109 protein-coding genes and 1 tRNA gene (1 of these 110 running past the window's edge) are annotated in these 115343 nt (G+C 68.8%); 66 read left to right on the top strand and 44 right to left on the bottom strand.

Going from position 1 to position 115343, the window contains the following annotated elements; genetic code table 11:
- The 3 genes from OG758_RS26005 to OG758_RS25995 all read left to right on the top strand — a co-directional run.
- Positions 1-1019, top strand: the 3' portion of a protein-coding gene (locus OG758_RS26005; RefSeq protein WP_326712179.1) for an AAA family ATPase. 649 nt of this gene lie to the left of the window's left edge; only the last 1019 of its 1668 coding nucleotides appear in the window; its start codon lies beyond the left edge, outside the window; it ends in the stop codon at positions 1017-1019.
- 275 nt (positions 1020-1294) lie between these two features.
- Entirely contained in the window at positions 1295-1741 is a 447-nt protein-coding gene (locus tag OG758_RS26000) for a GntR family transcriptional regulator (RefSeq protein WP_326712178.1), read from the top strand.
- Between the two features lie 10 nt (positions 1742-1751).
- Complete coding sequence (locus tag OG758_RS25995) at positions 1752-2309, top strand: HD domain-containing protein (protein ID WP_326712177.1); 558 nt, start codon at positions 1752-1754, stop codon at positions 2307-2309.
- On the opposite strand, the gene OG758_RS25990 is transcribed toward OG758_RS25995, so the two are convergent.
- Together OG758_RS25990 and OG758_RS25985 are read right to left on the bottom strand one after the other, a co-directional pair.
- Positions 2306-2779, bottom strand: a complete 474-nt coding sequence (locus tag OG758_RS25990) for an NUDIX hydrolase (RefSeq protein WP_326712176.1) — start codon at positions 2777-2779, stop codon at positions 2306-2308. The two genes, OG758_RS25995 and OG758_RS25990, sit on opposite strands and share 4 nt — an antisense overlap.
- Positions 2776-3546: a helix-turn-helix domain-containing protein gene (locus tag OG758_RS25985; protein WP_326712175.1), complete on the bottom strand. Its 771-nt coding sequence runs from the start codon at positions 3544-3546 to the stop codon at positions 2776-2778. The genes OG758_RS25990 and OG758_RS25985 overlap by 4 nt, the downstream gene beginning before the upstream one ends.
- Before the next feature lie 715 nt (positions 3547-4261).
- Between OG758_RS25985 and OG758_RS25980 the strand changes: the two genes are divergently transcribed.
- The 14 genes from OG758_RS25980 to OG758_RS25915 all read left to right on the top strand — a co-directional run bounded on the left by OG758_RS25980 (position 4262) and on the right by OG758_RS25915 (position 15415).
- Positions 4262-4555, top strand: coding sequence for a hypothetical protein (locus OG758_RS25980; protein WP_326712174.1), 294 nt, complete (start codon positions 4262-4264; stop codon positions 4553-4555).
- Positions 4552-5154, top strand: a complete 603-nt coding sequence (locus OG758_RS25975) for a hypothetical protein (protein WP_326712173.1) — start codon at positions 4552-4554, stop codon at positions 5152-5154. The genes OG758_RS25980 and OG758_RS25975 overlap by 4 nt, the downstream gene beginning before the upstream one ends.
- Positions 5151-6164: a DUF2637 domain-containing protein gene (locus tag OG758_RS25970; protein ID WP_326712172.1), complete on the top strand. Its 1014-nt coding sequence runs from the start codon at positions 5151-5153 to the stop codon at positions 6162-6164. The genes OG758_RS25975 and OG758_RS25970 overlap by 4 nt, the downstream gene beginning before the upstream one ends.
- Positions 6161-6811 (top strand): GGDEF domain-containing protein, encoded by a 651-nt coding sequence (locus tag OG758_RS25965; protein ID WP_326712171.1) that lies wholly within the window; start codon positions 6161-6163, stop codon positions 6809-6811. The genes OG758_RS25970 and OG758_RS25965 overlap by 4 nt, the downstream gene beginning before the upstream one ends.
- Positions 6808-7140 carry a hypothetical protein gene (locus OG758_RS25960; RefSeq protein WP_326712170.1) on the top strand — a complete coding sequence of 111 codons (333 nt, stop codon included), beginning with the start codon at positions 6808-6810 and terminating at the stop codon, positions 7138-7140. The genes OG758_RS25965 and OG758_RS25960 overlap by 4 nt, the downstream gene beginning before the upstream one ends.
- A gap of 74 nt (positions 7141-7214) precedes the next feature.
- Positions 7215-9449 carry a cell division protein FtsK gene (locus OG758_RS25955; RefSeq protein WP_326712169.1) on the top strand — a complete coding sequence of 745 codons (2235 nt, stop codon included), beginning with the start codon at positions 7215-7217 and terminating at the stop codon, positions 9447-9449.
- 201 nt (positions 9450-9650) lie between these two features.
- Positions 9651-9887 (top strand): hypothetical protein, encoded by a 237-nt coding sequence (locus OG758_RS25950; protein ID WP_442810347.1) that lies wholly within the window; start codon positions 9651-9653, stop codon positions 9885-9887.
- A 3-nt stretch (positions 9888-9890) separates the two neighbouring features.
- Positions 9891-10073: a hypothetical protein gene (locus OG758_RS25945; RefSeq protein WP_326712167.1), complete on the top strand. Its 183-nt coding sequence runs from the start codon at positions 9891-9893 to the stop codon at positions 10071-10073.
- Positions 10074-10090: 17 nt separating this feature from the next.
- A complete protein-coding gene (locus OG758_RS25940) occupies positions 10091-10561 on the top strand; it encodes a hypothetical protein (RefSeq protein ID WP_326712166.1) in 471 nt (156 codons plus the stop codon).
- Positions 10562-10572: 11 nt separating this feature from the next.
- Positions 10573-11079: a hypothetical protein gene (locus OG758_RS25935; protein ID WP_326712165.1), complete on the top strand. Its 507-nt coding sequence runs from the start codon at positions 10573-10575 to the stop codon at positions 11077-11079.
- Between the two features lie 87 nt (positions 11080-11166).
- Positions 11167-12066 (top strand): bifunctional DNA primase/polymerase, encoded by a 900-nt coding sequence (locus OG758_RS25930; RefSeq protein ID WP_326712164.1) that lies wholly within the window; start codon positions 11167-11169, stop codon positions 12064-12066.
- 40 nt (positions 12067-12106) lie between these two features.
- A complete protein-coding gene (locus OG758_RS25925; RefSeq protein ID WP_326712163.1) occupies positions 12107-13507 on the top strand; it encodes a DNA primase family protein in 1401 nt (466 codons plus the stop codon).
- A 246-nt stretch (positions 13508-13753) separates the two neighbouring features.
- The gene (locus OG758_RS25920) at positions 13754-13942 is read left to right on the top strand and encodes a helix-turn-helix transcriptional regulator (RefSeq protein ID WP_326712162.1); all 189 of its coding nucleotides are present in this window, start codon (positions 13754-13756) and stop codon (positions 13940-13942) included.
- 66 nt (positions 13943-14008) lie between these two features.
- Positions 14009-15415, top strand: a complete 1407-nt coding sequence (locus tag OG758_RS25915; RefSeq protein ID WP_326712161.1) for a tyrosine-type recombinase/integrase — start codon at positions 14009-14011, stop codon at positions 15413-15415.
- A 136-nt stretch (positions 15416-15551) separates the two neighbouring features.
- Here the strand turns inward: OG758_RS25915 and OG758_RS25910 are convergent.
- Positions 15552-15636 (bottom strand) — tRNA-Ser (locus OG758_RS25910).
- 61 nt (positions 15637-15697) lie between these two features.
- Positions 15698-17170 (bottom strand): S1C family serine protease, encoded by a 1473-nt coding sequence (locus OG758_RS25905; RefSeq protein WP_326712160.1) that lies wholly within the window; start codon positions 17168-17170, stop codon positions 15698-15700.
- 190 nt (positions 17171-17360) lie between these two features.
- Here OG758_RS25905 and OG758_RS25900 point away from each other — a divergent pair, with 190 nt between their 5' ends.
- The 3 genes from OG758_RS25900 to OG758_RS25890 all read left to right on the top strand — a co-directional run bounded on the left by OG758_RS25900 (position 17361) and on the right by OG758_RS25890 (position 19944).
- Positions 17361-18176: a glycerophosphodiester phosphodiesterase gene (locus OG758_RS25900; RefSeq protein ID WP_326712159.1), complete on the top strand. Its 816-nt coding sequence runs from the start codon at positions 17361-17363 to the stop codon at positions 18174-18176.
- Positions 18177-18325: 149 nt separating this feature from the next.
- On the top strand, positions 18326-18877 hold the full coding sequence (locus OG758_RS25895) for an ATP-binding protein (RefSeq protein WP_442810346.1): 552 nt from the start codon (positions 18326-18328) through the stop codon (positions 18875-18877).
- A 104-nt stretch (positions 18878-18981) separates the two neighbouring features.
- Entirely contained in the window at positions 18982-19944 is a 963-nt protein-coding gene (locus tag OG758_RS25890) for a DUF5926 family protein (protein WP_326712158.1), read from the top strand.
- A 229-nt stretch (positions 19945-20173) separates the two neighbouring features.
- Here OG758_RS25890 and OG758_RS25885 read toward each other — a convergent pair whose 3' ends face one another.
- Together OG758_RS25885 and OG758_RS25880 are read right to left on the bottom strand one after the other, a co-directional pair.
- Positions 20174-20893, bottom strand: a complete 720-nt coding sequence (locus OG758_RS25885; RefSeq protein WP_326712157.1) for a hypothetical protein — start codon at positions 20891-20893, stop codon at positions 20174-20176.
- A gap of 55 nt (positions 20894-20948) precedes the next feature.
- On the bottom strand, positions 20949-21644 hold the full coding sequence (locus OG758_RS25880; RefSeq protein WP_266562429.1) for a bifunctional DNA primase/polymerase: 696 nt from the start codon (positions 21642-21644) through the stop codon (positions 20949-20951).
- A 458-nt stretch (positions 21645-22102) separates the two neighbouring features.
- Between OG758_RS25880 and OG758_RS25875 the strand changes: the two genes are divergently transcribed.
- On the top strand, positions 22103-23608 hold the full coding sequence (locus OG758_RS25875; protein WP_326712156.1) for a PP2C family protein-serine/threonine phosphatase: 1506 nt from the start codon (positions 22103-22105) through the stop codon (positions 23606-23608).
- Between the two features lie 154 nt (positions 23609-23762).
- Positions 23763-25232: an aminopeptidase P family protein gene (locus OG758_RS25870; RefSeq protein ID WP_326712155.1), complete on the top strand. Its 1470-nt coding sequence runs from the start codon at positions 23763-23765 to the stop codon at positions 25230-25232.
- 81 nt (positions 25233-25313) lie between these two features.
- Here OG758_RS25870 and OG758_RS25865 read toward each other — a convergent pair whose 3' ends face one another.
- Positions 25314-25775: an ATP-binding protein gene (locus tag OG758_RS25865; protein ID WP_326712154.1), complete on the bottom strand. Its 462-nt coding sequence runs from the start codon at positions 25773-25775 to the stop codon at positions 25314-25316.
- Between the two features lie 216 nt (positions 25776-25991).
- Here OG758_RS25865 and OG758_RS25860 point away from each other — a divergent pair, with 216 nt between their 5' ends.
- The 9 genes from OG758_RS25860 (at position 25992) to OG758_RS25820 (ending at position 36001) form a co-directional block, all read left to right on the top strand.
- A complete protein-coding gene (locus OG758_RS25860; RefSeq protein WP_326712153.1) occupies positions 25992-26798 on the top strand; it encodes a hypothetical protein in 807 nt (268 codons plus the stop codon).
- Positions 26799-26946: 148 nt separating this feature from the next.
- A complete protein-coding gene (locus OG758_RS25855; protein WP_326712152.1) occupies positions 26947-27708 on the top strand; it encodes a YcnI family copper-binding membrane protein in 762 nt (253 codons plus the stop codon).
- Between the two features lie 104 nt (positions 27709-27812).
- Positions 27813-28511, top strand: a complete 699-nt coding sequence (locus tag OG758_RS25850; protein WP_326712151.1) for an SCO family protein — start codon at positions 27813-27815, stop codon at positions 28509-28511.
- On the top strand, positions 28508-29014 hold the full coding sequence (locus OG758_RS25845) for a copper chaperone PCu(A)C (RefSeq protein WP_326712150.1): 507 nt from the start codon (positions 28508-28510) through the stop codon (positions 29012-29014). The genes OG758_RS25850 and OG758_RS25845 overlap by 4 nt, the downstream gene beginning before the upstream one ends.
- Before the next feature lie 14 nt (positions 29015-29028).
- Positions 29029-31008, top strand: a complete 1980-nt coding sequence (locus OG758_RS25840) for a copper resistance CopC/CopD family protein (protein WP_326712149.1) — start codon at positions 29029-29031, stop codon at positions 31006-31008.
- Positions 31009-31016: 8 nt separating this feature from the next.
- The gene (efeB, locus tag OG758_RS25835) at positions 31017-32270 is read left to right on the top strand and encodes an iron uptake transporter deferrochelatase/peroxidase subunit (RefSeq protein ID WP_326712148.1); all 1254 of its coding nucleotides are present in this window, start codon (positions 31017-31019) and stop codon (positions 32268-32270) included.
- A gap of 10 nt (positions 32271-32280) precedes the next feature.
- Entirely contained in the window at positions 32281-33216 is a 936-nt protein-coding gene (gene pheA, locus OG758_RS25830) for a prephenate dehydratase (RefSeq protein WP_326712147.1), read from the top strand.
- 686 nt (positions 33217-33902) lie between these two features.
- Positions 33903-35180: a serine--tRNA ligase gene (gene serS, locus OG758_RS25825; RefSeq protein ID WP_326712146.1), complete on the top strand. Its 1278-nt coding sequence runs from the start codon at positions 33903-33905 to the stop codon at positions 35178-35180.
- Positions 35177-36001: an HAD family hydrolase gene (locus tag OG758_RS25820; protein ID WP_326712145.1), complete on the top strand. Its 825-nt coding sequence runs from the start codon at positions 35177-35179 to the stop codon at positions 35999-36001. Before serS ends, OG758_RS25820 begins: the two co-directional genes overlap by 4 nt.
- Before the next feature lie 326 nt (positions 36002-36327).
- Here the strand turns inward: OG758_RS25820 and OG758_RS25815 are convergent, their stop codons facing one another.
- The 5 genes from OG758_RS25815 to OG758_RS25795 form a co-directional block, all read right to left on the bottom strand.
- Positions 36328-36552, bottom strand: coding sequence for an SGM_3592 family protein (locus OG758_RS25815; RefSeq protein WP_326712144.1), 225 nt, complete (start codon positions 36550-36552; stop codon positions 36328-36330).
- A gap of 114 nt (positions 36553-36666) precedes the next feature.
- Complete coding sequence (locus OG758_RS25810) at positions 36667-37386, bottom strand: ABC transporter permease (protein WP_326712143.1); 720 nt, start codon at positions 37384-37386, stop codon at positions 36667-36669.
- A gap of 9 nt (positions 37387-37395) precedes the next feature.
- Positions 37396-38307, bottom strand: a complete 912-nt coding sequence (locus OG758_RS25805) for an ABC transporter ATP-binding protein (RefSeq protein ID WP_100597168.1) — start codon at positions 38305-38307, stop codon at positions 37396-37398.
- Complete coding sequence (locus tag OG758_RS25800; protein ID WP_326712142.1) at positions 38304-39209, bottom strand: ABC transporter permease; 906 nt, start codon at positions 39207-39209, stop codon at positions 38304-38306. Before OG758_RS25800 ends, OG758_RS25805 begins: the two co-directional genes overlap by 4 nt.
- Positions 39199-40164: an ABC transporter ATP-binding protein gene (locus OG758_RS25795; protein ID WP_326716030.1), complete on the bottom strand. Its 966-nt coding sequence runs from the start codon at positions 40162-40164 to the stop codon at positions 39199-39201. Before OG758_RS25795 ends, OG758_RS25800 begins: the two co-directional genes overlap by 11 nt.
- A 243-nt stretch (positions 40165-40407) precedes the next feature.
- Between OG758_RS25795 and OG758_RS25790 the strand changes: the two genes are divergently transcribed.
- The 7 genes from OG758_RS25790 to OG758_RS25760 all read left to right on the top strand — a co-directional run bounded on the left by OG758_RS25790 (position 40408) and on the right by OG758_RS25760 (position 47713).
- Complete coding sequence (locus tag OG758_RS25790; protein ID WP_326712141.1) at positions 40408-41250, top strand: M24 family metallopeptidase; 843 nt, start codon at positions 40408-40410, stop codon at positions 41248-41250.
- Complete coding sequence (locus OG758_RS25785; protein ID WP_326712140.1) at positions 41250-43031, top strand: SDR family oxidoreductase; 1782 nt, start codon at positions 41250-41252, stop codon at positions 43029-43031. Before OG758_RS25790 ends, OG758_RS25785 begins: the two co-directional genes overlap by 1 nt.
- Positions 43028-43972, top strand: coding sequence for a metal-dependent hydrolase (locus tag OG758_RS25780; RefSeq protein ID WP_326712139.1), 945 nt, complete (start codon positions 43028-43030; stop codon positions 43970-43972). Before OG758_RS25785 ends, OG758_RS25780 begins: the two co-directional genes overlap by 4 nt.
- A 99-nt stretch (positions 43973-44071) precedes the next feature.
- Positions 44072-45022, top strand: a complete 951-nt coding sequence (locus OG758_RS25775) for a MerR family transcriptional regulator (RefSeq protein ID WP_326712138.1) — start codon at positions 44072-44074, stop codon at positions 45020-45022.
- Between the two features lie 115 nt (positions 45023-45137).
- Positions 45138-45680, top strand: a complete 543-nt coding sequence (locus OG758_RS25770) for an RNA 2'-phosphotransferase (protein WP_326712137.1) — start codon at positions 45138-45140, stop codon at positions 45678-45680.
- Between the two features lie 85 nt (positions 45681-45765).
- Positions 45766-46704 carry an LLM class flavin-dependent oxidoreductase gene (locus OG758_RS25765; protein ID WP_326712136.1) on the top strand — a complete coding sequence of 313 codons (939 nt, stop codon included), beginning with the start codon at positions 45766-45768 and terminating at the stop codon, positions 46702-46704.
- Between the two features lie 88 nt (positions 46705-46792).
- Complete coding sequence (locus OG758_RS25760; protein WP_326712135.1) at positions 46793-47713, top strand: HAD-IIB family hydrolase; 921 nt, start codon at positions 46793-46795, stop codon at positions 47711-47713.
- Between the two features lie 291 nt (positions 47714-48004).
- On the opposite strand, the gene OG758_RS25755 is transcribed toward OG758_RS25760, so the two are convergent.
- The 5 genes from OG758_RS25755 to hisC all read right to left on the bottom strand — a co-directional run bounded on the left by OG758_RS25755 (position 48005) and on the right by hisC (position 57271).
- Entirely contained in the window at positions 48005-49750 is a 1746-nt protein-coding gene (locus OG758_RS25755; protein WP_326712134.1) for a sensor histidine kinase, read from the bottom strand.
- A 146-nt stretch (positions 49751-49896) separates the two neighbouring features.
- Positions 49897-53391: a thiol reductant ABC exporter subunit CydD gene (gene cydD / locus OG758_RS25750; RefSeq protein ID WP_326712133.1), complete on the bottom strand. Its 3495-nt coding sequence runs from the start codon at positions 53389-53391 to the stop codon at positions 49897-49899.
- Positions 53392-53418: 27 nt separating this feature from the next.
- Positions 53419-54423 (bottom strand): cytochrome d ubiquinol oxidase subunit II, encoded by a 1005-nt coding sequence (gene cydB, locus OG758_RS25745; RefSeq protein ID WP_326712132.1) that lies wholly within the window; start codon positions 54421-54423, stop codon positions 53419-53421.
- A 20-nt stretch (positions 54424-54443) separates the two neighbouring features.
- The gene (locus OG758_RS25740) at positions 54444-55976 is read right to left on the bottom strand and encodes a cytochrome ubiquinol oxidase subunit I (RefSeq protein ID WP_326716029.1); all 1533 of its coding nucleotides are present in this window, start codon (positions 55974-55976) and stop codon (positions 54444-54446) included.
- A gap of 215 nt (positions 55977-56191) precedes the next feature.
- Complete coding sequence (hisC, locus tag OG758_RS25735; protein WP_326712131.1) at positions 56192-57271, bottom strand: histidinol-phosphate transaminase; 1080 nt, start codon at positions 57269-57271, stop codon at positions 56192-56194.
- Positions 57272-57683: 412 nt separating this feature from the next.
- Here hisC and OG758_RS25730 point away from each other — a divergent pair, with 412 nt between their 5' ends.
- The 3 genes from OG758_RS25730 to OG758_RS25720 all read left to right on the top strand — a co-directional run bounded on the left by OG758_RS25730 (position 57684) and on the right by OG758_RS25720 (position 61238).
- Complete coding sequence (locus tag OG758_RS25730) at positions 57684-58796, top strand: LacI family DNA-binding transcriptional regulator (protein ID WP_116512120.1); 1113 nt, start codon at positions 57684-57686, stop codon at positions 58794-58796.
- 219 nt (positions 58797-59015) lie between these two features.
- Positions 59016-60182, top strand: a complete 1167-nt coding sequence (locus OG758_RS25725; RefSeq protein WP_326712130.1) for a metallophosphoesterase — start codon at positions 59016-59018, stop codon at positions 60180-60182.
- A 183-nt stretch (positions 60183-60365) separates the two neighbouring features.
- Positions 60366-61238: a hypothetical protein gene (locus OG758_RS25720; RefSeq protein ID WP_326712129.1), complete on the top strand. Its 873-nt coding sequence runs from the start codon at positions 60366-60368 to the stop codon at positions 61236-61238.
- Between the two features lie 151 nt (positions 61239-61389).
- Here the strand turns inward: OG758_RS25720 and thiC are convergent, their stop codons facing one another.
- On the bottom strand, positions 61390-63174 hold the full coding sequence (thiC, locus tag OG758_RS25715; RefSeq protein ID WP_326712128.1) for a phosphomethylpyrimidine synthase ThiC: 1785 nt from the start codon (positions 63172-63174) through the stop codon (positions 61390-61392).
- Positions 63175-63394: 220 nt separating this feature from the next.
- Here thiC and OG758_RS25710 point away from each other — a divergent pair, with 220 nt between their 5' ends.
- Positions 63395-64747 (top strand): YibE/F family protein, encoded by a 1353-nt coding sequence (locus tag OG758_RS25710; RefSeq protein WP_326712127.1) that lies wholly within the window; start codon positions 63395-63397, stop codon positions 64745-64747.
- 79 nt (positions 64748-64826) lie between these two features.
- Here the strand turns inward: OG758_RS25710 and OG758_RS25705 are convergent, their stop codons facing one another.
- The 4 genes from OG758_RS25705 to OG758_RS25690 all read right to left on the bottom strand — a co-directional run bounded on the left by OG758_RS25705 (position 64827) and on the right by OG758_RS25690 (position 67131).
- Positions 64827-65288: an SsgA family sporulation/cell division regulator gene (locus tag OG758_RS25705; RefSeq protein WP_116512115.1), complete on the bottom strand. Its 462-nt coding sequence runs from the start codon at positions 65286-65288 to the stop codon at positions 64827-64829.
- A 100-nt stretch (positions 65289-65388) separates the two neighbouring features.
- A complete protein-coding gene (locus OG758_RS25700; protein ID WP_326716028.1) occupies positions 65389-66102 on the bottom strand; it encodes an IclR family transcriptional regulator in 714 nt (237 codons plus the stop codon).
- 354 nt (positions 66103-66456) lie between these two features.
- Positions 66457-66669 carry a DUF5326 family protein gene (locus OG758_RS25695; protein ID WP_266569328.1) on the bottom strand — a complete coding sequence of 71 codons (213 nt, stop codon included), beginning with the start codon at positions 66667-66669 and terminating at the stop codon, positions 66457-66459.
- A gap of 144 nt (positions 66670-66813) precedes the next feature.
- Positions 66814-67131: a cupin domain-containing protein gene (locus OG758_RS25690; protein WP_100597187.1), complete on the bottom strand. Its 318-nt coding sequence runs from the start codon at positions 67129-67131 to the stop codon at positions 66814-66816.
- Between the two features lie 80 nt (positions 67132-67211).
- Between OG758_RS25690 and OG758_RS25685 the strand changes: the two genes are divergently transcribed.
- From OG758_RS25685 to OG758_RS25665, 5 genes are all read left to right on the top strand, one after another.
- The gene (locus OG758_RS25685) at positions 67212-67592 is read left to right on the top strand and encodes a phage holin family protein (protein WP_326712126.1); all 381 of its coding nucleotides are present in this window, start codon (positions 67212-67214) and stop codon (positions 67590-67592) included.
- A 9-nt stretch (positions 67593-67601) separates the two neighbouring features.
- Positions 67602-68093, top strand: a complete 492-nt coding sequence (locus tag OG758_RS25680; protein WP_326712125.1) for a low molecular weight protein-tyrosine-phosphatase — start codon at positions 67602-67604, stop codon at positions 68091-68093.
- Positions 68090-69226, top strand: a complete 1137-nt coding sequence (locus OG758_RS25675) for a cystathionine gamma-lyase (protein ID WP_326712124.1) — start codon at positions 68090-68092, stop codon at positions 69224-69226. The genes OG758_RS25680 and OG758_RS25675 overlap by 4 nt, the downstream gene beginning before the upstream one ends.
- 237 nt (positions 69227-69463) lie before the next feature.
- Positions 69464-70369, top strand: a complete 906-nt coding sequence (locus OG758_RS25670) for a LysR family transcriptional regulator (RefSeq protein WP_227296002.1) — start codon at positions 69464-69466, stop codon at positions 70367-70369.
- A 143-nt stretch (positions 70370-70512) separates the two neighbouring features.
- Positions 70513-70995 carry an NUDIX hydrolase gene (locus tag OG758_RS25665; protein WP_326712123.1) on the top strand — a complete coding sequence of 161 codons (483 nt, stop codon included), beginning with the start codon at positions 70513-70515 and terminating at the stop codon, positions 70993-70995.
- A gap of 24 nt (positions 70996-71019) precedes the next feature.
- Here the strand turns inward: OG758_RS25665 and OG758_RS25660 are convergent, their stop codons facing one another.
- Positions 71020-72552: a globin domain-containing protein gene (locus OG758_RS25660; RefSeq protein ID WP_326712122.1), complete on the bottom strand. Its 1533-nt coding sequence runs from the start codon at positions 72550-72552 to the stop codon at positions 71020-71022.
- Between the two features lie 389 nt (positions 72553-72941).
- Entirely contained in the window at positions 72942-73574 is a 633-nt protein-coding gene (locus tag OG758_RS25655) for an HAD family hydrolase (protein WP_326712121.1), read from the bottom strand.
- Between the two features lie 77 nt (positions 73575-73651).
- Between OG758_RS25655 and OG758_RS25650 the strand changes: the two genes are divergently transcribed.
- On the top strand, positions 73652-74188 hold the full coding sequence (locus OG758_RS25650) for a DUF2269 domain-containing protein (protein ID WP_326712120.1): 537 nt from the start codon (positions 73652-73654) through the stop codon (positions 74186-74188).
- A gap of 5 nt (positions 74189-74193) precedes the next feature.
- Entirely contained in the window at positions 74194-75060 is an 867-nt protein-coding gene (locus OG758_RS25645) for a GNAT family N-acetyltransferase (protein ID WP_326712119.1), read from the top strand.
- A 111-nt stretch (positions 75061-75171) separates the two neighbouring features.
- On the opposite strand, the gene OG758_RS25640 is transcribed toward OG758_RS25645, so the two are convergent.
- Both OG758_RS25640 and OG758_RS25635 read right to left on the bottom strand, forming a co-directional pair.
- A complete protein-coding gene (locus OG758_RS25640; RefSeq protein WP_266562351.1) occupies positions 75172-75594 on the bottom strand; it encodes a GlcG/HbpS family heme-binding protein in 423 nt (140 codons plus the stop codon).
- Positions 75595-75687: 93 nt separating this feature from the next.
- On the bottom strand, positions 75688-76902 hold the full coding sequence (locus tag OG758_RS25635; RefSeq protein WP_326712118.1) for an MFS transporter: 1215 nt from the start codon (positions 76900-76902) through the stop codon (positions 75688-75690).
- 141 nt (positions 76903-77043) lie between these two features.
- Here OG758_RS25635 and OG758_RS25630 point away from each other — a divergent pair, with 141 nt between their 5' ends.
- Both OG758_RS25630 and OG758_RS25625 read left to right on the top strand, forming a co-directional pair.
- On the top strand, positions 77044-77502 hold the full coding sequence (locus OG758_RS25630) for a MarR family winged helix-turn-helix transcriptional regulator (RefSeq protein WP_326712117.1): 459 nt from the start codon (positions 77044-77046) through the stop codon (positions 77500-77502).
- 75 nt (positions 77503-77577) lie between these two features.
- Positions 77578-78030 carry a GNAT family N-acetyltransferase gene (locus OG758_RS25625; protein ID WP_326712116.1) on the top strand — a complete coding sequence of 151 codons (453 nt, stop codon included), beginning with the start codon at positions 77578-77580 and terminating at the stop codon, positions 78028-78030.
- Between the two features lie 104 nt (positions 78031-78134).
- On the opposite strand, the gene OG758_RS25620 is transcribed toward OG758_RS25625, so the two are convergent.
- Positions 78135-79520, bottom strand: a complete 1386-nt coding sequence (locus tag OG758_RS25620) for a serine hydrolase domain-containing protein (protein ID WP_326712115.1) — start codon at positions 79518-79520, stop codon at positions 78135-78137.
- 144 nt (positions 79521-79664) lie between these two features.
- The gene (gene dnaB, locus OG758_RS25615; RefSeq protein WP_326712114.1) at positions 79665-81140 is read right to left on the bottom strand and encodes a replicative DNA helicase; all 1476 of its coding nucleotides are present in this window, start codon (positions 81138-81140) and stop codon (positions 79665-79667) included.
- Between the two features lie 458 nt (positions 81141-81598).
- On the opposite strand from dnaB, the gene OG758_RS25610 reads away from it, so the two are divergent.
- On the top strand, positions 81599-82936 hold the full coding sequence (locus OG758_RS25610; RefSeq protein ID WP_326712113.1) for an MATE family efflux transporter: 1338 nt from the start codon (positions 81599-81601) through the stop codon (positions 82934-82936).
- Positions 82937-83031: 95 nt separating this feature from the next.
- On the opposite strand, the gene rplI is transcribed toward OG758_RS25610, so the two are convergent.
- The 4 genes from rplI to rpsF all read right to left on the bottom strand — a co-directional run bounded on the left by rplI (position 83032) and on the right by rpsF (position 84760).
- A complete protein-coding gene (rplI, locus tag OG758_RS25605) occupies positions 83032-83478 on the bottom strand; it encodes a 50S ribosomal protein L9 (protein WP_116512098.1) in 447 nt (148 codons plus the stop codon).
- Between the two features lie 18 nt (positions 83479-83496).
- Positions 83497-83733 (bottom strand): 30S ribosomal protein S18, encoded by a 237-nt coding sequence (gene rpsR, locus OG758_RS25600; RefSeq protein WP_003949403.1) that lies wholly within the window; start codon positions 83731-83733, stop codon positions 83497-83499.
- Positions 83734-83791: 58 nt separating this feature from the next.
- A complete protein-coding gene (locus tag OG758_RS25595; RefSeq protein ID WP_326712112.1) occupies positions 83792-84394 on the bottom strand; it encodes a single-stranded DNA-binding protein in 603 nt (200 codons plus the stop codon).
- Between the two features lie 75 nt (positions 84395-84469).
- The gene (rpsF, locus tag OG758_RS25590) at positions 84470-84760 is read right to left on the bottom strand and encodes a 30S ribosomal protein S6 (protein ID WP_052578287.1); all 291 of its coding nucleotides are present in this window, start codon (positions 84758-84760) and stop codon (positions 84470-84472) included.
- 266 nt (positions 84761-85026) lie between these two features.
- On the opposite strand from rpsF, the gene OG758_RS25585 reads away from it, so the two are divergent.
- The 3 genes from OG758_RS25585 to OG758_RS25575 all read left to right on the top strand — a co-directional run bounded on the left by OG758_RS25585 (position 85027) and on the right by OG758_RS25575 (position 87730).
- The gene (locus OG758_RS25585; RefSeq protein ID WP_326712111.1) at positions 85027-85341 is read left to right on the top strand and encodes a hypothetical protein; all 315 of its coding nucleotides are present in this window, start codon (positions 85027-85029) and stop codon (positions 85339-85341) included.
- Between the two features lie 116 nt (positions 85342-85457).
- On the top strand, positions 85458-86579 hold the full coding sequence (gene femX / locus OG758_RS25580; RefSeq protein ID WP_266562331.1) for a peptidoglycan bridge formation glycyltransferase FemX: 1122 nt from the start codon (positions 85458-85460) through the stop codon (positions 86577-86579).
- A gap of 119 nt (positions 86580-86698) precedes the next feature.
- On the top strand, positions 86699-87730 hold the full coding sequence (locus OG758_RS25575; protein WP_266672322.1) for an alanine racemase: 1032 nt from the start codon (positions 86699-86701) through the stop codon (positions 87728-87730).
- A gap of 84 nt (positions 87731-87814) precedes the next feature.
- On the opposite strand, the gene OG758_RS25570 is transcribed toward OG758_RS25575, so the two are convergent.
- Positions 87815-89317, bottom strand: coding sequence for a glycosyltransferase family 87 protein (locus OG758_RS25570; protein WP_326712110.1), 1503 nt, complete (start codon positions 89315-89317; stop codon positions 87815-87817).
- A gap of 150 nt (positions 89318-89467) precedes the next feature.
- Positions 89468-92224, bottom strand: a complete 2757-nt coding sequence (locus OG758_RS25565; protein WP_326712109.1) for a transglycosylase domain-containing protein — start codon at positions 92222-92224, stop codon at positions 89468-89470.
- A gap of 385 nt (positions 92225-92609) precedes the next feature.
- Here OG758_RS25565 and OG758_RS25560 point away from each other — a divergent pair, with 385 nt between their 5' ends.
- From OG758_RS25560 to OG758_RS25545, 4 genes are all read left to right on the top strand, one after another.
- On the top strand, positions 92610-93290 hold the full coding sequence (locus OG758_RS25560) for a PadR family transcriptional regulator (protein ID WP_326712108.1): 681 nt from the start codon (positions 92610-92612) through the stop codon (positions 93288-93290).
- A gap of 43 nt (positions 93291-93333) precedes the next feature.
- Positions 93334-94416, top strand: coding sequence for an inositol-3-phosphate synthase (locus tag OG758_RS25555; protein ID WP_326712107.1), 1083 nt, complete (start codon positions 93334-93336; stop codon positions 94414-94416).
- Positions 94417-94531: 115 nt separating this feature from the next.
- Positions 94532-95788 (top strand): MFS transporter, encoded by a 1257-nt coding sequence (locus OG758_RS25550; protein ID WP_326712106.1) that lies wholly within the window; start codon positions 94532-94534, stop codon positions 95786-95788.
- A gap of 114 nt (positions 95789-95902) precedes the next feature.
- Positions 95903-96391: an LppU/SCO3897 family protein gene (locus OG758_RS25545; protein ID WP_326712105.1), complete on the top strand. Its 489-nt coding sequence runs from the start codon at positions 95903-95905 to the stop codon at positions 96389-96391.
- Positions 96392-96501: 110 nt separating this feature from the next.
- Here the strand turns inward: OG758_RS25545 and OG758_RS25540 are convergent, their stop codons facing one another.
- Positions 96502-97953: a CCA tRNA nucleotidyltransferase gene (locus OG758_RS25540; RefSeq protein ID WP_326712104.1), complete on the bottom strand. Its 1452-nt coding sequence runs from the start codon at positions 97951-97953 to the stop codon at positions 96502-96504.
- Between the two features lie 193 nt (positions 97954-98146).
- Here OG758_RS25540 and OG758_RS25535 point away from each other — a divergent pair, with 193 nt between their 5' ends.
- The 7 genes from OG758_RS25535 to trxA all read left to right on the top strand — a co-directional run bounded on the left by OG758_RS25535 (position 98147) and on the right by trxA (position 107786).
- Positions 98147-100483: a DUF6049 family protein gene (locus OG758_RS25535; RefSeq protein ID WP_326712103.1), complete on the top strand. Its 2337-nt coding sequence runs from the start codon at positions 98147-98149 to the stop codon at positions 100481-100483.
- A 45-nt stretch (positions 100484-100528) separates the two neighbouring features.
- Positions 100529-102766 (top strand): murein biosynthesis integral membrane protein MurJ, encoded by a 2238-nt coding sequence (gene murJ, locus OG758_RS25530; protein ID WP_326712102.1) that lies wholly within the window; start codon positions 100529-100531, stop codon positions 102764-102766.
- Between the two features lie 119 nt (positions 102767-102885).
- The gene (locus tag OG758_RS25525) at positions 102886-104604 is read left to right on the top strand and encodes a protein kinase family protein (RefSeq protein ID WP_326712101.1); all 1719 of its coding nucleotides are present in this window, start codon (positions 102886-102888) and stop codon (positions 104602-104604) included.
- Positions 104605-104632: 28 nt separating this feature from the next.
- Positions 104633-105358 (top strand): RNA polymerase sigma factor SigM, encoded by a 726-nt coding sequence (gene sigM, locus OG758_RS25520; protein ID WP_326712100.1) that lies wholly within the window; start codon positions 104633-104635, stop codon positions 105356-105358.
- On the top strand, positions 105355-106299 hold the full coding sequence (locus OG758_RS25515) for an anti-sigma factor family protein (RefSeq protein ID WP_326712099.1): 945 nt from the start codon (positions 105355-105357) through the stop codon (positions 106297-106299). Before sigM ends, OG758_RS25515 begins: the two co-directional genes overlap by 4 nt.
- Positions 106300-106441: 142 nt before the next feature.
- Positions 106442-107404 (top strand): thioredoxin-disulfide reductase, encoded by a 963-nt coding sequence (trxB, locus tag OG758_RS25510; protein WP_326712098.1) that lies wholly within the window; start codon positions 106442-106444, stop codon positions 107402-107404.
- A gap of 49 nt (positions 107405-107453) precedes the next feature.
- A complete protein-coding gene (gene trxA, locus OG758_RS25505) occupies positions 107454-107786 on the top strand; it encodes a thioredoxin (protein WP_100597220.1) in 333 nt (110 codons plus the stop codon).
- Positions 107787-107896: 110 nt separating this feature from the next.
- On the opposite strand, the gene OG758_RS25500 is transcribed toward trxA, so the two are convergent.
- The 9 genes from OG758_RS25500 to rpmH form a co-directional block, all read right to left on the bottom strand.
- Complete coding sequence (locus OG758_RS25500) at positions 107897-108514, bottom strand: GNAT family N-acetyltransferase (protein ID WP_326712097.1); 618 nt, start codon at positions 108512-108514, stop codon at positions 107897-107899.
- Between the two features lie 321 nt (positions 108515-108835).
- Positions 108836-109939 (bottom strand): ParB/RepB/Spo0J family partition protein, encoded by a 1104-nt coding sequence (locus OG758_RS25495; protein ID WP_326712096.1) that lies wholly within the window; start codon positions 109937-109939, stop codon positions 108836-108838.
- Positions 109936-111012, bottom strand: coding sequence for an AAA family ATPase (locus OG758_RS25490; RefSeq protein ID WP_326712095.1), 1077 nt, complete (start codon positions 111010-111012; stop codon positions 109936-109938). Before OG758_RS25490 ends, OG758_RS25495 begins: the two co-directional genes overlap by 4 nt.
- A gap of 480 nt (positions 111013-111492) precedes the next feature.
- Positions 111493-112209 carry a 16S rRNA (guanine(527)-N(7))-methyltransferase RsmG gene (gene rsmG / locus OG758_RS25485; protein WP_326712094.1) on the bottom strand — a complete coding sequence of 239 codons (717 nt, stop codon included), beginning with the start codon at positions 112207-112209 and terminating at the stop codon, positions 111493-111495.
- Positions 112210-112316: 107 nt separating this feature from the next.
- Positions 112317-112829, bottom strand: coding sequence for a Jag family protein (locus tag OG758_RS25480; protein WP_326712093.1), 513 nt, complete (start codon positions 112827-112829; stop codon positions 112317-112319).
- Between the two features lie 15 nt (positions 112830-112844).
- Positions 112845-114128, bottom strand: coding sequence for a membrane protein insertase YidC (gene yidC / locus OG758_RS25475; protein ID WP_326712092.1), 1284 nt, complete (start codon positions 114126-114128; stop codon positions 112845-112847).
- Between the two features lie 3 nt (positions 114129-114131).
- A complete protein-coding gene (yidD, locus tag OG758_RS25470; protein WP_100597227.1) occupies positions 114132-114491 on the bottom strand; it encodes a membrane protein insertion efficiency factor YidD in 360 nt (119 codons plus the stop codon).
- Positions 114488-114859: a ribonuclease P protein component gene (gene rnpA, locus OG758_RS25465; RefSeq protein ID WP_266562292.1), complete on the bottom strand. Its 372-nt coding sequence runs from the start codon at positions 114857-114859 to the stop codon at positions 114488-114490. Before rnpA ends, yidD begins: the two co-directional genes overlap by 4 nt.
- 18 nt (positions 114860-114877) lie before the next feature.
- Positions 114878-115015, bottom strand: coding sequence for a 50S ribosomal protein L34 (gene rpmH / locus OG758_RS25460; protein ID WP_100597229.1), 138 nt, complete (start codon positions 115013-115015; stop codon positions 114878-114880).
- Positions 115016-115343 lie beyond the last annotated feature (328 nt).

Raw genomic sequence — 115343 nt, 5'->3', positions numbered from 1 at the left:
AGAATCGTCCGGCGAACGCGACCTTTTATGGAGTTAAGAGCAGGGAGTTCGAATTGGAACCCTCTCCGGCTCAACTTGAATTAGTAATGCTCCACAACCTCCTGGAGAAGTACAGGGCGAAGCAGAAATGGTCCTTCACTCGCCTTGAGGAGCAAACCGGTGTTTCGTCGGATGCGTGGATTCGGTGGCACACACATCGTGAGCTACCTGACCTCGAAGCTCTCGTTGCGTTCTCGAACGTGATGGGGCTGGACTTAGAAGATCACGTGCTACTGCTCGGCCTATGGGAGCGGGCTCGGAATGCACTGGACGTGACCGCCAACTACGAGGCTCTGCCGGATTCGATCAGTTTCGATGATGCGTGGGAGATGCGTAGCCCGAATGCGTCCAGGATGTGGGCTCTTGCTGGAGTCGGGGGCAGTGACCTGACTGCGTTCGGGCCCGATCTGGCTTCCGGGACGGCTCCAGCGTTCATCGTTGCCGGGCCGCCTGGGTCGGGGCGTTCTACCGCCTTGACGACTATTGCACGCTCGCTACTTGCCTCGAAGGTTCAGCTCGTGCTGGCTGCACCAAAACCGTCTCCTTTGCGCGATATTACAGAGCATGACGGCGTGATGACCTGCCTCGATCAGGGCGAGTTCAAGAATGAGCGCCTAGAGGGATTGATTTCACGAGCTTCCAAGGAAAGTCCGATCGTATTTGTGATTGATGACGCCGAGGCCGTGGACAACATTGACTCTCGGCGCGTGATGCTGAATCTTCTACAGCATGGATTTGACGATGGAATCGCAGTCGTTCTAGGCGGACATGAAGGCGAACTCGGCTCGACTGGCTATTGGTTGAGCGAGGCAAGGAAAGCCCACCGAGGGATGTTGCTAGCACCACGGGAGAAGTATTCAGGACGCCTCATCGGAACCAAGATGGCAGACGCCATGGTCGGTGGAGATGTAATCCCTGGGAGGGGTTGGCTTCACCTCGGCGACGGCAAACTGATCGCAGTCGTGGTGCCTACCGGATGAGCCTTGGATGCGCGCTGACCTGCCGCGCGCGTGGTTCCAGTCCCACGTGTCCCGCTCCGTGTCGGCAGGCTTCGCCCCGTGTCACGGGATCATCGCCCTCTCGGGGCCGAGTGTGCTCGCACTGGCGTCCCTCTTCGTGCTTCGGCGCACGGACGGAACACAGACGCGCGCCGCAAGCCAAGCGCACGCCGCTGCTACGCAGGCGGCCACTGCACCGCCACCGCCTTAGGCGGTGTGTCACCCTGACTAGGTGGCCTCAAAGACAAGGGGAGAGAGTGGCTGATCCCAGCCCGCGTGGAACCTATCTGGTGATCGCTGACGCCTTGCGCGCGCGCCTGTCCGAAGACGACGCTCCAGAGCGTCTGCCGTCAGAGAACGATCTCATCGCCGAGTTCGACGTGTCCCGCGGCACCGTACGACGCGCCCTGCAGGCGCTCAAACAAGAGGGCCTCATCGAGGCACAACACGGCGCTGGGTGGCGCCGCGCTGTCCCCGGCGCGGAGCGGCGGACGCTTGTGGAGCAGATCGAAGACATGATGCGCGCGGAGATGACGGTTGGGGAGCCGTTCCTTTCCGAGGCAAAGCTGTGTGAGCGCTTCAATGTCTCCCGCGTGGCCGTGCGCAGCGCTCTCGGGCAGTTGCACGGGCGTGGGCTCCTGGAAGCACAGCCGGGCAAGCCGCGCCTCGTACGCGCTCTCCCCGAGCCGCGCTCTGATTCGTAAGGTGAAGCACATGTCTCTCACGAAGTGGGCGCACGACCTCGCCGAATCCGTTCTCGCTGAGTCGCTGCCACGTCGCTGGGCGCACGTCCAAGGCGTGGCGCGACGGGCCCGCGAGTTGCGCCCGATCTTGTCTGAGCCTGACGCCGATCTGCTGGAAGCAGCAGCGTTCCTCCACGACATCGGCTATGCGCCGGAGCTCGTCGACACGGGGTTCCATCCGCTGGACGGCGCGCGTTTCCTCAGGCAGCAGAAGGACGCCGACGAGCGGGTTGTGAACCTGGTGGCGCACCACTCCTGCGCGCTCCTAGAGGCTGAGGAACGCGGTCTTCGGCAAGACCTGGAGACAGAATTCCGGCTGGAACGTCCGGAGCTGGTAGACGCCCTGGTGTACTGCGATATGAACACCACACCCGACGGGACGCCCACCGACTCCAAAGCTCGTGTCGGAGAGATCGTGGATCGGTATGGTCCGGACACGCTCGTGGGGCGTTTCATCCAGCGCGCAGCACCCGAGATCCATGCGGCGACGGCTCGCGTACGAGCCCAGCTCCAAGAAGCCCACGTCTAGCCGATGTGAGGCTCCGTCCGGCTCGCATCGAGACCGTGCTGAATGCGCAGCCGGATAGACGGGTGGATGTTCAGGGTGTCGACGTCGGCCGGCGGCACCCACCGGACTTCCTTGGACTCCGAGCTGGTTCGGAGTTCTCCACCCACTGGGCGAGCGTGGAAGCAGATAGAGAACTGCTGCCTGACCTCGCCGTCGTCGTAGGCCATGACGTGGCGGGGGTTGGTGTAAAGACCCACGATGTCCTGGACGACGACCTTGATCCCCGTCTCCTCTTCAACCTCTCGCACGACCGTCTCCGCAACGCTCTCGCCTACGTCGTGTCCACCCCCTGGGATCGCCCACAAGTCGTTGTCCGTCCGGTGAATCATGAGCAGGTCGCCGGAGTCGTTGACGACCACGGCAGTCACCGATGGCACCACAGAGTTCGCCTGCGGCGCTTCGGGGTCGTTGTAGTAGTCAACGCGGCTCATGTGGTCGGATCTCCAAGTTCGGTCGGGGACGTGATGCGGCGAGCCGACTCCCATACGCGCTCGTAGCTCTCGCTGTATGAGTCGAACAGTTCACCGCCGGGGATGCGCTGAAGATGCAGAACAGGCGCCATGTAGGCCCCCACTCCGTAGAGGTGGCCGTTCGCCAGCATCTCGTCATCGGCGCGGTAGAGCGAGTTGTAGAGCACCGTGCCGTGGAGCCTGAATTCCACGTTGGGCAGATCAAAGAGACCTGCGTAATTGAGCAGCGCGTTTCGGATCTTGAGGCCCATGCCTGGCCCGATCCCCTCATCGTCTCCGCGCTGGCCGACTGCGGCGCAGTCTGGATCTCCGAGCAGGAAGCGGACTGGCACGTCCGCAGCCGATTTCTCCTTGACCAGCCGGTGGAACGACGCGTCTTCGGAGAGCCAGAATCCTGAGTACACCAGCACGTCAAAGTGGTGCGTAGCCCTCGCGTAGAGCTTGGGCCAGGTTTCGTTCGGGACCACTGATCGGTGCGGGTAGAGCCTGATCAGCTCCGCGTTCCCTGTCTCCACAACTTCGCTTGCTGTGGCTTCATCCGCCCATAGGTACGACACGTCCTGCTGCAAGAGCGAAGCGATGGCGTATTGGAAGCGCCGATACGGCTTCCGGCGCGGCATGTTGATCCAGCGTTCGACGGTCTTGGGATCGACACCGATCCGCGCAGCTACCTGTTCGATCGTCAGGTTCGCCGCCGTGATCGCGCCTCGAAGGCGTTCGTTCGCCACGTCGTCAACTCCCCTGTAGGGACGTGCTGGGACGACTTCACGCTACCCAAGGACGAGACAAGTCGTACAGGACTCGTCCCAGTTGGGCGTCCGACGTCTGCCCCAGAGACGCGAATCTTTAAGAGCACCAAGACGGAGCGACACGCAGCCGAAGCCCACGAACGGGGTTGACGCGGCGAACTTCCCGCTCCATGATGAAGGACAAGTAATACAGGTACTGCATCGCCTGGCGGTGTACGGACCACCCCGTCGGGCCTGCTTACACGCGGTTCGAGCGGCAGGGGAGACGTGAAAAGTCCGGCGTCTTCACGGAGTGATCGGTGTCATCGGCTAAGCCGTTGGTCTGGCCCTCGGGAGAGTCCCCGAGGGATCGGATCGCGGGAACCCCGGTGGTTGGGCTGCACCCGGTCCATGACACCCGCAAGGGACGGGAGATCCACTCAGCGAGTAGCGACTGAGGGACCGCGGCGACCACGCGCCGACCAAGCCAAGGAGCGTAAGGCGCGCACGGAACCGCGGAGCTGACAGTGACGGGCTTCCCGTCACTCGTCATGCGGGCAGGACGCCGGCTGTCGCCTGCACAGCCTGCCCGCTTGATGAGTCACCGCATTACGGGTCTACGACCCTTCGCCATTCGCCGGAGCTGGCGCCTTCTCGCCAAGAACGCCTCTGCCAGCTCCGGCGCCTCCAGTCCCTCCCCTACAGGAGCTTCGCCATGCGCTCGTACATCAACGGCCGTCAGGCCGTCACCAGTAACGACTTCATCGAACTCGCCCTGGGCACCCCGGTCGAACTGTGGCTCGGTGTGGACGGCGAGAGCGAGATGGAGCGCGCGGCCCGCTTGGACGCGGCCCGCGACATCCTCTCGGACGACCCCGGCATGCCGGACGACGCGATCCGGATCGCCGCCGCGGCGATCGAGGACCACGCGGCGGAGCTGTTCAACGTCGTGCCGATGCCCCGTCCGGTCTCCCGGCACCGTTCGGCGCGCAAGGAGGTGGCGGCATGATGGCCACCGCTCCCGCCCCCGAGGTCCTGAACGACCACAAGGGCCAGCCGCGCCCGTTCCTCGACATGCCGCTGACCTACAACCAGGCCCGGTTGGGGATGGCCTTTCACGAGGCCGGACACGCGGTGCTCGCCATGGCCTACGGCATGACCGTGCACACCGCCGAGGTCATCGCCTGGGAGCCCGACAAGGGGCACTGGGCCGTCACTGGCAACACCGCCTGGCAGGGGAACAACACCCCGCCCTGGCACTTCGCCTCCATGTGCGCCGGCGGACAGGTCGCCCACGTCGACTACCTGATGACCTATGGCCTGTGGACCCCGGAACGGGCCCTGGCCTGCGCCGCCGACCACGACCGCGAACAGGCCATCGACACCCTCACCGCGCACGGCGTCACGGTCGCCCGCGACCACGTGCCCGACGGCGGCAAGTCGTGGCCGATGGTGCGCGGCATGGCCCGGCGCAAGGTCGCCCACCTGTGGCGCGAGATCCGCACCGTGGCGCACGCCATGGACGAGAACACCAAGCTGACCGGCGACGACATCGCCGCCCTGACCGGCCTCACCCACGTCTCGCCCCTCGGGGAGGTGGCGGCATGACTGCCACGATCGCGAACGAGCGTCCTGCGATCCCGCCGTTGACGCGCCCGGAACTCGGACTGGCCGGAGTCGGTGCCGCTGCTGCGGCGGGCGTCGGCTCGCTCGGCTTCCTCGCCTCCTTCGACGCCGTCTCCTCCGCCGCGCTGCGGTGGGGGTTCACCGATCCGTGGATGCTGCCGGTCGGCATCGACGTGGCCATCCCGGTGTTCACCGTCGCCAACCTGCTGTTGATCCGCATGGACATGGGGCTTGCGTGGGTGCGGTTCGTGCCCTGGCTTCTCACCCTGGTCACCTGTGGGCTGAACATCGCCGCCGGTCACGGAATGTGGGCCAAGCTGGCGCACGGCACGATGCCGCTGCTGTGGGTGGTGTTTTCAGAGATCGGCGCGCACATCTACGCCGTCCGCATCGGCGCTGTCACCGGCCGCCGGATGGACAAGATCCGGTGGACCCGGTGGCTGCTGGCCCCGTGGCCGACGTTCACGCTGTGGCGGCGCATGACGCTGTGGGAGATCACCTCCTACGCCGACGCCCTCACCCGGGAACGCCAGCGGCAGTTGGCCCGCGCCGACCTGCGGGAGGAGCACGGCCGGTTGTGGCGTTCGAAGACGCCACGGCGTGCCCGCGTTCTGCTCAAGCTCGGTGACCTCGCCCCCGGCACCGAGCCGGTGGCAGAGCAGCCGGAACAGCCCGAGGAACCGAAGCCGGAGACTCCGACACCGGCGCCCGCTCCCGCTCCCCGGAAGCCGTCCGCGCCGCGCCGTCGACCGACCAAGGCGCCCGCCCGTCGCACGATCGATGAGCTGACGGTAGAGGCCCGGGATTTGACCGGCTCGTGGTCGGACGCGGACATCAACGCCGAAGCGCTGCGCAAGGGCCTGCGCTGCGGGGCCAAGCAGGCCCGCCAGGTGCGCGACACCCTCACCGCGGAGCGCGCCAACCGCCTGCTGCATGCCGTCGACACCCCTGCCGACGACGCCAGCGAGACGGTCGGGGAGGTGGCGGCATGAGCACCCTGTTAGACGTTCTCGCCGTCTCCGCCCCGCTGGCCGCCGGGTGGGCCTCGCATGTGCGCTGGCTCGGCCGGCGCCTGCACGTCGCCCGGCGTGACCCGCTGACCGGGCTGCGCACCCGCGACGCGTTCACCCACCGCGCCACCGCCCTGCTGAAGGACCCGCGCGCGGTCGTGGTCCTCGCTGACGTGGACCGCTTCAAGCAGATCAACGACACCCACGGCCACGCCGCCGGTGACGCGCTGCTGAAGGCCACTGCCGACCGGCTCGCCCACCACGTGGGCCGCAAGGGAGTGGTGGGTCGGCTCGGGGGCGATGAGTTCGCCGCCGTCCTCATCGACGAGCACGGCGCCGCCGCCGATCTGCTCGCCCTGCTGCACGGCATCCTGGCCCGCCCGGTCGACGGCCAGAACCCGGACGTACACACCACAGTGTCGCTCGGCTGGGTCCGCGCCGCCGACTTCCCCACCGATGACCTGTCCGGCCTGCTGCGGCGGGCCGATGAGTCGATGTACGCGGCCAAGCAGGCTCGATCCGGGCTGAAGCGGGCCGGGCTCGGCAGGCTCTTCGCCACGGTTGCCGGGCGACGCTCCGGCCGTCACGGGGCTCGTACTACTGCGCCAGTGATGGGGGTGGCGGCATGAGTGCACCGATCGTGGCCGCGGCCCTGTTCAACACCGTGATGGAGGCCGCCGGCCACCGCTGCCAGTGCGCGGGCCAGTGCGGCAACGCGCACACCAAGGGCAAGGGCCGTTGCCCGCACGAGCACGACGGCTACACCAGCAAGCACGGCCGCCGGGTCCGCCTGATCGCGGCCCCTGCCGACCCGCTCACGTCCGCAGTCGCCGCGGCCGGACTCCCGCCCGCCGAACTGCGGGCCTGGTGCCTCGACTGCCTCACCACCGCCGCCCGTGCGGCCAAGCGCCAGCTCCCCGCCACTTCTACGGATCAGTGCGGCCTGTTCGACTTGTAGTCGACGGGGCCCGGTCTCAACCAACCAAAGCAGCGGCCGGGCCCCGCCACCCTCCATCCCTGAAGGGAACCTCAGTGAATCACCCCGACGAAAGCGGAGAGTTCTTCGAACGTCTCGAAGCCGAGATGAACGCCGACCGAACCGGTGAGGTGGTCGACCTCGACAAGGCCCGCAACGCACGCGCTGGATCGGCCGACCGCACCGGCACAGAGTCGGCCGACTCGGCTGCCGGTGAGTCGGCCGTCCGCACCCTCGACCCGTCGGCCGACGCGGACGACGACGAGTCGGACGACTCGGCACGGCCGCGTCCGGCCGACCCGTCGACCCTGCCGGGCCCCGGGATCACGACCTACAAGCGCAAGCCGATCCTGCCGTCCTGGCTGAAGTCCAAGCCCGGCTTCGTGTCCACCGCGCAGCGCGCGACCGGCAATGCCTTCTACGCGACGGCGTATCACGGCATCCGCACCCCCTGGTACCTGTACCGCCTGACGCTGGACGCGCCCAAGGGCGCGGCCCGGCTGATCTCGCAGACGAACCAGTGGGTGTGGGACGCCGAGGCCGCCCCACTGCGGGCGTATGAGGTGGCGCACGAGAACACCGGCGAGTACCTGAAGCTGTCCCGCCAGCGCGACCGCCGCGTACGCCTTCGCATGCTGGTCATGGCCGTCGCGGGGCTCATCGGGGTGCCGCTGGCGTGGGCCTGCTACGTCCTCGCTCCGGGCTGGCTGGTGCTGTTCGCGTCGTCCGCGGTGCTGGCCGCCGGGTTCAAGGGCGGCAAGGCCGATGAGCCCGTGATCGGGCGGGCGGTAGTCAAGACCGAGTTGGAGAAGCTGACCACCTCGATCGTGCTCCGCGCCCTGGACAACATCGGCAACCCCAAGCTGACCGCCGCCATCAAGAAGGGCGGCGACATGAACGGCATGCGGTTCACCTCCGAAATCACCCGCGACGGGCCCGGCTACCGCGCCGACCTCGACCTTCCGTGGGGTGTCACGCCGGAGGACATCATGGAGTCGCGCAAGTCGCTCGCCTCCGGGCTGCGGCGCAAGGTCGGCTGCGTGTGGCCGTCACCCGACCCGACCGAGCACGAAGGGCGCCTTGTGCTGTGGGTCGGGGACAAGCCGATGAACGAGACGACCAAGCCCGCCTGGCCGCTGCTGAAGTCGGGCATGGTCGACCTGTTCAAGCCGGTCGTGTTCGGCAACGACCAGCGCATGGGCGACGTGTCCGTGACCCTGATGTTCGCGTCCGTCGTGGTCGGCTCGATCCCGCGCATGGGCAAGACGTTCCTGATGCGGCTGTTCCTGCTCATCGCCGCCCTCGACCCGCGTGCGGAGGTCCACGCGTTCGACTTCAAGGGCACCGGCGACTTCGGCGCCCTCGAACCGATCTGCCACCGCTACCGGGCCGGTGAGGAGGACGAAGACATCCTCTACGCCCTGGAATCACTGCGGGAGCTGAAGGCGGAGCTGCGACGGCGAGCGAAGGTCATCAAGGCGCTGCCGCGTTCACGCTGCCCGGAGTCGAAGGTGACCCCGGAGCTGGCGAACGACAAGTCGCTTCGCCTGCACCCGATCGTGGTCGGCCTGGATGAATGCCAGAAGGGCTTCGAGCACGAGAAGTACGGGGCGGAGATCGAGGAGATCTGCACCGACATCGCCAAGCGCGGACCGGCGCTCGGCATCGTAGGCATGTTCGCCACCCAGCGCCCGGACGCGAAGTCCCTGCCGCCGGGCATCTCCGCCAACGCCGTGCTGCGGTTCTGCCTCAAGGTCATGGGCCACACCGCCAACGACATGGTGCTGAGCACCGGCGCCTACAAGGCCGGATACCGGGCCACGATGTTCTCCCGCTCCGACCTGGGCATCTGCTGGATGGCCGGTGAGGGCGACGACCCGCGCATCGTCGCTTCCGCGTTCGTCGACGCGCCGGCCGCTGAGCAGGTCGTGGCCCGCGCCCGGCAGATGCGCGAGGAGTACGGCAACGTCACCGGCCACGCCATCGGCCAGCTCCCCGAGACCGAAGTGGCCTCCTTCGACCTGCTGGCCGACGTGCTGAAGGTCGTGGCGGTCGACGAGGAGAAGGTGTGGAACGAGAAGGTCGCCACCCGTCTCGCCGACCTGCGCCCCGAGGTCTACCAGGGCTGGAAGGCCGAGACCGTCGCCAAGAACCTGCGCCCGCACGGCATCACCGTGCAGGACGTATGGGCCACCGGCGACAAGGGCAAGGGCACCACCCGGCGCGGCATCGCCCGCGCCGACATCGCCGCCGCCATCACCGAGCGTGATGGAAAGCCGGGCAAGGGCTGACGCGAACCGCTGCTAGGTCTAGCACCCCACCGGTGCTAGACCTAGCAGCCCCGCTAGCACCCCATTCCCTGTCTGATCAGGGAACTCGTATCTAGCACCTCACCTGCGGGAATCCCCGAAATCCGCCCTGGAGGGCACCCCATGACCCCCTTCCTCCTTGCTAGCGCCTGCCTACTCGGCATAACGCTCTGTTACATCAGCGTGTGTGCGGGCAGCCCGTACGGCGACTGCCGCCGCTGCCACGGCATGGGCCACGCCATCAAGCACGACCGCAAGGGCCGCGCCAAGCGCGGCAAGGACTGCCGCCGCTGCCACGGCCACGGCAAGCGCGTCCGCGTCGGCCGCCGCCTGTACAACCTCTGGCTGCGTATCTACCGCGAGGGCCAGACCGACACCCCCAAGCCCACCGCCGCCCGTCCGTTCGCGAAGAAGGGCTGACCCATGGCCGTCACCATCTCCCTCGTCCTGCTCTTCGGCCTCTTCCTGGCGCTGATCCTGCGCGCCAACAAGAGCTACGGCACCGCCCTCGTGGCCGCCCTGTTCGGCTTCTACGTCGCCAGCACCGGCGCCGCCGGAACCATCAACAACCTCATGACCGCACTCGTCCACGCACTGCCCAACTGACCCTGAAGGGAACGGCCGTGAACGAACACCTCGCCCACGAGCCCGTCACAGGCGCCGTGGCCGTCCACCACCCCCAGCCCCTCGACCTCTACGCCCCGGGCCCGGCAATGCCGGTGGACCCGTACGGCGAGCGGCAGCCGGTGGTGTGGGTGCCCGACGCCTACGGGCGCATGGTCCCCATGCCCAAGCACCTCGCCCCCGCCCCCATCCAGCCGACGCAGCCTCGCGACCTCACCCCGGTACCGCTCCTGGATCCCATCGCCCAGCGGTTCATGGGCGCCGGGCTCGGCGGCGGCGCGCTGGCGGCCGGCGTCGGCTACGGCGTCGGCGAGGTCATCAACGCCGCCGCCGGAATCAGCGGCGGCGCCCTCGTGTGGGCCGCGGTCATCGTCGTCGCCCTGCGCGCCCCCCGCGCCCTCGGCGGCGGCAAGGGCAGCACCGTCAACATCCGCCGGGCCGTCATCAAGCGCAACCACTTCCACGGATAGGGAGCCACCGCATGCAGAATCAGCCCGCCACCCCTCTGGAACTCGGGGACCAGGCAGCCGAAGCTGTCCGCGCCATCAACCACACCACCTGCACGCCGGGTGAGGACTGGCAGTACCCCAGCCACGCCTACAGCCTCATCGGGACGCTCGCGCACCTGTCCCGCATGCTCCCGCAGGCCATCACCCAGGCACTTCAGCCCGTAACCGACGCCCACCAAGCCGACCGGCTCACCGTGGACGGCGGCGAGGACCCCGACCAGGCCGCATCGTCCGCCGTACAGACGGCGCGCGTCGCCATCGGCCGCGCTCAACGTCTTGCCGCGGCCCTTGACCAGGTCCACTCGGCCCTCAGCCCGCTCGGCTACGACACCAGCGACGACGAGGAAGAGGACGAACAGCCCTGCGGTGAGGGCATGTGCCAGTGCTACTGCGTCGGCCAGCTTCACCCGTGCGGCTGCGACTGCCCGCACGACGACGACTGCGACTGCGACTTCTGCGACCTGCGCAACCAGTACTAGCTACGCCCGGGGCGGGTGCCTTCTCGCCAAAGCCTGCACCCGCCCCGGATCTCCCAGTCCCTCCAAGAGAACAGGAGAACCCCCAGCATGACCCATCCCAACCCCGCACGGCGAGACGGCCTCACCCCATCCACCGGACACCTGCCAACCGCCCTGGCCCTCGCCGAACGCGGCGTACCCGTGCTGCCGCTCCGCGCGGGCAAGGTCCCCTTCGGTAACTGCGGCACCTGCACCGGCAACGCATGCGGCGGCCGTCCGAACATGAAGGCCCCGGGCCCCTGCCACTGCCCCGCCCCCTGCCACGGATGGGCCGCCGCCACCACCGACCCGAACACCCTCAGCTCCGAGACGTGGGCGCCCGTCTGGCGACACGCCGCCGCACTCGCCTACCACCCCGGCGGCGCCGGACTCACCGTTGTCGACCTCGACCACGCCGACGCCGTGGCATGGGCATGCGAGCACCTGCCACCCACCCGCACCGTGCCCACCACCAGGGGCCAGCACTGGCTGTACCTGGGCGTCATGCCGTCCGCCAACGCTGTGCGCCCCGGCGTCGACATCAAGTCGGCCATGCAGTACGCCCGCTGGCTCGGCCCCGGCGACGGCCTCATGGTGCCGCTGCCGGACGCGGTGCGCGCGCTGACGGTTCGGGAAGAGGCCACCGCCTCCCGCGAAGCGTTGGCTTCTTCAGGACCCGCCACAGCCTCATGGGATCGGTCGGTGGCCACCGGCTGCCGCCACACCGAGCGCTTCGTCCGCACCGGCCTGAACCGCGGCCTCGCCCTCGTGAGCGAGCACAGCGAATCCGGCGCCGGAACGCAGGCGTTCGCCGTCGCCCGGTTCCTCGCCCATCAGCACCTCGACTGCCCCGGACCGTGCGGGCTGGACGCCCTTGCCGAGGAGATCGTGGCTGCCGCCGTTGCGGTCGATGTCCCCGAGCCCTACGCCCGCCGCGCTGTGACCAACGGCCTCGACCGCGCCGCATGAACCGCTCTGCCCGCACCCCCACGGAAGGGAGGGGCCTGGCATGAACGTCGAAAGCCTGGACGCCGAAGAGCTGCCCACGCCCTCCAACCCCATGGCCGTCGCCCGCCGCATCCTGCCCGACTGGAAGAACGAGGACGGACAGATGGTGTGCCGACGCTGGCGAGCCTCATGGATGCAGTGGAGCCACACCCACTGGCGCGAGGTCGACGAGGAACAGATCCGCAAGAGCATGTACGAGCGCCTGGAGCACGCCACCTACGTCGGAGTCAACAAGAAGGGCGACCCGGAGCCCCGGCCCTGGGCGCCGACGAAACCGAAGATCAGCAACCTTCTGGACGCGCTCGGCTCCATCACTCTGCTGCCCAACGACATCGACGCCCCCGACTGGCTCACCGACGACGACACGAGCGACTGGGGGCCCATCGTGGCGTGCACCAACGGCCTGCTGCGCATCAGCGACCGCGAGCTACTGCCCCACACCCCCAGTTTCTTCAACCACGTCTCCGTCCCCTTCGCCTACAACCCGACCGCCACCGCACCCGAGTGGCACCGCTTCCTCGCCGGCATCTGGCCAGACGCCCCCGACGCCATCGCCGCGCTACAGGAGTGGTTCGGCTACGTCCTATCGGGACGCACCGACCAACAGAAGATCCTGCTCATGGTCGGCGCCGCCCGCTCCGGAAAGGGCACCATCGCCCGCGTCATGAAAGAGCTGGTCGGCAAAAACAACCTCGCCGGCCCCACTCTCGCCGGGCTCGGCACCAACTTCGGACTGGCCACCCTCATCGGAAAACCCCTCGCCGTCATCGCCGACGCCCGCCTGTCCGGCAACAGCAGTCAGGTGGTCGAGCGGCTGCTGACCATCTCCGGCGAGGACACCATCGACATCGACCGCAAGTTTCGTCAGGCATGGACCGGCAAACTGCCCACCCGGATGATGATGCTGTCCAACGAACTGCCGCACTTCGGCGACTCATCCGGCGTCATCGCCCGCCGCTTCATCGTCCTCAACTTCACCCGGTCCTGGCTCGGGCAAGAGGACCACACCCTGCTGGACCGGCTCATCGCCGAACTGCCCGGAATCCTCAACTGGGCCTTGGACGGCCTCGCCCGCCTTCAGCGCACCGGTCGGATCACCGAACCGGCCGCCAGCCGGGACGCGGTCACCACGATGCAGGACACCGCCTCCCCAACGACCGCGTTCATCCGGGAGCGCTGCGCCACCGGGCCGGCGTACTCGATCCCCGTCGACAACCTGTGGTCGATCTGGCGCGAGTGGGCCGAGGACAACGGCGTGAAGCCCGGCAGCAAACAGGTCTTCGGCCGCGACCTCCAGTCCGCCATCCCCCAACTCACCGTCAGCCGCCCCCGCGACGGCGAAACCCGCATCCGCATCTACACCGGCATCACCGTCCCGCCTGCGTCCGGCGCCGCCGGATGAAGTAACGCCCACAATCCCCAAGACAGCGGACCATCGCGGACCACACACTCTGACCTGCACATTTCCCCGACCCCGATCGCGGACCATCGCGGACCACACCTCCAAGAGTGGTCCGCGATGGTCCGCACAACACCCCCTACAAAACCGCAGGTCAAACAGGGTGGTCCGCGATGGTCCGCGGTCCTCAGCATTGTGGCGCCAGTTTTCCCCCAGCCCACTCCCGACGCTTCCCCAAGGAGCCACGGAATGTCTCGCCAGCCGATGCTCAAACTCGCTGCCGTACTCGAAGAAATCGACATGAGCCGTGCCGCCTTCTACCGAATGCGCGCCCGCGGCCAAGCTCCCCGTCTCCGCAAGCTCCCGAACGGCCAGCTCCGTGTCAGCCGCGCCGACTTGGACGCATGGTGGGAGACCTGCGAGCAGAACGCCGCCTGACTTCGTCGTCGACCCGAGCCCGCCCCTGGCCTCTCAGGGGCGGGCTTTGCCTTGATCTGGAGAGACATGCTCACGTACGACGTCGTCGTCTGGTCCATCCGCCGCCGCTCCGGCCGCCCGAAGCCCTGGGAGGTTCGGTGGCGCGTAGGCGGGGAGGGGCATTCGAAGAGCTTCGCGCTCAAGCCGCAGGCGGATGGCCGCCGTTCACAACTCATGGAGGCTCTGCGCAAGGGCCAGCGATTCGACGAGGAAACCGGTTTGCCGGAAGCGGAGTTGGCCGCACTGGCAATGCCCACCTGGTACGAGCACGCCAAGGCGTACGCCCTGATGAAATGGCCAAGTGCGGCAGGAAAGCACCGCGCGAGTATCGCTGAATCACTGGCAGTTGTGACGCCCGTCTTTGTGCGCACCACTGCCGGGCAGCCGGACCCTCGAACGCTGCGCGCTGCGCTCTACCAGTGGGCGTTCAGGGCCGTGAAGCCCGAACGAGGCGACTGGGTGCCGCGCTGCGACACCGAGGCGATGCCTGAGGACATGGAGAAGGCGCTCGAATGGGTCGCCGCCAACTCTCTGAAGGTCAGTGAGGCGGCAAGGCCAGAGCACATCCGTTCCGCGTTCGCCGCCCTGTCCAAGAAGCTCAACGGTGCTTCGGCCGCCGAGAACACGGCCAACCGCAAGCGCATGGTCCTCAGCAACGCCTTTCGGTACGCCGTTGAAGAACGCGCGCTCTTGAACCGCCATCCGTTCCTCGCGGTCGACTGGACTGCTCCGTCCACATCCGATGAGGTCGACTTCCGATACGTCCCGGGCCCACAGCAGGCACGCCGGCTGCTCGGCTCGATCGCGGCGCAGGGTCCGCGCGGCGAGCACCTGGAGACGTTCTTCGGCGCGATCTACTACCTGGCTACCCGCCCCGGTGAGGCCGTCTCGCTCCGAGAGGACGACTTCACACTGCCGCCGGAGAGCGAGCCAGATGCCTGGGGCGAAGTGCTGGTCTCCGAGAGCCACCCGGAAGTCGGAGCTGGCTGGACGGACGGCGGGAAGTCTCACGACAAGCGCGGACTGAAGCACCGGGCCCGCAACGCCGTTCGTGCCGTTCCGATCCCCCCGGTCTACGTCCGGATGGTCCGCGCTCACGTCGCTCGCGGCGTGGCCCCGGACGGTCGGCTGTTCTGGGCCGCGCGCGGTGGCCGGGTCACCTCGAATGAGTACTGCGCCGTCTGGGACACGGCCCGTGAAGCCGTCCTCACCTCTGCTGAGGTGAAGTCCGGCATGGCCGCTGTGCCGTACTGCCTGCGCCATGCCGCGGTCTCCCTGTGGATCAAACAGGGCGTGGACCCGGTGGAGGTCGCGTACCGCGCCGGCCACAGCGTCGCGGTGCTCTACCGCTTCTACGCCAAGCTCCTGAAGGGCAGTTCGGCCCACGCCAACAGCCTGATCCAGAAGGGGTTGGAGGAGGCAGAAGGGCCCTGATCCTGGCCCACGTATGGCCCACACGCACTGGTCAGAGGCGGTACATCCCCGAATCAGGGTGAGACAGGCTAAGCGAAGAGGGCGTGACCCCGAACCGGGGTCACGCCCTCTGACCAGCGCTAACGCTGACCTGCTGCGGTGGGTGTGGGATTTGAACCCACGGTGACTCGCGCCACGACGGTTTTCAAGACCGTTCCCTTAGGCCGCTCGGGCAACCCACCCTCGCTCCGCCGGCGACCGGCGGAGCGAGGACCAGGGTAGCGGGTTCGGCCGGGAGTTCGGTCAGCTGTCGCCCTTGCGCTCGCCGAGAACCACGTCGACCGTGTGCTCCGCGCCGCCGCGCTTGTACGTGATCTTGACCGTGTCGCCCGGCTGGTGCGTCCAGATCTGGCCGATCAGGGTCGGACCGCTGTCGATCACCGTGTCGTCGAGCTTGGTGATGACATCGCCGGGCTTCAGGCCTGCCTTGTCCGCCGGGCCGTTCGCCGTGACCGCGGACGAGCCGCCCGCGCCCTGCTCGGTGATCTTCGCTCCGTCACTCTGCTCATCCAGCGCGACCGAGGCGCCGATCACCGGATAGACCGGCTCGCCCGTCTTGATGAGCTGCTTGGCGACGTTCTTCGCTTGGTTGATCGGAATGGCGAAGCCGAGGCCGACAGAGCCCGACTGGCCGGAGCCCCCGATGCCGCCGCTGCTCCCCGGCTGGATCGCCGAGTTGATGCCGATGACCGCGCCCCGCGCGTTGAGGAGCGGACCGCCCGAGTTGCCCGGGTTGATCGACGCATCGGTCTGCAGCGCGTTCATGTACGACGCCTTGCTGCTGCCCGAGCTGTCGCTGGAGGCCACCGGGCGGTTCTTCGCCGAGACGATGCCCGTGGTCACCGTGTTCGACAGGCCGAAGGGCGCGCCGATGGCGATGGTCGAGTCACCGACGGCGACCTTGTCCGAGTCGGCGAGCGACAACGGCTTCAGGTTCGACGGGGCGTTCTTCAGCTTGATGACCGCGACGTCGTAGCCCTGGGCACGGCCGACCACCTCGGCGTCGTACTTCTTGCCGTTCGAGAACGTGGCCGAAAGCTTCCCTCCGTCGGCTGCGGAAGCCACCACGTGGTTGTTGGTGAGGATGTGGCCCTGCGTGTCGTAGACGAATCCGCTGCCCGTGCCGCCCTCACCGTCGCTGCCCTCGGCCTCGATGGTGACGGTGCTCGGCAGCGCGCTCGCCGCGAGGCCGGCGACCGAGGATGGGGCGCGCTTGAAGTCGGCCGGGTTGTCCGAGGCGGAGACCGTCGTCGAGCCCGAACCACCGTCGTCGTTGCGCTCGGCCGCCCAGTAGCCGATTCCGCCGCCGACACCGCCCGCGATCAGGGCCGCCGCGACCACCGCGGCCAGCAGCCCGCCACGCCGGGGGCCCGGCTTGGGCTCCGGAGGCTGGTAGGAGGCGCCCCAGGAGTGCCCACCGCCGCCGCCGTCCGCGTACGCGGGAACGGCGGGCGGCGGAGGCGGCCAGCCACCCGAGGCCGCGTTCGCGGTCTCGGGCTGCCCGCCGGGTTCCGGTGCAGCCCCCGAGGCCGCGCCGGAACCCTCGTACGCCCCCGGCGCCGCGCCCTCGACCGGCGGCAACGCCGCGGTGGGTGCGTCGGCGGGCTCCGGAGGAGGTGCGGAACCGGCGGGTGCGGGAGTAGTGGGAGATTCCACCGGCACGGGAGGTGCGGACGGGGCCGGGGGTACTGAAGTGCCCTCGTTCTCGGTGCTCACAGCTCTTCTCCTCGATCCACGGCTGTACCAGCTGATTCCATCGTCATTGCTGTTTGTATGCGGTCAGTTTTTCCCACGGGACGTCAGGGCACCATAAGGCGTTCCTGTGTGTCCGGTGCCATCCTTTACGCCGGGTGAAACCGACGCATCCGCTGGGCGGCCCAGCGCCTCGCAATGGCACCATGACGCGGTGACTCTCGCACGACAGCAGCAGATCCAGGTCGTCGCCCACCGCGGAGCCTCCGACGAGGCCCCCGAGCACACGCTGGCCGCGTACAGAAGGGCCATCGAAGATGGCGCCGACGCCCTCGAATGCGATGTGCGGCTCACCGCGGACGGCCATCTCGTCTGTGTGCACGACCGCCGCGTCAACCGTACGTCGAACGGACGCGGAGCGGTGTCGGCCCTGGAACTGGCGGATCTCGCCGCCCTCGATTTCGGCTCCTGGAAGAACAGCGAAGCCAGCCGCACCAGCACGGAGGGCCCCGACTGGGAGGACACCTCCGTCCTGACCCTGGAGCGGCTGCTCGAACTGGTCGCCGACGCGGGCCGCCGCGTGGAGCTCGCCATCGAGACCAAGCACCCCACCCGCTGGGCCGGCCAGGTCGAGGAACGCCTCCTGATGCTCCTCAAGCGGTTCGGCCTGGACGCCCCGACCGGAGCCCCGGACGCACCGTCCCCAGTGCGCGTCATGAGCTTCTCGGCCCGCTCCCTGCACCGCATCCAGGCCGCGTCCCCTCACCTGCCGACGGTCTACCTGATGCAGTTCGTCTCGCCCCGCCACCGCGACGGCCGCCTCCCCAGGGGAGTGCCGATCGCAGGCCCGGGCATCCGGATCGTGCGCAGCCACCCCGGGTACGTGGAGAAGCTCAAGCGGGCGGGCCACCAGGTGCATGTGTGGACGGTCAACGAGCCGGAGGACGTCGACCTGTGTGTCGGCCTCGGCGTCGACGCGATCATCACGAACCGGCCCCGCGCGGTTCTGCACCAGCTCGGAAGGGGCTAAATCCGGCCATCGTCCTCACAGGGAGTGCTCCGGCGCGTTCGCTCCGTATTCGGTCGTTACGAGTGCGTCACTGAGCGTGGATTGGCCGGTTTCCGGTCCAGTCCATTGGGGCATTCACACCGTGGCGTGGGGCAAAGGAGGTCTCGGGGGTGGCGTTGGTGGTGGCACAGGAGGTGCCCACGTCGTCGAGCATGGCCGTACCCCATGGCCCTGCGGGCGTGGGCGAAGCAAGACACCGGATGCGTGATCAGCTGCGCGTCGGCGGGGTCTCGGAAGCGGTCATCGACGATGCCGTACTGATCCTTTCCGAACTGCTGAGCAACGCCTGCCGGCACGGCAGGCCGCTGGGCGACGACATGGCCGGGGACGGCGACGTCCGGGCCGCTTGGCGGGTCGATGCGCGGGGCTGTCTCACCGTCGAGGTGACGGACGGTGGTGGTCCGACCCGTCCGGTTCCGGCCACGCCCTCGGTCACCGCGCGCGGCGGCCGCGGGCTCAACATCATCTCGGCGCTCGCCGACGACTGGGGCGTACGGGACGACGCCCCCGGTGAAGTCACCGTCTGGGTGGTCGTGCACAAGGACGTGCGCTCCGAAGCCGAAACGCAGAGGCAGGGCGACTTCGCTACGCGCGTGGCGAGCCGCGCGCCCTCGGGCATGTCCGACCTCGATTTCGCCGACGCCTTCGAGGACTTGGGCTGAAACCCGCTCCGGCCCGGCGACCCGGCCTGTTCCCCGCCCCCGGCCGTACGAGGGGCTAGGCTCGCGCCCGTACGTACGAGAGCCGTAACCGGGAGACACCCAAGATGGCCAAGAAGCGCCCCCAGACCAAGGGCAAGTCGCACGTCAGCAACGGGGAGATCCCGGTCGTCGGCGCCCGTGAACCCTGCCCCTGCGGGAGCGGCCGACGGTACAAGGCCTGCCACGGCCGTGCCGCCGCGCACGCGGTGACCGAGCTGGTGCAGCGCCCGTTCGAAGGCCTCGCGGGAGAGGGTGACTGGATCGCGCTGCGCGAGTTGGTACCCGCCGCGACGGTGCGGCTCACCCTCAAGGAGAGCCTGCCGGACGGCGTTCCGTCCGTGACACTCGCGACGGTGCTTCCGATGGCGTGGCCCGCACTGCGCCGCGACGACGGCTCGGTCCTGCTCGGCCTGCAGAACGACACCTCGTCGGGCGACCTGAGCCGTGACCTCGCCGACACCCTTCAGCGCGCGCTCACCGCCGAGCCCGGTACGCCGGTGCAGGCGCGCCGCGCACCCGCCGAAGGCCCGCGTCTGCAGGACCTGCTCGACCCCGCGGCCGCCTTCGAGCCGGTCGTGCACACGGGATTCGAGTTCTGGGTGCCCGACTCGGAGAACGCGAGCCCGGAGGTCGCCGCCTCCCTGGAGCGGGCCAACGCGGCCGCCATCCCGACCGTGAAGCTGTCCGGTGTCGACGGCGCGTACTGGTGCGAGACGCCCGACAAGAACCACCTGCGCTGGGTCATGCCGCACCCCGAGGAGCGGCTGCTCGACGCGCTCGCCCGGCTGCACGCGGCCGGCACGTCCTCGCTCGGCGAGGGCACGCGCCTGGTCGGCTCGTTCCGCGCGCACGGTCTGACCGTTCCCGTGTGGGACCTGCCCACCGGGGTGAGCGCCGAGGATGTCGAGAAGCCGGCGGCCGAGTTCGCCGAGCGGCTCGCCACGGCCCTCGACTCCGAGGCGCCACTGACCGTCGAGGAGCGCAGGGCTCGCGGCGGCCTCACCAATCGACAGGTGACTCTCAGCTGACCGACCGGTCAGCCACAGGGAGCCCTCAGAACGGGTGACTCCGGTCACAACTCCCCGTAGCGGCAGGTAAATCCGCATACGAATAGCCGAGATCGAATTTGCTAACGGCCGATCTCTTGTTACCGTTCGAGTAGCCCGGTTGCTGGTGCATCCCCCGTCGCCAGCAACCGGGTCCTTGTTTTTCCGGGACTACCCCGTGGGCCTGTGCCCGGGGAATCGATCCGCTCGCTCAGCGTCCGGCCGGCGTCGGTGCGTTGCTTCCCGACCTGAGCAGCAGCGGCCCCGCGTCCCCGGCTCCCGCGAACTCCGCCACCGCCGAGTAGTCGCTCGCCTCACCCGAAGTGCGCTCCCGCGGCGTGTCACACGTCCCCGGTTCGTCCTGAGCACCCACCGCACAGTGCATCTGTACGGTGCGGCCTCCCGGCGCCATCAGGGTCAGCACGGAACTCAACGGCCCCCCTGTCGCGTTCCGGTAGTAGGTCCTCGCCCATGTGTCCCGCCCCTGGGTCAGTACGCAGGTCTGCGCCTCGATGCCGTCGGGAGAGGCGAGTTCGGGTCCGCACCGTGCTTTCGTGGCGATCCCGAGACCGGCGAGGAGGGAGGTGCCCGGCGGCCGCTCGTGAGACCGGCGCGCCTCGCCGGCCGTATCCGACGCCGGATTATCCGCTGCTGCCGTGTCCGATGCCGCGGCGGCCACCGAATCACTCGTACCTGCGCCCGGTTTGTCGTCGACCTTGTCGGCACTGCTCGTGCTGCCGGCGTGACCGGTGGCCAGTTCGCCGGAGTTGAGGTTGTCCTCCGCGGCGGTGTCGCCGACGGGGCCCGCGGACGCGCCCGCCAGCGGGAGGAGAACGGTCAGGACCACGACCGCGAGAAGACCGAGCAGACGGAGGCGCGAATGGGGTCTCCCCTGCTCGAGGCTGGTCGAGAGCCTGGGGAAGGAGGGCATGCGCCGAAGATATCGGCGCCGCCCCTTCGCACCCCTCGCCGCGCGCCCAATTCCCCTACAACTCGGGCGCGCTCACACCCGTACGAGTGAGGGCATCCACCACCGCGTCCACCACGGCCTCCACATCGGGCACCCAGGGTGCCGCGGAGCCGGGCAGCGGGGCGCGCTCCCAGCGGACCTGGCCGAGGCCGGTGTCGGACGGAGGCAGTGCCAGATAGCCGCCCTCGCCGTGGAAGCGCAGGGATCCCGGCACCCAGTCCTGGGCGTAGAGGAGCTCGCCCAGCTGCTCCATGGAGTAGGGCGCCACGAGGATGAAGAGACGATCCCTCGTGGCCACGACCGGGCCGAGCCTGATGTCCGTACGGTCGAGTGCCTTGAGGGCGCGGGCTCCGGCGACCGAGGGGAGGCTCACGGCGCAGGGGGCGCGGCCGCCGCTCGCGCCCGCACCGGCCCCCGTGGCCAGCACGATCGGCGCGGCCGGACGATTGGTCCACCACCAGCGGATCATGCGCTCGTCCGTGGTCGCGGCGAGCAGTCCCGGGTCGAAGGGGTGCGCGCCGGGCACCGTGCACTCCGGGTCGGGGCAGGCGCAGCTGACGCCGTCACGGCGCCCCGCCCCTACGAGCCCCACGCCCGGGAGCACGGGCCATTGCCATGCGGTCGCGAAGGTCAGGGCCGCGCTGAACTGATCAGACTTCCCGTTGTTTCGCCTGGACAGGAGCCTGCGTCGCCTTCCGAGGATCTCGCGCATGAGCGCTCGTTCCTTTCCGTAGACCGAAGAGAACGCTGTGGGCCATCACACCATGTGTCGATCACTTCACTGAGCGTACGTACTGGGAGCGCCGCACCCCAGCCTTGAGCAGGGGGAACCCCTATTGTCCGAGCGCCGGCCGCGTACTTGAAAAGCCTGGCGTGGGGTGGCGGCGCCTGGCGTTTGCCGTCGCGCGTGTTACTCGCCGTCTCTGCCACGGGAGGATGGGGCACGGTCGTCGGTGGTTAAGACGCCCGGGTCCGTCGCCAGGTTCCGGGTCGATCCCAACCGTCCCTGGCCTTCTCCGAGTACGTACCCATCACGACCGCTGTGACGCTCTGTCGAACAATGACAGTCGACCGCAATATGCCCTTACCCGAGGCACTTTTTGGCCAAGTTCGATCAGAGATCACTAATGCCGCACGGGCCTCCTGGACACCAGGAATCCCAGCAGGACAATGCTGGACATCCCCTCATCAGTGAGTGTAGATGTGGAGGCACTGCTGGCGGCGCAGAATCACATGGGGGTTTGCGATGCTATTGAGCAATACGCACCGGTCGGAAAGCCGGACACCATGACAGCCCCGCACTTTCCGAAAGTGGCTGGAATCGATTCTACGGTTCCCCCACCGGCACACACTGTCGCGCCCGCGTCACCCGAGCCCGCGCCTCCTTCCTCCCCCGGAGCCCCCGGAGCGCTGATCCAGGACCGGCTCGCCGGCTGGGTCTCCGACCTCACCACGCTGCACGAACTCACCGAACGCCTGGCCAGGACGGCCTTCATGGACGACGCCCTGCACGAGGTTCTCCGCGCCGGTGCCGCACTCGTCGGCGCGCGCCGCGGACTCGTCGTCCTGGAGCCCGCAGACGGCCTGGGCCCCGACACCACCGTGGGGCTCGGCCTCGCCCGCGCCGACCTCGGCCACATCGAGACGGTGCCGCGCGGCGCGACCTCGTACGGAAGGATCCTCGACCGCACGGACGGGACCGGCGAGCCCGAGGTGCACGCGGATCTGCTGTCCGAGGACGGGCTCGACCCGCGTCACCGCGAGGTCGCCGCCCGACTCGGCTACGCGGCGAGCTTCGCGCTGCCACTCGCGACGGAGGCGGCGGGCCGGCTCGGCGCCGCGGTGTGGCTCTACGACGAACCCGCCGAGCCCGTCGAACGCCAGCGCCATCTGGTCGGTCTGTACACGCGCTACGCCACCGAACACCTCGCGCGCCTGCTCGAACTGGAGCGGGCGCGCACCAAGTCCCGCACCATCGCGGAGGAGTTGCTGTCGCCGCGGCTCCCGCGGGTCGCGGGCGTCCAGCTCGCCGCCCGGCACCGCACGGGCCCGCGAGGCGGCGGCGACTGGTACGACGCGCTGCCGCTGCCCGAGGGCGCGCTCGGCCTCACCGTCGGCTCCGTCACCGGCTCCGGGGCGAGTGCCGTCGCCGCGATGGGCCGGCTCAGGGCCAGCCTGCGGGCGTACGCGGTGATGGAGGGCGAGGACCCCGTCGCCGTCCTGTCCGATCTGGAGCTGCTGCTCCGGCTGACCGAGCCCGCGCGCAGCGCCACCGCCCTCTTCGCGTACTGCGAGCCCGCCCTGCGCAAGATCGTCATGGCCGGGGCCGGGCACAGCCCGCCGCTGGTGATCGGCGAGAGACGCACCGAGTTCGTGGAGACGTCGCTGTCCGCGCCGCTCGGCATGCTGGCCTGCTGGGAGGCGCCGAGCGTCGAGTTCAGCCCCGAGCCCGGCGAGACCGTACTGATCTACACGGACGGCCTGCTGCACCGCACCGGTGACCCGATGGACCGCGCCTTCGCCCGCCTGCACGCGGCGGCCGCCGGCGTCCCTCGCACCATCCGCAACGACCCCGGCGCGATCGCCGACCACGTCCTGCACACCGTCCTGCCGGACGGGCTCGACGCCGCCGACAGCGACGAGGACGTCGTGCTGCTCGCCGCGCGCTTCGAGTGATTCCGGTGACCGGGGCGGTACGCCCCGTAGCCCCCGATGTAACAGGTCTTCCTGCCCTGGGCCCCCTTCCGTACGACCGTACGATGGAGGGGGTCCACCGTTGTACCCAGGCCGCACCCTTGGCCGTTCCCAGGGCCGTATCTAGGAGGAAGACGTGTCGGAGGAGCTCACCCCGGAGAACCCGGAGATCTCTCAGACCGAGAGCGACGAGCCGATCAAGCAGCGCAAGAACGGCCTGTACCCGGGCGTGTCCGACGAGCTCGCCGAGAGCATGAAGTCCGGCTGGGCCGACACCGAGCTGCACGGCCTCGAGCCGATCGCGCAGGCGTCCGAGACGGCCGCCCGCCGCGCCGCCCTCTCCGCGCGCTTCCCCGGTGAGCGCATCGTCGTCCCCGCGGGCAACCTCAAGACCCGCTCGAACGACACCGAGTACGCCTTCCGCGCCTCGACCGAGTACGCGTACCTGACCGGCAACCAGACGGAGGACGGCGTCCTCGTCCTCGAGCCGACGGCCACCGGGCACCACGCGACGATCTACCTGCTGCCGCGCTCCGACCGCGAGAACGGCGAGTTCTGGCTCGACGGCCAGGGCGAGCTGTGGGTCGGCCGCCGCCACTCCCTCACCGAGGCCGAGCAGGTGTACGGCATCCCCGCTTCCGACGTGCGCGAGCTCGCCGGCAAGCTGGCCGAGGCCACCGGTCCGGTCCGCGTGGTGCGCGGCCACGACTCCGGCATCGAGGCCGCCCTCGCCGACAAGGTCACCCGCGAGCACGACGAAGAGCTGCGCGTCTTCCTCTCCGAGGCCCGCCTCGTGAAGGACGCCTTCGAGGTCGGCGAGCTGCAGAAGGCCGTCGACTCGACGGTCCGCGGCTTCGAGGACGTCGTGAAGGTCCTCGACAAGGCCGAGGCCACCAGCGAGCGCTACATCGAGGGCACGTTCTTCCTGCGCGCCCGCGTCGAGGGCAACGACATCGGCTACGGCTCGATCTGCGCCTCCGGCCCGCACGCCTGCACGCTGCACTGGGTCCGCAACGACGGCCCGGTCCGCTCCGGCGACCTGCTCCTCCTGGACGCGGGCGTGGAGACGCACAGCCTCTACACCGCCGACATCACGCGCACGCTGCCGGTCAACGGCCGCTACACCGAGCTCCAGAAGAAGATCTACGACGCCGTGTACGAGGCCCAGGAGGCCGGTATCGCGGCCGTGAAGCCGGGTGCCAAGTACCGCGACTTCCACGACGCCGCGCAGCACGTGCTCGCCGAGAAGCTCGTCGAGTGGGGCCTCGTCGAGGGCCCGGTCGAGCGCGTCCTGGAGCTCGGCCTCCAACGTCGCTGGACGCTGCACGGCACCGGTCACATGCTCGGCCTCGACGTCCACGACTGCGCCGTCGCGCGCACGGAGACGTACGTGGACGGCACGCTGGAGCCCGGCATGTGCCTGACAGTCGAGCCCGGTCTGTACTTCCAGGCCGACGACCTGACTGTGCCGGAGGAGTACCGCGGCATCGGCGTCCGGATCGAGGACGACATCCTCGTGACCGAGGACGGCAACCGGAACCTCTCCGCCGGTCTGCCGCGCCGCTCGGACGAGGTCGAGGCGTGGATGGCTCAGCTCAAGGGCTGAACCACGCGCGCGTAGAGACGCGTTTGCGAAGTGGCCGGGCACGGCGGGACGGTGCCCGGCCGCTGTCGTGTCCGGAGGGGGTCAGGCGGAGACGAGGGGCGCGTTCTCGCGCCACTTGAGCACCTTGTCGAAGCTGACCATCGCGCCGCCCCTGCCCGGTCTGTTGACGAAGTGGACGTGGTCCGCGAGCTCCTGGATGAGACAGAGCCCGCGGCCGTGCTCGGCGTGGTCGGGGGCGGGCTTGAGCAGGGTGGTGCCGCGGCCGCGCAGGGCCGGGAAGCCGGGACCGGAGTCGGCGACCTCGATGCGACAGGTCTCACCCTCGAGGTAGGCCGTGACCCGATAGGCGCCCGCAGGATCGTCGGGGTCCGGATCGCCGCCGTGCTCGACGGCGTTGGCACACGCCTCGGTGAGCGCGACGGACAGGTCGTACGAGACGTCGGGGTCCACGCCCGCGGTCTCCATGGTGTCGATCAGCAGGCGCCGGGCGAGCGGTACGCTCGCGGCCTCGCGACGCAGGTGCAGAGACCACCAGATGCTCATGCTCCAGCCTCCAGGCCGCGGCTCGACATACCGATACGTATTGCCGCAACGGCCCCTGTGCAATCGCACGCTTCGCGTGATACCGCCCATACGGCGGACGCGCGGACCGCTTGCGGCGGTGTACGGAGTCGGCCGCAAGGGGGCGTGGCGGAAGATTCCGGACCTTGCGGACCTGCCGTATGAGGCGGGTAAGGCCAGTGCGATGATGAGCCCGCCATGTCTGCCCCCCACCAGCGCGAGGCGCGCACCGGAACGGATGTCCGGCTGCTGAGGGCCGCGGTGTTCACCGCGGTCTGCGTCGCGTTGTCCGCGGCCGGACATGTGCTCGCCTCGTGTGCCACCGTCCCCCTGTGGACGCTGGGCGTCGGGTTCCTCGCGGTGTTCGCCGTCGCGGCGCCGCTCGCCGGGCGCGAGCGCTCGCTGCCAGGCATCGCCGCCGCTCTCGCGGTCGGCCAGACCGGTCTGCACACCCTCTTCGGAGTGGGCCAGCACGGCACCATGACGATGGCGCAGACCGCCCAGGAACCCTCGGTCGTGGAGCGCGCGGCCCGGCTCATGTGCGGCACGGGCATGGCGGCGATCAGCCCCGCGCAGGCGCAGAAGATCCTTTCGGACGCCGGCGTCGAACCCGGTTCCGGGACGGCCATGCACCACCACGCCGTCACCGAAGCGGCCACCTCCATGCCGCTGCTGCCGTCCCTGCCGATGCTGCTCGGGCACCTGCTCGCCGCGGTCGTCGCGGGCTGGCTGCTGCGCCACGGGGACCTCGCTCTCGGCCGGCTCGTCCGCCTCTCGGCGAACTCGGCGCATGGAGTCGCCCAGGGGGCGCTCGTCCGTTCTCTGCGCGCTGCTCTCGCTCTCGTACGCGCCCTCAGGGCGGGCCTGCCCGGGGCTTCCGAAGCCGCGCCCCACGTGGTGCCCATCGAGCTCCTCGCACCACTGCCCCTGCACACGACGGCACTTCAGCACTCGGTGATCAGGCGCGGCCCGCCCACGGGCGACGCGTTCCGTCTCGCTGCTTGACACGACACACGTACTCCACGCGGTGCCCCTGTACGGGTTCCCGCACAGCACGGAGGAGTGTCGTGCGGCACGCGCGCGTGCCCCTTTGCCGGTGCGCGCACTCACCGTTCGCCTGATCCCGCTGAACCCGAGTGGAGTGGTTTCTGCCATGAAGAAGATTTCCCGCGTCGCCGTAGTCGGTGCCGGCGCCGCGTCCGCCGTCCTGGTGCTCTCCGTCCCCGCCTTCGCACACGTGAGCGTGCAGCCGGAGGGCGTCGCCGCCAAGGGCGGATACGCCGTCGTGAACTTCAAGGTGCCGAACGAGCGCGACGACGCCACGACCACCAAGGTCGAGGTCAACTTCCCGACCGACCACCCGCTGGCCTCGGTCATGCCCGAGTCCATCCCCGGCTGGACCGCCAAGGTCACCAAGTCCAAGCTCGACAAGCCGCTGGAGATGCACGGCGAGAAGATCGACCAGGCCGTCTCCCAGGTCACCTGGACCGCCGACGGCTCGGGCAAGGACAAGGGCATCCAGCCCGGCTTCTTCCAGAAGTTCCCGCTCTCCATCGGGCAGCTGCCCGAGGACACGGACGAGCTCGTCTTCAAGGCGATCCAGACGTACGACAACAAGGAAGTCGTGCGCTGGATCGAGCCGCAGGCCAAGGGCCAGGAGGAGCCGGAGAACCCGGCGCCCACCCTGGAGCTCTCGGCCGCGACCGAGGACCACCACGGCGGCGCTGCGGCCGACGACAGCGCCACGTCGGGTGACGACAAGGCGGCCACGGCCGCCTCCTCGTCCGACAGCTCCTCCGAAGGCTCTTCCGGCAGCGACACCACCGCACGCGCCCTCGGCATCGCCGGCATCGTCGTCGGCGCCGCCGGCGTGGCCTTCGGCGTGCTCGCGGGACGCCGTCGTACCAACAGCTGAACAAGCCGCGGGTATGCACCGGGGCCGTCGCAGGCGGCGGCCCTCCGCGGCCGCCGGCCGGCCCCGGTGCACACCGGCCCGCCTCACATCTGGGACATTTTTCTATGCGCTCTCCCCGTAAGACCCCGCACACAGCTCCTCGCCAGGCCCTTCGCAAGAAGACGCTGCTCGCCGCCGGTCTCATCGCCGCGGCGTCGCTCACCCTCTCCGCCTGCGGCAGTGGCGACGACGGCAACAAGCCCGTCGCCGAGGTCTCCGCCGAGACCGGCTCCAACAAGGCCGCGACCGTCCTCGACACGCCCTTCAAGAAGCCGGACCTCGTCCTCACGGACACCCACGGCAAGAAGTTCGACCTGCGCGAGCAGACCAAGGGCAAGCCCACGCTGATCTACTTCGGCTACACCCACTGCCCCGACGTGTGCCCCCTGACGATGAGCAACATCGCCGTCGCCAAGAAGGCGCTGCCCAAGGCCGAGCAGGACAAGCTCCAGGTCGTCTTCGTCACCACCGACCCGGACCGCGACACCGCGCCCGTCCTCGGCAAGTGGCTCAAGGCTCAGGACCCCGACTTCATCGGCCTGACCGGCGACTTCGCCACCATCCAGGGCAGCGCCCGCACCCTCGGCATCTCCGTCGAGCCGACGCAGAAGGACAAGAACGGCAAGCTCGTCTCGATGCACGGCACGCAGGTCATCGCCTTCTCGCCGAAGACCGACGCCGGCTACGTCCTGTACGGCGAGGACGCCACCGTCGACGACTACACCAAGGACCTCCCCAAGATCATCAAGGGGGAGCAGCCGTGAGGCGTACACCGCTCGCCCTCGGCGCCACCGCGCTGGCGGCCGGACTCGCCCTCACGGCCTGCGGCTCCGGCGACTCGTCGGCCTCGGCGTCCTCCGGCAAGCCCGCGGTGAAGGTCGGCGGGGCGTTCATACCGGCGCCCGCGGGCGGCGACATGGCGGCCGGCTTCTTCATCGTCCACAACAGCGGCGGCGCCGACACGCTCACTTCGGTGACCAGTGCCATCGCCCAGCAGGTCACCCTCCACAGCACCAAGGGCGGGGTGATGAAGGAACAGAGGTCCTTCCCCGTACCGGCCGACGGCGAGCTCGACTTCGAACGCGGTGGCAACCACCTCATGTTCGAAAACCTGAAGCAGACGCCCAAGGAGGGCGACAAAGTGTCGGTGGAGCTGCACTTCGCCAAGTCCGGCACCGTCACGGTGACCTTCCCGGTGAAGGCCGCCACCTACAACCCGACGGCGAAGTCGGCGCACTCGTCGATGTCGTCGCACACGTCGCACTGAGGGGCTGACCGTTCGTGAAGACCATCGCTCCCCGCTTCCGGCACCTGTTGCTGCTGCTCCTCGCCGTCACCGGCGCCCTCCTCGCCGGCGCCGCGCCCGTCTCCGCGCACGCCGCGCTGACCGGGAGCGACCCGAAGCAGGGCGCGGTGGTCGAGCAGGCCCCCACCCGGGTGTCCCTGACCTTCTCCGAGGAGGTCGCGATGTCCGACGGCTCCGTACGGGTCCTGGACCCGGCCGGGAAGCGCGTCGACACCGGGAAGACGACCGACCTCGGCGGCACGACCTACGGCGTCCCCCTCCACTCCGGGCTGCCCGACGGCACGTTCACCGTCGCCTACCAGGTCGTGTCGGCCGACAGTCACCCCGTCTCCGGGGCGTTCACCTTCTCCATCGGGGCCCCTTCCAAGACCACCGCGGCCCTGCCCGACCAGACCGCGGGCGGCGGCGTCGTCGGCGGGCTCTACGGCGTCGCGCGGTACCTGTCCTACGCGGGCTTCATCCTCACCGTCGGCGGCGCGGCCTTCGTCCTCGCCTGCTGGCCGCGCGGAGCGGGTGTCCGCCCCGTGCAGCGGGTCGTGGTGGGCGGCTGGATCACCCTCACCGGCGCAACCCTCGCCATGCTCCTGATGCGCGGCTCCTACACGGGGTCCGGCGCGGTCGGTGACATCTTCGACCTCACCCTCCTCGGGCAGGTCCTGCAGACCAAGTCGGGCGCGGCCCTGGTCTCACGGCTCCTGCTGCTGGCCGCCGCCGCTCTCTTCATCGCCGTGCTCTTCGGCGCGTACGAGAAGCGGACCGACCCCAAGGAGAAGAAGGACCTCACCTTCGGGCTCGCGATCGGCGGCGCGGTCGTCGCCGCGGGCCTCGCCGCGACCTGGGCGATGGCCGAGCACGCCTCCACCGGCATCCAGGCCGGACTCGCCATGCCCGTCGACGTACTGCACCTGCTCTCGGTCGCGGCCTGGCTCGGCGGGCTCACGACCCTGCTCGTCGCCCTGTACCGGGCGCCCTCGATCGAGGCCAGGGCCGTCCGGCGGTTCTCCCGGGTGGCGTTCTGCGCGGTCTGCACGCTGGCCGCGACCGGGCTCTACCAGTCCTGGCGTCAGGTCGGTTCCTGGTCGGCGCTCACCGGCACCCGTTACGGGCAACTGCTGCTGCTCAAGATCGGGCTCGTCGCCGTCATGGTCGGCGTCGCCTGGATCTCGCGGAAGTGGACGGGACGCCTGTCGGAGGGGCTCGCCCCGGAGGCCGCAGCAACCACCGTGATCGAGGAGCGCACGCGGTCGGAGGAGGCGGTGACTGTACCGACGGGTGGCGCGTCGAAGGGGTCGTCGTCGGGGGACGCCGGGGCTGATGCGGGTTCCGGCTCCGGAGCCGGTGTCGACGGCACCAGTGCCGATACGGGCTCCGGAGCAGGTGTCGACGGCAAGCGGTCCGCCCAGCTCGCCCGGCAGCGCGCCGCGCTCGCCACCGCCCGTGACAAGCGCATGCGGGACGCCGACCCGGGCCGCTCCGGACTGCGCCGCTCCGTACTCACCGAGGCCGGTGTAGCCGTCGTCCTGCTCGTCGTCACCACCGTGCTCACCTCCACCGAGCCGGGCCGCACCGAGGAGGAGGCCAAGGCCGTCACCGCGGCGGCCTCCCAGCGGTCGGGGCCGCTCTCCCTGAAGCTGCCGTTCGACACGGGCGGCCAGGACGGCGAGGGCACGCTCCTCCTGGACATGGATCCCGGACGCACCGGCAGCAACGACATGCACGTCTATGTGGAGCGCCCCAACGGCAAGGTGTTCGACATCCCCGAGGTGAAGGTCTCCTTCACCCTCGCCGCGAAGAAGATCGGCCCTCTGCCGGTCGTTCCCGACCACATCGCCACCGGCCACTGGAGCGCGAGCGGCGTACAGATCCCCGTGGCGGGCGACTGGAAGATCGCGGTCACCGTGCGCACGTCCGACATCGACCAAGTGACCGTCAACAAGAACGTGAAGATCGGCTGAACCACACCATGGCTGACTCCGAGAACCGGATCGACTCCGGCATCTCCCGACGTCGACTCCTCGGTACCGCGGGCGCGACAGGCCTCGCCCTGGGCGCCGTGGGCGGCGCCGCCGGGTACGCGACCGCGTCGTCGAACTCCCCCGACGCCGCCGCGTCGCTGACCTCCCTCGGCGCGGACCGCGTGATGTTTCACGGGAAACATCAGCCCGGCATCACGTCCCCGATGCAGTCCCGCGGGCATCTGATCGCCTTCGATCTCGCGCCGGGAGCCGGACGCAAGGAAGCGGCGGCCCTGATGCGCCGCTGGTCGGCCACCGCCCGGCGGCTGATGGCCGGCGAGACGCTCGGCGACTCCGACACCGACGTCGCCCGCGACGCCGGCCCTTCCTCGCTGACGCTCACCTTCGGCTTCGGCCACAGCTTCTTCTCCCGCACGGGGCTGGAGAAGCAGCGCCCGACGGCTCTCGACCCGCTGCCCGACTTCTTCTCCGACCACCTCGACAAGGCCCGCAGCAATGGCGACCTGTGGGTGCAGATCGGCGCGAACGACGCGCTGGTCGCCTTCCACGCCCTGCGCGCGGTCCATCGGGACGCGGGGGAAGCGGCCCGGGTGCGCTGGCAGATGAACGGCTTCAACCGCTCGCCCGGGGCCACCTCCCACCCCATGACCGCCCGCAACCTCATGGGCCAGATCGACGGAACGAACAACCCGAAGCCGGCCGACGCCGACTTCGACAAACGGATCTTCGTCCCCGCTTCGGGCGACCCCGCCTGGATGGCCGGCGGCTCGTACGCCGTCGTACGACGCATCCGCATGCTGCTCGACGATTGGGAGAAGCTGTCGGTGAAGGCACAGGATGACGTCATCGGACGCAAGAAGTCCGACGGCGCGCCCCTGACCGGCGGCGCCGAGACCACGGAGCCGGACCTGGAGAAGACCGGCGCCGACGGCAAGCTCGTCATCCCCATCAACGCGCACGCCCGAATCACCCGGCCCGACCAGAACGGCGGCGCGGCGATGGTCCGTCGCCCCTTCTCGTACCACGACGGCATAGGCCACGACGGGGTGCCGGACGCCGGGCTGCTCTTCATCTGCTGGCAGGCGGACCCCCTGCGCGGCTTCGTCCCGGTGCAGCGCAAGCTCGACCGGGGAGACGCCCTGTCGGACTTCATCCGTCACGAGTCGAGCGGGCTGTTCGCGGTGCCCGGCGGGGCAGGCGAGGGCGAGTACGTGGGGCAGGCGTTGCTGGAGGCCCATTAGGGTGACCAATATGTCAGCCAGCTACGCGTATCTCGGTCCCCAGGGCACCTTCACCGAGGTTGCTCTGCGCACGCTCCCGGAGACCGCCACCCGGGAGCTCGTCCCGATGGTGTCCGTGCCCGCTGCACTCGACGCCGTACGCAACGGCGAGGCCGAGGCCGCGTTCGTGCCGATCGAGAACTCCGTCGAGGGCGGCATCACGACCACGCTCGACGAACTGGTGGCCGGCGAGCCGCTGATGATCTACCGCGAGGTGCTGCTCTCCATCACCTTCGCGCTGCTGGTCAGGCCCGGTACGCAGGTGTCGGACATCAAGACGGTGACGGCCCACCCGGCGGCCCAGCCGCAGGTCCGCAACTGGATGAAGTCGAATCTCGCCGAGGACGTAACGTGGGAGTCCGCGGCGTCGAACGCGGATGGCGCGCGCCTGGTGCAGGAGGGGCGCTACGACGCGGCGTTCGCGGGCGAGTTCGCGGCCGAGCGCTACGGGCTGGTGCCGCTGGTCACCGAGATCCACGACGCGGAGAACGCGCAGACGCGGTTCGTCCTCGTCGGCAAGCCGGCCCGCCCCGCGGCGCCCACCGGTGCGGACAAGACCTCCGTGGTCATCTGGCAGCGAGACGACCACCCGGGCGCGTTGCTCGAACTGCTGCAGGAGTTCGCGGTGCGCGGCGTCAACCTGATGCTGCTGCAGTCCCGGCCGACCGGTGAGGGCATCGGGAACTACTGCTTCGCCATCGACGCGGAGGGCCACATCTCGGACCGCCGCGTGGGCGAGGCACTGATGGGGCTCAAGCGGGTCTGCCCGCAGGTGCGCTTCCTGGGCTCGTACCCGAGGGCCGGGGTCACTGTGGCGGACGTCCGGACTCCGCGGACGGGAACGTCCGACAGCGACTTCATGGCGGCGTCCGACTGGCTCGCACGCTGCCAGGACGGCCGTTTCTGACGCCTTCGGGTTCCAGGTCGCGGCCCTCTTCGGACATACGGGTTCTGATGGCTTTCCGGCGTCTTCGGGCGCCGGATTTCGACGTTCCGAGAACCAGTCCTACCTGCAGATTTTCGCCATCCACAGAAGTTATCCACAGGTGCGCTTCTCGACCTGGGGACAAGTCGACACCATCTCGCTACATGGTCGACAAATCGCTCCACAGCCCCCAAGTCCGTCCACAGGAGCACACGTCACCCCTCGTCCACTCTTTTCCTTTGATCAACTCTATAGAGCGAACCATTTCCACTCGAAAGTGCGTGTGAGATGGGTTTCGATCAGGAATCCTTCGCCGCACATGCGGCTTTCGGAACGATCTCTTCCGGTGTCCACAGATCTTTCGCACAGCCTGTGGATAACTTTTCGGAGAGCCGCACCCCTGTGGACAACCCCGCACTCAAGTCCCGCTGCACACAAGGGGATTTGGTCAAGCGGCCGTGCCGCGTCTGCCCCATTTCGGGGAATGGGGCCCTTTTCATTGACCGGCGACCACGGCCCCCGCCCGGCCCCGAGAAGATCCATTTCGGCCATGCGCCCCGCCACGCGTGACCTCGTATTGCCGAATTCATATTCCGGCATTTCGGTCATAAGGTAACGCACGGGATATCGGTTCGTGCGGTGGAAGCGCGCACCGGTAGCCTTGAGGGGTGATTGACCTTCGCCTGCTCCGTGAGGACCCCGACCGTGTTCGCGCCTCCCAGCGCGCCCGTGGAGAGGACGTCGCACTCGTCGACGCCCTGCTCTCCGCCGACGAGCGGCGCAGGTCGTCCGGGCTCCGCTTCGACGAGCTCCGTTCCGAGCAGAAGTCGCTCGGCAAGCTGATCCCCAAGGCCTCCGCCGACGAGAGGCAGGAGCTCCTGAAGAAGACCGGCGAGCTCGCCGCCGCCGTCAAGAGCGCCGAGGCCGAGCAGCGCGAGGCCGACGAGGAGACCCAGCGCCTCGCCCTCCTGCTGGGCAACATCGTGCACACGGACGTCCCGGTCGGCGGCGAGGAGGACTTCGTCGTCCTCGAGACGCACGGCACGATCCGCGACTTCGGCGCCGAGGGCTTCGAGCCCAAGGACCACCTGGAGCTCGGCGAGGCGCTCGGCGCCATCGACGTCGAGCGCGGCGCCAAGGTGTCGGGCTCGCGCTTCTACTACCTGACGGGCGTCGGCGCGCTCCTCGAACTCGCCCTGGTGAACGCGGCGATCGCGCAGGCCACCGAGGCCGGCTTCATCCCGATGCTGACGCCCGCACTGGTGCGCCCGCGCGCCATGGAGGGTACGGGCTTCCTCGGCCAGGCCGCGGAGAACGTGTACCACCTGGAGAAGGACGACTATTACCTGGTCGGCACGTCCGAGGTCGCGCTCGCCGGGTACCACATGGACGAGATCCTCGACGCGGACAAGCTGCCGCTGCGTTACGCCGGCTTCTCGCCGTGCTTCCGCCGCGAGGCCGGTACGTACGGCAAGGACACCCGGGGCATCTTCCGCGTGCACCAGTTCGACAAGGTCGAGATGTTCTCGTACGTCGCCCCCGAGGACGCCGAGGCCGAGCACAAGCGGCTTCTGGAGTGGGAGAAGCAGTGGCTGACCGGCCTTGAGCTGCCCTTCCAGGTCATCGATGTGGCGACGGGCGACCTCGGTTCCTCGGCCTCGCGCAAGTTCGACTGCGAGGCGTGGATCCCGACGCAGGGCAAGTACCGCGAGCTGACCTCGGCGTCGAACTGTGACGGCTTCCAGGCCCGCCGCCTGTCCATCCGGATGCGCGACGGCAAGAAGGTGCAGCCGCTGTCGACGCTGAACGGCACGCTGTGCGCGGTGCCGCGCACCATCGTGGCCATCCTGGAGAATCACCAGCAGGCCGACGGCTCCGTGAGGGTGCCCGAGGTACTGCGTCCGTACTTGGGGGGCCGAAAGATCCTGGAGCCGAACAACAAGTGAGCCACCCTGCTCCGCTCGATCACCCCTTCCCGTACAAACTCGTCGCGACCGATCTCGACGGGACGCTCCTGCGGCCCGACGACACGGTCTCCGAGCGGACGCGTGAGGCGCTCACCGCGGTCACCGCGGCGGGCGCCGCCCACATCATCGTGACCGGGCGGGCCGTGCCCTGGACCCGGCACATCCTCGACGACCTCGGCTACGAGGGCCTCGCGGTGTGCGGGCAGGGCGCGCAGGTCTATCACGCCGGCGAGCACCGGCTGCTGACATCGGTGACCCTCGACCGGCAGCTGGCCGGTCTCGCGCTCTCCAAGATCGAGGCGGAGGCCGGGCCGCTGGCTCTGGCCGCGAGCCGTGACGGCCTCGAGGGCGAGGTCATCGTGGGGCCCGGCTACCAGGTGCAGGAAGGCCCACTGCCGGTCATCCCGTTCACGGATGTCACCGAGCTCTGGAAAGCACCGCTGAACAAGGTGTACGTGCAGCACCCCGGCATGACCGATGACGAGCTGGCCGCCGTGGCGCTGGCCGTGGCCGGTGATCTGGTGGGCGTCACGATGGCCGGCGAGGGCATCGTCGAGCTGCTGCCTCTCGGTCTGTCCAAGGCGACCGGTCTCTCGCTCGCCGCGCGCCGGCTGGGCGCGAAGGCGGCCGACACGATCGCTTTCGGCGACATGCCCAACGACATCCCGATGTTCGGCTGGGCGGCGCACGGCGTGGCGATGGCCAACGCCCACGCGGAGCTCAAGGCCGTCGCGGACGAGGTCACGACGTCGAACGCGGACGACGGCATCGCGGTGGTTCTGGAACGCCTGCTGGGCTGACGGCCTGCCGTCGGCGCGGCCGTCTGCGGCTGCCGTTCCCCTGAGGGGCGCGGCATCGAAAAGTCTGGGTGGGCGGCCCGCGCATCCGGAAGGTGCGCGCTCGAAGCGGCCGCCCCGGGCAGCCTCCCCGTGAGCCGGCTCGTACGGAGTGAGTAACTACTCCGGAGCCTGCCGTGGGCTGCCCTGCCGGGAGCTCGACGGAATCTTGACCGACATCGTCTCGCTCCTCTCCCAGCAGGCGGGCGCCGTGCGCGGCGCGGTTACAGAACTACTGTGCCCTTACTGGGAGTTGGGTGCCACCGAATAAAACCGGGCCTGGCACGCGGCTAGCGTCTGCGCCACTTGCGGCGTCGGGCGCGGCTGAAGAACCAGCCCGCGGGGGGCTTGTCCGAGCGCCACGGCTGGGGCTCGGGGGACTCGTTCCGCCACCGGGCGGCGAGCATGCGGGCCCGCGCGGAGGGCTCCGTGGTCTCGGCGGACCGTATGAAGTCCTCGTCGAAGGTCACGTCCTCCCACGTCTCGTCCCGCTCGTGCTCCGGATCCGCCGCCATCTCCACTCCTCCTGGAACGGGTCACCCTCCTGGGGAACGGTTCGCTCTCCTGGAAAACAGGTCACCCTCCCGACCAGTGTCCTGATGGGAGGGTGAAGCCGCTGTCAAGAGCCGTCACTCCTCGCCGGCGAGCTTCAGCGTGCGCAGCTTCTGGCCCGCGTACCAGGTGGCGAGGACCGTGACCCCGGCGAGCAGGACGGTGGCGAGGGGCAGGCTGACGTCCGAGGTGATCAGGTCGCCGCCCGCCACCTTGTGGGCCACGGCGAGGGACCACTGCTGCACGCTGAGGGTGCGCGCACCGGCCACGAGCGACCCGAAGAGCGCCTCCCAGACCAGGGCGTAGACGAGGCCGAAGACCACCGCGTGGCGCGTGATCGTGCCGAGGAGCAGGAAGAGCGCGGCGTACGCGATGGAGGCGACGAGGGCCGCGATCGTGTAGGCGACGGCGATCTGCTGCCCGTTCCCGTTCAGGATCAGGCCCGCGATGAGCGTGGGGACCGCGGAGAACACCATCGTCACGGCGATGGCGACGATCAGCTTGGTGAAGATGATCGTCGGACGCTTGATCGGCTTCGCGAGGAGGTAGACGACGGAGCCGTCGTCGATCTCGGGGCCGATCGCGCCCGTGCCCGCGATGACGCCGATGATCGGCACCATCGTGGCGAGCGCGAACCCGCCCAGGACGTCGGCGGCGATCTGGTCGTCCGCTCCGGTGAGGCCGCGAACGAGCGCGGAGATGGCGATGAGCAGGACGGGCAGGGCACACAGGATGAGGGCCCGGCGGCGGCCGAGCAGGGCTCGGTAGGTGAGCCGGGCGACAGTGGGGTCGTACATCAGGGCCTCCTACGCCGCGACCAGATACGAGAACACGGACTCGAGGGACTCGTCGGACGGCGAGACCGTGAGCAGTCTGATGCCGTGGGCCTTGGCGACCTGGGGCAACAGGGTGGTGAACCGGCCGAAGTCGACGGCCTGGACGCGCAACGCGCCCTCCTTGAGGTCGACTTCGATGCCCGCGGTGGACGGGTCCGCGATCAGCGCGGCCGCGAGGGCGCGGTCGTCGCTGGAGCGGATGAGATAGCGGTGCGGGCGGTCGGTCATCAGGCGGCGGATCTTGCGGAAGTCACCGCCGGCCGCGTGGCGCCCGGCGACGATCACCTCGATGTGAGAGGCAAGCTGCTCGACCTCTTCGAGGATGTGGGACGAGAAGAGGACCGTGCGGCCCTCGGCGCCCATGCGGCGCAGGAGGTCCATGAGCTGCATGCGCTGGCGCGGGTCCATGCCGTTGAACGGCTCGTCGAGCAGCAGCACGGACGGCTCGTGGACAAGGGCGGACGCCATCTTCACGCGCTGCCGCATGCCCTTGGAGTACGTCGAGATCTTACGGTCCTGCGCGTACTCCATCTCGACCGTGGCGAGCGCCTTCTGCGCCTCGTGCGTGCCGAGGCCCTGCAACTCGGCGTTGGCGACGACGAATTCGCGGCCGGTGAGGAAGTCGTACATCGCCTCGCGCTCGGGGACGATGCCGATGTGGCGGTAGACCTGCTCGTTGCGCCAGATCGGCTCCCCGTCGAGGGTGACCGTTCCGTTCGACGGGGCGAGGAAGCCGCCCATCATGTTGATGAGGGTGGACTTTCCCGCGCCGTTCGGGCCGAGGAGGCCGGTGACGCCGGGGGAGATCGTCATCGTGATGTCGTTGACCGCCACCACGTTGCCGAACCAGCGCGATACGTGGTCGATGTTGATCGTGGTCACAGTCCGACCTTCCGGTAGCGGCGCATCAGGAGGCCGTAGCAGCCCGCGATGAGTCCGAGCACGACGAGCAGATAGACGACGCCCTGGCCGGTCGAGGGGCCGTGTCCGCCGGGGAAGGCCGAGGTGGCACCGAGGAAGGCGGTCTGCACTCCGTCGATGAGGGTGACCGGCGAGAAGAGGCCGAGCCACGTGATCGCGCCGCCGTTGTCCTGCGAATCGGCGATGGCCTGGACGGTGGAGACCGCTCCGTAGGAGATGGTCATGACGGCGATGACGGCGGCGATGCCGAAGCCGCGGCGGGGGGTGACCGCCGAGACGACGAGGCCGATGCCGGCGAAGAGCAGCGAGAGCAGGGCCACGGAGACCAGTCCCTGGGCGAATCCCTTGGTCTGTTCGGCGAAGTCGAGCTTGGCGAGCAGCGCGCCTACGTAGAGCACGATCAGCGGGGCCGCCGTGAGGGCGAAGAGGGCGGAGGTCATGGCCGCGAACTTCGCCAGGACGTAGTCGCCGCGCTCGATGGGGCGTGAGAAGTACAGGGGGACCGTCTTGAAGCGCAGGTCGCGCGAGACGGACTGAGGTGCCTGGGAGGCGAGATAGAGACCGATGACGGCCTGCAGGAGGATCGCGTAGCGCGTGTAGTCGACCGGCAGGTCCTTCAACTTGGTGGTGACGGCCACCGCGACCATGATCAGCGCGGGGACGCACATCACGACGAAGAGCAGCATCGGCAGCACTTTGGACTTGGCCGACCGGCCGAGGCCGTAGGCGCCGCGCAGGCTCTGGGAGAAGAGCGAGCGGCGGGCGTAGGCGCGGCCGAGGCGCGGGCCGTCGTAGTGGCGGTAGCCGATGTTGTGGATGCGGGTCTGCTCACCGGCGGGGGTGAGGGACTGCTCAACCGCCATGGGTGACCGCCTCCTTCCGCTCGTTGTCCGTCTCTGAGCGGAAGACTTCCGCGATGTGGTGCCTGCGCTGTTCCATCCGGATCAGCCCGAGGCCGAGCTCGGCGACGATGTCGCGCACGAGGTCGTAGGTGTCGTCGCTCTGGGTGGTGATCAGCACCGTGTGTCCGGCGCCGGGCAGCTCTCCGCCGGTCGTGGTCTCGATGCCGCGCAGGGCGAAGGCCTCGCGCAACGCGCCCGTGCCGTCCGGGTGTTCGTCGGAGTCGGTGACCTCGATCGCCAGAGTCGTCGTGGTCTGGGTGAAGTCCGTGGTGGAACTGGAGCGCAGGAGCTTTCCGCCGTCGACCACGACGACGTGGTCACAGGTGCGCTCGAGCTCGCCCAGGAGGTGCGAGGTGACGAGGACCGAGATGCCGAAGTCGGTGTGGACGCGACGGATCAGGTCGAGCATGTCGTCACGGCCGACCGGGTCGAGACCGTTCGTCGGTTCGTCGAGGAAGACGAGCTGCGGGTCGTGGGCAAGAGCCTGCGCGAGCTTCACGCGCTGCTTCATGCCCGTCGAATAGCCGCCGATGGGGCGGTAGCGCTCTTCGTAGAGGCCGACGTGGCGGAGGGTGTCGGCGGTGCGCTCGCGGGCCGCGGTGGGCGGCAGGCCCGACATGCGCGCCATGTGGACGACGAACTCGGTGGCCGAGACGTCGGGCGGCAGGCAGTCGTGTTCCGGCATGTAGCCGACGCGTTCGCGGATGGCGGCGCCTTCGGTGGCCACGTCGAGGCCGAGCACGGCGGCGCGGCCCTCCGTGGCGGGGGACAGACCCAGAAGGATCTTGATCAGTGTGGACTTGCCGGCTCCATTGGCTCCGACGAGTCCCGTCACACCGGGCCCGATGTCCATGGAGAGCCGGTCAAGCGCGGTCACCCGGGGGAACCGCTTGCTCAGGCTTTCGGTCGCGATCACAGTCACACCTCGAAGGTAGTGGCGCAGACCACACGGATCGTCAGACCAGGGGCTTGTCCCCGTCTCAGACTCGAGTACTACGGGTCCCTAGGGGTTCCTCCCTGAGTCGCCCTCCGTGAGCCCCCGGAGTTTTCCACAGGCGCTCGTGCACACCCCTTGACGCAGCCGCCAACCATTGTCACATTCATCAGTGTCAAGTTACGAGCGCGTACGGCAACGGACCGGACACGGACGGACGGTGGCATGATCCCAGCAGTGGTACGTGAACTCTCCGCGGAGCTGCGGGGGTTCAGAGAAGTCCAGTCCCTCGCGTACGAGTGCGCGGAGGCGGTCGCGGCGCAGCTCAAGCCGGGCGTGACGGAGCGCGAGGCCGCCCGGATGCAGCGGGAGTGGCTGCGGGAGCGCGGGGTGCGCGACTGGTTCCATCTGCCGTTCGCCTGGTTCGGCGACCGCACGGCGTTCGCCGGCTTCCGGATCCCGCTCCAGTTCTTCCCGACGAACCGGAAGCTTGAGGCGGGGATGCCGTTCATCCTCGACATGGCCCCGGTCTACAAGGGCTTTACGGCGGACATCGGCTACTCGGGCTCGCTCGGCCTCAATCCCGTGCAGGACAAGCTGCTCGCCGACCTCGAGGCACATCGCGAGCTGATCGTGCGCGAGGTCCGTGAGCGCCGTTCCCTACGGGAGATCTACGAGGACGTGGACCGTCTCATGGTCCGCCAGGGCTATGCGAACCGGCATCGCGCGTATCCGTTCGGGGTGATCGCGCACAAGGTGGGCCCCGTCAAGGAGCGCCGGATCTCCCCGACGCTGTTCGGCTTCGGCACACAGTCCCTGAAGGGGCTCGCGAGCGACGCGATCCATGGGCACCGGGACGGCTGGTCCCCGCTGTGGTCGCCGTACAAGTTCTCCGACCATCCGCCGCAGCCGGGCCTGTGGGCGGTGGAGCCGCACCTCGGCTTCCGGGGTACTGGCGCGAAGTTCGAGGAGATCCTGGTCGTCACCGACTCCAAGGACCCCGAGCAGAGCGCGTTCTGGCTGGACGACGATCTGCCGCATGTGCGGCGCTGGGCGGAGGGCATCTGATGGCGGAACTCAAGGGGCTGGCCGGAGCGCGGGAGCGCTGGGTGAGCACGGGCGGTATCGAGCTGTGCGTGGCCGAGCTGGGAGACCCGACCCGGCCCACGGTGGTGCTCGTGCACGGCTACCCGGACTCCAAGGAGGTGTGGTCGGAGGTCGCCGAGCGGCTCGCCGACCGCTTCCATGTGGTCCTGTACGACGTGCGGGGCCACGGCAGGTCGACGGCGCCGACGCCGCTGCGCGGCGGGTTCACGCTGGAGAAGCTGACGGACGACTTCCTCGCGGTCGCCGACGCGGTCAGCCCGGACGAGCCGGTCCATCTGGTCGGCCACGACTGGGGCTCGGTGCAGTCCTGGGAGTTCGCCACGGTCCGGCGCACCGAGGGCAGGATCGCGTCCTTCACCTCGATGTCGGGCCCGTCGCTCGACCACTTCGGGCACTGGATCAAGAAGCGCATGGCGCGGCCGACGCCCCGCGGGGTGGGCCAGCTGCTCGGCCAGGGCGCCAAGTCCTGGTACGTGTACATGCTGCACACGCCCGTGCTGCCCGAGCTCGCCTGGCGCGGGCCGCTCGGCAAGCGCTGGCCGAAGATCCTCGAACGCATGGAGAAGGTGCCGGCGGGCGACTACCCGACGCCGTCCCTGCCCTCGGACGCCGCCCACGGCGCCTGGCTCTACCGGGACAACGTACGGGCGCGGCTGAGCAGGCCACGCGCTGACGCGTACGCGCACGTAGCGGTGCAACTTGTCCTGCCCCTCGGCGACATCTTCCTGTCCGAGCGGCTCTATGACGAACTGGAGCTGTGGGCACCGGGATTGGTCCGTCGCACGCTGCCGGCCAAGCACTGGGTACCGCGCACCCGCCCGGATCAACTGTCCGCGTGGATCAGCGAATTCGTCCTGGCGAACGAGGAGCGGGAGGCGGGCGTTCCCGCTCAGCGCACGAAGGCCACGGGCAAACACGCCGAGCGCTTCGGCGGCCAGCTCGTGCTGGTCACCGGCGCGGGCAGCGGCATCGGGCGGGCCACCGCCTTCGCGTTCGCCGAGGCCGGCGCGCGCGTGGTGGCCGTCGACCGGGACACGGAGAGCGCGGCCCGCACGGCCGAGATGGCCCAGCTCATCGGCGCTCCCCAGGCATGGGCCGAGACCGTGGACGTCAGCGACGAACAGGCCATGGAGAAGCTCGCCGAGAAGGTCGCCGCCGAGTACGGCATCGTCGACGTGCTGGTGAACAACGCGGGCATCGGCCTGTCGGGGTCGTTCTTCGACACCACGCCGGAGGACTGGAAGAAGGTCCTCGACGTGAATCTGTGGGGCGTCATCCACGGCTGCCGCCTGTTCGGCAAGCAGATGGCCGAGCGCGGACAGGGCGGCCACATCGTGAACACGGCGTCCGCCGCGGCATTCCAGCCCTCCAAGGCGCTGCCCGCCTACAGCACGTCCAAGGCGGCCGTCCTCATGCTCAGCGAGTGCCTGCGCGCCGAGCTGGCAGGCCAGGCAATCGGTGTCTCCGCGATCTGTCCCGGCCTCGTGAACACGAACATCACGGCGACAGCCCGCTTCGCCGGGGTCGACGCCGAGGAGGAGAAGCGCCGCCAGAAGAAGTCCTCGCGCCTGTACGGCCTGCGCAACTACCCGCCGGAGAAGGTCGCCGACGCGATCCTGACCGCCGTCGTGCGCAATCAGGCGGTCGTCCCGGTCACACCGGAGGCCCGCGGCGCCCACCTCATGTCCCGCTTCACGCCCAAGGCCCTGCGCGCCGTCGCACGCCTGGAGCCGCCGTTGTGAGCACCGAGGAGAGCACCGGGCACACCGGACACACGGAGCCCACCGGGCACTACGCGATCACCCCACGCCGCGTCTCCTTCGACTGGGAGACGACGCCGCTGCACTGGATACCGGACGAGCCCACGGCGACGCACGTCATCAACGTGCTGCACCTGCTGCTCCCGGCGGGGGAGCGGTGGTTCGTGAAGGTCTTCAAGGAGGGCCTGCCGCTCGTCGACGATCCCGAACTGCTGTGGGACGTCAAGGGATTCATGGGCCAGGAGGCCACGCACAGCGTGCAGCACGCGTACGTGCTCGACCATCTGGCCGCACAGCGGCTCGACACCGGGGACTTCACGAAGCACGTCGACTTCCTCTTCGAGAAGCTCCTCGGCGAGCGGCCGCCGCTGGGCGCCCCGATCTCCACCCAGGAGTGGCTGCGCTTCCGCCTCTCCGTCGTCGCGGCGATCGAGCAGTTCACCGCGGTCCTGGGGGACTGGGTGCTGCACGCCGAAGGACTCGACGCGGCGGGCACGGACGAGGTCATGCTCGACCTGCTGCGCTGGCACGGCGCGGAGGAGGTCGAGCACCGCGCGGTCGCGTTCGACATGTACCAGCACTGCGGCGGCGAGGGCCTGCCCCGCTACGCCCGCCGGCTCGCGGGCATGGCCGTCACCGCTCCCGTGATGCTGTACCTGTGGGCCTGGGGCGCGGCGTATCTCATACGTCACGACCCGCAGCTCGCCGGACGGATGCGCTACTCGCCGGCGGAACACAACAGGGCGGTGCGCAAGGGACTGCTGCCCAGCTGGCGGGAGCTGGGTGCGGCGATACCCCGCTATCTGCGGCGGTCGTACCATCCCTCGCAGGAGGGGTCGCTGCGCAAGGCCGTCGAGTATCTGGCGCAGTCGCCCGCGGCCAGGACGGCGGCGGGTGCGATCGGCCGGACCGCTCTGTCCTGAGGACTTTCGTCCGGCCCGCACGCGGTCGACGTCCGGATACGGTCGGCGCCGCCTTCCCGTAGGCACGGCGGCCACAGGCACGGCAGAGGGATGTGAAGCGTGACGGAACAGGCTGTGGCCGAGTACCGGATCGAGGACCTGGCGCACCGCAGCGGCGCCACGGTCCGCACCATCCGCGCCTACCAGGACCGCGGGCTGCTCCCCCGCCCCGAGCGGCGCGGCAGGGCCAATGTGTACGGGGACACGCATCTGGCCCGGCTGCGGCAGATCGCCGACCTCCTCGACCGCGGGTACACCCTGGCCTCGATCAAGGAGCTGCTCGAGGCGTGGGACGCGGGGCGCGGGCTCGGTGGTGTGCTCGGCCTGGTCGCGGAGGTGGACGGGCCGTGGACCGACGAGGAGGCCGACCGGATCTCGCGCGCCGATCTCGCGGCACGGTTCGGAGGCAGTGAGGACGAGGCGGCCATCGCCGACGCGGTGGCGCTCGGGATCCTGGAGAAGATCCCGGGGCACAAGGACGAGTTCCTGGTGCCGAGTCCTCAAGAGCTCGCGGTGGCCGCCGAGTTGCACGCATCCGGCGTCCCGCTGCCCGCGATCTCCGCTCATCTCAGGGAGTTGAGGGGGCAGATCGAGCACATCGCCACCCGTTTCCTGGAGTTCACGACCGAGCATGTCTTCGCGCGCTACCTCGGCCCGTTGCCCCCGACGGACGCGGAAGCAGCCGAGGCGGCCTCGCTCGTACGCAGGCTACGGCCGCTCGCGCAGCAGTCGGTCGACGCCGAACTGGCGCGTGCCATGAAGCTGTTCGCCACCCGGCACCTCCACCGGCACCTGTCCGAGGGCCCGGTCACCTCGCATGCGGAGGAGGCCCATTCGGTTGCTCTTCCCGCCGACACGATCCGCGCTGTACAGAGCCTGGTTGGCGCCGAGAGCGTCGCCGAGTTCATCGCCGCGGCGACGGAACGGGAGGTCCAAGCAAGGGCATTGGACACTCTTACCTCAAACCATCTCAATGCGCCTTCCATTGGTCAAATGCCGCCAACAGCATGACGGTTGTCCACAGAATCGCCAAATCCCCTGTGGATAACAGGACTTGGCTGTGGATCAAACCTGCGAACAGAAAAATCACGTGCACGAGGAGTGAGACGCCCGCCACTCTGGCGGGATGGATGAAAGACGCACCGTCAAGGTGTCGAAGTACCTCTCGAAGCATCTGCGGCACCAGCCGGAGCGGATCGGACTGACCCTCGACGAGGGCGGCTGGGTCGAGATCGGGACGCTGCTTGCCGCGGCCGCCGCCCACGGCTTCCGCATCACGCGGGACGAGCTCGACCATGTCGTCGCCGCCAACGACAAGCGGCGCTTCGCGATCGAGGGCTCCCGGATCCGCGCCAGCCAGGGCCACACCGTGGACGTCGACCTCGGGCTGCCCCCGGCCACCCCGCCCGCGTACCTCTACCACGGCACCGTCCCCGCGGCCCTGGGCGCGATCCGCGCCGAGGGGCTGCGGCCCATGAGCCGGCACGACGTCCATCTCTCGCCCGACCGCGAGACCGCCACCCGTGTCGGCGCCCGCCGCGGCCGCCCCGTCGTGCTGTCCGTCGACGCGGGAGCGATGCACCGGGACGGCCACACGTTCCGCGTCAGCGCCAACGGCGTCTGGCTCACGGAGGCCGTTCCACCCCGCTACCTGCGGTTTCCCGGCTGAGACCGACAGGACCCGCGAGACGCGGTCCCCCGCGGCGCTATCACCCCAGGCCCACACCCGGCGCGCGCCGCTTAGGCTCTGGGGCATGAGCGATCAGCCCCGTCAGCCCACGCCCGCCCTGCGCCTGAGCACCGTGATCCTGCCCTACCGCCGCTGGCACGAGGGCAGCCGAGCCGCGTGGCAGCGCGCCGAAGAGCTGGGCTTCCACACCGCGTACACCTACGACCACCTGGCCTGGCGGACCTTCCGTGACGGCCCGTGGTTCGGCGCCGTGCCGACCCTGACCGCCGCCGCGTCCGTCACGGAGCGGATGCGCCTCGGCACACTCGTCACCTCGCCGAACTTCCGGCACCCGGTCACGCTGGCCAAGGAACTGATCTCCCTCGACGACATCTCCGGTGGCCGGATCACCCTCGGCATCGGCGCGGGCGGCAACGGCTTCGACGCGACGACGCTCCTGAAGGCTGGCGAGGAGCCGTGGACCCCGCGCGAACGGGCCGACCACTTCGCCGAGTTCGTCCCGCTGCTCGACCGGCTGCTGAGCGAGGACTCGGTGACGTACGACGGTGAGTTCTACTCGGCGCAGGAGGCGCGGAACATCCCGGGCTGCGTGCAGCGGCCACGGCTGCCCTTCGCGGTGGCCGCGACGGGACCGCGCGGACTAAAGCTGGCCGCCCGGCACGGGCAGGCATGGGTGACGACGGGCGACCCGAAGCTGTTCGAGACGGGCACGCCCGAGGAGTCGATTCAAGCCATTCGCGGACAGGCCGCCAAGCTCGCCGACGCCTGCGCCGAGATCGGTCGGGACGCCGCCGAACTCGACAAGGTCCTCCTCACCGGGTTCACCCCGGACCGCAGCCGTCCGCTGGAGTCCGTGGACGCCTTCGTCGACTTCGCCGGCAAGCACGCCGCCCTGGGCATCACCGAGATCGTGATCCACTGGCCCATCCCCGACTCGGAGTTCGCCGCCGACCAGAAGGTCTTCGAAAGCATCGCCACGGAGGCCCTCGCCCAGCTCGGCTGAGGACCCGCACCAACCCTGCGGAAACGGTGGGGCGCCTGCGCGAGGACCGTACTCATCTGCGCGCCCCACCGCACGCCCGTGCGCGCATATGCGGGACAATAGCGCGGTGACCTCACCGACTCCTCGGCCCTGGACCCCGGCCGCCAACGCCCCCGCGCCCCGGCTCGTCGCCACGGACCTGGACGGCACGCTGCTGCGCGACGACAAGTCCGTCTCGCCGCGGACGGTCGCCGCGCTCGCCGCCGCCGAGCAGGCGGGCATCGAGGTCTTCTTCGTGACCGGCAGGCCGGCCCGCTGGATGGACGTCGTCAGCGACCACGTGCACGGCCACGGCCTGGCGATCTGCGGGAACGGCGCGGCCGTGGTGGACCTGCACGGCGGCCCCGGCCGCCACCGGTTCGTGAAGGTCAGGGACCTCGCCCCCGAGATCGCCCTCGACGTCGTACGCATCCTGCGCGCCGCCGCGCCCGGCACAGCCTTCGCCGTCGAACGGACCGGTGGCCTCCACCACGAGCCGACGTACCCGCCGCTGCACCTGGAGGCGGGGGAGAGCGTCGCGGCCGCCGAGAAGCTCCTCGCCGACGGCTCGCCCTGTGCCGACCAGCCCGTACTCAAGCTGCTCGCGTACCACGCCGACCTCGCCCCCGACGAGTTCCTCGTCCTCGCCCGGGCGGCCGTCGGCGACCGTGCGGCGATCACCCGTTCCAGCCCCAGCGCGCTCCTGGAGATCAGCGGCCCCGGCGTCTCCAAGGCCAGCACCCTCGCGCTGTGCTGCGCCGAGCGCGGCATCACGGCGGCCGAGGTCGTCGCCTTCGGGGACATGCCCAACGACATGGAGATGCTCCGCTGGGCCGGCACCTCGTTCGCGATGGGCAACGCGCACCCGGACGTGCTCGCCGCCGCGTCGGGCCACACGGTGCCGAACAACGAGGACGGCGTGGCCGCCGTCATCGAACAGATCCTGGCGGCGCGTCAGCCCTCTGAGGACAGCGCACCGGGCGACTCCTAGAAGCAGACGCCCAGAAGCACTGGAAGAAACGGTCCTCCACAGATGGGTCCGGCTCCCTCAGCCCCATCTGACCCTTCCGACGCCTGCGTGCGGGTCCCGGCGAACGCGATCAGCGCGCACAGCAGGACCGGTACGACAAGGGGACCACTACGGCGTTGGCGCATGTCTCGGATCGTGGCCCGGGCTTACGGCGACGGCCTGCTGAACTCGTGCCCCTAGGGGGAGCGTGCGCCCCGTACGGCTCAGATCCGGACCCCCGAACAGGGCCCGGCTCGGTACCTGGTCGCGCCCTCAGTGAGGCGCCTGCCAGACCACCGTCGTGCCGCCGCCGTCCTCGCCGATGCCCGGCCCGTACCAGCTGTCGCCGCCCAGGGACTCGGCCCGCCGCTTGAGGTTCTTGAGGCCGCTGCGCCGGCCGCCCTCCGCGATGCCGACGCCGTCGTCGGAGACCGTCAGCCGGACGCCGCGCTGCCCGTCGGGGAGCGTGACGTTCGCGTCAACGACCACGTCGATACGGGCGGCCTCCGCGTGCCGGAACGCGTTGGACAGTGCCTCTCGCAGGGCCGCGATGAGGTTCTTGCCGGTGAGTTCGCCGACCAGGGTGTCGACGGCGCCGGCGAAGTGGTGCGTGGGCTTGAAGCCGAGCGGCACGGCCGCCATGTTGATCTCGCGCAGGACGCGTGTGCGCAGGCCCGAGGGCGCCTCGGCGGGCCCCTGTTGGAGAGCGAAGATGGCCGTGCGGATCTCCTGGATGGTGACGTCCAATTCGTCGACGGCCTTGCCGATACCGACCTGCACCTCGGGCACGACGGACCTGCGCTGGGCGCTCTCCAGCATCATTCCGGTGGCGAACAGGCGCTGGATGACGAGGTCGTGCAGATCGCGGGCGATCCGGTCGCGGTCCTCGTACACCGCGAGCCGCTCCCGGTCGCGCTGCGCCTCCGCCATCATCAGCGCGAGTGCTGCCTGGGAGGCGAACTGGGTGGCGAGGGTGCGCTCCGCGTCGGTGAAGGGCCGGGCACCACGTGTGCGTGGCGTCACGAGTGTGCCGAGGACGCGGCCGTCGCTCTGGAGGGGCAGCATCATCGCGGGACCGTAGTGGCGCGCGAGATCGGTCAGTATGCGCGGGTCGTTGGACGCGTCGTCGACGAACACCGTCGCGCCGCCCAGGAGTTCGGCGACGATCTCGCTCTCTGCCGGGATGATCACGCCGAGGGCCTGCGACGGATCGTCCGACGAGACGGCGACGATCTCCATACCACCCTCCTCGGCCGGCAGGAGGACGATGCCGGCCGCCGAATCCGACAGGTGCCTGGCCTGTTCGGCGACGACCTGGAGGGCTTCCTCGGCGTCGCTGCCGGACAACAGGGCGGTCGTGACGGCCACGGACCCGTCGATCCACCGCTCGCGCTGCCTGGCGGCCTCGTACAGGCGCGCGTTGCCGATGGCGATGCCGGCCTCCGTGGCGAGGACGCGGACCATGTTCAGGTCGTAGTCGTTGAACTCGACCCCGCCGTGCTTCTCCGTCAGATAGAGGTTGCCGAAGATCTCCCCCTGTACGCGGATGGGGACGCCCAGAAAGGTCCGCATCGGCGGGTGGTGGGCCGGAAAGCCGCAGGAGCGGGGGTCGTCGGCCAGGTTCGCGAGGCGTACCGGGCCCGGGTCGTGGATGAGCGCTCCGAGGAGCCCGCGGTGGCCGTCGGGGAGCCGTCCGATGAGCTCCGCCGTCTCCGCGTCGACCCCGTGGAAGACGAAGTCCGAGAGCGCCTCGCCGTCCTCGGAGACGACGCCGATCGCCGCGTAGCGGGCGTCGGCGAGTTCGGCGGCCGTCTCGCAGATGCGGTCGAGGGTGGAGTGCAGTTCCAGACCGGTGCCCACGGAGCGCATCGCTTCGAGCAACTGCGGCACCCGCGCGGTCAGCTCTGCGGACAGTCCCTGGAGCCCGCGCGTCGCCTGCGTCGCCGCCTCCAGCGCGTCGGAGGAGTCCCGCTCGCCGTCGGACGGTGGGGTGGCGCCGGGCACCGGTGCAGCTGACATGCCTCGAGACTAGTTAGTCCCATTTGGAGAGGAAAGTCGGCGTCACGGACCACTGCCCGGGCCACTCGGTACGCGAGGCCGCCTGGTACGCATGGCCACCTGGTGCGCGCAGCTTCCCGGTACGCATGGCCACCCGGTAGACATGGCTACCCGGCCACCAACAGCTCCGCCTCGCGTTCGCGTTCCCGCAGCGCGCGCAACGGCCCGTCGACCGCCACCAGATCCTGGTACCTGCCGCGCTGCACGACCTGTCCCGCGTCGAGCACGATCACCTCGTCCACGGCGTCGAGGCCGGCCATCCGGTGCGTGATCAGCAGCGTCGTGCGGCCCTCGGTCGCGGACAGGAGATCCGCCGTGAGCGCGTCCGCCGTCGGCAGGTCGAGATGCTCGGCGGGCTCGTCGAGCACGAGGACGGGGAAGTCGGCGAGCAGGGCACGGGCCAGGGCGAGCCGCTGCCGCTGGCCTCCGGACAGCCGCGCGCCGTGTTCTCCGACGAGGGTGCCGAGCCCGTCGGGCAGCGAATCCGCCCACTCCAGGAGGCGCGCGGCGGCCAGGACTTCGCGCAGTTCGTCGTCGGTGGCGTCCTTCTTGGCAAGGAGCAGGTTCTCGCGCACCGAGCTGTCGAAGAGGTGCGCGTCCTGCGCGCACAGCCCGACCAGCCGCCGCACCGCATCCCCTTCGAGCCCGTACGCGTCCTGCCCGGCCAGGGTGTACGCGCCCTCGCCCGCATCCAGGAATCGCAGCAGGACCTGGGCGAGCGTCGTCTTCCCGGATCCCGACGGGCCGATGACGGCGACCCTGCGGCCCCGCTCCAGCGTGAGATCGACTCCGTGGAGCGCGTCCCGGCCCTGCCCGTCGTGGCGCGCGGCGAGACCACGCACCAGTAGAGGGAAGGGGTTCTGCGGCGCCTGCGCGGGCGATTCCGGCTCCCGTACGGGGTCCGGCGCGTCCAGGACCTCGTGGACACGTTCGGCGCTCTTCTTGACCCGCTGGCGGTACTGCACGGCGAGCGGGAGTCCCATGACGGCCTCGAACGCGGCCAGCGGCGTGAGGACGACAACGGCGAGCTGGACCCCGTCGAGGCGGCCCTCTCGCACTCCCTGCACCCCGGCGAGCGCGGCACCGGCCACGGTGAGGCCGGTGATCAGCGCGGTGAGACCGTCGCCCAGGGCGGTGGCGGTGGCCGCGCGGGACGCGATCCGCGTCAGCACGGAGTCGGCGGCCTTCGCCTGCGCGGTGCGCGCGGGCAGCGCTCCCGCGACGGTCAGTTCGGCGGTGCCGGTGAGGAGTTCGGCAACGCGCGTGGCGAGCGTCCCGCGCGCGGGGGCCAGGCGGCGCTCGGCGCGGCGGGCGACGGCTCCGGAGAGCAGCGGCACGCCGACTCCCGCGAGCAGCAGGCCTACGGCGAGCACGACACCGGCGGCGGGCAGCATCCAGGCGGTGAACGCGACGGAGGCGGCACCGACCACCGCGGCGGCCGACGCGGGCAGCAGCCAGCGCAGCCAGTAGTCCTGGAGGGCGTCCACATCGGAGACGAGCCGGGAGAGGAGATCGCCTCGGCGCGTCGCGCGCAGGCCCGCTGGGGCGAGCCGCTCCAGCCGCCGGTAGACGGCGACCCGGGTGTCCGCGAGCATCCGCAGCACGGCGTCGTGCGACACGACCCGCTCGCCGTACCGGAAGCAGGCGCGCCCGATCCCGAAGGCGCGGGTGGCCGTCACGGCGACCATCAGGTACATCACGGGCGGCTGCTGCGAGGCCCGCGAGATGAGCCACCCGGAGGTCGCCATGAGCCCGACGGCGCTGCCGAGAGCGAGCGCGCCGAGCAGCAGCGCGAGAGCAAGCCGCCCCCGCCGCGCCCGCGTGGCGCCTCGCACCCGCGAGAGCACCCTGCCCGGGCCCTCTCCGGAGAGAACCGATTCGTGAGCGTCCTCTACGGAGACAGTCGGTTCGGTCGCCCGGGCCGGCGGCACAGGACGTACCGCAGGCTCCCCCACCGCCGCGGGGGAACGCGGTACGTCGAGACGCACCACCCGGTCGGCGACGGCCAGCAGCGCGGGACGGTGCACCACCAGAAGGACGGTCCGGCCGGCAGCGAGCCTGCGGACGGCCTCGACGATCCCCGCCTCGGTCTCGCCGTCGAGCGCGGCCGTCGGCTCGTCCAGCAGCACCACCGGCCGGTCGGCGAGGAACGCCCGCGCCAGGGCGAGCCGTTGCCGCTGCCCGGCCGAGAGCCCGGCCCCGTCCTCGCCGAGCAGGGTGTCCGCGCCGTCGGGCAGCGCACGGACGAAGTCCTGGGCCCCCGCCTCGCGCAACGCCTCCTCGACCTCCGTGGGCGACGCGTCGGGCCGCGCGAGCCGCACGTTGTCCGCGATCGACCCGGCGTACAGCTGCGGCCGCTGAGGCACCCAGGCCACGCGCGCGTGCCACGCCTCCCGGTCGAGACCGGCCAGATCGGCGCCCCCGACGAGAACCCGCCCGGCCTGGGGACGGACGAATCCGAGCGCCGCGCTCAGCAGCGTCGACTTGCCCACGCCGCTCGGGCCGACGAGTGCCACCGTCTCCCCGGGTGCGACCTCGAAGTCGGCCTCCGAGACGGCGTCCGCGGACCGGCCGGGATAGCGGACGGTCACTCCGTCGAAGGCGATACCGGTGGCCGCGGGTACCGAGTCGGCGCCCGACGGCGGCACCGGGGTCTCCAGGACGGCGAAGATCTCCTCCGCGGCGGCAAGCCCCTCGGCCGCCGCGTGGTACTGCGCGCCGACCTGACGCAGCGGCAGATAGGCCTCGGGCGCGAGGACGAGGATGACCAGTCCCACGTAGAGGTCCATGTCGCCGTGCACGAGCCGCATGCCGATGGTCACGGCCACCAGGGCGACCGACAGCGTCGAGAGAAGTTCGAGGGCGAACGACGACAGGAAGGCGATGCGCAGGGTCCGCATCGTCGCCTGCCGGTACTCGCCGGTGATCCGGCGGACCGACTCGGCCTGCGCCTTGGCCCGGCCGAACACCTTCAGCGTCGGAAGGCCGGCCACCACGTCCAGGAAGTGCCCCGAAAGCCGGGACAGGAGCCGCCACTGACGGTCCATGTGGGACTGGGTGGCCCAGCCGATGAGGATCATGAATACGGGGATCAGAGGCAGCGTGCAGACGATGATCGCCGCGGACACCCAGTCCTCGGTGACGATGCGCGCGAGCACCGCCACGGGCACCACCACCGCGAGGCCCAACTGCGGCAGATAGCGCGAGAAGTAATCGTCGAGCGCGTCCACACCCCGCGTCGCGAGCGCCACCAGGGATCCGGTCCGCTGCCCGCTGAGCCACCCCGGGCCCAGCTGGGAGGCGCGCTCCAGGAGCCGTCCGCGCAGCTCCGACTTGACCGCCGCGCTGGCCCGGTGAGCGGCCAGCTCGGTCAGCCAGGAGACCAGACCGCGCCCGGCCGCCACCAGCGCAAGCAGCAAGAGCGGCGTGCGCAGGGCGGAGACATCAAGGCCGTGCTCGAAGGCGCCCACCACCACTTCGGCGATGAGCATCGCCTGAGCGATGACCAGGCCCGCCCCGGCCACACCGAGGACCACCACCGCGATCAGGAAGAGGCGAGTGGCCCTGGCGTACCGGAGCAGACGCTGGTCGATCGGTTTCACGTGAAACACACCCTCGTCATCAGGGGCTCAGTGTGCGGCGTCGGCGATGTGCTGCGTGCCGATCCGCTTGCGGAACACCCAGTACGTCCACGACTGGTAGAGCAGCACGATGGGCGTCGCCACCGCCGCGCACCAGGTCATGATCTTCAGGGTGTACGGGCTCGACGAGGCGTTGGTGACCGTGAGGCTCCAGTCCGGGTCGAGCGAAGACGGCATGACGTTCGGGAACAGCGTCAGGAAGAGCATCGCGACGGCTGCCGCGATCGTGATGCCGGACAGCGCGAACGACCAGCCCTCACGCCCCGCCTTGATGGCGACGATGGCGCCGACGAGGGCGGCCACCGTGACGATCATCGCGATCAGCGACGAGCTGTCGCCCTTGTCGGCCTGGGTCCAGATCAGGAAGGCGAGCGCGAAGGCCGCAGCCACCAGACCGAGCCCCAGCGCCATCTTCCGCGCCCGCACCCGGATGTCGCCCACCGTCTTGAGCGAGGCGAACACCGCGCCGTGGAAGGTGAACAGCGTCAGCGTCACCAGACCACCGAGAATCGCGTACGGGTTGAGCAGGTCCCAGAAGCTGCCCACGAACTCCTTGTGCGCGTCGATCTTCACGCCGCGCACGATGTTCCCGAAGGCCACGCCCCACAGCACCGCCGGGATCAGCGAGGTCCAGAAGATCGCGTGCTCCCAGTTGGTCTGCCACTTCTCCTCGGGCCGCTTCGCCCGGTACTCGAAGGCGACGCCCCGCACGATCAGGCAGACCAGGATCATCAGCAGCGGCAGATAGAAGCCCGAGAAAAGCGTCGCGTACCAGTCCGGGAAGGCGGCGAAGGTCGCACCGCCGGCCGTGAGAAGCCACACCTCGTTACCGTCCCAGACGGGTCCGATGGTGTTGATCAGGACGCGCCGCTCGGTGCGTCCGCGAGCGAGCACCTTGGTCAGGACCCCGATCCCGAAGTCGAATCCCTCCAGGAAGAAGTAGCCGATCCACAGGACCGCTATGAGTACGAACCAGACGTCGTGAAGTTCCATGCCTCAGCAGCTCCTCAGTCTCAGTACGAGAAGGCCATGGGCCGGTCGGCATCGGAAGCGTCGCCGGAATCCGCTCCGGGTCCCGGGCCGCCGATCTTGGTGGGCGGGTTGAGGTCGGCCTCGGTGAGCTCGGGCGGCCCCTGCTTGATGTACTTGACCATCAGCTTCACCTCGATGACGGCGAGCGCGGCGTAGACCAGCGCGAACACGATCAGGGAAGTGAGCACCTCGCCCTGCGAGACTCCGGGGGAGACCGCGTCCCTGGTCCGCAGCACGCCGTAGACCACCCACGGCTGGCGCCCGGTCTCGGTGAAGATCCAGCCCCAGGAGATTCCGATGATCGGGAAGATCAGCGTCCACTGGGACAGGCGCCACCACCAGATGCCCAGCTTCGGCATCAGCTCCTTGTTCTTGGTGAGCATCAGCTTCGGCACTTCGTCCTCGCCGGTGCGGTGCTCCGGCGCCAGCCAGAACCTGCGGCGGGTGAGCCACAGACCCGCCGTGCACAGGGCCATCGAGACCCCGCCGAAGCCGATCATCCAGCGGTACGACCAGTAGGCGGTGGGGATGTTGGGGCGGTAGTCACCGGGCCCGAACTTCTTCTGCTCCGCCTTGTTGATGTCGTTGATCCCGGGGATCTCGGCGTTGAAGTCGTTCTTGGCGAGGAAGGACAGTACGCCGGGGACCTCGATGGCGACCGTGTTGTGGCCCTTGGAGACATCGCCGTACGCGAAGATCGAGAACGGCGCCGGCCTCTCCGTGTCCCACAGCGCCTCCGCGGCCGACATCTTCATTGGCTGCTGCTCGTACATCACCTTGCCGAGCGTGTCCGCGCTGACGACGGTGAGGAGCGTGCCGACCATGGCCGTCACCAGGCCGAGGCGCAGTGACATCCGCATGGTGCGGATGTGCTGCTTCTTGCGCAGGTGGAAGATCGCTATGCCGGTCATGAACGCGCCGCCGACCAGGATGGACGCGCTGATCACATGCCAGAAGTTGACGAGCACCGTCTCCTGGAAGAGCACCGCGGCGAAGTCGGTCAGCTCGGCGCGCTTGGTGCCGTCCCGCTCCACGATCCGGTAGCCGACCGGATGCTGCATGAACGAGTTGGCGGCCATGATGAAGTACGCCGACAGGATCGTGCCGATGGACACCAGCCAGATCGTGGCGCAGTGCAGTTTCTTCGGAAGCTTGTCCCAGCCGAAGATCCACAGACCGATGAAGGTCGACTCGAAGAAGAAGGCGATCAGCGCCTCGAAGGCGAGCGGAGCGCCGAAGATGTCGCCGACGAAGCGCGAGTAGTCCGACCAGTTCATGCCGAACTGGAACTCCTGCACGATGCCGGTCACGACACCCATGGCGATGTTGATCAGGAAGAGCTTGCCCCAGAACTTGGTCGCCCGGAGGTAGTGCTCCTTGCCCGTCCGCACCCAGGCCGTCTCCAGGATCGCCGTCAGGGCGGCGAGCGAGATGGTCAGGGGGACAAAAAGGAAGTGATAGACGGTCGTGATGCCGAACTGCCATCGCGCCAGAGTTTCCGGCGCCAGAGCCATCAACGTCGGGTCCACTGCGTCATCTCCTTAAGTCGCCGTGGTCTAGCGGCAATTTGCCCCTTTAATCCCACTGCACTCCGGATCAACCGGGCACGCTTGTGAAAGCGTTCACATTCACAAGCATTATGTACTACCGGCTCAGGACAGCAGAAGGGGGGTCCCCCCTTACTCCGGGGAACCCCCACCGCGCGACAGAGCGGCCGCAGCCGCCGGGCCTACAGCTCCTTGCGGAACGCCGCCGCCGTGTTCAGGAAGACGTCGTTGGCCTCGGTCTCCGCGATCGTGGCCCGCATGCCCTCGCCGGCGAACGGCCGCACGACCACACCGGCCTGCTCGCACGCCGCGGCGAAGTCGGCCGTGCGCTCCCCCAGCCGCAGCCACACGAAGTTCGCATGCGTCTCCGGTACCGTCCAGCCCTGCGCCCGCAGCGCCTCGACCACACGGTTGCGCTCACACACCAGCGAGCCGACCCGGCCGAGCAGCTCGTCCTCGGCCCGTAGCGAGGCGACCGCCGCGTCCTGCGCGAGCTGGCTCACGCCGAACGGCACCGCCGTCTTACGCAGCGCGGCCGCCACCGGCTCATGGGCGATGGCGAAGCCGACCCGCAGGCCCGCGAGCCCGTACGCCTTGGAGAACGTCCGCAGCACGGCGACATTCGGACGGTCCCGGTAGATCTGGACGCCGTCCGGCACCTCGGCGTCACGGATGAACTCGCGGTACGCCTCGTCGAGCACGACCAGGACATCGCTCGGGACCCGGTCCAGGAACCGCTCGAGCTCGGCCCGGCGCACCACCGTGCCGGTCGGGTTGTTCGGGTTGCACACGAAGATCAGGCGTGTGCGGTCGGTGATCGCGTCGGCCATCGCGTCGAGGTCGTGGACCTCGCCGGACGTCAGCGGCACCTCCACCGCCTTGGCGCCGCTGATCTGCGTGATGATCGGATACGCCTCGAAGGACCGCCAGGCGTAGATCACCTCGTCACCGGGGCCACTGGTCGCCTGGAGCAGCTGCTGCGCGACTCCGACCGAGCCGGTGCCCGTGGCCAGGTGCGTGACCGGCACCGCGAATCGTTCCGCCAGCTCGTTCATCAGCCCGGTGCAGGCCATGTCCGGGTAACGGTTGAAGGAACCGGCCGCCGCGACGGCGCTCTCCATCACGCCGGGAAGCGGCGGATAGGGGTTCTCGTTGGAGGACAGCTTGTACGCCACCGGCCCCCCGGCCGCGGCAGCCTTGCCCGGCTTGTAGGTGGGAATACCCTCCAGCTCGGCACGCAGCTTGGGGCTCGTCTCGCTCACCGCAGTCCTCCTCGCGACCACCATTTCAATACTGCTCACCTTAAGAGGATTCGCGACAGACCCCAATGGCTCAGGGCCTCCGACATCCCGGGTGGTCGTCCGACACCACCCCTGACGACGGTCGCGGGCCTCCCGAAGGCGTACGGAGGAGGGGGAGCGCTCCCTTTTGCGGCGCGCGCCGGTAGCTCGCGCCGTGGCGCGCATCCCTCGTGAAGGTGAGTTGAGACCTACTCGCAACATCGCCGACTTGGCAGGCCCATGCGCGCCGACAAGTGACGTCCCAGCGTCGATACCCTCAACTTCCTTGATTTCCAAGGTCATTGGCTTTGTCCGGCCATGCAGAAACGTGCCTGTCAACGCGTGCATATGCACTCACGCCACCCCGCCACATGAGCCCTACTATCGGCTCGCCATGACAGCAGCAGGGAAGCACCAGGTGAGCAGGGCGGAGACCACCCGTCGGGGCACCCGGCAGGTGCGGGCGGGCATCAGAGACGTTGCCGCCGCCGCCGGGGTCTCCATCACGACTGTCTCCGATGCGCTCAACGGTAAGGGCCGGCTCCCGGACGCCACCCGACGCCATGTCCGCGAGGTCGCCGACCGGTTGGGCTATCGCCCCTCCGCGGCGGCCCGAACGCTCCGTACCGGAAAGTCGGGCCTCATCGGCCTGACCGTCACGACCTACGGGGACGAACCTTTCACCTTCACCGAATTCGCGTACTTCGCGGAAATGGCGAGAGCCGCCACCTCGGCGGCTCTCGCCCGCGGGTACGCCTTAGTCATCCTGCCCGCCACCTCACGCCACGACGTGTGGTCGAACGTCGCTCTCGACGGCACCGTCGTCATCGACCCGTCCGACCACGACCCGGTGGTCACCGAGCTGGTCCGCCAGGGCCTGCCCGTCGTCTCCGACGGGCGTCCCGCCGGCACGCTCCCCGTCACCGCCTGGGTCGACAACGACCACGAGGCCGCCGTCCTCGGCATCCTCGACCACCTCGCCGCCGCGGGGGCCCGCCGCATCGGACTGCTCACCGGCACGACCACGGACACGTACACGCATCTGTCCACCTCCGCGTACCTGCACTGGTGCGAGCGGATCGGACAGGAACCCGTGTACGAGTCCTATCCCGCGCACGATCCGTGCGCGGGGGCCGTCGCCGCCGACCGGCTCCTGGCCCGCCCCGACCGGCCTGACGCCGTGTACGGACTCTTCGACCCCAACGGCACGGACCTGCTCGCCGCCGCTCGCCGGTACGGCCTGCGCGTCCCCGAAGACCTGCTGCTCGTCTGCTGCAGCGAATCGACCGTCTACGCCACCACGGAACCGCCCATCACGACCCTCTCGCTCAAACCACGGCGGATCGGCACCGCGGTCGTCCAGCTCCTTATCGACGCCATCGAAGGGGTTGAATCGGACCGGACGGTCGAGCAGGTGATACCGACGGAACTCATTGTCCGGACCTCGTCCCAGCGCCGTCCGCCCCGCACGACGGTCAGCCCGCCCCGCTCCCCGGGACAGGGCTGAACGGACGGCTTCCGGGTGGTCACCCCGAAGACCACCCGGAAAAGCCTGTACCAATTCGGGAGAAAAGCACGGTGAACAGCCGACCGGATCCGATTCACCACCCCTGGTGCATCACACAGCGCGAGCCGCATTCCTATGATGGGCGCACGACACCGCGGGCCGCTGCGACCAGGCAGTCCGATCGGGTGCAGAGGCGGCGCAATGGTGGTGGAGGGGTCGATGACTCAGGGGGCCGGTCAGGGACCCGAGGTACGCACGGCGACGCTGCGCGACTTCCGCGTTCCCGCGTATGTCCATGACGTACCGGCTAACGTCCAGGAGCCCGGTCACGACCCCGCTCCGCCCGCCCCTGCCGTGCCCCCGCATGCGGAGCCGGATCCCGCGCACCAGGAGCCGTCGCTCTCGCAGCCCTCCTATGCGGAGCCGACGCCTCAGGACCCCGCGTTCGACCAGCCCGACGGGTACACGCCCACCCAGCGCGACCTGCCGGTCATCAACCGCGGTGACACGGTCCAGGTGCAGATCGACACCGAGCCGACGCCCCGTCCCACCGATGGCCTCGGCCCGCTTCATGTCGTCGGCGACGTGCACGGCTACCTCGACGAACTGATCGCGGCCCTGTACGAGCAGGGCCTCATCGACGCCGAGGGCAGCTGGTCGGCGGGCACCGCCCGGCTCTGGTTCCTCGGTGACTTCACCGACCGCGGGCCCGACGGCATCGGCGTCATCGACCTCGTGATGCGACTGTCCGCGGAGGCCGCGGCCGCCGGCGGCTACTGCAAGGCCCTCATGGGCAACCACGAGCTGCTCCTGCTCGGCGCCAAGCGCTTCGGCGACACCCCGGTCAACTCGGGCGCCGGCACCGCCACTTTCCAGGCGGCCTGGCTGCTCAACGGCGGCCAGAAGTCGGACATGGACCGTCTCCAGGACGTCCATCTGCAGTGGATGTCCCGGCTCGACGCCATCGAGCTGGAGGACGACCACCTCCTGATGCACTCCGACACGACCGCGTACCTCGACTACGGCGACTCGATCGAGGCGGTCAACGACACGGTCCGCGAAACCCTCACGCGTAACGACGCGGACGAGTGCTGGGACCTCTTCCGCAAATTCACCAAGCGCTTCGCGTTCCGTGACGAATCCGGACCCGAAGCCGTGCGCGAGCTCCTCGACGCCTACGGCGGCGCGCGCGTCGTCCACGGCCACAGCCCCATCCCGTACCTCCTCGGCGAGGTCGGTACCGAGGACACGGCGGACGGATCCGAGGACAGCCGCCCGCAGATCGAGGGCCCGCATGTGTACGCGGGCGGGCTCGCGATCGCGATGGACGGCGGAGTGACCATGGCCGGAAAGCTGCTGGTCCAGCAACTCCCCATGGATAGCTAGGCGTTCCCCGGGCAGGTGCACCGAACGGGGGCTCGGTCCGGCCACCGGGCCGAATTCGGGAAACCCCCTGTCACCGCGTGCCGTCACCGCTCTACCATCGGCTTATCCGTAGCAGGCTCCCCTCCGTTTCTGCCCGACGGCTCGTAACCATGCGAGCTCCCAAGCCCTACGGAGCATCGGGGGATGCAGATGAACAGCGCTCCGCACCTGCTGAACGAGGACCGCCCCGAGTTCGAGCGGATCCTCGATGATGCGCTGCGTACCGCACCGGACCGCCCTGATCTCGCCGCAGTGGGCCAGCGGCTCAACCCTGAACAACTACGCACCATGGCGCTCAACGCCACCGCGCTGATCACGGCCGCCGCAGCGACCGAGTACCAGAACTACGTGAAGGTCCGCGCCGACCTGCGCGCCTCGCCCCGGCCCGTACGTCCGCTGCGCGAAGGAGGAAGCGCGGCGGAGTCCGGCGGCGGAGCGATCGGCCTGGCCGCCACTGTGGGCGAGGTGGCGGAGACCACCGGCGCCGGCGTCGTAGCCGTCGTCGCGGTGCTCGCCCCCGTGCTCGCCGGGACGGCTGCCGCGATCTTCCTGCTCGTCGGCTACATCCTGAAGATGCTTGATCCGGAACCGGCGTTCGCCCAGACCCTGTTGACGGCAGGCTGGGTGTTCGGCGCGCTCACGGCGGCGGGGATTATTGTCGCCGGCGTGGGCCTGCTGCTCACCGCTCTGCGCAACGGCGCGACGTCCTTGCAGGCCGGCGCGCACAACGAGTCGAACGAGGAGGTGGACCGGGCCAGGGAAGCCTGGTGCGTGGTGTTGCTGGAGCGCGGCATCCTGCCGTTCCTCCGCGAGGCCCTCGCGGAACCACCTCCGGCCCCCGCCAACCGCGGGGGCGGCACCGGAACCACGGGCCGCATGCCACACCTCGGGTACAACAGGCCCGGGTTCAGCAGCCCGGGCGCCGACAGCGGCTCCCCTGCGGCCCCGCGCCCGACGTACTCGAGCCCGGACTTCACGAGCCCCGACTTCGGAGGCCCGGAACACCAGCCGGACTAGGGTCTTTCGTCCTGATCGGGCGAGTCCGGCCTGATCCGAACGAGAGGCCCTGGGGGCTGCCAGGACTCGGCCCGGAGCACCTGTCCACCGGCCGCGAACGGCGACCGGTGGACAGCGCGTGGTGCCCGCATGGGCACGGGCGAGAGCGAGGTCAGTCCGCGATCGGCAGATAGACCCGGTTACCCGCGGCGGCGAACTCCTTGGACTTCTCCGCCATGCCCTCCTCGATCTCGCTCTTGGTCCCGCCGTGCCGGCGGCGGATGTCCTGCGAGATCTTCATCGAGCAGAACTTCGGCCCGCACATCGAGCAGAAGTGGGCCGTCTTCGCGGGTTCGGCCGGGAGCGTCTCGTCATGGAACTCCCTTGCCGTGTCCGGGTCGAGGGCGAGGTTGAACTGGTCCTCCCAGCGGAACTCGAAGCGCGCGTCGGAGAGGGCGTCGTCCCACTCCTGGGCACCCGGGTGCCCCTTGGCGAGGTCCGCCGCGTGGGCCGCGATCTTGTAGGTGATGACGCCGGTCTTCACGTCGTCACGGTTGGGCAGGCCCAGGTGCTCCTTGGGCGTGACGTAGCAGAGCATCGCCGTGCCCCACCACGCGATCATCGCGGCTCCGATGCCGGAGGTGATGTGGTCGTACGCGGGGGCGATGTCGGTCGTCAGCGGGCCGAGTGTGTAGAAAGGCGCCTCCTCGCACACCTCCTGCTGAAGGTCGATGTTCTCCTTGATCTTGTGCATCGGGACGTGCCCGGGGCCCTCGATCATCGTCTGGACGTTGAAGCTCTTCGCGATCGTGTTGAGCTCCCCGAGCGTCTTCAGCTCGGCGAACTGCGCCTCGTCGTTGGCGTCCGCGATCGAACCTGGCCGCAGGCCGTCGCCCAGCGAGTACGTGACGTCGTACGCCGCGAGGATCTCGCAGAGCTCCGCGAAGTTCTCGTAGAGGAAGCTCTCCTTGTGGTGCGCCAGGCACCAGGCGGCCATGATCGAACCGCCGCGCGAGACGATGCCCGTCTTGCGGTTGGCGGTGAGCGGGACGTACGGCAGCCGCACGCCCGCGTGGACCGTCATGTAGTCCACGCCCTGCTCGGCCTGCTCGATGACCGTGTCCTTGTAGATCTCCCAGGTCAGCTCCTCGGCGCGGCCGTCGACCTTCTCCAGCGCCTGGTAGAGCGGGACCGTGCCGATCGGGACGGGGGAGTTGCGCAGGACCCATTCGCGCGTGGTGTGGATGTTGCGGCCGGTGGAGAGGTCCATGACGGTGTCGGCGCCCCAGCGGGTCGCCCATGTCATCTTCTCCACCTCCTCCTCGATGGACGAAGTGACCGCGGAGTTGCCGATGTTCGCGTTGACCTTCACCAGGAACCGCTTGCCGATGATCATCGGCTCGATCTCCGGGTGGTTGACGTTGGCCGGCAGGACCGCGCGGCCCGCGGCGATCTCCTCGCGGACGACCTCCGGCTCCACGTTCTCCCGGATGGCCACGTACTCCATCTCGGGCGTGACCTCCCCACGCCTGGCGTACGCGAGTTGGGTCACCGCCTGGCCGTCACGCCCGCGACGAGGCTGGCGGGGGCGGCCGGGGAAGACCGCGTCGAGGTTGCGCAGACCGCCGCGCGGCGAGGTGTGCTTGATGCCGTCGTCCTCGGGGCGGACCGGGCGGCCCGCGTACTCCTCGGTGTCGCCACGGCTGATGATCCAGTTCTCCCGCAGCGGCGCGAGGCCCCTGCGGACGTCGGTGTCGACACTCGGATCGGTGTACGGCCCGGACGTGTCATAGAGCGTGACCGCCGTGCCGTTGGTGAGGTGCACCTGGCGGACCGGCACCTGGAGGTCGGGGCGCGAGCCCGTGACGTACCCCTTGTGCCAGCCGATGGACTTCCCGGCCTCGCCCGTCTCTGCGGACAGGTTGGAGGCAGGCGTGCGTGCGTCCGATGTGGTCATGAGACCTACTCCCTACGCCGGCATTACCCGGTAACAGGTTCGGCGGTCGACGCAGCGGCTTCCGTCTGGCGATGTTTCATGTGAAACATCGCCGAAGCGGAGGTCAGCGCCCTCTCAGCCCGGTGCTCCGAGCTCCCGCGTGTGCAAAGGTGCCCCCACGCTAGCGTCATTTCTGGCGCGCTGAACAGAGGGCCCCTGCCGTTCTTGCGATGATCGGCCGGTGACCAGCACGCAGCAGTCTCCGTCCTCGCCACCGCATCCCCCCCATGCCCAGGAGGGCGGAGGGCACGGGCACTCCCACAGTCACGGCCCTGCCGCACCTGTTTCCAAGCATCTGCGCAAGGTCATCGCCGCGGTGCTCATCCCGTTCTCCGTGGCGGTCGTCGTCGGCCTCGTGGTGCTCTGGCCCGGCGGCGCCCCCTCCCATGCCCGTACGGGCGTCGGCTTCGACCGGCAGACCCAACAGGGCACCGTGACACGAGTCGACAAGGTCGACTGCCGGTCCGTGAACGCCTCCGGCGACACCCCCACCGGCGATACGTCGACCGCCGAGGGCCGGTCCGCCGAGCAGCAGGCGAAGGGCACGTGCGAGAAGGCGACGGTCCGCGTCGACGGCGGCACGGACACCGGGCATACGTTCACGGAGATCGTGCAGCCGGACTCGCCGCGGCAGTTGCACGAGAACCAGAAGGTGATCGTGGCCTACGCGCCCGACGCGCCCAAGGAACTCCAGTACTCCGTCACTGACGTGAACCGCAGACTCCCGATGTCGCTCCTCGCCGGGATCTTCGCGCTGGCCGTGGTCGTCGTGGGCCGGCTGCGGGGCGTCATGGCACTCGTCGCGCTGGCCGTCAGCTTCATGGTGTTGACCTTCTTCATCCTGCCCGCGGTCCTTCAGGGCTCAAATCCGCTGGTGGTGGCGGTGGTCGGGGCGAGCGCCATCATGCTGATCGCTCTGTACATGTGTCACGGTCCGACGGCCCGAACGTCCGTCGCGGTGCTCGGCACGCTGGTGTCGCTGCTCCTGATCGGTCTGCTCGGCTCACTGTTCATCGGCTGGGCCGCGCTGACCGGCAACACCGACGACAGCACGGGCCTGATCCACGGTCTCTACCCGTCCATCGACATGAGCGGTCTCCTGCTCGCCGGCGTCATCATCGGTTCGCTCGGCGTGCTCGACGATGTGACGGTCACACAGACGTCAGCGGTGTGGGAGCTGCATCAGGCCGACCCGACGATGGGCCGGCGCGGCCTGTACCGCGCGGGCATCCGGATCGGCCGCGACCACATCGCGTCGGTGGTCAACACGCTGGTCCTGGCGTACGCGGGCGCGGCGCTGCCGCTGTTGCTGCTCTTCTCGATCGCGCAGAGCAGTGTGGGCACCGTGGCCAACAGTGAGCTGGTGGCCGAGGAGATCGTCCGCACTCTGGTGGGCTCGATCGGGCTGGTCGCCTCGGTGCCGGTGACGACCGCGCTCGCGGCTCTGGTGGTCTCCGCTGACCGACCGGGATCCCCGTCCGCTGCCGCGGCCGGTCCGGCACGCGGAGGCAGGGGACGGCGTCGGAAGCGCTGAACCCCTGCGAGGGCACCCCAAGGGCGCCGGTCTGCTGAAGCGTTACGTCAGTTGATCGTGAGCGGACTCCTGGAGCCCGTCAGCCCGCGCTCTGCTCCTCGGCGAGGATCCGGTCGAGTGCCTCGTCGAGATGCGTCTCGAAGTCGGCGAGCGCCCGCTCCTGGCCGAGCGGGACGAGCTTGTCAGTGCGATCGAGGAACGCGACGAGGGGGGCGACACCCGCCTTGAACAGTGCTTGGTCTCCGCCCACTTGGAGCCGGATGTGCACCTCGCCCGGCATGTCGCCCGGGCTGCCCGCCAGTTCCACCGGCTCGATGCGCACATCGCCGTCGCCGCAGGGACCGGCCACGCCGTCCACCAGGAGCTCTCTGCCGAACGCCCACGTCACCGGGGCGTCCCCGGGGAGGTGAAAGGTCAGCCGCACGGCGTAGGGATCAGCTGCGGCGTACCTCAGCTCCACCGGGATGCGGAACGAGAGTTCCTCGGAGACGAGGAAGCTCATCATGACCTCTGCTTGTACTGCCTGTACCGACTCGCGCATCGCCTACCCCGTCAATTTGCCGTCGATCGGCCGGGAACAGCCTTCCCGACGCTCTTCGCATCTTGCTTAACGTACATGCGGGATCACAAGGAGTGAGTTTTCAGATGCTGATAGAGAAGGCGAGTGTCCCCACGAGTTTCCCGACTTCGTTCTGCAACTGGCGGGCCGCGGGCAGCAGACGTCCGGCCTGATGGGACGGGAGGGAGACCGCCATCGTCGCCGCGGTGGACCCGACGGTGATGGGAAACGCGGCGCAGACCGTGCCCAACGCGTACTCCTGGCGCTCTACGACCGGCTGCATCCGCCCCTGCCCGTTCAGCCGTCGTAGCAGCGCGCGGTCGTCGCGCACCGTGTACGGCGTGATCGAATGCGCGGGATATCGGTCGAGGTGATCGCGTCGGCTCTCGTCGTCGAGCTGGGCGAGGAGGCATTGGCCGATCGCGTGGGCGTGCCCCGTCTCGCGGAAGTCGGCCCATTCGGCGACCGCGGGATTCCCGGGCGTGTCGGCGACGGCCACGACTTCGATCTCACCCTCGCGGTAGACCGAGAAGTACACCGGGACGCCGATGGCGTCGCGCCAGTGCTGCAGGGCGTCGGTGATCATGCCGCGACGATTCTGCTGGGCTCCGCTGCTACTCAGCCTCTCGGCCGCCGCCCCCAGGACGAACAGGCCCTTCTCCTTGCGGAGATAGCCCTCGTGGGCGAGCGTGCGCAGCAGGTGATACGCCGTGGGAAGCGCGAGGCCGGCCTCCCGGGCGAGCTGCTTGGCCGGGGCGCCCTCTTCGTGCGACGCGACGGCCTCGAGAAGGCGCATCGCCCGCTGGACGGATCCGATGAGGGTGGGCGGGGCGCCGGCCGGGCCCTCGGAGTGAGCCTCGGCCTGGGCGTCGTCGTAGGTGTGCGTGCGACAGCCGTCGGGTGGGGCCACCGCGTGTGGGGACATGGCGTCGGCGGACATGGTGTCGGGGGACGCGATGTCGGCGGACAACAGGGCGGCGGAAAGCGGTTCAGCCGTGGCCAAGGTTCACTCCCGAAGCGCGTGGGGTCCCCCCCGCTTCTCGGGAATCACGGGGATGCGGCCGTCGAGTTCCGGACTCTAGCCCTGGCCACCGCTTCGAGAGGGCCGCGCGGGGAAACTTCCCCCGCGCGAGCGAACCGTCGCCCGGTGCTACCAGTCGCTGCGCGAGGACGAGCCCGTGATGAACTTCCGTACGACGTAAATGAGTCCACCGACCAGGGCTACGAAGACCAGCACCTTGAAGAGCAGACCGATCACGAAGCCCACGACGCTGGCTATCAGCCCGCCGAAGACGACCAGGGCGATGACCGGCACCGCGACCCACTTAACCCACCACGGCATGCCCGTGAAGATCTCTCGCACTGCCATCGCCCTTACCTCTCTCCTGAGCCGTACCTCTTCGATACGGCTTCTGCACTCGATGCTGGCACGCCGAGGCGCTCCGTGGGGGCCGCGGACCCCTTGCCGTCCCCTGAGCGACCCCCTAGGGAACCCCGAGATCCGCCGTCAGCTCTCAGGCGGAGAGAACACCACCAGAACCCGCAGGTCCTCGCTGATGTGATGGAACTTGTGGGCCACCCCGGCCGGCACGTACACGACGCTGCCGCGCGCCACCTGGGTCGTCTCCATACCGACGGTGATCGAGCCGCGACCGCTGACGACGAGGTAGACCTCGTCCTGCTGGTGGGGCTGCTGCGGGTCCTGGTCCCCCGCGTCGAGGGCGTAGAGCCCGACCGACATGTTCCGCTCACGCAGGAACTGCAGATACGCGCCGTCGTTCGCGGCACGTTCCGCTTCCAGTTCGTCCAGCCGGAATGCCTTCATCCCTCTTGTCCGCCCCTTGCCCGTGAGTGGCCTCGCCGGGCCACTCTCATGATCCGGTCTCGTCTGCCACGATCAGACACATGAAGAATTTCGTAGTCAAGACGATCGCCAACGCGGGGGCCCTCGCTGTCGCCGTGTGGCTTCTCGACAAGATCACGCTCACCGGTGACAGCACCGGCAAGAAGGCCGTCACGCTGATCATCGTGGCGCTGCTCTTCGGCCTGGTGAACCTGCTGGTCAAGCCCATAGTGAAGGTCCTCACCTTCCCACTCTTCATCCTGACGCTCGGCCTGATCACGCTCGTGGTCAACGCCCTGATGCTGTTGCTGACCTCGTGGCTGGCCGACCAGTTGAACCAGGGCTTCCATGTCGAGGGGTTCTGGACCGCCGTCCTCGGTGGCCTGATCATCTCGGTTGTCTCCTGGGCGCTGAACGTCGTCCTGCCCGACGACAAGGACTGAGCCCGGCCCATGCCCTTCCGCGTGTGCTTCGTCTGCACCGGCAACATCTGCCGCTCGCCCATGGCCGAGTCGGTCTTCCGCGCGCGCATCCACGAGGCCGGTCTCGACGGCCTCGTGGAGGTGGACAGCGCGGGCACCGACGGCTGGCACGAGGGAGACGGTGCCGACCATCGCACCGTCTCCGTGCTGGCGGCCGGCGGCTACGAAAGCGGCCATAGGGCCCGGCAGTTCAGCGCCTCGTGGTTCACCCGGCGCGATCTGGTGATCGCCCTGGACGCCGGGCATCTACGCACTCTGCGCCGCCTGGCACCGACCCCGGATGACGCCGAGAAGATCCGCCTGCTGCGCTCGTACGACCCCTCGACAGGGACAGACCTGGACGTACCGGACCCTTACTACGGCGGCATCGATGACTTCGAGGAGTGCCTGAGAATGGTGGAGGCGGCGAGCGACGGTCTGCTCGACGCGGTACGCGCAGCACTGGAAGGACGGGCGGCATGACGCAATCGGCGCAGATCGGGGACGGCACAAGGGCAGTGAGGGCGGGGCTGCCCGAGGCCTCGAAGAACGAACCGACACTGCCAGGGCCTGTCTTCGCCGCACACTTCCACCTGCCGGGTGATGTCTCGGGGCCCTACACGTACGGCCGCGACGACAACCCGACGTGGACCCACCTGGAGCGGGCCATCGGCGAGCTCGAGGCGCCCGGCCAGGAGGACGTCGACACCCTCGTCTTCGCCTCCGGGATGGCCGCCATCTCGGCCGTGCTGTTCTCTCAGCTCAAGGCCGGCGACGTGGTCGTTCTGCCGAGCGACGGCTACCAGGTGTTCCCGCTCGTCCGCGAGCAGCTCACGGCGTTCGGCATCGAGGTCCGCACCGCCCCCACCGGCGGCGACGCCCAGCTCGACGTCCTGGACGGCGCGAAGCTCCTGTGGATCGAGACGCCGTCGAACCCCGGCCTCGACGTGTGCGACGTGCGGCGGCTCGCCGAGGCGGCACACGCGCGTGGCGCCCTGGTAGCGGTCGACAACACGCTCGCCACGCCGCTCGGCCAACGCCCCCTGGAGCTCGGCGCCGACTTCTCCGTGGCCAGCGGCACCAAGCAGCTCACCGGCCACGGCGACCTCCTGCTCGGCTACGTGACCTGCCGCGACGCCGAGCTGACCGCCTCGGTGCGGGGCTGGCGCAAGATCGTCGGCGCGATCCCCGGCCCGATGGAGGCCTGGCTCGCCCATCGCTCGCTCGCCACGCTCCAGTTGAGGGCGGAGCGGCAGAACGCCAACGCGCTCGCGCTCGCTCTCGCCCTGCGCGACCGCGACGACATCGAGGGCCTGCGCTACCCGGGTCTGCCCGACGACCCCTCGCACAAGATCGCCGCGCAGCAGATGCGGCGCTTCGGGTGCGTGGTCTCCTTCACGCTGCCCACGCGCGCGCGTGCCGAGCGATTCATGGAGGCCCTGACGCTCGTGGACGACGCGACGAGCTTCGGCGGCGTGCGGTCCACCGCCGAGCGCCGTCGCCGATGGGGCGGGGACGACGTCCCGGAGGGCTTCATCCGCTTCTCCGCCGGCGCCGAGGATCCGGACGACCTGGTGGCCGATGTGCTGCGCGCGCTCGACGAGGCGGCCGCCTAGGGCCTCTCGCGGGCCGTTTCGCGCCCGCCGTGACCTCGGCCCAATAACCGATACGCACAACGGACGGCCCGAGCCTCCCCCCTCGTGGCTCGGACCGTCCCCGGTTCCTGCGCGCCAAGAACCGCGCGCATAAGGCTAGTTGACTCTGTGTCAGTGTCCAATCACCGTAGCGACAGAGACCTATCGACATATTTATAGTTGAGGCCGACCCGGGGGCCGAGAGGGGAGGACACCGTCATGGATCTCGCCTTGCTGCGCACCTTCGTGACCGTGCACCGGGCGGGCTCCTTCACGCGGGCCGCCGCACTGCTCGGCCTTTCGCAGCCCGCGGTGACGTCTCAGATCCGCACCCTGGAGCGGCAGTTGGGCCGCCCCCTGTTCCTTCGCCAGGCGCGTGGCGTGACCCCCACCTCCATCGGTGACGAACTCGCCCACAAGGCCGCTCCGCACCTCGACGCCCTCGTGGAGATCACCGAGACCGGCATCGACGAGGAGTCGCCGGTACGCACGCTGCACCTCGCGGGGCCTCCGGAGTTCACCGCCGAGCGCGCGCTGCCCGCCCTCACCGCTCTCACCCGTGACGACGGCCAGAGCTTCGCCCTGCGCGCCTCCTTCGGCAACGCCGAGGAAGTCCTGGAGGGGCTTGGCGCCGGACATCATGATCTGGCCATCACGACGGCCCGACCGCGCGGCGCCCTGCTCACCGCGACTCCGCTCTGCGACGAGGAGCACGTCCTCCTTGCCTCACCCCGGTGGGCCGCCCGCATCGGGCCTGGCACCCTGCGCCGTAACGGCGCGGCCGCGCTGGAGGATCTGCCACTGGTCGAGGCGCACGAGTCGCTGCCGTTCGTCGCCCGCTACTGGGCCGCCGTCTTCGACTCACGCCCTGCCACCTCGGGCACCGTCATCGTGCCGGATCTACGCGCGGTACTCGCCTGCACCATCGCCGGTGCCGGGCTCTCGGTGCTCCCGCGCTACCTCTGCGCACCGGCTCTCGAGCGTGGCGAGGTGGTCGCGCTGCTCGATCCTCCGGTGCCTCCGCTGCGGACGTACTTTCTCGTCGTGCGTACCGGCACGCTGGCCATGCCGCACATCGCGCGGTCGCACGAGTGGCTGCTGCGCGCCGCCGTCGATTGGTGCTGATCAGTTCATGGCGATCAGTCGGTGGCGATCAATCCTTGGTGACCAATCCCCGGTGATCAACTAGCGCTGATCAATTGGCGCTGTCCTGAGGCCAGGTCGGTACGGAATGTTTCACGTGGAACCGGCGGGGCCACATTCCTCCCATGACCGTCCGACCCGTGGTCAAGCGCACCGCACGCGCCGTTCTGCTCGACGGCAACGACCTGATCCTGATCAAGCGGACCAAGCCCGGCATGGATCCGTACTGGCTGACCCCCGGCGGCGGGGTCGAATCCGAGGACGAGACCGTCGTCGACGCCCTGCACCGCGAGGTGCACGAGGAGCTCGGCGCCAAGATCCTCGATGTGGTGCCCTGCTTCGTGGACACCGTCGAGCACATCGGCGAGGACGGCGGCGCCACCGGAGTGAAGGTCCAGCACTTCTTCGTCTGCCGCCTGGAGTCCATGGACCTCAGCCAGCGCCACGGCCCCGAGATCGAGGAGCCGTGCGGCGAATACGAGATCGTGCGGGTGCCCTTCACTCGCGTCGGCATTGCATCGGTCCATCTCGTCCCACTGTCCCTGCGGCACTATCTCGACGGCAACATCGAGGGTGTACGGGCGATGCACGCACCTGACCTGGGCTGACGGCCGCCTTGTTCAGGCCCGGCCTCAGTTGCCGGTCGCGACGAGTTCCTCCACGGAGTCGTGGCGGATCCGGTCCACCGGGATCCCTATGTCCCGCAGGGCGTCCACTCCGTTGCGGATCATGCCGGGCGGACCCGACAGATAGGCGTCGTACTCGTTCCAGGGGCCGTACTCGCGCACCGCGTCAGGCAGTTGCAGATGGGCCTGCTGATCGACGATCGGGCGGACCGCCAGCCAGGGGTGGGTCTGCTGGAGCCTCAGCATCGTGTCGATGTCGTACAGGTCGTGGTCGGTGCGAGCCCCGTAGAACACCTCGACCCGGCGCCGCTGGCCGTGCTCCGCGACGTCCTCGACGAGTGCCTTGATGGGCGCGATGCCGGTGCCTCCCCCAAGACAGAGGAGCCCGCTGTCGGAGCTGTGGTCCACCGTCATCGAACCGGAGGGCGGGCCGAGGCGGATCACATCGCCCGGGCGAGCGCGGTGCACGAGCGCGTTGGAGACCCACCCCGCCGGGACGGCCTTCACGTGGAACGAGAGCAGCCCGTCGGAACGGGGCGCCGAGGCGAAGGAGTAGTGCCGCCAGATCCGCGGCCACCACGGCGTCTCCAGGCTCGTGTACTGCCCGGCGAGGAACGGGTACGGCTGGTCGGGCCGGACCGTGACCACGGCGATGTCCGAGGTCCTCAGATCGTGCGAGACCACCTCGCCGTACCACCACGCGGGTGCGCGCAGCTCGTCCGCCGCCGCCGCGTCGATCATGACCTGGGAGATCGTCGTGTACGTGCGCACCCAGGCCGCCTCCGTCTCCTGGTCCCACGTCGTCGTCGCGTACCGGGTCAGCGCGCCGATCAGGCACTCGCCGACCGCGGGGTAGTGCTCGGGCTGCGTGCCGTACTTACGGTGTCCGCGGCCCAGGTTCTTCAGGTACGGGACGAGGACACTCTTGTTGTCGGCGTGCTCGGCCGCCGTCAGCAGCGCCTTCAGGAGCCGGTCGCGCTGGGTGTCCATCGAGGCGGGGAAGAGGGGCCGGAGTTCGGGGTGGCGCACGAAGAGCAGCGCGTAGAAGTACGAGGTGACCTTGTCGGCGTCGGGGCCGACTTCCTCCAGCGTGCGGCGGATGAGCCGCGCGTCGGGGGAGGCCTCGGGCCCCGGAGCGGGGCGGGGGGTGGGCTCTGCCCTGGGCGCAGTTGGTGCCTGTGCCGAGGGCGCGGAGTGCGGCGGGTGCGCGGGGCTCGACCCCTGGCCCTGCTGGGCGGCATGGGGGCGCGCGGTCGCGTGCGGGCCGGGCTGCTGCGGGGGCGTGCCGGCGGCTGACGCGTACTGAGGGGCGGGGGCGGCCTCTGCGGCCGGGGCGGCGCTCTGCGCGGGCACCGTGCCCTCGCGGTCGCGCGATATTCGTTCGGGTCGGCCCACGGGTCGTATCGGCGTGACCTTGCGCCCCTCTGACGGCGTCTCCTGGTCCGTGCTCGCGCCGGCGGGCGGCGCCTTACGCGGCGTGAACCAACCGCCCCCGCCGCCGGAACCGGAGTCGGCCGACGTAGTGGTCGGAGCGTCCATGCTGTGCCTCGCCTCGAACATCTTTCGGTCGGTCTGCGTACTTCCGCGATCGGAAGACGCTCTTTCCCCGTTCTGCCGCGGCAGAATGCGGCGGCCCAAGTGAACCCGCATTCCGGTCCGCTACGGACAAGTAAGGGAGGAATGTGACATTGCCCGCAGTTCCTCCCCGCAGCGTGCCATCCGGCATGACCCAGCAAGCCGCATAGCGGAAATAACAGGTCTTCGATCTCTCCGTCCCGTTAGGCTGTCTTGGCCTGCGTGCATGGCCCGGGATGCGCTGAGCGCGCCTGCCGTGGACCGGAGTCGACCCTACCGGCACCCGCCAAACGCACAAGTCCCCCTTGCCCAGCAAGGAATTCGACAGGCGAAATGCCCCTGCAATCCCTCAATTAGCGGGCGTGCCGCACCAATTCGTACGCCTCCCACAGATCGCGGCCGGCATACGAGTGAGTCGCCAGAGCTGCGACGTGCTGATCCGCATTGATCGCGACCGATACCGGCACGGCGCCGAACAGCTCCACATCGGAGAACGAGTCGCCGTAGGCAAGGCAATCGGCCCGGGACACTCCGAACTGTTCACGGAGCCGGTCCGCGATCTTCACCTTCGCCGCGGCGCTGAGAACGCCCGCGGGGTCGACGGGCTCGGTGAAGGGCACCGCGGGAAAGCGGGACCCGTGCGCCGCATGGGCGCCCCACCCCGTCAGCCGCTCCACGAAGAACGACGGCGAGAGCGAGACCACGGCGCAGTACTCGCCGCGCGCCCGTATCTCCGCCCAGGTCTCCCGGATACCCGTCAGCCAGGGCGCACCCTCGAACGCGGCCGTCACGTGCTCGGGTGTGAGGCCCTCCCACAGGGCGTGCACCCGCCGCGCATACTCCGGCGGACCGATGCGCTGAGCGCCGATCTCACGGTCCAGGGCCACGGTCTCGGCCTCGAGCCCCAGTTGACGGGAGATTTCCACGGGCGCCGACGTGCCGTGCAGCAGCGTTCCGTCCAGATCGAAGAGATGCAGTCTCGCCATGTACGCCGAGGCTAGTACCCGCGGTTACTCCCTCTGTCGGACGCCCTCGAGGGGCCACTCCCGGCACGGTGTTTCACGTGAAACTACGCCGTCCCGCCCGCCGGGCCATCCTCGTCGTCCATATGACGTCCTCCGCTTGCTGGCTGGGGCTCACGCTCGGCCTGCTCGCACTCGCCGTCACGGCGATCACCACGGGTTCCGACCTGATGGTCGAGGCCGCCTGCCGCGCGATGAAGGTCTTCACGGACTGGCTGGTGATCCCGCTCGCTCTGATGACCCTCCTGAGCGGCCTGCTGCTGTCACTGGGCACCGCGTGGGGCCTCGCCCGACACCGCTGGGTCTATGCCAAGTTCTGGCTCACGCTCGCCACCACCGCCGCTTCGATCTTCGCGCTGCGTCCCGGTATCGACACCGCGGTCGCGACGGTGGCAAGAGGTGCTCCGCTGCCCCATCCGAGCGACCTGGTGGCCGGTCCCATCGTCTCCCTCACCGCCTATCTCTTCATGACGGTGATCTCGGTACTCAAGCCATGGGGACTGACGCGACGTGGCCGAAAGCAGCGGCTCGCTGCCCGCAAAGCGGTGGACGCGGACCGGCTGAGTCAGACAGCCTGACCTGCGTGTCGACACCTCCCCTCTCCGCTCTGCCCATCCGCCGGCTGACCCCGCGTGACCTCACGGCGTGCGCCGACCTCTCCGAGGATCGCGGCTGGCCCCGCGAGGAACACAAGTGGGGCCTGCTACTCGCGGCCGGCACCGGCTACGGCATCGACGACCCCGACGGGGGCCTGGTGAGCGCCTGCGTGGTGACCGACTACGGCCCGCCGAACCGGCCCACGTTGAGTGCCATCGGCATGGTCCTCGTCGCCGAACGCCACGCCCGCCGCGGCATCGGCCGCCGCCTCATGCAGTACGTGGTCGAGCAGGCGGACACCACACCGCTCACCCTGCACGCGACGCCGTACGGCCGCCCGCTCTACGAGGGGCTGGGCTTCAAGGTCACCGGGCGTGCGGAGATGGTGCGGGGACACTTCGCCCCCGGCGGACCTACACCGTCAGTGGCCACGCGCGCCGCGACCGCGGAGGATCTCTCGGCCATCCTTCGCCTGGACGCGGAGGTCTTCGGCCCCGACCGCACCCACGTCCTGACCCGCCTCCCGGCCTTCGGCGACCAGCTGCGCGTGGCCGAGGACGGGGGCGAGCTCCTCGGCTTCGCGGCAGCCTGGCCCAACATGGACACCCACGTCATCGGCCCGCTGATCGCCCGCGACACCGAGACGGCGAAGGCTCTCGTCACCTCGCTCGCCGCCGCCACGGATCGCCCCCTGCGTACCGACATCGACGTACGCCACGAGGAACTGCTGGCGTGGATCAAGGAGCGAGGAGTGGAGTCCCAGGCCTTCAACGCCGTGATGACCTATGGCGCCCCCGACCTCCCCGGCGACTGGACGCGCCGTTTCGCGCCTCTGACAGTCGCCGCGGGCTGACCTGGACCAGGCGGCGCATGCTACGAAGTCCGCCCCGGACACCGTGGGATCACGGTGTCCGGGGCGGACTCTTGTACGGGCAAGGCCGGCGCGCTTACGCCTCATGGAGCGTCAGACGAGTTCTGCCACGGCTGCCGTGGCGAACCCGTGGTCCTGCTCCGGTGCGCCGCCACCGACACCGATGGCGCCGATGAGGCGGCCGTCTCGGTGGACGGGGATGCCGCCCGCGATGAAGAGCAGCGGACGGTCCAGGGCGGTGGGCAGGCTGTGGAAGGGGCCGTCGGGCTTGACCAGGTCGACGAGGTCCGCGGTCGGGGCGTTCAGCTGGAGGGCGGTGTATGCCTTGCGGGTGCTGGTCTCACCGGAGATCAGCACAGCCCGGTCGTCGCGCCGGAAGGCGAGCAGGTGTCCGCCGGCGTCGAGGACAGTGACGCTGACGGTCACTCCGGCGGACTCGGCCGCACGGCTGGCGGCGGTCACGAGGATCTCCGCGTCCTGGATGGTCAGCGGCGCGACAGCGGTGGTGGTGCTCATGAGGGGTCTCTCCTTGCGGGGGTGTGCGGTGGAACGGTTGCGGGGACGACGCCGGCCCTGCGGGTGGGGATGAGGTGAAGTGCTGCGGGACGCTCAGCTGTGAGCGGGTTCCGCCTTGCGGGCTCCTTCGGGCGCCGCACTTGCGACGTCCGGGGTCGAGACCTTGGACCGGCGCTCCAGGCCCGCGGACACGACGGCCAGGACGAGCGCGGCGGCTGCGAGCACGGCTCCGACCCAGTTGGGGGCCGTGTAGCCGAGGCCGGCCGCGATGACGATGCCGCCGAGCCAGGCCGAGAGAGCGTTGCCGAGGTTGAAGGCGCCGATGTTGACCGCGGAGGCCAGGGTGGGGGCGCCGTGGGCGTGGTCGAGGACCCGCTTCTGCAGCGGCGGCACCGTGGCGAAACCGAGGGCGCCGATCAGCGCGATGAAGATCGCCGCCAGAACCTTGTTGTGGGCGGCCAGCGTGAACAGGGCCAGCACGACGGCCAGCCCGCTCAGGGCGACGTACAACATCGGCATCAGCTTGCGGTCGGCGAACTTGCCGCCGATCAGGTTGCCCGCAACCATGCCGAGCCCGAACAGGACAAGGAGCCAGGTCACCGACGTGTCGGCGTAACCGGCGACGTTCGTCATCATCGGTGCGATGTAGGTGATGGCGGCGAAGACTCCGCCGAAGCCGAGCACCGTCATGGCCATCGCCAGCAGGACCTGGACGTTCTTGAAGGCCGCGAGCTCGTGTCGCAGATGGACGCCTTCGGCCTTGGGCATGTCGGGGACGAGCTTGGCGATGCCGAGCAGTCCGACGACTCCGAGCGCCGCGACGACCACGAAGGTGACCCGCCAGCCGATGCTCTGGCCGATGAGTGTGCCCAGGGGTACGCCGACGACGTTGGCGACGGTCAGGCCGGTGAACATCATGGCGATGGCTCCGGCCTTCTTCTCGGGGGCGACCAGCTCGGCCGCGACGACCGCGCCGATTCCGAAGAAGGCGCCGTGGGCGAGTGAGGCGACCACGCGGCCGATCACCATGACGAGGAAGACGGGCGCCACCGCGGAGAGCACGTTGCCCACGATGAACAGACCCATCAGGAGCAGCAGCATCCGCTTACGTGAGATGCGGGTGCCCAGAATCGTCATGAGGGGGGCGCCGAACATGACGCCGAGGGCGTAGCCGGTGACCAGAAATCCGGCCGTGGGGATGGAGACGCCGAAGTCGCCCGCGACCTCGGGGAGCAGCCCCATGATCACGAATTCCGTGGTTCCGATCCCGAAGGCCCCGATCGCGAGAGCCAGAAGCGCGAGAGGCATAGGGTTCACCTTCCCAGACTGTTGCAGATGCGCTTTGCGTGCGTTCACAATACTTGCAGACGCGTACTACTTGCAAGCGCTGACAATTTCACGCGTGGACTATCCTGGGTTCAGCCGCTTCGGGACGGAGGAACTAGAGCCATGACCGCCACAGACCCCGCACTCACCGCCCTGGCCCAGGGCTGGTGCGCTCTCTCCCTGCTCCACGGGAGGATCGAGACCCACATCGAGCGCGCTCTGCAGACCAAGCACGACCTGAGCGTGCGGGAGTACTCGCTGCTCGATGTCCTCAGCCGCCAGCACGACGGTGAAGGCGGTCACCTGCAGATGAAGCAGGTCGCGGACGCCGTCGTCCTCAGCCAGAGCGCCACCACGCGCCTGGTGACGCGCCTTGAAGACCGCGGTCTCCTCGCCCGGTACCTCTGCCCCACCGACCGGCGCGGCATCTACACGGACGTGAGCGAGGCGGGCCTGGCTCTGCTCGCCGACGCGCGGCCCACCAATGACACCGCCCTGCGCGAGGCACTCGACGAGGCGGCGAAGAACCCCGAACTCGCCCCGCTGGTCCGCGCGGTGGAAGCCGTACGCGTCCCGGCCTGAGGCATCACCTCGGCAACACCGTCGGCTCGCAAGCGGTCCGGGACCGACGACACCATGGCCGCATAGGCTGCGGCCATGGGAGATCTTGAGATACGGCCTGCCGTGGCCGCCGACGTACCGGCCATCGTGGCGATGCTGGCGGACGACGCTCTGGGCGCCGGCCGCGAGTCACCGGACGACCTCACGCCATATTTGGAGGCGCACGCGCGCATCGCCGGGGACCCCAACCAGCACCTGGTCGTCGCCGTGCGCGAGGGGCGCACTGTCGGCACCCTTCAGCTCACCGTCATCCCCGGGCTGTCACGGAGGGGCTCTACGCGCTCGATCGTCGAGGGCGTCCGCATTCACGCGGACGAGCGTGGCAGCGGGCTCGGCACACTGCTCATCGAGTGGGCCGTAGACGAATCCCGCCGTCAGAACTGCCAGTTGGTGCAGCTGACGTCCGACGCCACCCGTACCGACGCCCACCGCTTCTACGAGCGACTGGGTTTCGAGGCCTCACATGTGGGCTTCAAGCTCCAGCTCTGACAACGCCGAGGGGCAGGGTGGTCGTCTGTTTCACGTGAAACAGACGACCACCCTGCCCCTTCACCACGCGACCCCGATCGAGACGGACCGGGAGAGGAGATCGGCTAGGAACGCGGAAGCCCCCGCCAGCCCTCCGGGTCCACCCCGCCGGGAACCGGCGCCCCCTTCTCGTACGGCTCGCGCGTGAAGACGAACGACCCGAGATCGAGATGGCTCACAGACCCGTCGGGCCTGCGCTCTACGCGCAGGAGCTCCCCCGCGTAGTAGCCGTCCAATCCCGTCCAGGTTCCGTCGCCGTTCGGGCGGAATCGCGAGTCCCGCACCCCACCCGTCACCGGCCCGAGCGAGACGCCCCCGTCGGCCGTCAGCCGCAGCACCGTGCTCTGCGTCCCCCAGTACCAAGGCCCGGCGAGCTCCAGCACCGCCGCATCGACCTCCGGCAGGGGCCGCCACGGCTCAGGGATGCGCGGCTCGGCCTCGGCGACGATGCGGAGAAGGTCAGTGCTGACCATCGATGCGGGAACGCCCGACGTGCAGTTGGCGAGCGTGACCGCGGCCAGACCGTCCTCCTCGCTCAGCCACAGCCCCGCCACGAACCCGGGCAGCGAACCGCCGTGCCCGGCCAGCACCCGGCCGTTCCTCCGCGCCAGCTGTAGACCGAGGCCGTACGAGGAGTCCCAGTCCCCCGGCAGTGTGGGTGCCGCGGGCGTGCGCATATCGCGTACGGACTGCGCACTCAGAACCCGGTCGTCACCCTTCATGAGGAACACGGCGAACCGACCCAAGTCCGCTGCCGTCGACCAGAGTTGGCCCGCCGGAGCCATCAGCCCCAGGTCCTCCGAGGGCTCCGGCATCATCACATCGGCCCAAGGGTGCACGGCCCAGCCACCGGCGTGCGGGGCCTGCGGTTGCCCGCTCGTCCGGTGCAGACCGAGAGGCTCCAGGACCTCGCGGCGCAGGACGTCCTCCCACGGAGCACCGCGCAACGCCTCCACCAGAGAACCCAGCAGCGTGTAGCCGGGGTTGGAGTAGTGATGCTGCTTGCCGACCGGATGCCGGAACGGCTCCTCGCCCAGCACATCGGCGAGCTCGGGACGCAACGACGACGATGAACGCTCCCACCACGGGCCGGGGGTCTCGGCCGCCAACCCGCCGGTGTGTGCCAGGAGTTCGGCGATGGTGACCTGGCCGGCGCCGGTGCCCGGCAGATGCTTCTCCAGCGGGTCGCCGAGGTCGAGCACCCCCTCATCCCGCAACCTCAGCACCAGCACGGCCGTGAACGTCTTGGTGATCGAGCCGATCCGGTACTGCACGTCCTCGTCCGGAGCATGCCCGTCCACGCAGGTACGCCCATCGCTCCACACCAGCTGACCGTCACGCACGACGGCGGCCACCAGCGAAGGCGATCGGCCTTCCGCCTGAGCGGTGGCGATGCGGTGCAACAGAGTTCGGCGCGTCGTGGGCAGCAGTTCTTCAGGGGATGTCGTCATGCCCCAAGTCCACCCCGCCGGCCGCCGGGCGTCGACCCTTTTTAGGCCGACGGATCCGGGCAGAGCAGGGCCGGAGCGCGCACGTTCAGAGCGCGCGGGTCCGGGTCGGTCGGGACCAGTCGTGCGGGACCAGGTCGTGCGGGATCAGGTCTGCGCCATGTCCACGAAGCGCGAGTAGTGACCCTGGAAGGCGACCGTGATCGTCGCCGTCGGACCGTTACGGTGCTTGCCCACGATGATGTCCGCCTCGCCGGCGCGGGGAGACTCCTTCTCGTAGGCGTCCTCGCGGTGCAGCAGGATCACCATGTCCGCGTCCTGCTCGATCGAGCCGGATTCACGCAGGTCGGACACCATCGGCTTCTTGTCCGTACGCTGCTCGGGGCCACGGTTCAGCTGCGAGAGCGCGATGACCGGCACTTCCAGCTCCTTGGCGAGGAGCTTCAGGTTTCGCGACATGTCCGAGACTTCCTGCTGACGGCTCTCGGAACGCTTCGAACCACCGGCCTGCATCAACTGCAGATAGTCGATGATCACGAGCTTGATGTCATTGCGCTGTTTGAGGCGCCGGCACTTCGCGCGGATCTCCATCATCGACAGGTTCGGAGAGTCGTCGATGTAGAGCGGTGCCGCCGAGACCTCAGGCATCCGGCGCGCGAGCCGGGTCCAGTCCTCGTCCGTCATGGTGCCGGAGCGCATGTGGTGCAGCGCGACCCGTGCCTCCGCGGACAGCAGACGCATCGCGATCTCGTTCCGGCCCATTTCCAGGGAGAAGATGACGCTGGGCAGGTTGTGCTTGATCGAGGCGGCACGGGCGAAGTCGAGCGCCAGTGTGGACTTACCCATGGCGGGACGGGCGGCGATGACGATCATCTGGCCGGGGTGCAGGCCGTTCGTCAGGGAGTCGAAGTCCGTGAATCCGGTGGGCACACCGGTCATCTCACCGCTACGGGAGCCGATCGCCTCGATCTCGTCGAGCGCGCCCTCCATGATGTCGCCGAGCGGCAGGTAGTCCTCGCTGGTGCGCTGCTCGGTGACGGCGTAGATCTCGGCCTGCGCACTGTTCACGATCTCGTCGACGTCGCCGTCGGCCGCGTATCCCATCTGCGTGATGCGCGTGCCCGCCTCGACGAGCCGGCGCAGGACCGCACGCTCGTGAACGATCTCGGCGTAGTACTCGGCGTTGGCCGCCGTCGGAACCGTCTGGACGAGGGTGTGCAGGTACGATGCGCCACCGACCTTGGTGATCTCGCCACGCTTGGTGAGCTCAGCCGCGACCGTGATCGGGTCGGCCGGCTCGCCCTTCGCGTACAGGTCGAGAACCGCGGAGAAGATCGTCTCGTGCGCGGGACGGTAGAAGTCGTGCCCCTTGATCACCTCGACGACGTCGGCGATCGCGTCCTTCGACAGGAGCATGCCACCAAGGACCGACTGCTCGGCATCGAGGTCCTGGGGGGGTACCCGCTCGAAGGACGGAGCTCCGTCGTCCCAGCCGCCGTCACCGCCGCGGTCGTGCTGCTCCTCGCGCCCCCGCCCACCGCTGCCACGCTGGCGGGAAGCAGGCAGACGGTCACTGGGACCGCTGTCGGCCCAGGGGTCGTCCAAAGGCTCGGAGATACTCACCGGGCCACCTCCTCCAGTCCGCCGGGCGGACCTCGCCGTGCCCTCTTTCTTACGGCACGGCACTGACAAATATGGGGACCCGACTCCGGTTCTGACGCGACGGTTCATGACGTTTCCGAGGCCTGAAATCGTGGCGGGCGCCGCACCACGGTAGGCCCCTCGGCACCTTCAGCCAATCTGGTTATCCACAGGCGGTGTGGATGAAGAGCCTCTCGCTGTGGAGAACTCCGCAAAACCTGTGCACGACACGGTGGACAGCCCTGTGAACAAGCCCTCAGGAGACGCGCAGAAACGTGTCTGACCTGCAGCTTTCCCGTCCACCGGCTGTGCAGAAAAAATACTTTCCCGGTCGGCTCAAGATCCCTGTAAACGGTGCGTGACGCAGCGCTCGAGAGGCAGCAAAGTAAGGACTCAAAGTAGGTTGCATCTCTTACCTGTGGAAGATTACATTGGTGCTCATGACACAGGCTCCCGCGGCGTCCAAGGCCGCCCGGCGGCGGCATGACCGCGAGATCGTCGCGCTGGCCGTCCCCGCCTTCGGCGCGCTCGTCGCCGAGCCTCTTTTCGTGATGGCCGACAGCGCCATCGTCGGCCATCTGGGCACCGCCCAACTGGCTGGTCTCGCTGTCGCCTCGTCCCTCCTGATGACCGCCGTCAGCGTCTTCGTCTTCCTGGCCTACGCGACCACGGCCGCGGTGGCCCGCCGCGTCGGCGCCGGAGATCTCCAGTCCGCGATCCGTCAGGGCATGGACGGGATCTGGCTCGCCCTGCTGCTCGGCGCCGCGGTCATCGCCATCGTCCTGCCCACCGCCCCCGCGCTCGTCGAGCTGTTCGGTGCCTCGCACACCGCGGCGCCCTATGCGATCACCTATCTGCGGATCTCCTCGCTCGGCATACCCGCGATGCTTGTCGTCCTCGCCGCCACAGGAGTTCTCCGCGGCCTCCAGGACACCAAGACCCCTCTCTATGTCGCAATCGGAGGCTTCGTCGCCAACGGCGCGCTCAACGCAGGGCTCGTCTACGGCGCCGGCCTGGGCATCGCAGGATCCGCCTGGGGCACCGTCATCGCCCAGCTCGCCATGGCCGGCGTCTATCTCGTCGTCGTCGTACGTGGGGCCCGTCGTCACGGCGCTTCCCTGCGTCCCGACGCAGCCGGAATACGAGCCTGTGCCCAGGCAGGCGCCCCGCTGCTCGTCCGCACCCTCTCGCTGCGCGCGATCCTCATGATCGCCACCGCGATCGCAGCCCGGCTCGGAGACGCGGACATCGCCGCGCACCAGATCATCATCTCCCTGTGGAGCCTGATGGCCTTCGCGCTGGACGCCATCGCCATCGCCGGACAGGCCATCATCGGGCGCTACCTCGGAGCGGACGATGCCCAGGGCGCACGGGATGCCTGTCGCCGCATGGTGCAGTGGGGCATCGCCGCAGGGGTCGTCCTCGGACTCCTGGTGATCGTCTCGCGACCGCTCTTCATTCCGCTGTTCACGAATGATCAGGCCGTCCAGGACGTGGCGCTGCCCGCTCTCCTGATGGTCGCGCTCTCTCAGCCCATCTGCGGCATCGTCTTCGTTCTCGACGGAGTCCTCATGGGGGCGGGAGACGGTCCCTATCTCGCCTGGGCGATGCTCGCGACCCTGGCGGCCTTCACGCCGGTCGCCCTGCTGGTGCCGGTTTTCGGAGGTGGGCTCACTGCCCTGTGGGGCGCGATGACTTTGATGATGACCGTGCGCATGCTGACACTGTGGCTGCGCTCGCGCTCCGGCCGCTGGATTGTCACAGGCGCCACGCGCTGACCCGGTTTCACGTGAAACGGTGACCGTGAAACGCGTTGGGCCGCACCCCGAGGGGTGCGGCCCAACGTTTGCTTCAGCTCTGCCAAGCGCAGTGCTTAGGCGGAGACGACCTCGACGCTGACCTTGGCGGCAACCTCGGGGTGCAGACGCACGGTCGCCTCGTGGGCGCCCAGCGTCTTGATCGGCGAGCCCAGCTCGACGCGGCGCTTGTCGACCTTCGGGCCACCAGCGGTCTCGATCGCCGAAGCGACGTCAGCCTGGGTGACGGAACCGAAGAGACGACCGGCGTCGCCGGAGCGGACGGCCAGGCGGACCTTGACGCCCTCGAGGCGGGCCTTGATCTCGTTGGCCTGCTCGATGGTCGCGATCTCGTGGATCTTGCGGGCGCGGCGGATCTGCGCCACGTCCTGCTCGCCACCCTTGGTCCAGCGGATCGCGAAACCACGCGGGACCAGGTAGTTGCGGGCGTACCCGTCCTTGACGTCGACGACGTCGCCGGCGGTGCCGAGGCCAGAGACCTCGTGGGTCAGGATGATCTTCATTAGTCGGTCACCCTTTCCTTATCGCGCGGTGGACGTGTAGGGCAGCAGCGCCATCTCACGGCTGTTCTTCACGGCCGTGGCGACGTCACGCTGGTGCTGCGTGCAGTTGCCGGTCACGCGGCGGGCACGGATCTTGCCGCGGTCGGAAATGAACTTCCGCAGCATGTTCGTGTCCTTGTAGTCCACGTACGTGACCTTGTCCTTGCAGAAAGCGCAGACCTTCTTCTTAGGCTTGCGCACAGGCGGCTTCGCCATGGTGTTTCTCCTGTGTGATCAAGAAGTGTGGGTACGGCCCACCCCTTGGCCCTGAGGCCTAGAAGGGGGGCTCGTCCGAGTAGCCGCCGCCGGAGGAGGACCCGCCGGAGCTTCCGCCCCAGCCGCCTCCGCCGCCCTGCTGGCCGCCGCCGGCCGGCGCACCGGTCGCCCAGGGATCGTCGGCGGGAGCACCGCCGCCGCCCTGCTGCTGACCGCCACCGGAGCCACCGCCCCAGTTGCCGCCACCCTGCTGGCCGCCGCCACCGCCGCCGCCGTATCCGCCCTGGCCACCGCGACCGGTGGTCTTGGTGACCTTGGCCGTGGCGTTCTTCAGGCTGGCGCCGACTTCCTCGACGTCCAGCTCGTAGACCGTGCGCTTGACGCCCTCACGGTCCTCGTAGGACCGCTGCTTCAGCCGGCCCTGCACGATGACGCGCATGCCTCGCTGGAGCGACTCCGCGACGTTCTCCGCCGCCTGACGCCAGACCGAGCAGGTCAGGAACAGGCTCTCGCCGTCCTTCCACTCGTTCGTCTGACGGTCGAAGGTGCGGGGAGTGGACGCGACACGGAACTTCGCGACCGCCGCACCGGAAGGGGTGAAGCGCAGCTCGGGGTCGTCGACAAGATTGCCGACGACCGTGATGACGGTCTCGCCTGCCATGGGGGAACCTCTCGGCGGGTTTGCTGCTGGCTGCTTGCTGCTACTCGAAACCCGAGTGCCGCTGAGCTAGGAAGCTCAGTGGGTCTCGGGACGGAGGACCTTGGTCCGGAGGACCGACTCGTTCAGGTTCATCTGGCGGTCGAGCTCCTTGACGACCGCAGGCTCGGCCTGCAGGTCGATGACCGAGTAGATGCCCTCGGGCTTCTTCTTGATCTCGTACGAGAGACGACGACGGCCCCAGGTGTCGACCTTCTCAACCTTTCCGTTGGCCTCACGGACAACAGAAAGGAAGTTCTCGATCAGCGGGGAGACAGCGCGCTCCTCGAGATCGGGGTCGAGGATGACCATCACTTCGTAGTGACGCATGTGGAACCCACCTCCTTTGGACTCAGCGGCCACGGTCGTTCCGTGGCAGGAGGGTCGTGATGCGTACGCAACGGTATCGGCGACCACTGACAATCGGGCCCCCGCTGGCGGGGCACCCTGGTCAGGGCATGAGCAGACACCGGTGCAGACGGTACAGACTACCTGCACCACGGCTTCCGGTTGAAATCCGACCGCGAGAGGGCACAATCTGTACACATCGGGTGTGTATGGCGCTACGATGCGCCGCCTTCCGCAGGAGGTGCCACATGGCACAGGCAGTGCGACCCAACACCACGACATCTCTCTTCGCCACGGACGGGAAGCCCCATCCCCTCCAGGACTCGCTTGTCGCGGTGGCGATGATTCTCGGGGCGATCGCCATCATCTCTTCGCTCTTCAGCAGCCTCCACCTGGTCAGCTCCTGGGCAGGGCTGATCGGCGTCCTGACCGGCGCGTACGGCCAGTTCATCTCGGTGACGACGCGCGAGCGCTTCGGTCTCATCCTGGGCCTCGGCGCCTCGGCCATCGGCCTCTTCATCGGCATGGCCCACGGTGGCCTGTTCGGCGGTGTCATCGGCTGACGGCCCGCGCAGCTTCCATAGGCCCATTCGGGGCGCTCCCAGGGCGCAGTAGGCTTCGGCGCGAGAGCCGGAGCCCTTGTACCCATGGGGACACACCAGCCCGAGGAGCGCCCCGAATGAGCCTGACCCTGAGGACCATCAGCCGAGAGCAGCATCTGGCATACATCCAGAGCCTGCCCTCGGCTAGCCACATGCAGGTCCCGGCATGGGCTGATGTGAAGGCGGAGTGGCGCTCCGAGAGCCTGGGATGGTTCGACGAGCGGACCGGCGAGATGGTCGGCGCGGGCCTGGTCCTGTACCGGCAGCTGCCCAAGATCAAGCGCTATCTCGCCTACCTGCCCGAGGGCCCGGTCATCAACTGGTTCGCTCCGAACCTCGACGACTGGATGCGTCCGATGCTGGCGCACCTCAAGCAGCAGGGCGCCTTCTCCGTGAAGATGGGCCCGCCGGTGATCATCCGACGCTGGGAGGCCACGTCGATCAAGAAGGGCATCCAGGACCCGGACGTCAAGCGCCTGCGCGACATCGAGGCCGACTTCATCGAGCCGCGCGCCTTCGAGGTCGCCGACAAGCTCCGCCGCATGGGCTGGCAGCAGGGCGAGGACGGCGGCGCCGGCTTCGGCGACGTCCAGCCCCGCTACGTCTTCCAGGTGCCGTTGGCCAACCGCTCCCTCGAGGACGTGCACAAGGCCTTCAACCAGCTCTGGCGCCGCAACATCAAGAAGGCCGAGAAGGCCGGCGTCGAGGTCGTCCAGGGCGGCTACCAGGACCTCGCCGAGTGGCAGCGCCTCTACGAGATCACGGCTGTGCGCGACCACTTCCGGCCCCGCCCGCTGTCGTACTTCCAGCGCATGTGGACGGCCCTCAACAGCGAGGACCCCAACCGCATGCGGCTGTACTTCGCCCGCCACGACGGGGTGAACCTGTCGGCGGCGACGATGCTCGTCGTCGGGGGGCACGTCTGGTACTCCTACGGAGCCTCCGACAACATCGGCCGTGAGGTCAGGCCCTCGAACGCGATGCAGTGGCGGATGCTCCGCGACGCCTACGCGCTCGGCGCGACGGCCTACGACCTGCGCGGCATCAGCGACTCGCTCGACGAGTCGGACCACCTCTTCGGTCTGATCCAGTTCAAGGTGGGCACCGGTGGGCAGGCTGCCGAGTACCTCGGCGAGTGGGACTTCCCGCTCAACAAGCTGCTGCACAAGGCTCTCGACATGTACATGTCGAGACGCTGAGCCCCGCCCCGTCCGCCTGGTCCACACGGCCCGGGCGGACCCTGCACAATTCACGTAGCTCAAAAGCTTCTTCATACCTCTGATACACCGCAGCCACGAGAAAGGTTCCGGGACCGGCCATGGCGCTCACGCTCTACGTCGACACCGCGCGCTGGCGGGCACACCACAAGCACGTGCTCGAGCAGTTTCCGGGGATCGTCCCGGTCTGCAAGGGCAACGGCTACGGCTTCGGCCACGAACGGCTCGCGGACGAGGCCACCCGCTTCGGCTCGGACGTCCTCGCCGTAGGCACGACCTACGAAGCCGCCCGGATCAAGGACTGGTTCAGCGGTGACCTGCTGGTCCTGACCCCGTTCCGGCGGGGCGAGGAGCCCGTGCCGCTGCCCGACCGTGTGATCCGCTCCGTCTCCTCCGTCGACGGCGTGCACGGCCTCGTCGGCGCTCGCGTCGTCGTCGAGGTGATGTCCTCGATGAAGCGGCACGGCGTGAGCGAGCAGGAATTGCCCCAGCTCCACTCCGCCATAGAGGACGTCCGGCTCGAGGGCTTCGCGATCCACCTGCCCCTGGACCGCACCGACGGCTCCGACGCCGTCGAGGAGGTCATCGGTTGGATGGACCGTCTGCGCGCGGCCAGGCTGCCGCTGCACACGATGTTCGTCAGCCACCTCAAGGCCCAGGAACTCGCCCGCCTTCAGCAGCAGTTCCCGCAGACCCGGTTCCGGGCGCGCATCGGTACGAGGCTCTGGCTGGGCGACCACGAGGCGACCGAGTACCGCGGCGCGATCCTGGACGTCACCCGCGTAGCCAAGGGCGACCGCTTCGGTTACCGCCAGCAGAAGGTCGCCTCGGACGGCTGGCTCGTGGTCGTCGCCGGCGGTACGTCGCACGGCGTGGGCCTGGAGGCCCCCAAGGCGCTGCACGGCGTCATGCCGCGCGCCAAGGGTGTGGCCCGCGCGGGCCTCGCGACCGTCAACCGGAACCTGTCGCCGTTCGTCTGGGGCGGCAAGCAGCGCTGGTTCGCGGAGCCCCCGCACATGCAGGTCTCGATCCTCTTCGTACCGTCCGACGCCCCCGAGCCCCGGGTGGGCGAGGAGCTGGTGGCCCATCTGCGGCACACCACCACGCAATTCGACCGGATCCTCGACCGCTGACCGAGGCTTAGTACACCCCGAGTCCTTCGGACAAACGGAAGGGCCGGACACCATCACGGTGTCCGGCCCTTTTCGTGCGTTCGCTCAGAGCGAACGCCCCTCGTCCTTACCCCAGCCCCAACTCACTTGTGGCCGCTCCTCGTTGTGTACCGCGTGCCGTGGGGGATGGGCGGCGTATCCGAGCACGAACACGTCCGGCGCTCCGTCCAGGACGCCGCCCGACGGATCGTCTTCCCCTGAGCGTCTGACCACGTCCCGTTCCGGCATCAGGATGTCGCGGACGATCACCGCGCACAGATAGAGCGTGCCCAGCAGGTGGATGAGAATGACGAGGTGGTAGCCGTCCGTGGGCAGCCCCCGGTGCTTGTCACCGCTCGTGGTGTACGCGAGGTACATCCAGATCCCGAGGAAGTACGCGACCTCGCACGCCTGCCAGATCAGGAAGTCCCGCCAGCGTGGCCTGGCGAGGGCCGCGAAGGGGATCAGCCACAGGACGTACTGCGGTGAGTAGACCTTGTTGGTGAGGATGAACGCGGCGATGACCAGGAAGGCGAGCTGCGCGAGGCGGGGCCGGCGTGGCGCGGTGAGGGCGAGTGCGGTGATGCCCAGGCAGGCCAGGACCATCAGCACCAGCGCGTAGGTGTTGGCGTCGTCGGGGCTGATCTGCGCGTCCCACCGCTGCTGGATGATCAGCCAGATGGACCCGAAGTCGACGCCGCGCTCCTGGCTGAAGCGGTAGAACTTCGACCAGCCCTCGGGGGCGAGCAGCATCACCGGCAGGTTCACGACGAGCCACGCGCCCACCGAGCCGGCCAGGGCCTTCCCGAAGTCCCGCCAGCGTCCGGCGCGCCAGCACAGCAACAGCAGCGGGCCGAGCACCAGGAACGGATAGAACTTCGCGGCCGTGGCCAGGCCCAGCAGGACGCCGAAGGCGACCGACCGGCCCCGCGACCACATGAGCATCGCGGCCGCCGTGAGGGCCACGGCGAGCAGATCCCAGTTGATGGTGGAGGTCAGCGCGAACGCGGGCGCGAGGGCGACCAGGAGGCCGTCCCAGGGCCGTCGCCGGTGGGTGCGGGTCACGCAGATGGCGATCGCCACCGCGCAGATCATCAGCATCCCGGCGTTGACCATCCAGTAGACCTTCTCCAGGTGCTGGATGGAGCCGCCGCCCAGGGTCAGCCAGGACGCGACCTCCATGAACACGCCGGTCAGCACCGGGTACTCGAGGTAGTCCATGTCGCCGGGCAGCTTGTCGAAGTAGGGCACCAGGCCGTCGGCGAAGCCCCGCCCCTGATAGAGGTGCGGGATGTCCGAGTAACAGGCGTGCGTGTACTGCGAACTGGCGCCGAAGAACCACCCGCCGTCGTAGCAGGGGAATTTCTGCACCATGCCCAGCGCGAACATGCCGATCATCACCAGCGCGATGACGCGTACGGGGGTCCACCAGGAGCTCCCGAGCAGCGCCCATCGTCCGATCGGTCCACCGATCAGTTCGCTCCCCGCTGCGGCGACCTCGTCCTCCTTGGTCGGCCGTACCGGGTCCGGCTGTTGCACATGCGTGCGCGTCGTCTCTGCACTGGGCATGCCGCACATCCTGCCGTACGCGCCTGAGAACGGGGCGAGGGCCGCCGCACCCGATCGGTGCGGCGGCCCTCGCTTGGCGCTGTTCACTCACTGTTTCACGTGGAACACGCAGCGTTTCACGTGAAACAGGCGGCGTGGGATCAGCTCCGGCTAGCCCGCCGGCCCTCCGAAGATGCCTCCGTTGCCATTTCCGTTGTTGCCGCCGTTGCCTCCCCCTGGGTCCGACGGCGAGCTGGTCACGCCACCGTCTGTGCCGCCCGTGGGTGTCCCACCGGTGCCACCGTTCGACGTTCCGCCGTTGTTGTTGCAGTTCCACGACCAGCTGCTGCAGGACTCGCTGGTCGACGGCGACGGGCCGGGGGAGGACTGACTGGGCGACGGTTCCACCGTTGCCGAATCCGAGGGAGAAGGAGTCGCCGAGGGAGTGATGCTCGGGCTCGGGGTGGCGCCGACGATCGAACCGATGGGCTCGGGAGTGGGGAACGACATGGAGGGCTCACCCTTGAGGGCCTCCATCATGTAGTCGTGCCAGATCTCGGACGGGAACGAGGCTCCGTGGATCTTCTCCTGGTTACCCGTGCCGTACATCTCCAAGAACTCGCGCTTCTTGCTGTTCTCGTTGTCGTCCATCCGGTACATCGTGATGGCTGTCGACAGCTGCGGGGTGTAGCCCACGAACCAGGCGGACTTGTTGCCGTCGGTCGTACCGGTCTTGCCCGCGACCTGGCGGCCAGGCAGCTTCGCGTTGGTACCCGTTCCCTTGTCGACGACGGTCCTGAGGACGTCGGTGACGTTGTTCGCGACGTCCGGCTGGAAGGCCCTGACCGGCGCCTTCGGGTGCCGGTAGACCGTATCGCCTTCGTGGTCGACCGACGTCACGGAGAACGGATCGTTCCGCTGCCCGCTGGCCGCGAAGGTGCCGTAGGCGCCGGCCATACGGATCGCGCTCGGGTCTGAGGTGCCCAAGGAGAAGGAGGGGTAGTTGGCGCTCGCGAAGCTGGTGTCCTTGATGCCCGCGTCGCTGGCGGCCTTCTTCACCTTGTCCAGACCCACGTCCATGCCCAGCTGGACATAGGCGGAGTTGACGGACTCCCGCATCGCCTCACGAAGGTCGATCTGGTAGGTCGGCCGGTTGTAGGACTCCCCGCCGTCGTTCGTCTGGAGCCACTCCTTGCCGTCCTTGTCCGTCCAGACCTCGCCGTTGTACTTCTTGATCTTCAGCTTGTTCTGGCCGCTGTAGAGACTCTTCGGGGAGACCGGGGTGCGCTCGCCCTCACCTTGTTCCTCGGGCCCCTTGGGATTGCGAATTCCGTCCCTCATCGCGGCAGCCAGCACGAACGGCTTGAAGGTCGAGCCGACCTGCGCACCGGTCTGGTCGGCGTTGTTCGTGTAGTGCCTTGTCGCGTCCTCACCGCCGTAGATGGCCTCGATCGCGCCGCTCGTGGGGTTCACCGAGGCGCCGCCGAACTGGACGTACTTGTCCGTCTTCGGGCGGAGCTTCTGGTTGATGTTCTCCTTGCGGACCTTCTTCACGGCCGCTTCGAGCTTGTGCACCTTCATCTTGTCGAAGGTGGTGTGGATCTCGTAGCCGCCCTTCTGCAGGTCGAGGGCGGTGATCCTGCCGTGGCTGTTGTTGATGACGTAGGCCTTGGCGAGGTCCACGAGATAGCCGGTCTGGCCACCCAACGAGGGGTTGGACCGCGGGCTCTGCAGCGTGGGGAAGCCTTCTGCTTTGAACTTCGCCCGGTCCGTGGCGTCCAGACGCTTGTCCTTGACCTCTTCGTCGAGGATCCAGCTCCACCGCTTCTCCGCGCGGGCCTTGTTCTTGGCAGGCGTCGCCTGGACCGGGTCGATCTCCGGCGCACCGGCGGGGTCGTAGTACGTGGCGCCCTTGAGCACCGACGCCAGGAAGGCGCACTGGCTCGCATTGAGGTTCGAGGCGTCCTGGTTGAAATACGTCCGGGCGGCTGCCTGAATCCCGTAGGCACCGCGTCCGTAGTACGCGGTGTTCAGGTAGCCGGCCATCACCGTCTCCTTGGGCTCCGTACGGCCCACCTTTATAGAGACGAACAACTCCTTGACCTTGCGCGAGATCGTCTGCGACTGGTCGTCGAGCATCGCGTTCTTCACGTACTGCTGCGTGATGGTCGAGCCGCCCTGCGTCGCACCGCCCTTGGCCATGTTGACGAACGCGCGGGCGATGCCCATGGGGTCTACGCCCTTGTCCGTCTCGAACGTCTTGTTCTCGGCGGACATGACGGCGAACCGCATGGCCTCGGGAATCTCTTCGTACTTGATGATCTGCCGGTTGGTCTCGCCACCGGTCGCGACCATCTGCTTGCCGTTGGACCAGTAGAAGACGTTGTTCTGGGCCTTGGCCGTGTCCGCCGTCTTAGGGACATCCACCATGGCGTACCCGATGCCCGCCGCGGCCATGAGGCTGGCGCAGAGGCCGACGAACAGACCCGTCACCAGGCGCCAGGACGGCAGCCAGCGGCGCACCCCGTACTTGTCGGAGCGCGGGTAGTCGATGAACCTCTTTTTCTGTGGCGGCCGGGAGGGTCCGCGGCCCCTGCCGCGACCTGGCCCGTCCGACCCCTCGGGGCCGCCTCCACCGCGCCGGCCGCCGCCTCCGCGGCCACCACCGCCGTCAGGTGCCTTTCTGCGGCTCCCTCCGGCGCTGCGCTGCGCGGCCCGGCGCGCTTCCGCCCGGCCTCCGTACGGGCGGTCGTCGCCCGTCGAGCCGGACGATCCTGTGGACCCCGGCGTTCCATATGCATCAGAAGGTGATCCGGTGGCGTCACGCGGTGCCGCGCGACGGCCCGGCGATGCGCCGGACGTGCCACGACGGGCCGCGGCACGTCCGCCGCCCTGTGGCTGCGGCGGTTTGCGACGGTGCTCGCTCATCGAACGACTACTCCTCGGGCAGGCGCTGACATGCGCGCCTGGAAACGGCGGCTGGTTTCCGGTCCCCCCGAAATACGGATGCGCCCCTTCTGGCACTCACCCGCAATGCACCGGGGACAACGACGCCCACAGGCGTCACTTGGTTCCCGGCGGTCTGCATGGCGGACAGACTACGCACCGCCAAAACCCACCTAGGGGTGAAGTTCACCCCAAATCAGGCAACTCGCTTGGTATGAATCGGTGATGTGACGCCGTTCACCGTGATCCCTCTTGTCCCATCCGTGGGGTCGTTCTATCGTCGTGATGTATCGAGTCGATACATCAGCTCGGCATAAAGAGTCCGTAAGAGGTCGTGACACCGACCGCGACAGAGGAGGAGGCGACGATGAGCCGACGTTCCGGCATCCTCGAGTTCGCCGTCCTCGGACTGCTCCGCGAGTCCCCGATGCACGGCTACGAGCTGCGGAAACGACTCAATACATCGCTGGGGGTCTTCCGCGCCTTCAGCTACGGGTCCCTCTACCCCTGCCTCAAGACGCTGGTCGCAAGCGGCTGGTTGATCGAGGAAACGGGGAGCACACCCGAGGACGCCCTCGCCGCACCACTCGCAGGGCGTCGCGCCAAGATCGTCTATCGGTTGACGGCAGAAGGTAAGGAGCACTTCGAGGAGCTGCTCTCGCAGACCGGCCCGGACGCATACGAGGACGAGCATTTCGCCGCGCGGTTCGCCTTCTTCGGGCAGACCTCGCGTGACGTACGTATGCGCGTGCTCGAAGGCCGTCGCAGCCGGCTCGAGGAGCGCCTCGAAAAGATGCGCATCTCCTTCGCCCGCACCCGGGAACGCCTTGACGACTACACCCTTGAGCTCCAGCGGCACGGAATGGAATCCGTGGAGCGCGAAGTGCGCTGGCTGAACGAGCTCATCGAGAGCGAGCGGGCGGGGCGGGATCAGCGGCGGTCCGACCCCTCCGACGCAGCTCAGCAGGACACATCTGGAGAGACGGGCGGCCTGCCCCGGCACCGGGACAGCACCCGGCCGGATCCGTCCGACGACACCGCCACGTGAGGCCCATTCGGGGTTTCACCGATACACACAGGGAGCAACCGGAATGGGTTCGGTTCGCGTAGCCATCGTCGGCGTGGGCAACTGCGCCGCCTCGCTGGTCCAGGGCGTCGAGTACTACAAGGACGCTGACCCGGACGCCAAGGTCCCGGGCCTGATGCACGTCCAGTTCGGCGACTACCACGTCCGCGACATCGAGTTCGTCGCCGCCTTCGACGTCGACGCGAAGAAGGTCGGCCTCGACCTCTCCGACGCCATCGGTGCCAGCGAGAACAACACCATCAAGATCTGCGACGTGCCCAACACGGGCGTGACCGTCCAGCGCGGCCACACCCACGACGGCCTGGGCAAGTACTACCGCCAGACCATCGAGGAGTCCCCCGAGGCCCCGGTCGACGTCGTCCAGGTCCTGAAGGACAAGCAGGTCGACGTTCTGATCTGCTACCTGCCCGTCGGTTCCGAGGACGCCGCGAAGTTCTACGCGCAGTGCGCCATCGACGCCAAGGTCGCGTTCGTCAACGCCCTTCCGGTCTTCATCGCCGGCACCAAGGAGTGGGCGGACAAGTTCACCGAGGCGGGCGTGCCGATCGTCGGTGACGACATCAAGTCCCAGGTCGGCGCCACCATCACGCACCGCGTCATGGCGAAGCTGTTCGAGGACCGCGGTGTCCGTCTCGAGCGCACCATGCAGCTGAACGTCGGCGGCAACATGGACTTCAAGAACATGCTCGAGCGCGAGCGCCTGGAGTCCAAGAAGATCTCGAAGACGCAGGCCGTCACCTCGCAGATCCCCGACCGCGACCTGGGCGAGAAGAACGTCCACATCGGCCCGTCGGACTACGTCCAGTGGCTCGACGACCGCAAGTGGGCCTACGTCCGCCTCGAGGGCCGCGCCTTCGGTGACGTTCCGCTGAACCTGGAGTACAAGCTCGAGGTCTGGGACTCCCCGAACTCCGCGGGTGTCATCATCGACGCCCTGCGCGCCGCGAAGATCGCCAAGGACCGCGGCATCGGTGGCCCGATCCTCTCCGCGTCCTCGTACTTCATGAAGTCCCCGCCGGTTCAGTACTTCGACGACGAGGCCTACGCGAACGTCGAGAAGTTCATCAAGGGCGAGGTCGAGCGCTAACCACACACAGTGCGGCGCGTAGCAGCGGTAACGCGCCTCTCCTTGTGGGCTGTTGAGGTCCCCGGATGCACACACGTGCGCCCGGGGACCTTTCCCGTATGTGAGGCTTGGCCTCATGGCTGTCGTCCGTGACCTGCGCGTACTCCTGCGCTTGAGGGACTTCCGGCGCCTGTTGGCACTGCGGCTGCTCTCCCAGGGCGCGGACGGCGTCTACCAGGTCGCGCTGGCCACCTACGTGGTGTTCTCGCCGGAGAAACAGGCTTCGGCCGGCGCCATCGCCTCGGCCATGGCCGTACTGCTTCTCCCGTACTCGGTCGTCGGCCCGTTCGCGGGCGTCCTCCTCGACCGCTGGCGCCGCCGCCAGGTCTTCCTCTACGGCAACCTCCTGCGGACCGTCCTGGCATCCTTGACGGCCGTCCTGATGCTCAGCAATGCGCCGGACTGGCTCTTCTACGCCTCCGCCCTGTGCGTCACCGCCGTCAACCGCTTCATCCTCGCCGGGCTCTCCGCCGCCATGCCGCGCCTCGTCGACGCCGAGCGCCTGGTGATGGCGAACTCCGTCTCGCCTACCGCGGGCACTCTCGCCGCCACGCTGGGCGGCGGACTCGCGTTCGCCGTGCGGCTGCTCATCTCGGACTCCGACGCCCTGGTGGTACTCGTCGGGGCGGCCCTCTACCTGTGCGCGGCGCTCGCGTCCCTGCCCATGTCCGTGGAACTGCTCGGTCCGGACGCGGAGTTGGTGCGTCCTGGCCTACGGACGGCGCTCACCGGCACGGCACAGGGGCTCGCCTCGGGCGTACGCCATCTGACCGCGCGCCCCGCAGCCGCCCGCGCCATGGCCGCCATGACACTGATGCGGTTCTGCTACGGGGCGCTGACCGTCATGGTCCTCATGCTCTGCCGCTACTCCTGGTCGTCCACGGAGTCCGACGGACTTGCCTTGCTGGGCCTCGCCGTGACGATCTCGGGGGCCGGATTCTTCGCCGCCGCCGTCGCCACGCCCTGGGCCTCGGGGCGGCTGGGACGCGCCGGGTGGATCATCGTCTGCGCGGGGGCGGCAGCAGTCCTCGAACCAGCGCTCGTGCTTCCGTTCGCACCCGCCCCCATGATGGCCGCCGCCTTCGTCCTGGGCCTGACGACCCAGGGCGCGAAGATCGCCACCGACACGATCGTGCAGTCCTCGGTGAACGACGGCTTCCGTGGCCGGATCTTCTCCGTTTACGACGTGCTGTTCAACGTCGCGTTCGTCGGCGCGGCCGCAGTGGCCGCGCTGATGCTGCCTCCTGACGGACAGTCTGTTGTGCTGGTGCTCACCGTGGCCCTGATCTACGCGGCGATTGCTGGCGCTATGGCCAGGTTCGACACCCAGTAAGTGTCACATCAATGACACAGAGCCCCTCCCGACTTCAGAGATGTCAGTCGGTACGGATAACTTACGGGCGTCTTATCCGCGCCATCGCGCCTAAGTTCGAGGGGGACCCCCAAAGTGACCACTCCGCCGCCGCAGGGCCAGAATCCGTTCGCCCAGGGCCAGCAGCCCGCTGGCCCGCCGCAGGGCGGTCCGTACGCTCCGGCCGCCGGCCAGCCCGGGGTTCCTCAGCAGCCTTACCCGCCGCACGCCCCGGGTACGCCCATCCCGCCCGGGCGCCCGTCGGGCAGCGGTAAGAAGAAGGCCCTGCGCATCGTTGCGCTGATCGTGGTCGCCATCGCGCTCTACGGAGTGAAGTGGTACCTCGGCCAGAGCGACGCCGAGACGACTGCCGTCGGCAGCTGCCTGCACAACAACGGCACGACGTCCGCTCCGGACCTGAAGGACGTCGACTGCTCCTCGAGCGACTCCGAGTACAAGGTCATCGAGAAGTTCGACGGCACCAGCGACGTCGACAAGTGCAACTCGGTCAAGGGCACCGAGGTCTCCTACTACCAGAGCGGTGGCAGCCACGACGTGGTGCTCTGCCTGAAGGAAACCAAGTAGGAGCAAGCACTCGCATCACCATGCCGAAGGGCGCTGTTTCACGTGAAACAGCGCCCTTCGGCATGTCCGCCCCGGGTCGATGTTTCACGTGAAACATCGACCCGGGTCACTCACTCGGCGTTCTGCTGCGCCGCCCACCATTCCTTGAGCGCCGTCACAGCCGCGTCATGCTCCATCGGCCCGTTCTCGAGCCGCAGTTCCAGCAGGAACTTGTACGCCTGCCCGATCGCCGGCCCCGGCTTGATGCCCAGGATCTCCTGGATCTGATTGCCGTCGAGGTCGGGACGGATCGAGTCCAGCTCCTCCTGCTCCTTGAGTCGCGCGATGCGCTCTTCCAGGCCGTCGTACGCATGCCCCAGCGCATTGGCCTTCCGCTTGTTACGCGTCGTGCAGTCGGAGCGGGTCAGCTTGTGCAGGCGGTCCAGCAGCGGACCCGCGTCACGGACGTAGCGGCGGACCGCGGAGTCGGTCCACTCGCCGGTGCCGTATCCGTGGAAGCGCAGGTGCAGCTCGACCAGTCGCGCGACGTCCTTCACGAGTTCGTTCGAGTACTTCAGCGCCGTCATGCGCTTCTTCGTCATCTTGGCGCCCACCACTTCGTGGTGGTGGAAGGAGACCCGGCCGTCGTCCTCGAAACGCCGCGTCTTCGGCTTGCCGATGTCGTGCAGCAGGGCCGAGAGACGGAGCACGAGATCCGGGCCGTCCGACTCCAACGCCATCGCCTGCTCGAGGACGATCAGCGTGTGGTCATAGACGTCCTTGTGCCGGTGGTGCTCGTCCCGCTCAAGGCGCAGTTCGGGCAGCTCGGGCAGGACATGACCGGCGAGGCCCGTGTCCACAAGGAGGGTGAGGCCCTCGCGGGGGTGTGCGGAGAGGATCAGCTTGTTCAGCTCGTCCCGCACCCGCTCCGCGGAGACGATGTCGATGCGGTCGGCCATGTCCTTCATGGCCTTGACGACCTCGGGGGCCACCTCGAAGTCCAGCTGCGCGGCGAACCGTGCGGCCCGCATCATCCGCAGCGGATCGTCGGAGAAGGACTCCTCAGGGGTTCCGGGCGTACGCAGCACGCGCTCGGCAAGGTCGTCGAGCCCGCCGTGCGGGTCGATGAACTCCTTCTCCGGCAGGGCCACGGCCATCGCGTTCACCGTGAAGTCGCGACGCACGAGGTCTTCCTCGATGGAGTCGCCGTACGAGACCTCCGGCTTGCGCGAGCTCCTGTCGTACGCCTCGCAGCGGTACGTGGTGACCTCGACCTGGTAGCCGTCCTTCTGGCAGCCGACGGTCCCGAAGGCGATCCCGACCTCCCACACGGCATCCGCCCAAGGCCTGACGATCTTGAGCACATCTTCGGGACGCGCGTCCGTGGTGAAATCCAGATCGTTGCCGAGCCTGCCGAGGAGCGCATCCCTGACCGAGCCACCGACCAGGGCGAGAGAGAACCCGGCCTCCTGGAATCGACGGGCGAGGTCGTCGGCGACAGGGGCCACCCGCAGCAGCTCGCTCACCGCGCGGCGCTGCACCTGGCTCAGGGCACTGGGATTGTCTTCATTGGCGTTCGGCACAACAGAAAAGGGTACGTGGCCCGAGCCCAGGGTTCCGCCTCGTTTTCGGTGGGTGTGCGCGAGCCCTGCCGGATGCCCCCTACCCTGTCTTCCGATCATGTGGAGCAGTCCGCGGCACTTCGCCACAGCGCACCTCGTTACCATGCGTGGACTATCCGACGACCACTGACGACGACGAGGGACGGGCGAGCGCGTGGCCGAGGCGGCAGACTTCCAAGGGATGACTCCCTCACCTGCCCGTCGAAGGTGGCGGCGTGCGGGGGCGTTGCTCTCCGGAGCGCCTCTGCTGGCCGCCCTGACCCTGTTCGGCGGCTCCCCCGGATACGCCTCCCCGCAAGCACCTGCGGCCGACGCGATCGGCACGAGCACCGTCGATGTGGCCGTGAACTCGCTCACTCCGAGTGCACCGTCCGACGGCGACACGGTCACCGTCACCGGCACACTCACGAACAACAGCAAGCAGGCCGTCACGAACGCCCACGTGGCGCTCCGCCTCGGTTCTGCCCTCGGTGGGCGCGCCTCGATCGACGACGTCTCCCGGCACGCGGCGGGGGGAGTGCCGGACGGCAGGGAGATCGGCGGCAAGTACGCCAAGAAGATCTCCAAGCTGGCCCCCGGCGCGACGCAGGACTTCAGCCTCTCCGTCCCCGTCAAGGAGATGGGCCTCGGCGCCGACGGCGTCTACCAGCTCGGTGTCGCCCTGACCGGCCAGACCGTGACTCAGGCCTACCAGCAGACGCTCGGCATCCAGCGGACCTTCCTCCCATGGCAGCCCGAGGCCGCGGGGACGAAGACGAAGACGACGTACCTGTGGCCGCTCATCTCCCAGACCCACCTCACGGCGGAGACGGGATCCGACGAGCAGCAGACGCGGATCTTCCATGACGACAGCCTCGCCAAGGAGATCGCTCCGGGCGGCCGTCTCCAGCAGATGCTGTCCCTCGGTACCGCCCTCGACGTGACCTGGGTGGTCGACCCCGACCTCCTCGCCTCCGTCGACGCCATGACGAGGCCGTACAAGATCAAGGAGCCGGACGGCACCGAGATCAACGGCAAGAATCAGACGGTCGCCAAGCAGTGGCTGAACGACCTGAAGAACGCCGTCGCCGACCAGAAGGTCGTCGCCCTCCCCTTCGCCGACCCGGATCTCGCGTCGCTGGCCCACAACGGCACGAAGGTGACCGGTTCCCTCGGACACCTCAAGGACGCCACCGATGCGGCCTCCACGACCGTGGAGACGGTCCTGCACGTCAAGCCGGACACGAGCTACGCCTGGCCCGCCGACGGCGCGATCGACCCCAGCATCGTCAATGTCGCGACGTCCGCCGGCGCCGACAAGGTGATTGCCCGCAGTGACAGCCTCCAGGAGCGGAACAACCTGCCGTACACACCGTCGGCAGCCCGCCCCATCGGCAGCGGCACGACGGCCGTGGTGACCGACGCGCGGCTGTCCGAAGCCTTCCAGGGCGACATGACGAAGGCCGAGAACTCGACGCTCGCCGTGCAGCAGTTCCTCGCGCAGAGCCTGACGATCAACCTTCAGGAGCCCGACAACGAGCGCAACATCGTGGTCGCGCCGCAGCGCATGCCGTCCGCGAGCCAGGCGCAGTCCATGGCCCAGGCGATCAAGACCGACCAGGACAGCAACTGGTCGGAGTCCGAGGACCTGGCCGCGGCCACGAAGGCGAAGCCCGACCCCGAGGCGACCACCCGAGTCCCCTCCTCCCGGTTCTACCCCTCGTACCTGCGCAAGCAGGAGCTGCCCCAGTCGGCTTTCCAGGCGATCCAGGACACCCAGACCAAGCTCACCAACTTCCAGGTGATCCTCTCCGACCCGTCCCGCGTGGTGACGCCGTTCGGGCGGGCCATGGACCGGCAGATGTCCACGTCCTGGAGGGGCCGCCCCGCCGAGGCGCAGGCGTACCGCGATGGTGTCGCCGACTACCTCTCGGCGCTCACCAAGCAGGTCAGGCTCATCGAGAAGTCCGAGGCGAAGCTCTCCGGACGCAGCGCGACGATCCCGGTGACGGTCCAGAACAACCTGGTGCAGGGCGTCGAGCACCTTCACCTGCGCCTCACGTCGACGAACGGCGCCCGCCTCAAGATCGGCGACGGACCGTACGCGGAGCGCGGGGTGAAAGTCGCCGGCGGGCACAGCCAGTCGGTGAAGTTCACCACCACCTCGAACGCCAACGGCAGGGTCCCGGTCTTCGCCCAGCTGTACACGGAGGACGGTCAGCCCTACGGCCCCGAGGTCCGGTTCGACGTGAACGTCACCGAGATCACTCCGACCGTGATGCTCGTCATGGCCGGCGGCGTTCTGCTCCTCGTCCTCGCCGGGTTCCGCATGTACACCCAGCGCAAGCGCGCCGCCGCGCAACGTGCCGAGGAGGGACCTGACGACGGTCAGAACGGGGAGTCGGGCTCCGAGCCCGGGGAAGGCGACCCCGAGCAGCCGAGTGACCCGACACCGGACACCGCTCCGGAAAGCACGGACCCGTCCGGCACGGGTGAGAGAGTGGACCGTTGAGCGATGTCGTGGCCGTGGGCCCGGGGACGATGAGGTGGGGTAACCATGAACGCGCCGTACGACGGTGACCGTGGCCAGGGCCCGGGCGGCTCGGCCTCGGCCGGGGGTCCGCCCCCCGGTCACGAGGGAGCGCCCGGCCAGGTCCCGCCGCCCCACCCAGCCCCGGACGCGTATCCGCAGGACGCGTACCTCCAGGACGCCTACGACCAGGATCCGTACCAGGCCCAGGACCTCACGGCCCAGGATCCGGTGACGGAGGCGCTCTACGACCGCGCCGCGCACCCTCCGCCGCCTCCGGGCACCTATGAGGCCCCTCAGCCGCTCTACAACCCGCCTCCCGCAGCCCAGTACCCCCCGGACCCCCGCGTGTGGGCCCAGACGCCTGCTCCCGAGCCGGAGGGCCCGTCGAGGCTCCTTCCCTACGGCGATGACGCCAGGACCACACAGTTCCTGGGCGTCGACGATCTGATGACGCAGGCGAGCGAGGCACAGCACGAGCCAGACGCCTTCGCGCATCTCTTCCGTGACCAGCAGAGCAACGGTGGCGGCCGTCCGCCGGCCGAAGCTTCCGGCGTTCCGGTGCCCACCGCCGGACCGGCTCAGCCTCCCGTCCAGGACAGCACGCCCGCACCTGTCCCTGCCCCGGCCAAGGCGGGCCGCGCGTCGGGCCTCCTGAAGTCGAGTGCCGTCATGGCGGCGGGCACCCTGGTCTCACGCCTCACCGGTTTCGTACGCACCATGGTCATCACGGCCGCCCTCGGCGCCGCGACGCTCGGTGACGCGTGGACCGTGGCGTACACCCTTCCGACGATGATCTACATCCTGACCGTCGGCGGCGGCCTCAACTCGGTGTTCGTGCCGCAGCTCGTGCGGTCCATGAAGGAGGACGAGGACGGCGGGGAGGCCTACGCCAACCGCCTGCTGACCCTCGTCATGGTCGCGCTCGGCGTGATCGTCGCCGTGGCCGTTTTCGCGGCGCCAATCCTGATCCGGCTGATGTCGACGCCGATCGCCAACGATCCGAACGCGAACAACGTCGCCGTCACCTTCGCCCGCTACTGCCTGCCCACGATCTTCTTCATGGGCGTGCACGTGGTCATGGGCCAGATCCTGAACGCCCGCGGGAAGTTCGGCGCGATGATGTGGACTCCGGTCCTGAACAACATCGTCATGATCTTCACGTTCGGCATGTTCATCTACGTCTACGGCACCGCGGCAAACTCTCAGCTGCACGTCGACACGATCCCCGCGGACGGTGTCCGGCTGCTCGGCATCGGCACCCTGCTCGGTCTGACGGTGCAGGCGCTGGCGATGATCCCGTACCTGCGCGAGACCGGCTTCCGGTTCCGGCTGCGGTTCGACTGGAAGGGCCACGGCCTCGGCAAGGCCGTCAAGCTCGCCAAATGGACCGTCCTGTTCGTCCTCGCCAACCAGGCGGGCGTCCTCGTCGTCACCCAGCTCGCCACCGCCGCCGGGAAAGCGTCCGGCAAGTCCGGCGCGGGCATCATGGGTTACTCCAACGCCCAGCTGATCTGGGGCATGCCGCAGGCGATCATCACCGTCTCCGTCATGGCGGCGATGCTGCCGCGGATCTCGCGCGCGGCCCACGACGGCGACCCCGGAGCGGTCCGTGACGACATCTCGCAAGGACTGCGCACCTCCGCGGTCGCGATCGTCCCGGTCGCCTTCATGTTCGTCGCCCTCGGCGTGCCGATGTGCACCCTGCTCTTCGGATCCAGCGGCGCCGACGGCGCCCGCTCCATGGGCTACATCCTCATGGCGTTCGGCCTCGGCCTGATCCCGTACTCCGTGCAGTACGTCGTGCTGCGCGGCTTCTACGCGTACGAGGACACCCGGACGCCCTTCTACAACACGGTCATCGTGGCCGCCGTCAACGCGGCCGCGTCGGGGATCGCCTACCTTCTGCTGCCCGCCCAGTGGGCCGTGGTCGGCATGGCCGCCTCGTACGGTCTCGCGTACGCCATCGGTGTGGGCGTCGCCTGGCAGCGCCTGCGTAAGCGTCTCGGCGGCGACCTGGACGGCGCACAGGTCATCCGTACGTACGCCCGCCTCTGCATGGCCTCGATTCCGGGGGCCGTCGCCGGTGGCGCGGTAGGTTTCCTGATCATGAGGGCGCTCGGCGGCGGCGCGGCGGGTTCGATCGCAGCGCTGGTCGTGGGCGGGGCCGTACTGCTGGGTGTCTTCTATGTCGCCGCCCGGCGCATGCGGATCGAAGAGCTCAACTCGATGGTCGGAATGGTCCGCGGGCGCCTCGGCCGCTAGTGGCCGGGCCGGCCGCACAACCATCGCGGGCTATCGCGTGTCGTGCTTATCGCCGGACTGTGGGCACAATTGGCTTTGGCGTCGCAGGGCGCGCAACGGATGGGGAGGCAGGAACGACGGTGGCGGAACGGAGTACGGCTGCCGTCGACGTGGCAGACAACAGTGGTGACGAGCCACTGACCGCGAAGGCGGAGCAGACCACGGCCGACGGGGTGGCCCAGACCCGGGAGCGGGACACGGCAGCGAACGAGGACGCGGAGGACACCGACGTTTCGACGAGCCCCGGCTCGTCCACTCCCCCCGAGCTGCACAGCGGTCACAAACTCGCGAGACGCTATCGCCTGGAGGAGTGCGTCACCCGGCTGGACGGATTCAGCAGCTGGCGCGCGGTGGACGAGAAGCTCCGCCGGGCTGTCGGGGTGCACCTGCTCCCCGCGGACCACCCGCGGGCACGGTCCGTCCTCGCGGCGGCACGCTCGTCGGCGCTGCTCGGCGACCCTCGCTTCGTCCAGGTCCTGGACGCGGTCGAGGAGAACGACCTCGTGTACGTGGTGCACGAATGGCTGCCCGATGCCACGGAGTTGACCGCGCTGCTCGCCTCGGGCCCCCTCGAGGTGCACGAGGCCTACCAGCTCGTGAACCAGATCTCCCAGGCGATGGCCGCCGCTCACCGCGAGGGCCTCGCACATCTGCGGCTCACCCCGAGCGCGGTGCTGCGCACCTCGACCGGTCAGTGGCGCATCCGCGGCCTCGCCGTCAACGCCGCCCTGCGCGGCATCACGTCGGAGACACCACAGCGCACGGACACCGAGGCGATCGGTGCCCTCCTGTACGCCGCCCTGACGCAGCGCTGGCCCTACGAGGACGACGCGTACGGCCTGTCCGGGCTGCCCAAGGACATCGGCCTGATCGCACCCGACCAGGTGCGGGCCGGCGTGCATCGCGGGCTGTCCGAGCTGGCCATGCGTGCCCTCGTCAACGAGGGAGCGACGGCGTCGCGGCAGGATCCTCCGTGCACCACGACCGAGGACCTGGTGAAGGCCGTCGGCGAGATGCCCCGCATCCGTCCCCCGGAGCCCGTGTTCACGGCGCCCGCGGAGTACCAGCGGACGACCTACCAGCAGGGCACGTACGGCCGTCAGGCTCCGCGTCCCGGGGTGGCCCAGCCCATGCCGGCGGTGCCCCCGCCGCCGCTGCAGAGCCGGACGGGCAAGGCGCTCAAGTGGGCCGTGTCGGCGTTGCTCATCGTGGCCCTCGGCCTCGGCAGCTGGCAGCTCGCGGAAGCCCTGATGGACCGCGGCACGTCGGGCGACGCCAACACGTCGCACAACACCGACGGCGACGACAAGGGCGACGAGCACAAGCCGACGAAGCCGATGGCCATCGAGGATGCCAGGGAGTACGTCGCCAAGGGCGAGCCACAGGCACCGGGTGACGTGGCGAAGACCTACGACGGCGACAGCAAGACGTTCTGGCGTACCAAGACCTACAACGACGGCCCCAAGCTGGCGCCCTACAAGCCCGGCGTCGGTATCGTCTACGACCTCGGCTCGGCCAAGGACGTATCGGCCGCGTCGATAGCTCTTCAGTACGGCGGCGACCACACCACGGTCTCCCTGTACGCGGCCGATTCGCTGTCGCCCACGACTTCGATCGACTCCATGAAGAGCATCGGTACGGACACCACGACGAGTACCACCGCGAAGATCGAGGCCGACAAGCCGGTGAAAACGCGGTACGTGCTCCTGTGGATGACGGCCCTGCCGAAGTCCGGATCCGACGGTTACTACGGAGCGGGTTACAAGCAGGCTCTCACCGACGTGAAGTTCACCGGCTGAGGGCTCACCTGGGGGAGGGGGTTCGAAAGTGGACGACGCCGCCTACGGCGAAGCAAGCGATCAGGACCTCCTCACCCGCCACGTCACGGGCGACAAGGACGCCTTCGGCGAGCTCGTGCGCCGCCATCGCGACCGCCTTTGGGCCGTCGCGCTGCGCACCCTGGGAGACCGGGAGGAAGCCGCCGACGCCGTCCAGGACGCCCTGGTCTCCGCCTACCGGGCTGCACACACGTTCCGCGGGCAGTCCGCCGTCACGACGTGGCTGCACCGCATCACCGTGAACGCCTGCCTCGACCGGGCCCGCAAGGCCGCGTCGCGGAAGACTTCTCCGGTCGAGGACACGGAGCGCCTGGAACAGCTCCTCGAACCCCACGAGTCCGCGGCCGCCCCCGCCGAACGCAACGACCTGCACCGTGAACTCTTCGAAGCGCTGGGCACCCTTCCCGTCGACCAGCGGGCCGCGCTCGTCCTGGTCGACATGCAGGGCTACCCGGTGGCCGAGGCGGCCCGCGTTCTCGGCGTTCCCACCGGCACGGTCAAGAGCCGCTGCGCGCGCGGCAGAGCCAGACTCCTGCCGTTGGTCACCCATCTGCGGACCGACAACGGCGAGAACGCGAGTGGCAAGAACCCACCCCCGGAAGCGCCCGGAAGGAACCGGACGCAGGGGACATCCGTCCCACCGGCAGCAGGGCCCCGGAACGGGGCAGGACCAAGTGATTCAGCTGCTGTGAAGGGCGGAGGTGGGCGAGCGTGACATCCACGACCGACACGGCCGAGCACCCCGAGATCGACGAGATCTCCGACCTCACCGAGGGCCTGCTCTCCCCTTCCCGCACGGAGGAGGTACAGGAGCACCTGAACGGCTGCGAGCTGTGCGCCGATGTCCACGCCTCCCTGGAGGAGATCCGCGGCACGCTGGGCACACTCCCCGGCCCGGCCCACATGCCTGCCGATATCGCGGGCCGCATCGACGCCGCGCTCGCCGCGGAGGCACTGCTCGACACGAAGGCGCCTGCCGAAGCCGAGTACGACGACGAAGCCGAGGCACAGACACAGACCGCGTCGCCCGTTTCACGTGAAACAACGCCGGCCGACTCGCCGACCGCCCCCGCGGACCGCCCTTCCGGTCATCCCCGTGCCGCGACAGGTCCGGGACGCGGCGGCCGGATGCGCACCCGGCGCCGTCGGGGCGCCGCCCTCGGAGCGGTCTTCACCGCGGCCGCGATCGGCCTGGGAGTCCTTTTCCTGCAGAACGGGGGCGGCACACCTACCGGCGCTCCCGAGAGCGGCACGCCCCGTCAGTCGAGCTCCGCACTTTCCTTCTCCGAGAACAAGCTCGAGAGCCAGGTGCAGAAGCTTCTGACGGAGAAATCCTCCGCACCCTCCGACTCGTCGACATCCAAGCCGTCCCTCGACATCCAGCAGTCGGAGCCGAAGACCCCCCGGACGAACTCCCCGATGCGAGGGAAGACCGTCGTGGTGCCGGACTGCATACAGCGGGGAACCGGCCGTGAGACCCCTGCCCTCGCCATCGAGCGGGGAGACTACAAGGGCACCACCGCCTACCTCGTCGTGCTGCCCCACGAGTCGGATCCTGCCCAGGTCTCGGCCTACGTCATCGACGCGACCTGTGTGAAGCAGCCGTCCTCGGCTCCCGGCAAACTGCTGCTGACCCACTCCTACGCACGGCACTGACTCCACGTCGGGACACACTTCCCGTGTGCTCCCGGACACGGTGGGAATGCGCGCCCCGTAGGATCCGTTGGGTGGGGTGAGAGTCCGGAGACGGACTCCCCCGGCAGTACGCAGCAGTCCCGCAGAGACGAGGAATCAAGCCGTGAGCGACGTCCGTAACGTGATCATCATCGGCTCCGGGCCCGCCGGCTACACGGCGGCCCTGTACACCGCGCGCGCGTCGCTGAAGCCGCTGGTGTTCGAGGGCGCTGTCACCGCGGGCGGTGCCCTGATGAACACCACCGAGGTGGAGAACTTCCCCGGCTTCCAGGACGGCATCATGGGCCCCGAGCTCATGGACAACATGCGCGCCCAGGCCGAGCGCTTCGGCGCCGAGCTGGTCCCGGACGACGTCATCTCCGTCGACCTGACGGGCGAGATCAAGACCGTCACCGACACGGCGGGCACCGTGCACCGTGCGAAGGCCGTCATCGTCACGACCGGCTCTCAGCACCGCAAGCTCGGTCTGCCGAACGAGGACGCGCTCTCCGGTCGTGGCGTTTCCTGGTGCGCGACGTGCGACGGCTTCTTCTTCAAGGGCCAGGACATCGCCGTGATCGGCGGCGGTGACACGGCGATGGAGGAGGCGACCTTCCTGTCCCGGTTCGCCAAGTCCGTGACGATCGTGCACCGCCGCGACACCCTGCGTGCCTCCAAGGCCATGCAGGATCGCGCCTTCGCCGACCCGAAGATCAAGTTCGCCTGGGACAGCGAGATCGCCGAAGTCCACGGCGACCAGAAGCTCTCGCACCTGACGCTGCGCAACGTCAAGACGGGTGAGACCTCCGAGCTCCCGGTCACCGGCCTGTTCATCGCGATCGGCCACGACCCGCGCACCGAGCTCTTCAAGGGCCAGCTCGAGCTGGACGACGAGGGCTACCTGAAGGTCGAGGCTCCCTCGACCCGGACGAACCTGACCGGTGTCTTCGGTGCCGGTGACGTCGTAGACCACACCTACCGCCAGGCGATCACCGCGGCCGGCACCGGCTGCTCCGCCGCCCTGGACGCCGAGCGCTTCCTCGCCTCTCTCACCGACAGCGAGTCCGCCGCGGCCGCCACCGTCTGAGAACTCACACCCGCCCCACCGCATCACCAAAGTAGCTAAGGAGCCTGCCGTGGCCGGCAACCTCAAGAACGTGACCGACGCTTCCTTCGACGAGGACGTCCTCAAGAGCGACAAGCCCGTACTGGTGGACTTCTGGGCCGCCTGGTGCGGACCGTGCCGCCAGATCGCGCCGTCCCTCGAGGCGATCGCCGCCGAGTACGGCGACAAGATCGAGGTCGTCAAGCTCAACATCGACGAGAACCCGGCCATCGCCGCGAAGTACGGCGTCATGTCGATCCCGACCCTGAACGTCTACCAGGGCGGCGAGGTCGCCAAGACCATCGTCGGCGCCAAGCCGAAGGCCGCCATCGTGCGCGACCTCGAGGACTTCATCGCCAACTGATCGGCGATGCGGCTCCACGGCGGAGCGGCGATGTTTCACGTGAAACACGAACGGGCCAACCCAACCGGGTTGGCCCGTTTGCGTGACCGCCGCAACGGATGCATCGAGACTCACAGGGGGCGGAGCGCCGGTTCCTTCTGCACCGCTCCGAGGAGCCGGTCCAGGGCGAGCTCGACGTCCTCCTTCCACGAGAGCGTCGTACGCAGCTCAAGGCGGAGGCGCGGATAGGAGGGGTGAGGCCGCACGGTCTTGAAGCCAACGGCCAGCAGATGGTCCGCGGGGAGCATGCAGGCCGGTTCCTTCCACTGCGCATCGCCGAACGCCTCGATCGCCTTGAACCCCCTCCGCAGCAGATCCTTGGCTACGGTCTGCACCATCACCCGGCCGAGCCCCTGACTCTGATAGCCGGGCATGATCCACGCCGTCATCAGCTGCACGGCATCGGGGGAGACCGGGCTCGTGGGAAAGGCAGTGGCGCGGGGGACATACGCCGGCGGCGCGTAGAGCACGAAGCCGACCGGGACATCGTCCACGTAGACGACCCGGCCGCAGGAGCCCCATTCCAGGAGGACAGCCGAAATCCAGGCCTCCTTCTCCAGCTCCGGAGTGCCTGCCTTTACCGCGGCTTGGCCGCTGACCGGATCCAGCTCCCAGAAGACACACGACCGGCAACGCTTGGGAAGGTCCGGAAGGTTGTCCAGTGTGAGCGGTACGAGCCGACGCCCCATGAAGGCAGTTCCTCACTTCCTTCGCCCGCCGCGTCACGGGCGGCTGTCAGAGCGCTCCGTTCCCTGAGCAGGCTGCCGACGAAACCGCCGACCGCGCCCAGACCGAGACCCGCGGTCATCAGCCCGGCACGACTCACCGATTGCATGACCCGCCTCCCGTGTGAGGTGACTTTGAGGGGTGCGCTCTTCCCTGTCGCATCGTATCCACGAAGCGATTCCATCGATACCGACAGAAAGCAAAGAGCAGGCCGTGTTCCGGTACACACCGGACACGACCTGCTCTCGTGAGACTTGCGTCGAACGGGACCAACCCCCGTTCTCCTAGCCCTCGTTCTCCTGGTCCTCGTCCTCCGTGGATCCGTGCTGGAGGACGGGTCCCTCACCCGGAGCGAGCTGACCGAGGATCCGCTCCAGATCGTCCATCGAGGCGAACTCGACGACGATCTTGCCTTTCTTCTGCCCGAGGTCGACCTTCACCCGCGTCTCGAACCGGTCGGACAGGCGCGTGGCAAGCTCGCTGAGCGCCGGCGAAAGACGAGTCCCGGCCCGCGGGCCCTTGGCGCGCGCCGTGCTCGTCGGACGTGAGCCCATCAGGGTCACGATCTCCTCGACGGCCCGCACCGAGAGCCCTTCGGCGACGATCCGGTGAGCGAGACGGTCCTGCTCCTCCGAGTCCTCCACGGAGAGCAGGGCACGCGCATGGCCGGCCGACAGCACACCCGCGGCCACCCGGCGCTGAACTGCCGGAGAGAGTTTCAGGAGTCGCAACGTGTTGGAGACCTGCGGCCGCGAACGCCCGATCCGATCGGCCAACTGGTCGTGCGTGCAGTTGAAGTCCTTCAGCAACTGGTCGTAGGCGGCAGCCTCTTCCAGCGGGTTCAGCTGAGCGCGGTGCAGGTTCTCCAGGAGTGCGTCCAGGAGAAGCTTCTCGTCGTCCGTCGCTCGGACGATCGCCGGAATGCGCTCCAGACCAGCCTCGCGGCAGGCGCGCCAGCGGCGCTCACCCATGATGAGCTCGAAGCGCGACGAGCTCAGCTGCCGTACGACGACGGGCTGGAGAAGCCCGACTTCCTTGATCGAGGTGATGAGCTCGGCGAGGGCGTCCTCGTCGAACACCTCGCGCGGTTGACGCGGGTTGGGCGTGATGGCGTCAATCGGAAGCTCGGCGAAGTACGCTCCAGCCGACGCTTCCGGAGCGTCCACCGGCCCGCCGAACACGTCCTCTGTTTCATGTGAAACATGGGGCTGCGGAAGCGAGGCAACCTTCGCCGCCGCCACTCCGCGCTCCGCCGTCAGGACGGGCCCGGCGGAAGGCGAGCCGGAGGCACCTCCCATCGCGCTGCCTGGTGCCATCTTGTCGGGGGTGGGGGCTGCTGGAATCAGTGCGCCGAGGCCGCGGCCCAGTCCCCTCCGTCGCTCGCTCACTGGATACCCTCCACCGTGCTGTGCTGGTCAAGTTGAGTGCCCGTATGGGCGTGCTGAGCGTCGTAGCGGATGCCGACCCCGCGCAGCGCCATCTCCCGCGCCGCCTCGAGGTAGGAGAGTGCGCCGCTCGACCCCGGATCGTAGGTGAGCACCGTCTGCCCATAGCTCGGGGCCTCAGAGATGCGCACGGAGCGCGGGATGCTCGTCCGCAGGACCTCTTCGCCGAAGTGGCTCCGGACCTCGTCGGCAACCTGCGATGCCAGCCGGGTGCGGCCGTCGTACATCGTGAGCAGGATCGTCGACACATGCAGATCCGGGTTCAGATGCCCGCGCACCAGATCCACGTTACGCAGGAGCTGCCCCAGGCCCTCCAGCGCGTAGTACTCGCACTGGATCGGGATCAGCACCTCGGCGCCGGCGACCAGAGCGTTGACCGTCAGCAGGCCGAGCGACGGAGGGCAGTCGATGAGGATGTAATCCAAAGGCTGCTCATACGCCTGGATCGCGCGCTGCAGTCTGCTTTCGCGTGCCACCAGCGAGACCAGCTCGATCTCCGCACCGGCGAGATCGATCGTGGCTGGGGCACAGAAGAGGCCCTCCACATCGACCACGGGCTGTACGACTTCGGAGAGCGGCCTGCTCTCGACCAACACGTCGTAGATCGAAGGGACTTCGGCGTGGTGGTCGATACCCAGAGCCGTGGAGGCGTTGCCCTGCGGATCCAGGTCGATCACCAGCACGCGGGCACCGTGCAGCGCCAGCGAGGCAGCAAGGTTGACCGTTGTCGTGGTCTTGCCGACCCCGCCCTTCTGGTTGGCAACCACCATGACGCGGGTCTGCTCAGGTCGCGGCAGGCCCTCGCCTGCGCGACCAAGAGCTTCTACCGCCAGCTGGGCAGCACGACCGATTGGGGTGTCGTCCATCGGAGGCGGTGTTTCACGTGAAACATCCTCCCCCACCGACTCGGTACGGGGACCGGGGACCGGATCGGTCATCGGTCCCGCGATGTTGGCGTCGGACCGCAAGGATTCACTCTCCTCGACTTCAGGCTCGCAATGAACAGAGCCTCCCATGCTTTCGGGGTCGTGAACCAGCGAGGCCCTGTCTTCTGTGGAGGAAACGGCCTCTGTGGACAACTCTGTGCCTGATTCGAGGGATCCGAGAGGCCTACGGTCGCGGGGTGCAGCCGCGGCGCGACCGCGACTGATGATGCCATGCAGCAGTGAGCGACGTTTCACGTGAAACACGATGCACCGCAGCCCGGTCGGCATCCGTGCGACACCCCGACATACATACGTTTGGCAGGTTTCACGGAGTGCGGGCCGCCGTCAGGACGGATCAGCGGCAACCCACCGACGCCCCTCGGTGCCGTCCAGTGCGTGAGCTGCCGCCACCAGACGCTGGAGACCCACGAGACAAGCGTCACCTAAAAATCGATGGCAGCTCAGGTAAAAGCAATGGCCGCTCGGATCCCAAGAGCCCGAGCGGCCATCACCGCGAGAAACACACTGTCGCCTAGAACACAGCAACCGCCTCGAAGAGGAGGAGCAACATCAGCGTCGACGCCGAACCCGCCCGACGCGAGCTGCCTTGGCGCGCTTCGCCGCGAAGCGCACACCGCCGGGGCTCTCCCCGACCTCGACACGCACCACGGTCGAGAGTGGATCCACCACGCCCTCGCCGACGTGAAGTACCGAGGTGGCCACCGCGCCGAGCTTGCTCAGGGCAGCCCCCGCGCCCTTGACCTCTTCCTCGGCGGTGTCGCCCTTGAGGGCCAGCATCTCGCCGTACGGCCGCAGCAGCGGGACGCCCCACGCCGCGAGACGGTCCAGCGGAGCGACAGCGCGCGCCGTCACCACATGGACGGGAGTCAGCTTGCCGAGGACCTCTTCGGCACGGCCGCGGACCACGGTCACATGGTCGAGGCCGAGGAGCTCGACGACCTCGGTGAGGAAGGTCGTGCGCCGCAGCAGCGGCTCCAGGAGCGTGATCTTCAGGTCGGGCCGTACCAGGGCCAGCGGGATACCCGGCAGGCCGGCACCGGAGCCCACGTCGCACACGGTGACACCCTCCGGCACGACCTCGGACAGCACCGCGCAGTTCAGGATGTGCCGCTCCCACAGCCGGGGCACTTCCCGGGGACCGATGAGACCACGCTGCACCCCCGCGTCGGCCAGCAGCTCCGCGTAGCGGACCGCGTCCGTGTAGCGCTCACCGAATACCGCTCGGGCCTGTTCAGGAGCCGGGGGAAGCTCTGCTGCCTCCGTCACGTGGACCGTCCTTCCGTACCGCGCTACCGCGTTGGGTGGCTGACTATCAGGCTGACAAAGATACGGCCCCGCCTGCGAACAGACGGGGCCGTGGAGCGACGTACCGCTCAGGCGGGGAGCACGACGACGAAGCGCTGCGGCTCCTCGCCCTCGGACTCGCTGCGCAGGCCGGCGGCCTTGACCGCGTCGTGGACGACCTTGCGCTCGAAGGGCGTCATCGGGTCGAGCTTGACCGGCTCGCCGTTGCTCTTCACCTCGGCCGCAGCCTTGGCGCCCAGCTCGGAGAGCTCAGCACGCTTCTTCGCACGGTAACCGGCGATGTCCAGCATGAGGCGGCTGCGATCCCCGGTTTCCCGGTGGACCGCCAGACGGGTCAGCTCCTGGAGAGCCTCGAGGACCTCACCGTCGCGGCCGACCAGCTTCTGCAGGTCGCGGGTGGAAACGTCGCTGACGATCGAGACGGCGGCGCGGTCGGCCTCGACGTCCATGTCGATGTCGCCGTCGAGGTCGGCGATGTCCAGCAGACCCTCGAGGTAGTCCGCCGCGATCTCGCCTTCCTGCTCGAGGCGAGTCAGGGTGTCGCTGCCCTCAGGAGCGGCGGAGGTGGTGCCTTCCGTCACGGGATGGACTCCTTCTTACTTCTTGGACGGGGACTTGGGCCGCTGCGGGCCCTTGCGCTGTCCGGACTTGGCTTTGCTGCGGGCAGGGGTGCCGGAAGCGCCACCGGCCGGCTTGGCCTCGGGCTTGGCGTCTTCCGCCTCGTCCTTCTTCTCGAGGGACGTGGGCTCCGGTGCGTCGGACTCGTCCTTGGCCGCGCCCTGGGCGGTGCCGTGCTGGCGCTGCGACTTGGACTGGCGCTTGGGCTGCTGCCGCTTCGGCGTACCGCCCGTGGCCTGGCCCCCGTCCTCGTCATCGGTCAGGGTGCCGGCCGTGCTCTTGATGACCGTTCCGTCGGCCTGGGCGGCGAGGTTCACCTTGGTCAGGCCGTTGATGAACTTGCGCTCGAACTCGTTGCGCTCGCGGCCCTTGGAGACGATCGCCTTGACGACGGCGCGCTCGCGGCGGTTGCGCGTCTTCTCGGCGTGCGAGACGTGCTTGAGCAGACGCTCCAGGAACGCGGCCTGCGCCTTGCTGCCCGGGGTCGGGTTCTGGCGGATGACATACATCTGCTGGCCCATGGTCCACACGTTGGTGGTCAGCCAGTAGACGAGAACACCGACCGGGAAGTTGATGCCGAAGACGGCGAACATGACCGGGAAGACGTACATCAGCATCTTCTGCTGCTGCATGAACGGCGTCTTGACCGTCATGTCGACGTTCTTCGTCATCAGCTGGCGCTGCGTGTAGAACTGCGACGCCGACATCATCACGATCATGATCGCGGTGACGACGCGGACGTCGGTCAGCGTGGCGCCGAGCGAGGCGACCTTGTCCGCGGAGTCGGTGAACTTGGCCGCGAGCGGGGCACCGAAGATGTGCGCCTTACGAGCGCTCGCCAGCAGGTTGTCGTCGATGACACCGATCGTGGTGCCCGTCGCGATGCCGTTGAGCACGTGGTACAGGGCGAAGAAGAACGGCGACTGCGCCAGGATGGGAAGGCACGAGGAGAGCGGGTTGGTACCCGTCTCCTTGTACAGCTTCATCATCTCTTCGGACTGGCGCTGCTTGTCGTTCTTGTAGCGCTCCTGGATCTTCTTCATCTCGGGCTGCAGCGTCTGCATCGCCCGAGTGGCCTTGATCTGCTTCACAAAGAGCGGGATCAGGCAGATACGGATCAGGATCACCAGGGACACGATGGACAGGCCCCAGGCCCAGCCCGTGTCAGGGCCGAAGATCGCCCCGTACAACGAGTGGAACTGGACGATGACCCAGGAAACTGGTGTCGTGATGAAGCTGAAAAAACCGGCAATCGTGTCCACTAATCAAGCTCCTTGAGCATGGGACGGGGTCTCGGCGGCGGGGCTCGAGGGGCTGGTGTGGCCACACTCTGAAGGCGCGCCGGCGGCGGAAGGCCCGCCCTTGCGTTCGCGCCAGGCGTTACGCAGCATTTCGTGCCACCGCGGACGCTTGCGCGGCGGAACGTGGTCGACACCGCCGAGCGACCACGGGTTGCACCGAAGGATGCGCCAGGCGGTGAGAGCTGTTCCCTTGATCGCACCATGGCGGTCGATCGCTGTGAAGCCGTAGTGGGAACACGACGGGTAGTACTTGCACACAGGCCCCAGCAGAGGGCTGATGGTCCACTGGTAGAGCTTGATCAGAGCAAGCAGCGGGTATTTCATCGCGCGCCCCCTCCCAGCAGCCGCTGAAGGGCGGCATCCAGGTCTCGGGCCAGCTGTGCATGGTCGGCGTCACCCGCGCCGGGCAACGCACGTACGACTACCAGGCTACCGGGGGACAACAGTGCGAGTCGGTCGCGCATGAGGTGGCGAAGTCTGCGCTTCACCGCGTTACGTACGACAGCTCCACCGACTGCCTTGCTCACGACGAAACCCGCACGCGTCGGGGGAACGCTCTCCCCAGGCGCGTGCGGGTCCGTTGCACCGCTACGTAGATGGACGACAAGGAGCGGGCGACCGGCCCGGCGTCCTCGGCGTACCGCGGTCGCGAAGTCTTCGCGCCGCCTCAGCCGATTCTCGGAAGGCAGCACGTCATGACCTGTACGCGATCAGGCGGACAGCTCGGCGCGACCCTTGCCACGGCGGTTCGCGAGAATCGCGCGGCCGGCACGGGTACGCATCCGCAGGCGGAAGCCGTGGGTCTTGGCGCGACGACGGTTGTTCGGCTGGAAGGTGCGCTTGCTCACTCGGGGGCTCCAGAAATGATCGTGTAGTGGCGGGACATCGCCTGGCTGTCACCGTGCGCCCACGAGAAGCTCGCGTATACGCACCGAGTGCACCGCTTCACAATCACAGATCGTGATCTTTGCCCATCGGAGGCAGGCGGCAGCAGCCATCGACAACTCGACCTGGTCACGGTACGCGCGGCTGGTCCATCCGGTCAAACCGGCATCGAGTGAGGGACACTGTGCACAGCCTGTGGACAACAACTTGAACCGCACCGGTTGCCCTGACTACCGTGGCTGAACTCCGATTCGTTCCCTTCTCACCGCCCCACCCCGATTTTCTTCCGAC

The sequence above is a fragment of the Streptomyces sp. NBC_01474 genome (assembly GCF_035918215.1).
GTDB classification, from domain to species: Bacteria; Actinomycetota; Actinomycetes; order Streptomycetales; family Streptomycetaceae; genus Streptomyces; species Streptomyces aureus.
This window is presented reverse-complemented; position numbering and strand designations above follow the sequence as displayed.

Bases quoted from the DNA above. Each gene is read 5' to 3' on its own strand.
- OG758_RS25995 (WP_326712177.1), top strand. From the start codon at position 1,752: ATGTCTCTCACGAAGTGGGCGCACGACCTCGCCGAATCCGTTCTCGCT.
- OG758_RS25990 (WP_326712176.1), bottom strand. From the start codon at position 2,779: ATGAGCCGCGTTGACTACTACAACGACCCCGAAGCGCCGCAGGCGAAC.
- OG758_RS25980 (WP_326712174.1), top strand. From the start codon at position 4,262: ATGCGCTCGTACATCAACGGCCGTCAGGCCGTCACCAGTAACGACTTC.
- OG758_RS25975 (WP_326712173.1), top strand. From the start codon at position 4,552: ATGATGGCCACCGCTCCCGCCCCCGAGGTCCTGAACGACCACAAGGGC.
- OG758_RS25970 (WP_326712172.1), top strand. From the start codon at position 5,151: ATGACTGCCACGATCGCGAACGAGCGTCCTGCGATCCCGCCGTTGACG.
- OG758_RS25965 (WP_326712171.1), top strand. From the start codon at position 6,161: ATGAGCACCCTGTTAGACGTTCTCGCCGTCTCCGCCCCGCTGGCCGCC.
- OG758_RS25960 (WP_326712170.1), top strand. From the start codon at position 6,808: ATGAGTGCACCGATCGTGGCCGCGGCCCTGTTCAACACCGTGATGGAG.
- OG758_RS25945 (WP_326712167.1), top strand. From the start codon at position 9,891: ATGGCCGTCACCATCTCCCTCGTCCTGCTCTTCGGCCTCTTCCTGGCG.
- OG758_RS25935 (WP_326712165.1), top strand. From the start codon at position 10,573: ATGCAGAATCAGCCCGCCACCCCTCTGGAACTCGGGGACCAGGCAGCC.
- OG758_RS25930 (WP_326712164.1), top strand. From the start codon at position 11,167: ATGACCCATCCCAACCCCGCACGGCGAGACGGCCTCACCCCATCCACC.
- OG758_RS25925 (WP_326712163.1), top strand. From the start codon at position 12,107: ATGAACGTCGAAAGCCTGGACGCCGAAGAGCTGCCCACGCCCTCCAAC.
- OG758_RS25920 (WP_326712162.1), top strand. From the start codon at position 13,754: ATGTCTCGCCAGCCGATGCTCAAACTCGCTGCCGTACTCGAAGAAATC.
- OG758_RS25915 (WP_326712161.1), top strand. From the start codon at position 14,009: ATGCTCACGTACGACGTCGTCGTCTGGTCCATCCGCCGCCGCTCCGGC.
- OG758_RS25890 (WP_326712158.1), top strand. From the start codon at position 18,982: ATGGCCAAGAAGCGCCCCCAGACCAAGGGCAAGTCGCACGTCAGCAAC.
- OG758_RS25885 (WP_326712157.1), bottom strand. From the start codon at position 20,893: ATGCCCTCCTTCCCCAGGCTCTCGACCAGCCTCGAGCAGGGGAGACCC.
- OG758_RS25880 (WP_266562429.1), bottom strand. From the start codon at position 21,644: ATGCGCGAGATCCTCGGAAGGCGACGCAGGCTCCTGTCCAGGCGAAAC.
- OG758_RS25875 (WP_326712156.1), top strand. From the start codon at position 22,103: ATGCTGGACATCCCCTCATCAGTGAGTGTAGATGTGGAGGCACTGCTG.
- OG758_RS25865 (WP_326712154.1), bottom strand. From the start codon at position 25,775: ATGAGCATCTGGTGGTCTCTGCACCTGCGTCGCGAGGCCGCGAGCGTA.
- OG758_RS25860 (WP_326712153.1), top strand. From the start codon at position 25,992: ATGTCTGCCCCCCACCAGCGCGAGGCGCGCACCGGAACGGATGTCCGG.
- OG758_RS25855 (WP_326712152.1), top strand. From the start codon at position 26,947: ATGAAGAAGATTTCCCGCGTCGCCGTAGTCGGTGCCGGCGCCGCGTCC.
- OG758_RS25850 (WP_326712151.1), top strand. From the start codon at position 27,813: ATGCGCTCTCCCCGTAAGACCCCGCACACAGCTCCTCGCCAGGCCCTT.
- efeB (WP_326712148.1), top strand. From the start codon at position 31,017: ATGGCTGACTCCGAGAACCGGATCGACTCCGGCATCTCCCGACGTCGA.
- pheA (WP_326712147.1), top strand. From the start codon at position 32,281: ATGTCAGCCAGCTACGCGTATCTCGGTCCCCAGGGCACCTTCACCGAG.
- OG758_RS25815 (WP_326712144.1), bottom strand. From the start codon at position 36,552: ATGGCGGCGGATCCGGAGCACGAGCGGGACGAGACGTGGGAGGACGTG.
- OG758_RS25810 (WP_326712143.1), bottom strand. From the start codon at position 37,386: ATGTACGACCCCACTGTCGCCCGGCTCACCTACCGAGCCCTGCTCGGC.
- OG758_RS25800 (WP_326712142.1), bottom strand. From the start codon at position 39,209: ATGGCGGTTGAGCAGTCCCTCACCCCCGCCGGTGAGCAGACCCGCATC.
- OG758_RS25790 (WP_326712141.1), top strand. From the start codon at position 40,408: ATGATCCCAGCAGTGGTACGTGAACTCTCCGCGGAGCTGCGGGGGTTC.
- OG758_RS25785 (WP_326712140.1), top strand. From the start codon at position 41,250: ATGGCGGAACTCAAGGGGCTGGCCGGAGCGCGGGAGCGCTGGGTGAGC.
- OG758_RS25770 (WP_326712137.1), top strand. From the start codon at position 45,138: ATGGATGAAAGACGCACCGTCAAGGTGTCGAAGTACCTCTCGAAGCAT.
- OG758_RS25765 (WP_326712136.1), top strand. From the start codon at position 45,766: ATGAGCGATCAGCCCCGTCAGCCCACGCCCGCCCTGCGCCTGAGCACC.
- OG758_RS25760 (WP_326712135.1), top strand. From the start codon at position 46,793: ATGCGGGACAATAGCGCGGTGACCTCACCGACTCCTCGGCCCTGGACC.
- OG758_RS25755 (WP_326712134.1), bottom strand. From the start codon at position 49,750: ATGTCAGCTGCACCGGTGCCCGGCGCCACCCCACCGTCCGACGGCGAG.
- cydB (WP_326712132.1), bottom strand. From the start codon at position 54,423: ATGGAACTTCACGACGTCTGGTTCGTACTCATAGCGGTCCTGTGGATC.
- OG758_RS25740 (WP_326716029.1), bottom strand. From the start codon at position 55,976: ATGGCTCTGGCGCCGGAAACTCTGGCGCGATGGCAGTTCGGCATCACG.
- OG758_RS25730 (WP_116512120.1), top strand. From the start codon at position 57,684: ATGACAGCAGCAGGGAAGCACCAGGTGAGCAGGGCGGAGACCACCCGT.
- OG758_RS25725 (WP_326712130.1), top strand. From the start codon at position 59,016: ATGACTCAGGGGGCCGGTCAGGGACCCGAGGTACGCACGGCGACGCTG.
- OG758_RS25720 (WP_326712129.1), top strand. From the start codon at position 60,366: ATGCAGATGAACAGCGCTCCGCACCTGCTGAACGAGGACCGCCCCGAG.
- thiC (WP_326712128.1), bottom strand. From the start codon at position 63,174: ATGACCACATCGGACGCACGCACGCCTGCCTCCAACCTGTCCGCAGAG.
- OG758_RS25705 (WP_116512115.1), bottom strand. From the start codon at position 65,288: ATGCGCGAGTCGGTACAGGCAGTACAAGCAGAGGTCATGATGAGCTTC.
- OG758_RS25700 (WP_326716028.1), bottom strand. From the start codon at position 66,102: ATGCGCCTTCTCGAGGCCGTCGCGTCGCACGAAGAGGGCGCCCCGGCC.
- OG758_RS25690 (WP_100597187.1), bottom strand. From the start codon at position 67,131: ATGAAGGCATTCCGGCTGGACGAACTGGAAGCGGAACGTGCCGCGAAC.
- OG758_RS25685 (WP_326712126.1), top strand. From the start codon at position 67,212: ATGAAGAATTTCGTAGTCAAGACGATCGCCAACGCGGGGGCCCTCGCT.
- OG758_RS25680 (WP_326712125.1), top strand. From the start codon at position 67,602: ATGCCCTTCCGCGTGTGCTTCGTCTGCACCGGCAACATCTGCCGCTCG.
- OG758_RS25675 (WP_326712124.1), top strand. From the start codon at position 68,090: ATGACGCAATCGGCGCAGATCGGGGACGGCACAAGGGCAGTGAGGGCG.
- OG758_RS25670 (WP_227296002.1), top strand. From the start codon at position 69,464: ATGGATCTCGCCTTGCTGCGCACCTTCGTGACCGTGCACCGGGCGGGC.
- OG758_RS25665 (WP_326712123.1), top strand. From the start codon at position 70,513: ATGACCGTCCGACCCGTGGTCAAGCGCACCGCACGCGCCGTTCTGCTC.
- OG758_RS25660 (WP_326712122.1), bottom strand. From the start codon at position 72,552: ATGGACGCTCCGACCACTACGTCGGCCGACTCCGGTTCCGGCGGCGGG.
- OG758_RS25655 (WP_326712121.1), bottom strand. From the start codon at position 73,574: ATGGCGAGACTGCATCTCTTCGATCTGGACGGAACGCTGCTGCACGGC.
- OG758_RS25640 (WP_266562351.1), bottom strand. From the start codon at position 75,594: ATGAGCACCACCACCGCTGTCGCGCCGCTGACCATCCAGGACGCGGAG.
- OG758_RS25635 (WP_326712118.1), bottom strand. From the start codon at position 76,902: ATGCCTCTCGCGCTTCTGGCTCTCGCGATCGGGGCCTTCGGGATCGGA.
- OG758_RS25630 (WP_326712117.1), top strand. From the start codon at position 77,044: ATGACCGCCACAGACCCCGCACTCACCGCCCTGGCCCAGGGCTGGTGC.
- OG758_RS25625 (WP_326712116.1), top strand. From the start codon at position 77,578: ATGGGAGATCTTGAGATACGGCCTGCCGTGGCCGCCGACGTACCGGCC.
- OG758_RS25620 (WP_326712115.1), bottom strand. From the start codon at position 79,520: ATGACGACATCCCCTGAAGAACTGCTGCCCACGACGCGCCGAACTCTG.
- OG758_RS25610 (WP_326712113.1), top strand. From the start codon at position 81,599: ATGACACAGGCTCCCGCGGCGTCCAAGGCCGCCCGGCGGCGGCATGAC.
- rplI (WP_116512098.1), bottom strand. From the start codon at position 83,478: ATGAAGATCATCCTGACCCACGAGGTCTCTGGCCTCGGCACCGCCGGC.
- rpsR (WP_003949403.1), bottom strand. From the start codon at position 83,733: ATGGCGAAGCCGCCTGTGCGCAAGCCTAAGAAGAAGGTCTGCGCTTTC.
- OG758_RS25595 (WP_326712112.1), bottom strand. From the start codon at position 84,394: ATGGCAGGCGAGACCGTCATCACGGTCGTCGGCAATCTTGTCGACGAC.
- rpsF (WP_052578287.1), bottom strand. From the start codon at position 84,760: ATGCGTCACTACGAAGTGATGGTCATCCTCGACCCCGATCTCGAGGAG.
- OG758_RS25585 (WP_326712111.1), top strand. From the start codon at position 85,027: ATGGCACAGGCAGTGCGACCCAACACCACGACATCTCTCTTCGCCACG.
- femX (WP_266562331.1), top strand. From the start codon at position 85,458: ATGAGCCTGACCCTGAGGACCATCAGCCGAGAGCAGCATCTGGCATAC.
- OG758_RS25575 (WP_266672322.1), top strand. From the start codon at position 86,699: ATGGCGCTCACGCTCTACGTCGACACCGCGCGCTGGCGGGCACACCAC.
- OG758_RS25570 (WP_326712110.1), bottom strand. From the start codon at position 89,317: ATGCCCAGTGCAGAGACGACGCGCACGCATGTGCAACAGCCGGACCCG.
- OG758_RS25565 (WP_326712109.1), bottom strand. From the start codon at position 92,224: ATGAGCGAGCACCGTCGCAAACCGCCGCAGCCACAGGGCGGCGGACGT.
- OG758_RS25560 (WP_326712108.1), top strand. From the start codon at position 92,610: ATGAGCCGACGTTCCGGCATCCTCGAGTTCGCCGTCCTCGGACTGCTC.
- OG758_RS25555 (WP_326712107.1), top strand. From the start codon at position 93,334: ATGGGTTCGGTTCGCGTAGCCATCGTCGGCGTGGGCAACTGCGCCGCC.
- OG758_RS25550 (WP_326712106.1), top strand. From the start codon at position 94,532: ATGGCTGTCGTCCGTGACCTGCGCGTACTCCTGCGCTTGAGGGACTTC.
- murJ (WP_326712102.1), top strand. From the start codon at position 100,529: ATGAACGCGCCGTACGACGGTGACCGTGGCCAGGGCCCGGGCGGCTCG.
- OG758_RS25500 (WP_326712097.1), bottom strand. From the start codon at position 108,514: ATGGGGCGTCGGCTCGTACCGCTCACACTGGACAACCTTCCGGACCTT.
- OG758_RS25490 (WP_326712095.1), bottom strand. From the start codon at position 111,012: ATGGGAGGCTCTGTTCATTGCGAGCCTGAAGTCGAGGAGAGTGAATCC.
- yidD (WP_100597227.1), bottom strand. From the start codon at position 114,491: ATGAAATACCCGCTGCTTGCTCTGATCAAGCTCTACCAGTGGACCATC.